The organism is Mangrovivirga cuniculi, assembly GCF_005166025.1.
GTDB lineage: Bacteria > Bacteroidota > Bacteroidia > Cytophagales > Cyclobacteriaceae > Mangrovivirga > Mangrovivirga cuniculi.
Window position 1 is genome coordinate 4,467,277 of record NZ_CP028923.1, and the last position, 102,724, is coordinate 4,570,000.

At 36.0% G+C, this 102,724-nt stretch carries 90 protein-coding genes, 1 tRNA gene, 2 rRNA genes, 3 pseudogenes and 1 riboswitch (2 of these 97 running past the window's edge); of the genes and pseudogenes, 38 read left to right on the top strand and 58 right to left on the bottom strand.

Annotated elements, in window-relative coordinates:
- The 6 genes from DCC35_RS19670 to DCC35_RS19695 all read left to right on the top strand — a co-directional run.
- A protein-coding gene (locus DCC35_RS19670; protein ID WP_137092419.1) for a hypothetical protein crosses the window boundary here: on the top strand, window positions 1-333 show its 3' portion. It extends 252 nt beyond the left edge of the window; only the last 333 of its 585 coding nucleotides appear in the window; the start codon falls outside the window, past its left edge; it ends in the stop codon at window positions 331-333.
- A gap of 2 nt (window positions 334-335) precedes the next feature.
- On the top strand, window positions 336-1,313 hold the full coding sequence (locus tag DCC35_RS19675; RefSeq protein WP_137092420.1) for a glycosyltransferase family 2 protein: 978 nt from the start codon (window positions 336-338) through the stop codon (window positions 1,311-1,313).
- 152 nt (window positions 1,314-1,465) lie between these two features.
- The gene (locus DCC35_RS19680; RefSeq protein ID WP_137092421.1) at window positions 1,466-1,876 is read left to right on the top strand and encodes a hypothetical protein; all 411 of its coding nucleotides are present in this window, start codon (window positions 1,466-1,468) and stop codon (window positions 1,874-1,876) included.
- Window positions 1,877-2,016: 140 nt separating this feature from the next.
- On the top strand, window positions 2,017-2,457 hold the full coding sequence (locus tag DCC35_RS19685) for a lipocalin family protein (protein WP_137092422.1): 441 nt from the start codon (window positions 2,017-2,019) through the stop codon (window positions 2,455-2,457).
- An 84-nt stretch (window positions 2,458-2,541) separates the two neighbouring features.
- Complete coding sequence (locus DCC35_RS19690; RefSeq protein ID WP_137092423.1) at window positions 2,542-2,967, top strand: hypothetical protein; 426 nt, start codon at window positions 2,542-2,544, stop codon at window positions 2,965-2,967.
- A 27-nt stretch (window positions 2,968-2,994) separates the two neighbouring features.
- Window positions 2,995-3,378, top strand: coding sequence for a VOC family protein (locus DCC35_RS19695; RefSeq protein ID WP_137092424.1), 384 nt, complete (start codon window positions 2,995-2,997; stop codon window positions 3,376-3,378).
- 2 nt (window positions 3,379-3,380) lie between these two features.
- On the opposite strand, the gene DCC35_RS19700 is transcribed toward DCC35_RS19695, so the two are convergent.
- Window positions 3,381-4,724, bottom strand: a complete 1,344-nt coding sequence (locus tag DCC35_RS19700; RefSeq protein ID WP_137092425.1) for an adenylate/guanylate cyclase domain-containing protein — start codon at window positions 4,722-4,724, stop codon at window positions 3,381-3,383.
- 144 nt (window positions 4,725-4,868) lie between these two features.
- On the opposite strand from DCC35_RS19700, the gene DCC35_RS19705 reads away from it, so the two are divergent.
- Window positions 4,869-6,332: an SLC13 family permease gene (locus DCC35_RS19705; protein WP_137092426.1), complete on the top strand. Its 1,464-nt coding sequence runs from the start codon at window positions 4,869-4,871 to the stop codon at window positions 6,330-6,332.
- A 108-nt stretch (window positions 6,333-6,440) separates the two neighbouring features.
- Here DCC35_RS19705 and DCC35_RS19710 read toward each other — a convergent pair whose 3' ends face one another.
- The 5 genes from DCC35_RS19710 to DCC35_RS19730 form a co-directional block, all read right to left on the bottom strand.
- Entirely contained in the window at window positions 6,441-6,737 is a 297-nt protein-coding gene (locus tag DCC35_RS19710) for a HigA family addiction module antitoxin (RefSeq protein WP_137092427.1), read from the bottom strand.
- Between the two features lie 2 nt (window positions 6,738-6,739).
- A complete protein-coding gene (locus DCC35_RS19715; protein ID WP_137092428.1) occupies window positions 6,740-7,021 on the bottom strand; it encodes a type II toxin-antitoxin system RelE/ParE family toxin in 282 nt (93 codons plus the stop codon).
- A gap of 139 nt (window positions 7,022-7,160) precedes the next feature.
- Window positions 7,161-8,057: a carboxypeptidase-like regulatory domain-containing protein gene (locus DCC35_RS19720; RefSeq protein ID WP_137092429.1), complete on the bottom strand. Its 897-nt coding sequence runs from the start codon at window positions 8,055-8,057 to the stop codon at window positions 7,161-7,163.
- Between the two features lie 104 nt (window positions 8,058-8,161).
- Window positions 8,162-8,821, bottom strand: coding sequence for an acyl carrier protein (locus DCC35_RS19725; RefSeq protein ID WP_137092430.1), 660 nt, complete (start codon window positions 8,819-8,821; stop codon window positions 8,162-8,164).
- 419 nt (window positions 8,822-9,240) lie between these two features.
- The gene (locus DCC35_RS19730; RefSeq protein ID WP_137092431.1) at window positions 9,241-11,580 is read right to left on the bottom strand and encodes an outer membrane beta-barrel family protein; all 2,340 of its coding nucleotides are present in this window, start codon (window positions 11,578-11,580) and stop codon (window positions 9,241-9,243) included.
- A gap of 186 nt (window positions 11,581-11,766) precedes the next feature.
- Between DCC35_RS19730 and DCC35_RS19735 the strand changes: the two genes are divergently transcribed.
- Genes DCC35_RS19735 through DCC35_RS19745 form a run of 3 tightly spaced genes read left to right on the top strand, consistent with a single transcriptional unit; the run spans window position 11,767 to window position 15,962 of the window.
- Window positions 11,767-12,348 (top strand): DUF4082 domain-containing protein, encoded by a 582-nt coding sequence (locus DCC35_RS19735; protein WP_137092432.1) that lies wholly within the window; start codon window positions 11,767-11,769, stop codon window positions 12,346-12,348.
- A gap of 11 nt (window positions 12,349-12,359) precedes the next feature.
- Window positions 12,360-15,404 (top strand): hypothetical protein, encoded by a 3,045-nt coding sequence (locus DCC35_RS19740; RefSeq protein ID WP_137092433.1) that lies wholly within the window; start codon window positions 12,360-12,362, stop codon window positions 15,402-15,404.
- 48 nt (window positions 15,405-15,452) lie between these two features.
- Window positions 15,453-15,962, top strand: coding sequence for a hypothetical protein (locus DCC35_RS19745; RefSeq protein WP_137092434.1), 510 nt, complete (start codon window positions 15,453-15,455; stop codon window positions 15,960-15,962).
- Here DCC35_RS19745 and DCC35_RS19750 read toward each other — a convergent pair whose 3' ends face one another.
- Together DCC35_RS19750 and DCC35_RS19755 are read right to left on the bottom strand one after the other, a co-directional pair.
- On the bottom strand, window positions 15,963-17,378 hold the full coding sequence (locus tag DCC35_RS19750) for an MBOAT family O-acyltransferase (RefSeq protein WP_137092435.1): 1,416 nt from the start codon (window positions 17,376-17,378) through the stop codon (window positions 15,963-15,965). It abuts the gene before it with no gap.
- Between the two features lie 4 nt (window positions 17,379-17,382).
- Window positions 17,383-18,387 (bottom strand): hypothetical protein, encoded by a 1,005-nt coding sequence (locus DCC35_RS19755; protein WP_137092436.1) that lies wholly within the window; start codon window positions 18,385-18,387, stop codon window positions 17,383-17,385.
- Between the two features lie 163 nt (window positions 18,388-18,550).
- Between DCC35_RS19755 and DCC35_RS19760 the strand changes: the two genes are divergently transcribed.
- Window positions 18,551-19,969, top strand: coding sequence for an alkaline phosphatase D family protein (locus tag DCC35_RS19760; protein ID WP_217495897.1), 1,419 nt, complete (start codon window positions 18,551-18,553; stop codon window positions 19,967-19,969).
- A 47-nt stretch (window positions 19,970-20,016) separates the two neighbouring features.
- Window positions 20,017-20,286, top strand: a pseudogene (locus DCC35_RS22195) (hypothetical protein); the annotation flags it as partial.
- Between the two features lie 56 nt (window positions 20,287-20,342).
- Here the strand turns inward: DCC35_RS22195 and DCC35_RS19765 are convergent.
- From DCC35_RS19765 to DCC35_RS19790, 6 genes are all read right to left on the bottom strand, one after another.
- Window positions 20,343-21,095: a PepSY domain-containing protein gene (locus tag DCC35_RS19765; protein ID WP_137092437.1), complete on the bottom strand. Its 753-nt coding sequence runs from the start codon at window positions 21,093-21,095 to the stop codon at window positions 20,343-20,345.
- 97 nt (window positions 21,096-21,192) lie between these two features.
- Complete coding sequence (locus DCC35_RS19770) at window positions 21,193-26,112, bottom strand: DNA repair ATPase (protein WP_137092438.1); 4,920 nt, start codon at window positions 26,110-26,112, stop codon at window positions 21,193-21,195.
- Window positions 26,113-26,199: 87 nt separating this feature from the next.
- On the bottom strand, window positions 26,200-28,368 hold the full coding sequence (locus DCC35_RS19775) for a flotillin family protein (protein WP_137092439.1): 2,169 nt from the start codon (window positions 28,366-28,368) through the stop codon (window positions 26,200-26,202).
- A gap of 7 nt (window positions 28,369-28,375) precedes the next feature.
- Window positions 28,376-28,999 (bottom strand): OB-fold-containig protein, encoded by a 624-nt coding sequence (locus tag DCC35_RS19780; protein ID WP_137092440.1) that lies wholly within the window; start codon window positions 28,997-28,999, stop codon window positions 28,376-28,378.
- Window positions 29,000-29,006: 7 nt separating this feature from the next.
- Complete coding sequence (locus DCC35_RS19785) at window positions 29,007-29,720, bottom strand: PspA/IM30 family protein (protein ID WP_137092441.1); 714 nt, start codon at window positions 29,718-29,720, stop codon at window positions 29,007-29,009.
- A gap of 14 nt (window positions 29,721-29,734) precedes the next feature.
- Entirely contained in the window at window positions 29,735-30,127 is a 393-nt protein-coding gene (locus DCC35_RS19790; protein ID WP_137092442.1) for a CesT family type III secretion system chaperone, read from the bottom strand.
- A 233-nt stretch (window positions 30,128-30,360) separates the two neighbouring features.
- On the opposite strand from DCC35_RS19790, the gene DCC35_RS19795 reads away from it, so the two are divergent.
- Window positions 30,361-31,137, top strand: coding sequence for a helix-turn-helix domain-containing protein (locus DCC35_RS19795; protein ID WP_137092443.1), 777 nt, complete (start codon window positions 30,361-30,363; stop codon window positions 31,135-31,137).
- Between the two features lie 234 nt (window positions 31,138-31,371).
- Window positions 31,372-32,154 carry a response regulator transcription factor gene (locus tag DCC35_RS19800; RefSeq protein WP_137092444.1) on the top strand — a complete coding sequence of 261 codons (783 nt, stop codon included), beginning with the start codon at window positions 31,372-31,374 and terminating at the stop codon, window positions 32,152-32,154.
- Window positions 32,155-32,183: 29 nt separating this feature from the next.
- Here the strand turns inward: DCC35_RS19800 and DCC35_RS19805 are convergent, their stop codons facing one another.
- The 5 genes from DCC35_RS19805 to DCC35_RS21650 form a co-directional block, all read right to left on the bottom strand.
- A complete protein-coding gene (locus DCC35_RS19805; RefSeq protein ID WP_175402880.1) occupies window positions 32,184-32,723 on the bottom strand; it encodes a homoserine dehydrogenase family protein in 540 nt (179 codons plus the stop codon).
- Window positions 32,720-35,587: an aspartate kinase gene (locus tag DCC35_RS19810; RefSeq protein ID WP_137092446.1), complete on the bottom strand. Its 2,868-nt coding sequence runs from the start codon at window positions 35,585-35,587 to the stop codon at window positions 32,720-32,722. The genes DCC35_RS19805 and DCC35_RS19810 overlap by 4 nt, the downstream gene beginning before the upstream one ends.
- Window positions 35,588-35,694: 107 nt before the next feature.
- Window positions 35,695-35,796, bottom strand: a riboswitch (SAM riboswitch).
- A 109-nt stretch (window positions 35,797-35,905) separates the two neighbouring features.
- The gene (locus DCC35_RS19815; protein WP_137092447.1) at window positions 35,906-36,997 is read right to left on the bottom strand and encodes a chorismate mutase; all 1,092 of its coding nucleotides are present in this window, start codon (window positions 36,995-36,997) and stop codon (window positions 35,906-35,908) included.
- 300 nt (window positions 36,998-37,297) lie between these two features.
- Window positions 37,298-37,792 carry a DUF5034 domain-containing protein gene (locus DCC35_RS19820; RefSeq protein WP_137092448.1) on the bottom strand — a complete coding sequence of 165 codons (495 nt, stop codon included), beginning with the start codon at window positions 37,790-37,792 and terminating at the stop codon, window positions 37,298-37,300.
- Window positions 37,782-37,910 carry a hypothetical protein gene (locus DCC35_RS21650; RefSeq protein WP_262710363.1) on the bottom strand — a complete coding sequence of 43 codons (129 nt, stop codon included), beginning with the start codon at window positions 37,908-37,910 and terminating at the stop codon, window positions 37,782-37,784. Before DCC35_RS21650 ends, DCC35_RS19820 begins: the two co-directional genes overlap by 11 nt.
- A gap of 223 nt (window positions 37,911-38,133) precedes the next feature.
- On the opposite strand from DCC35_RS21650, the gene DCC35_RS19825 reads away from it, so the two are divergent.
- Window positions 38,134-39,918, top strand: a complete 1,785-nt coding sequence (locus DCC35_RS19825; RefSeq protein ID WP_137092449.1) for a serine hydrolase — start codon at window positions 38,134-38,136, stop codon at window positions 39,916-39,918.
- Between the two features lie 91 nt (window positions 39,919-40,009).
- Window positions 40,010-41,476: a lipopolysaccharide biosynthesis protein gene (locus tag DCC35_RS19830; protein ID WP_137092450.1), complete on the top strand. Its 1,467-nt coding sequence runs from the start codon at window positions 40,010-40,012 to the stop codon at window positions 41,474-41,476.
- 15 nt (window positions 41,477-41,491) lie between these two features.
- Here the strand turns inward: DCC35_RS19830 and DCC35_RS20780 are convergent, their stop codons facing one another.
- From DCC35_RS20780 to DCC35_RS19860, 7 genes and pseudogenes are all read right to left on the bottom strand, one after another.
- Entirely contained in the window at window positions 41,492-41,641 is a 150-nt protein-coding gene (locus tag DCC35_RS20780; protein WP_175402881.1) for a hypothetical protein, read from the bottom strand.
- 67 nt (window positions 41,642-41,708) lie between these two features.
- Window positions 41,709-42,929, bottom strand: a pseudogene (locus tag DCC35_RS19835) (IS4 family transposase); the annotation flags it as partial.
- 964 nt (window positions 42,930-43,893) lie between these two features.
- Window positions 43,894-43,968 (bottom strand) — tRNA-Pro (locus tag DCC35_RS19840).
- Window positions 43,969-44,050: 82 nt separating this feature from the next.
- On the bottom strand, window positions 44,051-44,533 hold the full coding sequence (locus DCC35_RS19845) for a hypothetical protein (RefSeq protein ID WP_137092452.1): 483 nt from the start codon (window positions 44,531-44,533) through the stop codon (window positions 44,051-44,053).
- Between the two features lie 39 nt (window positions 44,534-44,572).
- Window positions 44,573-45,157: a hypothetical protein gene (locus DCC35_RS19850; protein ID WP_137092453.1), complete on the bottom strand. Its 585-nt coding sequence runs from the start codon at window positions 45,155-45,157 to the stop codon at window positions 44,573-44,575.
- A gap of 38 nt (window positions 45,158-45,195) precedes the next feature.
- Window positions 45,196-45,582: a nuclear transport factor 2 family protein gene (locus DCC35_RS19855; protein ID WP_137092454.1), complete on the bottom strand. Its 387-nt coding sequence runs from the start codon at window positions 45,580-45,582 to the stop codon at window positions 45,196-45,198.
- Between the two features lie 89 nt (window positions 45,583-45,671).
- Window positions 45,672-46,205, bottom strand: coding sequence for a hypothetical protein (locus DCC35_RS19860; RefSeq protein ID WP_137092455.1), 534 nt, complete (start codon window positions 46,203-46,205; stop codon window positions 45,672-45,674).
- A gap of 149 nt (window positions 46,206-46,354) precedes the next feature.
- On the opposite strand from DCC35_RS19860, the gene DCC35_RS19865 reads away from it, so the two are divergent.
- Both DCC35_RS19865 and DCC35_RS19870 read left to right on the top strand, forming a co-directional pair.
- Window positions 46,355-46,639 carry a carboxypeptidase-like regulatory domain-containing protein gene (locus DCC35_RS19865; protein ID WP_175402882.1) on the top strand — a complete coding sequence of 95 codons (285 nt, stop codon included), beginning with the start codon at window positions 46,355-46,357 and terminating at the stop codon, window positions 46,637-46,639.
- Window positions 46,640-46,653: 14 nt separating this feature from the next.
- Window positions 46,654-49,083: a TonB-dependent receptor plug domain-containing protein gene (locus DCC35_RS19870; protein WP_394347747.1), complete on the top strand. Its 2,430-nt coding sequence runs from the start codon at window positions 46,654-46,656 to the stop codon at window positions 49,081-49,083.
- Here DCC35_RS19870 and DCC35_RS19875 read toward each other — a convergent pair.
- The gene (locus DCC35_RS19875; RefSeq protein WP_137092458.1) at window positions 49,080-49,607 is read right to left on the bottom strand and encodes a methyltransferase domain-containing protein; all 528 of its coding nucleotides are present in this window, start codon (window positions 49,605-49,607) and stop codon (window positions 49,080-49,082) included. The genes DCC35_RS19870 and DCC35_RS19875 overlap by 4 nt on opposite strands.
- 191 nt (window positions 49,608-49,798) lie before the next feature.
- Window positions 49,799-50,338 carry a DUF1697 domain-containing protein gene (locus DCC35_RS19880; protein ID WP_137092459.1) on the bottom strand — a complete coding sequence of 180 codons (540 nt, stop codon included), beginning with the start codon at window positions 50,336-50,338 and terminating at the stop codon, window positions 49,799-49,801.
- A 130-nt stretch (window positions 50,339-50,468) separates the two neighbouring features.
- Between DCC35_RS19880 and DCC35_RS19885 the strand changes: the two genes are divergently transcribed.
- From DCC35_RS19885 to DCC35_RS19940, 13 genes are all read left to right on the top strand, one after another.
- Window positions 50,469-51,596 carry an efflux RND transporter periplasmic adaptor subunit gene (locus tag DCC35_RS19885; protein WP_137092460.1) on the top strand — a complete coding sequence of 376 codons (1,128 nt, stop codon included), beginning with the start codon at window positions 50,469-50,471 and terminating at the stop codon, window positions 51,594-51,596.
- Between the two features lie 13 nt (window positions 51,597-51,609).
- A complete protein-coding gene (locus DCC35_RS19890; protein ID WP_137092461.1) occupies window positions 51,610-54,786 on the top strand; it encodes an efflux RND transporter permease subunit in 3,177 nt (1,058 codons plus the stop codon).
- The gene (locus DCC35_RS19895; protein ID WP_137092462.1) at window positions 54,779-56,197 is read left to right on the top strand and encodes an efflux transporter outer membrane subunit; all 1,419 of its coding nucleotides are present in this window, start codon (window positions 54,779-54,781) and stop codon (window positions 56,195-56,197) included. Before DCC35_RS19890 ends, DCC35_RS19895 begins: the two co-directional genes overlap by 8 nt.
- A gap of 175 nt (window positions 56,198-56,372) precedes the next feature.
- Complete coding sequence (gene fabG / locus DCC35_RS19900) at window positions 56,373-57,113, top strand: 3-oxoacyl-ACP reductase FabG (RefSeq protein WP_137092463.1); 741 nt, start codon at window positions 56,373-56,375, stop codon at window positions 57,111-57,113.
- A gap of 12 nt (window positions 57,114-57,125) precedes the next feature.
- Window positions 57,126-58,115 carry a 3-oxoacyl-ACP synthase III family protein gene (locus DCC35_RS19905; RefSeq protein ID WP_137092464.1) on the top strand — a complete coding sequence of 330 codons (990 nt, stop codon included), beginning with the start codon at window positions 57,126-57,128 and terminating at the stop codon, window positions 58,113-58,115.
- Between the two features lie 4 nt (window positions 58,116-58,119).
- Window positions 58,120-59,271 carry a sodium:solute symporter family transporter gene (locus DCC35_RS19910; RefSeq protein WP_246070094.1) on the top strand — a complete coding sequence of 384 codons (1,152 nt, stop codon included), beginning with the start codon at window positions 58,120-58,122 and terminating at the stop codon, window positions 59,269-59,271.
- 134 nt (window positions 59,272-59,405) lie between these two features.
- The gene (locus tag DCC35_RS21415) at window positions 59,406-59,651 is read left to right on the top strand and encodes a hypothetical protein (protein WP_246070096.1); all 246 of its coding nucleotides are present in this window, start codon (window positions 59,406-59,408) and stop codon (window positions 59,649-59,651) included.
- Window positions 59,608-61,101 carry an acyl-CoA synthetase gene (locus DCC35_RS19915; protein ID WP_137092465.1) on the top strand — a complete coding sequence of 498 codons (1,494 nt, stop codon included), beginning with the start codon at window positions 59,608-59,610 and terminating at the stop codon, window positions 61,099-61,101. Before DCC35_RS21415 ends, DCC35_RS19915 begins: the two co-directional genes overlap by 44 nt.
- A gap of 59 nt (window positions 61,102-61,160) precedes the next feature.
- Window positions 61,161-62,564, top strand: a complete 1,404-nt coding sequence (locus DCC35_RS19920) for a hypothetical protein (RefSeq protein ID WP_137092466.1) — start codon at window positions 61,161-61,163, stop codon at window positions 62,562-62,564.
- Window positions 62,565-62,785: 221 nt separating this feature from the next.
- Window positions 62,786-63,664 carry an alpha/beta fold hydrolase gene (locus tag DCC35_RS19925; RefSeq protein WP_137092467.1) on the top strand — a complete coding sequence of 293 codons (879 nt, stop codon included), beginning with the start codon at window positions 62,786-62,788 and terminating at the stop codon, window positions 63,662-63,664.
- Between the two features lie 40 nt (window positions 63,665-63,704).
- Complete coding sequence (locus DCC35_RS19930) at window positions 63,705-64,448, top strand: TonB-dependent receptor (RefSeq protein ID WP_137092468.1); 744 nt, start codon at window positions 63,705-63,707, stop codon at window positions 64,446-64,448.
- A gap of 77 nt (window positions 64,449-64,525) precedes the next feature.
- A complete protein-coding gene (locus DCC35_RS19935) occupies window positions 64,526-66,214 on the top strand; it encodes a TonB-dependent receptor plug domain-containing protein (RefSeq protein ID WP_175402883.1) in 1,689 nt (562 codons plus the stop codon).
- A 129-nt stretch (window positions 66,215-66,343) separates the two neighbouring features.
- On the top strand, window positions 66,344-67,222 hold the full coding sequence (locus tag DCC35_RS19940) for a PPK2 family polyphosphate kinase (protein WP_137092470.1): 879 nt from the start codon (window positions 66,344-66,346) through the stop codon (window positions 67,220-67,222).
- A 3-nt stretch (window positions 67,223-67,225) separates the two neighbouring features.
- On the opposite strand, the gene DCC35_RS19945 is transcribed toward DCC35_RS19940, so the two are convergent.
- The 3 genes from DCC35_RS19945 to DCC35_RS19955 form a co-directional block, all read right to left on the bottom strand.
- The gene (locus DCC35_RS19945; RefSeq protein WP_137092471.1) at window positions 67,226-67,699 is read right to left on the bottom strand and encodes a hypothetical protein; all 474 of its coding nucleotides are present in this window, start codon (window positions 67,697-67,699) and stop codon (window positions 67,226-67,228) included.
- A gap of 111 nt (window positions 67,700-67,810) precedes the next feature.
- Window positions 67,811-68,860 carry an outer membrane beta-barrel protein gene (locus DCC35_RS19950; protein ID WP_137092472.1) on the bottom strand — a complete coding sequence of 350 codons (1,050 nt, stop codon included), beginning with the start codon at window positions 68,858-68,860 and terminating at the stop codon, window positions 67,811-67,813.
- Between the two features lie 117 nt (window positions 68,861-68,977).
- Window positions 68,978-70,354, bottom strand: a complete 1,377-nt coding sequence (locus DCC35_RS19955; RefSeq protein WP_246070098.1) for an ammonium transporter — start codon at window positions 70,352-70,354, stop codon at window positions 68,978-68,980.
- Between the two features lie 386 nt (window positions 70,355-70,740).
- Between DCC35_RS19955 and DCC35_RS19960 the strand changes: the two genes are divergently transcribed.
- Window positions 70,741-70,944, top strand: a complete 204-nt coding sequence (locus DCC35_RS19960) for a hypothetical protein (protein WP_137092473.1) — start codon at window positions 70,741-70,743, stop codon at window positions 70,942-70,944.
- A gap of 74 nt (window positions 70,945-71,018) precedes the next feature.
- On the opposite strand, the gene DCC35_RS19965 is transcribed toward DCC35_RS19960, so the two are convergent.
- The 3 genes from DCC35_RS19965 to DCC35_RS19975 all read right to left on the bottom strand — a co-directional run bounded on the left by DCC35_RS19965 (window position 71,019) and on the right by DCC35_RS19975 (window position 73,402).
- The gene (locus tag DCC35_RS19965; protein WP_137092474.1) at window positions 71,019-72,248 is read right to left on the bottom strand and encodes a WD40/YVTN/BNR-like repeat-containing protein; all 1,230 of its coding nucleotides are present in this window, start codon (window positions 72,246-72,248) and stop codon (window positions 71,019-71,021) included.
- 70 nt (window positions 72,249-72,318) lie between these two features.
- Entirely contained in the window at window positions 72,319-72,786 is a 468-nt protein-coding gene (locus tag DCC35_RS19970; RefSeq protein WP_137092475.1) for a MaoC family dehydratase, read from the bottom strand.
- Between the two features lie 79 nt (window positions 72,787-72,865).
- Window positions 72,866-73,402, bottom strand: coding sequence for a YcxB family protein (locus DCC35_RS19975; RefSeq protein ID WP_137092476.1), 537 nt, complete (start codon window positions 73,400-73,402; stop codon window positions 72,866-72,868).
- Between the two features lie 124 nt (window positions 73,403-73,526).
- Here DCC35_RS19975 and DCC35_RS19980 point away from each other — a divergent pair, with 124 nt between their 5' ends.
- The 5 genes and pseudogenes from DCC35_RS19980 (at window position 73,527) to DCC35_RS19995 (ending at window position 78,823) form a co-directional block, all read left to right on the top strand.
- A complete protein-coding gene (locus tag DCC35_RS19980; RefSeq protein WP_137092477.1) occupies window positions 73,527-74,867 on the top strand; it encodes an ATP-binding protein in 1,341 nt (446 codons plus the stop codon).
- A gap of 133 nt (window positions 74,868-75,000) precedes the next feature.
- Window positions 75,001-76,836, top strand: a complete 1,836-nt coding sequence (locus DCC35_RS19985; RefSeq protein WP_137092478.1) for a DUF3857 domain-containing protein — start codon at window positions 75,001-75,003, stop codon at window positions 76,834-76,836.
- The gene (locus DCC35_RS19990) at window positions 76,833-77,672 is read left to right on the top strand and encodes a DUF3857 domain-containing protein (protein ID WP_137092479.1); all 840 of its coding nucleotides are present in this window, start codon (window positions 76,833-76,835) and stop codon (window positions 77,670-77,672) included. The genes DCC35_RS19985 and DCC35_RS19990 overlap by 4 nt, the downstream gene beginning before the upstream one ends.
- A gap of 167 nt (window positions 77,673-77,839) precedes the next feature.
- Window positions 77,840-77,989 (top strand): annotated as a pseudogene (locus tag DCC35_RS22200) (hypothetical protein); the annotation flags it as partial.
- Between the two features lie 108 nt (window positions 77,990-78,097).
- The gene (locus DCC35_RS19995; RefSeq protein ID WP_137092480.1) at window positions 78,098-78,823 is read left to right on the top strand and encodes a DUF3858 domain-containing protein; all 726 of its coding nucleotides are present in this window, start codon (window positions 78,098-78,100) and stop codon (window positions 78,821-78,823) included.
- 78 nt (window positions 78,824-78,901) lie between these two features.
- Here the strand turns inward: DCC35_RS19995 and DCC35_RS20000 are convergent, their stop codons facing one another.
- The 15 genes from DCC35_RS20000 to DCC35_RS20070 form a co-directional block, all read right to left on the bottom strand.
- Window positions 78,902-79,564, bottom strand: coding sequence for a hypothetical protein (locus DCC35_RS20000; RefSeq protein ID WP_137092481.1), 663 nt, complete (start codon window positions 79,562-79,564; stop codon window positions 78,902-78,904).
- Window positions 79,554-80,708, bottom strand: coding sequence for a serine hydrolase domain-containing protein (locus DCC35_RS20005; protein ID WP_137092482.1), 1,155 nt, complete (start codon window positions 80,706-80,708; stop codon window positions 79,554-79,556). Before DCC35_RS20005 ends, DCC35_RS20000 begins: the two co-directional genes overlap by 11 nt.
- A gap of 92 nt (window positions 80,709-80,800) precedes the next feature.
- A complete protein-coding gene (locus DCC35_RS20010) occupies window positions 80,801-81,013 on the bottom strand; it encodes a LytTR family DNA-binding domain-containing protein (protein ID WP_246070099.1) in 213 nt (70 codons plus the stop codon).
- Window positions 81,010-81,564, bottom strand: coding sequence for a hypothetical protein (locus DCC35_RS20015; protein ID WP_137092484.1), 555 nt, complete (start codon window positions 81,562-81,564; stop codon window positions 81,010-81,012). The genes DCC35_RS20010 and DCC35_RS20015 overlap by 4 nt, the downstream gene beginning before the upstream one ends.
- Before the next feature lie 11 nt (window positions 81,565-81,575).
- Window positions 81,576-81,962: a hypothetical protein gene (locus tag DCC35_RS20020; protein ID WP_137092485.1), complete on the bottom strand. Its 387-nt coding sequence runs from the start codon at window positions 81,960-81,962 to the stop codon at window positions 81,576-81,578.
- Between the two features lie 71 nt (window positions 81,963-82,033).
- Window positions 82,034-82,744: a flavodoxin family protein gene (locus DCC35_RS20025; protein ID WP_137092486.1), complete on the bottom strand. Its 711-nt coding sequence runs from the start codon at window positions 82,742-82,744 to the stop codon at window positions 82,034-82,036.
- 247 nt (window positions 82,745-82,991) lie between these two features.
- On the bottom strand, window positions 82,992-83,441 hold the full coding sequence (locus DCC35_RS20030; protein ID WP_137092487.1) for a GNAT family N-acetyltransferase: 450 nt from the start codon (window positions 83,439-83,441) through the stop codon (window positions 82,992-82,994).
- Between the two features lie 297 nt (window positions 83,442-83,738).
- Window positions 83,739-84,272 carry a dihydrofolate reductase family protein gene (locus DCC35_RS20035; RefSeq protein ID WP_137092488.1) on the bottom strand — a complete coding sequence of 178 codons (534 nt, stop codon included), beginning with the start codon at window positions 84,270-84,272 and terminating at the stop codon, window positions 83,739-83,741.
- A 1-nt stretch (window position 84,273) separates the two neighbouring features.
- A complete protein-coding gene (locus DCC35_RS20040; protein ID WP_137092489.1) occupies window positions 84,274-85,209 on the bottom strand; it encodes a polysaccharide deacetylase family protein in 936 nt (311 codons plus the stop codon).
- 84 nt (window positions 85,210-85,293) lie between these two features.
- Window positions 85,294-86,145 (bottom strand): DUF4846 domain-containing protein, encoded by an 852-nt coding sequence (locus tag DCC35_RS20045; protein ID WP_175402884.1) that lies wholly within the window; start codon window positions 86,143-86,145, stop codon window positions 85,294-85,296.
- Window positions 86,146-86,152: 7 nt separating this feature from the next.
- Entirely contained in the window at window positions 86,153-86,704 is a 552-nt protein-coding gene (locus DCC35_RS20050; RefSeq protein ID WP_137092491.1) for a metal-dependent hydrolase, read from the bottom strand.
- Between the two features lie 5 nt (window positions 86,705-86,709).
- Window positions 86,710-87,888: a serine hydrolase domain-containing protein gene (locus DCC35_RS20055; RefSeq protein WP_137092492.1), complete on the bottom strand. Its 1,179-nt coding sequence runs from the start codon at window positions 87,886-87,888 to the stop codon at window positions 86,710-86,712.
- Window positions 87,881-88,561 (bottom strand): hypothetical protein, encoded by a 681-nt coding sequence (locus tag DCC35_RS20060; RefSeq protein ID WP_137092493.1) that lies wholly within the window; start codon window positions 88,559-88,561, stop codon window positions 87,881-87,883. Before DCC35_RS20060 ends, DCC35_RS20055 begins: the two co-directional genes overlap by 8 nt.
- Before the next feature lie 131 nt (window positions 88,562-88,692).
- The gene (locus tag DCC35_RS20065) at window positions 88,693-89,940 is read right to left on the bottom strand and encodes an APC family permease (protein ID WP_137092494.1); all 1,248 of its coding nucleotides are present in this window, start codon (window positions 89,938-89,940) and stop codon (window positions 88,693-88,695) included.
- A 59-nt stretch (window positions 89,941-89,999) separates the two neighbouring features.
- Complete coding sequence (locus tag DCC35_RS20070; RefSeq protein ID WP_137092495.1) at window positions 90,000-90,392, bottom strand: DUF302 domain-containing protein; 393 nt, start codon at window positions 90,390-90,392, stop codon at window positions 90,000-90,002.
- 293 nt (window positions 90,393-90,685) lie between these two features.
- Here DCC35_RS20070 and DCC35_RS20075 point away from each other — a divergent pair, with 293 nt between their 5' ends.
- The gene (locus tag DCC35_RS20075; protein WP_137092496.1) at window positions 90,686-91,801 is read left to right on the top strand and encodes a fatty acid desaturase family protein; all 1,116 of its coding nucleotides are present in this window, start codon (window positions 90,686-90,688) and stop codon (window positions 91,799-91,801) included.
- Between the two features lie 34 nt (window positions 91,802-91,835).
- On the opposite strand, the gene DCC35_RS20080 is transcribed toward DCC35_RS20075, so the two are convergent.
- From DCC35_RS20080 to DCC35_RS20120, 9 genes are all read right to left on the bottom strand, one after another.
- Window positions 91,836-92,828, bottom strand: coding sequence for a 2-hydroxyacid dehydrogenase (locus DCC35_RS20080; protein ID WP_137092497.1), 993 nt, complete (start codon window positions 92,826-92,828; stop codon window positions 91,836-91,838).
- Complete coding sequence (locus DCC35_RS20085) at window positions 92,829-94,868, bottom strand: S9 family peptidase (RefSeq protein ID WP_137092498.1); 2,040 nt, start codon at window positions 94,866-94,868, stop codon at window positions 92,829-92,831.
- 127 nt (window positions 94,869-94,995) lie between these two features.
- Entirely contained in the window at window positions 94,996-96,378 is a 1,383-nt protein-coding gene (locus DCC35_RS20090) for an alpha-amylase (RefSeq protein WP_137092499.1), read from the bottom strand.
- A 240-nt stretch (window positions 96,379-96,618) separates the two neighbouring features.
- Window positions 96,619-98,163 carry a tetratricopeptide repeat protein gene (locus tag DCC35_RS20095; protein WP_137092500.1) on the bottom strand — a complete coding sequence of 515 codons (1,545 nt, stop codon included), beginning with the start codon at window positions 98,161-98,163 and terminating at the stop codon, window positions 96,619-96,621.
- 93 nt (window positions 98,164-98,256) lie between these two features.
- Window positions 98,257-99,381, bottom strand: coding sequence for a pyridoxal phosphate-dependent aminotransferase (locus tag DCC35_RS20100; RefSeq protein WP_137092501.1), 1,125 nt, complete (start codon window positions 99,379-99,381; stop codon window positions 98,257-98,259).
- 71 nt (window positions 99,382-99,452) lie between these two features.
- Complete coding sequence (locus DCC35_RS20105; protein ID WP_137092502.1) at window positions 99,453-100,007, bottom strand: pentapeptide repeat-containing protein; 555 nt, start codon at window positions 100,005-100,007, stop codon at window positions 99,453-99,455.
- A 123-nt stretch (window positions 100,008-100,130) separates the two neighbouring features.
- A complete protein-coding gene (locus tag DCC35_RS20110) occupies window positions 100,131-101,156 on the bottom strand; it encodes a potassium channel family protein (protein WP_137092503.1) in 1,026 nt (341 codons plus the stop codon).
- A gap of 297 nt (window positions 101,157-101,453) precedes the next feature.
- Window positions 101,454-101,565 (bottom strand): 5S ribosomal RNA (gene rrf / locus DCC35_RS20115).
- Window positions 101,566-101,678: 113 nt separating this feature from the next.
- A 23S ribosomal RNA gene (locus tag DCC35_RS20120) occupies window positions 101,679-102,724 on the bottom strand; it runs 1,843 nt beyond the window's last position.

Below are 102,724 nucleotides of genomic sequence, written 5' to 3' on the forward strand. Positions count from 1 at the left end.
AAATCTTACTTACAACCTAAATTGGCACCGGCCAAAATGGATGCATTGATCAGGGAGTTCAGCCCGAGAAACGCTGACACACTCGATCTTTGGAATGCTCTAAGAGCTATGTCTCATAATTTATCTCTTGGTTTTCTATTTTTTGGATGCACAGGCATTTTGAAATTAATTGAGAATTCTAACTATTGGCTTGAATGGACTGCTATAAGTATAATCTCTTTAATATTTTCTGTTCAATGCCTTAAAAGAGCTTTCTTTTATCATGTTTGGTATCATCGGGACAGAAAAGCTGTATTCGAAGCTTTAAGACTATCGGAAAAAGTAAACAACTAATTTTGGATGATCTGATCTCCATATTAATGCCGGCGAAAAATGCTGGTAAATTCCTGACGGAATCCATTGAAAGCATTATTAGGCAATCTGAGAAAAAATGGGAACTAATTATTGTAAATGATCACTCAACAGATAATTCCTCCTCGGTTATTGAGAAATATGTAAAGGAAGACTCGAGAATCAAATCCTTTATGAATAGGGGAAATGGAATTATTTCAGCCCTTCGAACAGCCTATCAACATTCAACTGGAAATTTAATTCATAGAATGGATGCCGATGATATAATGGCTGACAATAAATTATTTGAATTAAAAAGGGAACTTTTAAGATCGGGAAAAGGTCATGTTATAACCTCAATGGTAAAATACTTTTCCGAAAACAAGGTATCGGAAGGATACAAAGGGTATGAGGAATGGTTAAATAATTTATGTCAAAAGGATGAACATTGGGAACATATTTATGAAGAATGCGTGATTGCCTCCCCTAACTGGATGATTTTTCGTGAAGATATTGATCAAGCAGGAGCGTTTGATTTTAATCTTTATCCGGAAGATTATGATTTAATTTTCAGATTTTATGAAAATGATCTTTCAGTAAAAAGTATCCCAAAGATTCTTCATTACTGGAGAGAACATCCTGACCGCACCAGTCGAACCAGTGATCTTTATCAGCAAAAGGCATTTTTCGAATTAAAAACATTCCATTGGTTAAGGCTTGAACATAAAAGTGATCATATAGTAATCTTTGGCGGTGGTATAAAAGGAAAGATTATGTCTGAAATACTCCAATCCAATAATATTGAGCACAACTGGTTAAAAGAGAAACCTGAAAAGATCGACAATAATTTCTTAAAAACCCTCGAACAAGAAAACACAAAAATCATCATAACAGTTGGCAACCCTATTGAAAAGAAAAAAATCCATCGATTAATGGAGCATCTAAAACTCAGGTTAAATAGAGATTATTATTTCTTCAGATAAGCGAGAATCATAGATTAACCATTAAAATTTTTAATATACAGAGTTTAATGCCACAGTTTTTTTTAAAAATCAGATTATTTAATATCTTCATATATTGGACAATTATTCACAGCAGGCTCAATTTAATTTAGATAAATCCTCAATCAGTATACATGAGCATCAAAAAATATAAGTTTATTTTACTCGGTCTATTTTTATTTTTTGCCTGCGATAAAAATGATCCTGAAGAGGTTATAGATTGTAAAGAAGATTATAAACCTCTTGTCATTAGAAAAGCTGATGCTCCTGCAACAGCCAGAGTAGGGCAAACAGTCCAGATAAAGCTGGATGTAGTTTTATCAGATTCATGTCAAACTTTTCAGGAAATTACAAATGACCAAAATGGAGATATCACCTACATAAATGCTATGGGAATTTATGATGTTTGCAATCCATGTGCCCAAGTAGAATCAATAGTCGAGAAAATTTATGAATTCTCACCTCAGACAAAAGGAACCTATAGCTTTATTTTTAATACCGAAATCAAAGCGGAACAATTCAGCTTTTCTATCACGATTAATTAGATTAAAGGATAGAATATAACAATCAAAACTTAATCATTTCTTTCTTCAGAATAGCCATCAAACTAGTAGCCTTAAATTTTAAATATTTATTAAAAACAATGATGGTTTAATTTTTGTGGATTTTAAACTAAAACAACAATATGAAAATTCTTATCAACCTTTTATTGATTACCATTATGATAATTGCCTGTAGTAGTAATGATAATACAATTCAGAGCAAAGATCCTATTGTAGGAAAGTGGGAACTCGTAAAGATTCAGGCACCACGAATCAGAAATGAAATCACAAACGAAGACATTCCCTATAAAGAATTCTATTTATTCAATTCAGATGGAACATTTACCAAAACAAGAATAGAAGACGGAAAAACTCAATCAATTACTGGCACATATACCAAAGAAAACACAAATGACTGGGAACATTTAAAACTCGTTTATGCTGAAGATTCTCAATTGATTGATAATTGTACAGGAAAACCAGAGGAACATCTGGCTATTAGTCCCGGAGAATTGAAAGGCGGTTCAGCACCATGTGACGGCCCGGCTCTCTTTTATGCTCCGGTTCAATCTGAAGATCGTTAACAAAATGTACTGAAATATAATCTGCAACTATTAGGAATGGCCCAATTTTTGAGCCTTTCTTTATATTAATAAACAGCTAGATTAATGAATCGAAATATTCTTTTACTTTCTATGTTCATAGTTTTTTCAGGATGTGTTAAAGAAGAAATAATTTATGAATGCGAGGCTCCAATTGAAGGAAAATGGATGCTGACTAAGGTATTTATAGGCTGGTCAGAAACTGAATTAACCGGAGAAGATATTGGGTATGAAGAGTACTATATTTTCAACTCCGATGGTTCCTTTTCAAAAACAAATATATCTGAAGAAGGGTCAAAATCGGTTAATGGAATTTATTCAGAAATTGAAACTACTGATGGAAACCAGTTAAAGCTTGAATATCCAGAAGATCACGAATTAATAGAAAATTGTACTGGGGATCCGATAGAAGTACTTACGATTTTAACCAATGAATTAAAAGGTGGATCCGCACCGTGTGACGGTCCTGATCTGTACTATACTCCCGAATGAATCAATACCACTTAATAATCGATTTATATGGATCACAGTATTTTAAATATCTGTCTTTTAGTAAAAGATTATAATGAGGCTATCGATTTTTATGTTCAAAAGCTAAATTTTCAATTAAAAGAAGACACGCCTATTTCCGAATGCAAAAGATGGGTAACCGTCACACCCGGGAATAAATCAGAGTGTTCAATAGTTTTGAATAAAGTAGATCTTGATCTTGAACATTTAGTTGGTAAACAAGCAGGAGGTAAAGTTTTATTTATTGTTCAAACTTCTGATGTGGAACAAGACTACCAATTATTCTTATCCAAAGGGGTGGTTATTGATCAAAAACCGTTAAATCTTCCACATGGCAAAGTGATGATTATCAGAGATCTTTATGGTAACAAAATTGATTATATTGAAAAATAATATCAGCTTTCAACTTTATCATAATCATAACTTTTCATCATAGCACCAGTGATAAGGTCTATTGCATTGTCCCACGCTTTTACAATCTCAGGTTTATAAAAATCTCCCAGTCTTTCTTCAATAGTTTCTAGCAGTGTTTCTTTAAGGATTGCATAATGTTCTTTTTTCACTCCATACTTGATATGCTGTCTACCTAAAGAAAGCAAACCCATATGTAAATTTTCAGGCCTGCTAAGTCCGTAAATAATACCTCCCAGCATGTGAGTTAGCATCCTTCCCTGCTCCAACATATTCCTTTTAAACAACTCCCTTATTGCCGGGGCTCTGGTAAATAATTTATCGTAAAAATATTCTGCGAAACCTTCATTATCTTTAAGTAAAATTTCCATCGAGGCCTGAATTTCGAGATTCGTATCAAAATGGTTAAACCCGAGTATCTCTACAAGCTTAAAAGTCTGCTCCTTACCTTTTAGATTCACCTCTTCACGTAAACCAGTCATTAATGTATCCGGAGGCAAATTATTTATAAATTCTTCTGAAACCAGCAAATTTGTATTTAACACTTTATTCATATCCTGTATTCTGCTTGCTACATTTACAGGATCTCCCAACACAGAAAATTGCTTATGTTTTGGATGCCCAAGATTCCCCACGAATGCTCGTCCGTAATGAATTCCAATGCCTACTTCAATTTTTTCATCAAAATCACGAAACTCCAGTCTGTTTAGTCTTTCCAGGGCATACTTCATTCCAAGAGCAGCCCGGATGGCATCCATGCAAGCTCTTTCCCCGTCCAAAGAGGCAGTGCCGAATAACCCGATAATTTCATCACCCACATATTGGTAAATTATTCCGTTATTCATCAAAATAGGATCTCCCAGACATGTAAATAATGTATTTAACATATGTGCCAGGTCATAATTAGGATGGTTTGATGCCAGAACAGTAAAATTCCGCATATCACAAAAGAGTATTGCAAGAGATCTTTCCTCTCCTATATCAGCTGGAAGAGTTTCGAGTTGTAGCTTACTAACTTCAGCACTAGTCCATACGATTCGCTGGATAGCTACATTCCCTTTAACTTGTGCCTGGCAAGCTAATCTTATAGATGGGTCCCAGTTTCTTTTTCTTATTAATTCCTTTTCTAATGGCGTTACCTTAGATAAATTTTCCGACCCTTCAATGATTCTTACCCTACAGGTTGTACAACGACCATTACCTCCACACTCATGCAAATGAGGGATTTTATTTTCGATTGAAATATCTAATATTGATTTATCAGGATCAATAGTGTAAACCTCCCGGTTAATACTACAATACCTGACCTTATAAGCAGGTCTTTCCATGATGGGGTGGTAATTAATGACTCTATTAAATTTACTCTATTTTTTTGATTCATATCTGTATAATGATATTAAATCACCTTCCAATATGATATCCTTCAAGTCAGTTAAGTAGCTATTTTTTAATTTAGCTTTAAATCAGCCAGCATGAAGAAATACTTTCGAAACCGTTTAGCTGAAGCTTATGAAATAATCAAATCAATAAGCATCATATCCAGCATTAAACCGCCAGTAAAGAAAAAGAATATTAAACTTTTTTCAATCAGTGCTATTGCCGCATTAATTGTATTCTTTCTTATGAAAGACCAAATACCCCGAGAAGCTGCACTTATGCTGTTTATATTCATCTTTGCTTCTTTGCTATGGGTAACAGAAGCCTTGCCTTTATTTGCTACATCATTAATTATTATTGCTTTAGAAGTAGTATTAATTGCTAACCCAGGTGAATGGAAAGGATTGGGATTCGAAAATAATACTCAAATACCATTCGCTGAATTCTTTAGCCCTCTCGCAGATCCGATTATTTTCTTATTCCTGGGAGGCTTTTTATTAGCCAAAGCTTCTGTAAAAGAAGGAGTAGACATCTCCTTTGCGGGGAAAGTAATGAAAATCTTTGGCGGCAAACCACTATTTATCCTTCTGGGACTCCTTACTATTACAGCAACTTTTTCAATGTGGATGAGCAATACAGCTACAACAGCTATGATGATAACTATTGTCAGTCCAATTATAAAACAAATTCCTGAAGAAAGAAAATTTCATAAATCACTATACTTGGCGATACCTATAGGTGCCAATATTGGTGGAATGGGTACACCTATTGCCTCACCACCCAATGCTGTGGCTATCGGATTTCTTAAAAGCCAGGGATTTTCAATTTCATTCATAGACTGGATGATTATTGCTTTACCAATTGTCATAGTTTTAGGTTTAGTGGCCTGGTTGATTTTATGGAATATAAATAGACCAAAGTCAAAGGAATTGAAAATCCTGCCTATCAAAAATGAGATTGATGGTCGTGGATTATATGTCGTTTCAATTTTTAGCCTGACAATTATACTATGGCTATCCGAACCTACCCATGGATTACCTGCTGCTGTGATTGCTCTTTTGCCGGCAATTGCATTTACGGCAACCGGATTACTCGGTAGAAAAGATTTTAATTCCCTGGAATGGAATATTTTAATTTTGATCGCAGGTGGAATTGCTTTAGGTAAAGGGATGACGATTTCGGGATTAGACGATATTATAATTGATCTTATTCCTAAAGAAAGCATTTATCTGTTTGGAATCTTTATATTATTCTCAATTCTGCTAAGTACTTTTATGTCTAATACTGCAGCAGCCAATCTAGTAATACCGATCGGTGTTTCTTTAGCAGCAAGCCTTGGTTCTGAAATTAGCGAACTGCAAATGGGAATGGGTATTGCGCTAGCTGCCTCATTGGCCATGGCACTTCCGGTAAGTACACCACCAAACACTATCGCATATGCAAGTGGAAAATTAAAAACCAAAGACTTTATCTATATCGGCTCAACAATGAGCTTTATCGGTTTTGTCCTGATAACAATTTTCTTTCCGAAGATTATTCAATTATTGGGATTTAACTGATTTAGAGGTCAAAATTATAGCCTAATGTTAACAGAAAGATTTGGGTTCTTTCTTTCAATGGGATTTATAATTAAATTAAAGAGAAGGGATTATTCATGGAACATGCTGTTAGGCTACGTTACTATAATTTTTAATGTCCTGTATTTCTTGTTTTGATTTCTCTTTTTGTTCTTCTAGATCAAAATCGTCCTGTAACCCCATCCAGAATTTAGCTGAGGTCCCAAAAAACTTTGAAAACCTTAGTGCAGTATCGGCAGTGATTCTTCTTCTGCCATGAATAATTTCACTTATTCTTGTTTGCGGAATAAAAGTCTCCTTTGATAATCTATATGCACTTATGTTTAAAGGCTCTAAAAATTCTTCCTTTAGAACTTCTCCAGGATGTATGTTAGGTAGTTTTTCCATAATTAATGATAATCAACAATTGATACATAAAAAGCATCGTTATTTTCCCATTTGAAAATTATTCTCCACTGCTTATTTATTCTGATACTATGATAATCTTTAAGATCACCTGATAGTTTTTCTAATCTATTAGCAGGAGGAATTTTTAAATCATTTATTGAAAATGAGTTGTTTATCATTCTCAATTTACGTCTGCCGATTCTTTGAATGTCCTCTGGAAGTTTTTTTGATCTTATTCCATCAAAGACCTTCTCAGTTTCTTTATCTCCAAATGTCTTTATCAATACTTACTCTATTCGTTACTAACGTTAAAGATAAGTAATTGGTTGCAGATGTCAAAACTAATGTAGCCTACGTTAAGGCTAAACGGCGAACCCCATCCCTCGGGGTGGGGTATGACGATTAGCTACTGTTGTGCTTCGTTTAGTCAATTTTTTGTTTTTTGAATCTGTAAGTAAAATTATATCCAATTCCTAAACTAAACTCTGTAATAGTTTCTAATTTATAAAATCTTCCGAAAGTTTCTATTCGCTTAAATTGTCTACGTATTTCACCGTTGTATTCAGTAATGTTTTTGTAAATAGATGCTTTGGCTACCAACGACAAATTGAAAGGTCGTCCAATCCATGTTCCTAACCCAAATATTGGTCCTGTGCTATTTTGACTATTATTTGTTTCAGTTCCATTATAGTTAATCATACCATATCCAATAATAAATTTGAATTTTTTGAAATTGAGATTAGGTTCGATAGATATTGATTCTACTTCATTTTCACCTTCCAAAGAGAATTTTCTATAGTTTGATATAATATCAGCATCAAAATTGCAAGTAACAAATAAGTGATGAATCCCAATCTCTCCATTTAATAAATTATTCCGATCAAAGTCTGTTTGATATCTTATTCCAGTCCATAAAGTTGTTTGACTAAAAAAAACTGGAAATGAAAATTTGAGTTGTCCACCAACTGGCGTATTTAGTAAACCACTTACAGCATAAATTTCAAAAGATTGTGCATCAAACCAATCTCTTTCACATTGAGGTTTAAGGATTATTTGGACTTCTGTTTTACCCTCCAATCCTATTTCTTTGTATTCATATCCAATACTTTGAAATATTAAAGTAGAATTAGTGTCACTAACAATTATTGTGAATTCTCCATCAATGTTAGTTGTGGAACCATTATTTTGTCCCTTTTCTATGACATTTACTCCAGGTATTGGGTATTTACCGTCAATTACTGAACCCTTTATTTTAACTTGGGACCAAATATTGGATGCACAAAGCACAAATAGTATTAATGAATAAAAAATATTATGCATCTATGATAGTTGCTTTTAATGAAGCACAACGGTTTGGGTATGGCGCGTGTCCCGCAGGGCATGCACTATACCCGTTGTTGCCGCATCGTGGTTTTTTATTTATTTCAAAATAGTCGTGCTTCTCTGGTCAGTTCGGACTTTCTAACTCCTAAGAAGTTTACAAACCAATCTTCGAGTATTTCGTCAAACTCATTCTTGTTCATCGTCTTTGAGTTCCTTCTTGATTTCACGTAATACTCTCTTGTCATCTTCTCAGATAAATCTCTGACCGTGTTAACGTCAAGTTCGTTACCTAACTTATTCGAAATCCGAAATCCACCAATTGATAGACCAAGTCCAATAAGTCCATATGGCCAATCAATGAAAAGCACGATAAATGAAGCTAACAACAAAATCGCTAAAAACCCTGTAACAAAATGAGGTGGTCGCAATATTGACAGCTTAAATCCCAAATTCATTTCAAGGGTTTTTATCTGATTTTTTCTAGTCTTTTTTGGAAATATTTCCGCAAGTTCTGTAGTCGGAGTGATTTCCTTTTTTTCAGTTTCTGTCGATTTTGTTATTGCTTCCCTTAGTTTATAAAAAGCTTGTTGAGTGGTGCAGTCTTCTGAATGGTCGAGACTGATTTTGCCTTTTATCGCGTCACAGAATTCACCATAAGTTCTAACATGGGCTAATTCATTAGTCTCAAATCGAATGTCGAAGGAGTCTTCGATTTTAAGAAGCATTTGCTCTAAGTCTTCCGAGTCGATTTTTAATTCCATGTCTGTCTTTTTTTTGCATGTGCGGCAACGAAGGAATATGAGGAACTCTATTCCTCTTATCCCATATATGTGTTTTGGTTAAAACCTCTAAACTAATCCATAATATAGTTTTTTAAAAAGATTTTTTACGCGAGAATGTCACGCTTAGCATTTTTTAATTGGGTGGTTTCTATCTAAAATGGTATTCTCTTCTAATTCTTAGCGCTTCTCTTCTTTAAAAAGCTCGATCTCTTCATTCCTGAAAATGAAAACCTCTCTTCTTTGTTCCCTAAAAATAGGCTTAAAGCCCTATTAGAGGATTTACTATTCTTTCGATCAATATATAAAATTGGGATTTATTAGTCGTAGATTATACGTATATATATGTTTAGTATGCGTATAATCTACGCTTAATTTATATGCGGATCTTCCTTTATGTTTTATTGAAAGTCAAAATTATACCCTACCGTTAACAGAAAGATTTGAGTTTCTCGCTTTCTTTCAAAGCGCTGTTCAAAATCAGGACCAATATTCTCTCCGGCAAATTGACGAGTGTCAAAGACATCTCTCATCGTCAGACTAACATTGAAATCACCGAATTTGCGCTGAACGGTCGCATCCATATAATACCGGGCTAGATCTCTACCCTGAGCCTCGATTTCCGGAGATTCGTAATTACCGGTTAATTGTATATTAATATCAAGCGGAAGTCTAAAATCACTGGTAAACTTGGCATACCAGGCTAATCCACTATTTGTAAACCCTTCATCAATGTTGGTACCATCAACCTCTGACTGAAACAATGAGTAACTCATATTTAATGACCACCATTCAAGCACATTGGTTGTGTTAATTATCTCAAATCCATAAGTCTGGCTAGATACAAGATTCCTGGGTCCTCGATACGAAATACCATCGACTACCTCGACAATCCAGTCTACCTGTCCGTCGACATATCGGTAAAAACCATTCGCTGTTACATTAATTTTTCCATTATCAAACATATATCCCAATTCGAACGAATTAATATATTCGGGTTGCAAATTCGGATTACCAACCCTTACATTCAGCGAGTCAGAAACATCAGGAAATGGATTTAACCTCCACCCTCCCGGTCTGTCAATTCTTCTACTGTAGGTAATTTTAAAAGTATTATTTTTGTTTAAATGGTAAGCTAATCTCGCACTTGGAAATAAATTAAAATACCGCTGACCATTAGTTTCACCAGTAGTAAATAACCTGGTATCTACAATCGTACCTTCTCCCCTCACGCCAAATGAGTAATCAACCTTTTTAATACTATTACCATAAATGAAATAAGCAGCATGGATCTGATCTTCATACAAAAAGCGATTCGTTATATCTTCCTGATTAATCCATTCCTGTTCTGCATTATCATAGATTTCATACCTGTAATCGTTGTCAAAGCTTCTGAAAGTCGATTTGTAACCGGCTTCAAACTTACCATTCCACAATGATTGCTGATAATCTGCCTGTATCACGGAAGTTCTTCTAAATTCATCATTGATTGATCTTTCAAAAGCATTAGGCCCGACTTCCGGATCGGTCGTGCCATTGAATACATCGATATCCTGTTCCTCTAATTGATCCCTGAAGCTACTACTAGCTAATGCTCTAAATGACTTTGTACTGTCATCAAAAAGGTATTCATAGATTATAGCATTATCCATCGAGAAATTATCTTCCGATTCATTGTTATCTCGGGTGTAAGCATTAATCAAAGTCCCATCATCAAGTTCTTCCAGGCGAGTTCTTCTCCTCTCATAATCATTTTCAAATTCTTTATTAAAAGCCCCTTCATAGCTTAACTTATGCTTGCCACTGAAAACATAGTCTCCTCCAATGTTAAAGGTATGTTCGCGATCTTTTCTTTCATCGGTATTGTCCTGGTATAAATACCTGTTATCCGAATAGGTTATCCGCTCGGTCCATGAACTTCCCACCCTTGGCCAGCTACGGTAGCTGTATCCACCATAAACTGTGTAATTATCTTTTTTATGACTAATATTGATATTAGTATTCGTTCGCATTCGTGTCCCGATTGTTCCTTCGATCCTGCCGGTTGTTCCCAGATCTTCTCCCTGCTTGAGTTTGATATTAATTACACCACCAGCAGCTGCTGCATCATATTTTGCGTTGGGATTGGTAACAATCTCGATACTTTTAATGGCACTCGCAGGTATCTGCTCAAGATCTGATGTTAGCGCTGAGTTTCTTCCGTCGAGCAAAATATTAGTACTGCTACTTCCTCTTAAGGATATGCTCCCGTCAGATGAAACTCTTACAGAAGGTGTATTTCTTAATACATCCAGTAACGATCCACCCAGATTTGTAAGGGTCTGATCAGGCCTTACCTCGATACCTTCTATTGTTGACTTTATCGGCCTGTTAATTTTCGACCCTTCAACGACCACAGCATCCATTTCTTTGGTTGTTTGTACTATTGATATTTTCCCAAGATCAAGTCCTTGAGAAGGCACCTCGACGTCTTTTAAAATTTTATCATCATATCCAACAAATGAAATTAGGATATCGTAAGAGCCTTCCTCTAGTTTTATATTAAAGCGACCTCTTTCATTGGTTGTAGCTCCAGTAAATGGAGATTTTCTAATATCCTTATATATAGCCACCTGTGCAAAGGGTAAAACTTCACCTGAATTTTCTTCAATAATGATACCCTTTAATTCTCCCTCCTGGGAAAACAATAAGTGACTCGAAGAAATTATAAGAAATGTAAATACTATTGTGAAGTAACGCATACTAAAGAAACAGTTTGTTTGTAATAGATGTTTAAGAAAATTTAAATTTGTTTAAACAGACGTTCAATTTCTGAGGTGTGGTCAATCAGTATTTAATATACATTATGAATCTGAACGAAATTTGAAGTTTTGCTGATTTTCATGTTTACCTATACTCCCAAAATACATTAACAGGAAAAAATAATCATGAAAACAAAGATTCTCTTTTATTTCTTATTGATGATCTCCGCAACAGGATGTGGTCTTTTTGAAGATGATCCTGATCCGGCACAGCCTGCTATAACTCCAGCTCTTCAACTGGAAAGTGAATTGAATTTACTTGCTACCAGTGTCAATACCGGACTAACTATTGAATATGGATATGAATTTGAACCCCTGGTTGAAGGTACCATTAAATCATTTATCGTAAACATGCCGGCAGGAGACACTTACAGGGTTACGCTATGGGATTCTGAAAAGCAGGAAATGCTAATTTCATTGAATATTGACGCCAGCCGGGACGTGACCACAAATAGCCAGGAAATCAATTACCGGGTTTATCCAAACAGGAATTACACGGTATCTGTATATACTGAACATTGGAAAAGATATAACTATCAAAATAATGAGACTTTTTTTCCGAGGATCATAGGCGATATTAGGATGGTTCGCTACGCAGAAAACACAAATGCCGCCAGTTCGTCAATTGATCTTATGCTCTTTCCTAATGAGTATTCAAATTCAATAATGCAAGGAATAGTGGATATAGAATTCATCCCTCAAAATTAAGATAGAGCACTATGAAAAAGCACCGCGAAATAAAGTTACAAAGCAGAAGGAATTTCCTGGTTAAACTAGCCCTATTAAGTGCTTCCGCTTTAGCACCTCCTGTATTTACCGGGTGTAAAAAGAATGAAATTGCCGGGTTAAATGGTAAGCCCCCGTTCAACGTGTGGCAAGATATGATTAATACCCTTTCAACCAGCCCGGATAATTTCCCTGCCCGAAGAAAATCTTTAATAAATAAGAAGGATATTCAGAGTATGCATTCTTTTGTGCAAAAGGACATTGCCCTTCTACCATCCGATTACCGATATTTTAGATACCCGGCGAGAAATACTCGATACGGAGAAAAGGCTGCGATCAGATGTGGAATGGCTACTCCTCGTGAAAAAGCTGAAATCCTTAACAATATGCTTAAGGAAAGTGGTTTTGAGTCTAAGGTTGTCTATGAAAGGGTAAAACTTTCTGAAGAAGAAGTGCTGAATATTTTATTTCGTAATCACCAGCCCAAATTTGCACCGGAAATAACAGATGATCAAATAGAGAATTGGCTCGAAATCCTTGGAGCAGATAAAGAAAATGGTCAGTGGGACAACCTGGCTTCAGTATTAGAGCAAAATGAAGATTTCACTGAGAAAATACTGGCTTTATTAGATGAAGAAGAAAAGAATAATGGTCAGGAGCTTAGATATACTTTTAATAATAATATTCCTGCCGTAGTAGTAGGTGTAGAAGGAAAAGAGCTCTTTTTACATATCTTCGATCCTTCAGTAAAATATGGTGAATATCACCCTACTAATACCGATAAATATTATTCGGAAGCAGGGGAGCTCTTCAGCAGCGATGAGAATATTTCAATACGCCTGACATATACAAATTCTATTGATGGGTCTAAAGAATACGATTTATTAAACGGAGAATGGAAAAGTAGCGAATTGGTTGGCAATCAGGTAAATCTAATGTTTTTAAAAAACATGGGATTTGAAAAAATGGCAACCAGCTCTGTCAATCAGATCTCTTCTTTTACTCCTTCACTGACTCTACAAGATCTTTATGAGGATAAAAAGTTTATGGAAAAAAGGTCTTTTATCGGTGACCCGATTACTCTTGAAGGAGAAAAGCTAATTGAAGAAAATAACAAGAAGCTTGAAATTTCTGAAAACAAGAAATCAAATGAATCACTAATAAACAAGGTTTCTTCATTAGAGGTAAAAGCCATTCCCGGAACATATCCTAAAGTTCAGCTACAAGTTTTTCCAAAGGATAGTAATGGTAATGTTATAGAAGGTCTTCAGCCAGGTGATTTCAACATTTCCGATAACAAAAAAGAAATGATGGCATTTATGAAGCAAAATAAAGTCGCTCCAAAAATATTAGTGATTTATGACACTTCTCTTAGCATGCCAAAAAAATATAGAGATGAAGGAATTAAAACTTTTGTTGAGGATACCCAACAGGCTATTAAAGATGTCTATCCACTTGCCAAAGTAACATTACAAAAAACAGGATCCACTATCTATACCTCCCATTATAAAGCCGCCTTATCTGAAAATGATCTGATTATATATGCTACTGACGGACACAACAATGATAAATTTGATCCAAGTCTGCAACCGGTATATAAATCGGGCCCACCGACAATTTATTTGAATGTATATGAAAGTAGTAATGATCATTTTGAGGAACTGGCAACAAGAACGCATGCTTCTGTAATCCCAGCAAATGATCAACAGGAAACCATCAAAAAAATTAAAGAAGAACTAAAAAACATTAAGGTTCCGCCTTATCTATTTACTTATCATTCTACTGATCCAGATAAGGAACATGTAGCTGAAGTCTCTATCAGAAAAGATTTAAAAGCCCAGGATAAGTTCAAGTTCCTGCCTATTGCTAATGAGCTACCCGGAAAAAGAATGGTCGGTTTATATATGTATTTATCAATTGGAAATCAAAAGCCGGTAAGACGGGTTTTGGCAGGCTGGGATACGGAAGTTGAATTCGGAGAGATTCCTGTAAAAAAATATGCTAATAAAGTCCACGAAATGTTAATGGGTAATCTTACCCTTGCATTTGAAAGGGAGGCTCCACCACTATCTGTCCGGTTAACCGATTATTTAAAGGCTCTGATGAGCAATAAAAACTGGTATGAAAAATACCAGGATAATGAATTGGAAACTGCTATTGAAGAGCTTGAAAAAGGAACATTCAGTTACCCTTCTGCCTTGCTGACAATGATGCAACCTTTAAAAGATTCAATAAATGCCGAATCAATCACCTGGCCTTTAGGATTCAGGATCGGTTGCTTTAAAGTAAAGCCTGCAATCTATAATGTGAAGTCATTGATAACATTCGATTATTTACCAACTTCTGATTATCGCACTTTAACCAAAAGTAGAAAAAATAGCTTTACTACCAATTTAAAGAAAACATCTCAGCTTGCCCTTCTGGAGAATCACATGTTCGAAACGAGTACTTTCTCTTTGCTGGAGAATAAAAACCTTGAAATAAATAACAAAATTGAGTCTAAAGAAAAATTCTCCGGAGAAAACCTTGGTAACGATTATTACTACTGGAAGGAATATGTGCTAAGGGGAGGGCCTTCTTTTAAAGTCTATGCCGCCGATACTTCCAGTAAAGCATATTGGGAAATCGATAAAAGATATGGAGGAATGTACGGCATATTACCAGATCAAACTGGTGGTGGAGGTACAGGACCATTACTTCAACTTAAAGAATTACAAAACCTTGTCGATGAGTATAGTAAACTAGCCGGAGTAATGAATATTGGAATGGCTGTTGCCGGAGTAGGAAGCGTTCCTGTTGGGATAGTAGCTTCGTATAGCCTTACGTTAATGAAACTGTACGCAATCGCTACAGAAGCTGTTATATTGATGGATTCATCTAACCTAAATGACCAGGTTAAAAAAGCGATGGCGGAACTGGCTTGTAACATTTACAAAGAAATTCATTATGGATCACTTGGTCATGTGGGAGCAGGTATGAGCGGCATCGAAAACCTCATTGCAGCCATGGGTGGAAATTATTCTTTCACCAAATGTTAAAAGCAGGAAAAAGAAATTATCAGTATATTGACTTAAAAGCATTCTGTTATGAAGTTAAAGACACTGATAATTTCTTTATTACTGATCATGAATTTCACAGGATTCACACAAGAAAATAATCATGTTAAATCTCTTGATGACATATTAAACACATTATATTCTGTTATTTCCGGAGAACAAGGTGAAGCAAGAGACTGGGATCTTTTTTTAGATCTTTTTCACCCTAATGCGAAGCTCATTCCTACTACCCGTCAGCAGGCAGATACCATGGCTATGTACATGACTCCTGAGCAATATGTGGAACGATTTGGGGTCAGGCTGGTTAGCAATGGCTTTTACGAAAAAGAAATTCACAGGATAACTGAATCTTTTGGTCATATTACCCACGTATTCAGTACATACGAATCCTATCATAGCAGTAAAGATTCTGAACCATTTTCAAGAGGAATTAATAGCATTCAGCTAATGAATGACGGTCATCGATGGTGGATCATAAATATTTTCTGGCAAAGTGAGAATGAAGATAACCCTTTACCTGAAAAATATCTACCTGAATAATTAAAACTGGAAATAAATAAACTGTTTACCGGTGGTCTGAACGATAAAAAGTCCAAATATCATAATACCCCATATCAGGGTTACAAACCATCGGGGACTTGACTCGATTACTCCGACTAGGGATTTATTTCTCATTGCATAATGGCCAGCAAAAACCAATGTCATCAACCCGAAAACAAAGACCATACTCGAAGTCCATAAAAGAGGTTTTCCTTCATTAATAAAAAACATCGATCCTAATAAGTTGATTGCCATTTCGAAATCCTGTGCCCGGAAAAACACCCAGGTTATGTTTACACATTGAAAAGTCAGGAAAGCCAGAAATACATTTAATAAGATATTCGATGATTTAATCGATACCTTATCTTTTAGAAGTCTTTCTATAATCAGATAAAACCCATGTAAAAACCCCCAGAAAATAAAAGTCCAGCCTGCTCCATGCCAAAGACCTCCAAGTAACATCGTCAACATCAAATTCACATAAGTTCTGCTCAATGTTCCTCGATTTCCTCCTAATGGAATATACAGGTAATCCCTTAACCAACTTGATAAGGTAATATGCCATCTGCCCCATAGATCAGAAAACCCAATCGCTCCATAGGGATACCTGAAGTTATCAGGCAATTTAAATCCAAGTGTAAGGGCAATACCGATAGCACAAAGAGAATATCCTGCAAAATCAAAGAATATCTGACCTGAAAATGCAAGTACTCCTGCCCAGGCATCTATTGCCGGTAAATTACCATCGGTGCCAAAAACACGATCTGAAACAGGCGCAAATAATGAATCTGCAAAGACGGTCTTTTCAAAAAGCCCGATAGAAAGTAATAACATTCCGAGAACAAACTGATTCTGACTGGCTTTCTTTGGTTCGTAATATTGTGGAATCAATTCGCCTGACCTGACGATAGGTCCCGCGACGAGCTGCGGAAAAAACGTAACATATAAAGCAAAATCTAAAAATGTCTTCGCCGGTTTTATCCTGTCCCGATACATGTCAATGGTATACGACATAGTCTGGAAAGTATAAAAAGATATTCCCATCGGCAGAATAATATCAAATTCCGGAGGAACATATTCTATTCCGAACAGGCTAACAAAATCAATGAAATTATTCAAAAGAAACTCGCCATATTTAAAGAATCCCAGAAAGCCCAGGTTCACACAAATACTGAGTAGCAGCCACAATTTCTTTCTGGCTTTATCCGATAATTTGTAAAGCTTATTGCCGGCTGTCCAGTCTACCAAAGTTGAAATCCACAATAATAAAATTAAAGGAGGGTTCCATAGACCATAAAACACATAGCTGGCAAGTAGCAGCATGATCTTTTTCCCCTTCCATCCAAGTAAAGGAGCGTAATACAAGATCAGGATTACGATAAAAAATAATATAAAACCGAGGGTGTTAAAAAGCATAACCTTAATTTTTTATTAAACCATCTTCCTTAAGCTTCCTCACCAGAAACAGGGTAAACAATTTTTGATCTTTTTTATTAAAATGTGACCATTCCGGAGGATCAAAGTATTTTATTTCCTCGTAATCCATAAAATGATATCCCTGGCTATTTGTTCTTTTTAATAACTCATCCCAGTATTTTTCACGGGGAATCATATTCATATTTTCATAATAAATGCCTGTCACTGTTGGCCTGATAAATGCTACCTTCCCACCTCTTTTTTTAAAATTTTTGATCTTTTTGACATATTGATCGATAGCTTCTTCCCGGGTAGAATCATAATTATATGGAACCTCACTATCAAACAAGCTCCATATATTTTTTTGCATGTTTTGAAGAACTGTATCTACCTCAAACTGATCGGTCATGCTCGAATTTCTATATTCATCTACATCAATCATATGAGGCCATTCTAAGGGACCCCTGACGGAATCTCTGTTTCCAAATTGAACACTTTCCAATAAAGATCTCAGTGAATAATCTTCATTATTTACATAGGCTAACTGGTGATCAAACGGTTTGTACAGTATATGATTTAACTTTTGCGCGTATGTTTGCTTATTGTAATAATCCACAGATTTTTCTCTAACCTGTGAAGCCCACGGATGATTTTTAGGAAGGAAAAATATTCCAGGCGCCACACCTATAACTAAAAGGCCATTAAATTCACTATTATCGACTATATCTTCTAAAATTGGATAGGGAGAGGAACCAGGAAGTGCTAGTTGTAAGGGTCTTCTGCCTGTCAAAGAATCCCATAAATGTATATTAATATCCTGATGTGCCCTGGATGAACCGATGATTACCACATCATCCTGATCCAGGTTATTCAATTTCCTTCTTTGATCTGCCCACAGATCTTCGTTATCATCATATCTGGGATTATCAACACTTCTAAAATAGAGTTCATATCCGGTCAGCAAAATAAACCCGATAAGTAAGGCGAATAGTAAGTTGGTGTATTTCAAGGCTCAAAAATTTCATTCAATATAGGGAAAAATATAAATAATTAAAATATATCTTAAAATAATACACAAATACAGCTGTATATAGCGATTAACCTAATCATAACAATTCCTTTAATCACAGAATAAATTTAATAGTTACTTTAGCCGAAAATCATCAACCAAAATGAAAGACAATAAAAAAGAAATCCTCAAAAAACTTAGCCGACGTAAATTTTTAAGAAACACAGTGATGGCAACTGCCGGCCTGGCAATCGCTCCATCAGCTATAATAAGTTGCAAGGATGAAAATGATCCTTTCGTGCCAGATGGTGAATATGGTTTTTTTGAAGGCGTTGCAAGTTTTGACCCTGAAACTGACCGGGTAATTTTATGGTCACGTTATACTCCTGCATCCAATGAAAAGCATCCTAAAATAGTATTAGAGGTCTCAAAAGAAGAAAACTTCAATAATCTTGTAGCTGCACAGGAAGTATCAATTGATAGCAGCAGTGATAACACACTTTTTGTGGATCTCAAAAACCTTGAATCTAATACGACCTATTACTACAGATTTACCAGTGTCAAAACCAGGAAAGTTTCACATACCGGCATCACAAAAACACTACCTAAATCTGGTGAATCAAATCAGGTAAGCCTGGCTGTAGTATCATGTGCAAATTTTCAGGCTGGTTTATTTAATACATATGGAGCAGTAAATAATTCCGAAGCGGACATCGTTATCCATTTGGGTGACTACATTTACGAATACGGCCAGGGCGGATATGGAACATCAGAATTAACATCGGTTTTAGGTCGTCAGCATTCTCCTGAAGGTGAAATCGTTTCTATAGATGATTACAGACAACGATACAGACAATACCGAAGAGACCCACAGCTTCAGGAGCTGCATCGAACGAGGCCCTTTATCTGTGTTTGGGATGACCACGAAATAACAAATGATGCATATGTAGATGGTGCTGAAAACCACCAGCCTGATGAAGGAGATTATCAAACAAGAAAATTAAATGCGATTCAGGTTTGGCATGAATACCTTCCCGCCAGGGTAAATGACAATGCCAAGATCTACAGAAATTTTAATATTGCAGGAATCATCAACCTGATCATGCTTGATACCAGAATAGCAGGTCGTGAAAAACAGCTGGATTATTCAAATTACTTTACTTCAAAAGGATTTGATCAGAACGCTTTTGCAGCTGATTGGCTAAATCCGGAAAGAACTCTATTAGGTCCGGAACAGCTCAACTGGCTAAGTGGAACACTTGCAAGTAGCAATACCAAATGGCAGGTTCTTGGAAGCCAGGTATTGATGGGGAAATACTATATACCTGCTGAATTATTAACCATCACCGCTCAAATTGCAAGTGGCGGAGCTACTCAAGAGACTCTCCAACTTTATAATAAGACAGTTACTGAATTGGTAACTATCAAATCCAGATTAGCTCAGGGTGATCCTACCGTATCGACTGAAGAAAAAGCTCGTGTTGAAACCGTTTTACCTTATAATCTCGATGCATGGGATGGTTATCCTGTAGAAAGAGAAAAGGTATATGCTGCAGCAAATGGTAAAAACTTGTATCACTAGCAGGTGACACTCACAATGCCTGGTATTCAAAATTAACCGACCAGGCTAACAACAATATAGGAACCGAATTTGCCACTTCTTCAGTTTCATCACCTGGTTTTGAAGGTATTTTTGGAGACGATCCGGAAGTAATTGCTGGTTTTGAACAAGCAAACACAATACTCATTGATGACCTGATCTATACTGATGCATCAAGGAGAGGTTTTCTTTTAGTAAAATTTGATCAATCTTCTGCGTCTGCAGATTGGAGATTTATTAATACCTTAGCTACTGAAGACAGCACAGCTTCCTCAGGGAATAATACTGTTATATCATAATATGTATTTAAAAAAGCCGGCAAAACATGCCGGCTTAGTTAACTAATATCTTAATACTATTTTTTCAATTTCTTAATTGTTCGTGAGGACATCACGTAAAGTACAAATCCACTAGCTACTGTAAATAATCCGAAGACAGAAAACAACTTCAATAACCAGTTATTAAAATTATCTCTTCCTGCATAATCCATCGTATGAAACATCCAGAGAAAATCGAAGACCCTCCATTGATCATGCCTGATCGTTTGAAAAGTTCCTAATTCAGGACTAACATATACAGTACAATCCGGATCATCAAAATCTACTGCCCAGACAGGCAATCGTCTCCCTCTATACTCATGATGATCGCCTACTGCTGATAATAAAGTAACATTATTAAGTTTCGCCGGGGAAACTAGTTGTTCAGATGCTACTTGTACCGCCATATTTTCTTCCAATGGTTTCCTTAACTCTCCGGTATTGGCATTGACAAGCTTAAAGTTGACATTTACTTTAGATTCTGATTCGTTTTTAGAATAATAACCGATCTGGTAAAATTGTTGATCAATGATTCTTATCAATCTAAAACTAAATATAGAATCAAAAGGATCAACAGAATTTACTTTTTCAAAAGCACTATCCGGAGAAATCATCCCTTGTTGAAATTTTAGGGCTGGAATTTCTTTTCTCATATGATCGCCGTGTACATCATCGATATTATTCCAGCTAAAATATAATCCACTGATCGTCCATCCGATAAATTGTATTCCTATAAACAGACCAAGATACCTGTGCAGCTTCCTGGCATAAAATTGTTTGTTTCTTTTCATTGGGCTCAAAAAATAACATGACAAAAATAAAAAAAGACGGATGATTAATCCGCCTTTGTAATATTATCGTTTTTTTTAAACTAAAAGAAAGAAGGAATTATTCAGTATCCTTATTATTACTTAAAACATCCCTGATACCAATTAATCCTTTTGTTAACTCTTCAACCTGTCCGAGCATCTGGCCCATCTGGTTACCCGAACCATATCCTTTGATCTTTTGTTGCTTGACAAATAATTCCTTGATATGATTCCATCTTTCCAAATCAGAATTTAAGAGTTCATTATTGAGCTCTTTTAATTTTAGCAAATTAGCTTCTGCTCCTACAGTTAAAGTCTGAGCTTCATTTTCATAATGACTGTCAACCAGCACTTTTAATTCCGAGTCATTCATCACAGAAAATACTTTTTCAGCAATTTTATTCATATCCCGATATGATCCCTGCAATTTAAATGGAGGCTCAGTACGATATTCATCAGCTTGTCCAGCAGAACGAATATACTCCATATTAACTTTCAGGATTACATCCCTCACTTCAAATAATTTTTTAAAAACCGATATATATTCCTTTATCTCTGCCTGAGAATGGTTAGTCTCAAACTGAGCTCCTTCTATAGAATCTCTCTCTGCAGCTGAAACAAGTGTATAAACATCTTCTAAACTTTTCCCGGCAAGTTTATTAAGCACAGGATTAGAGGTTATGCAATTTTCGATGTAGCTCAATTTAAAGGCTTGATCTGAATCCCCGATAATATCACCCAGATTATAGACGTCAGCCCGGTTGGCTAACATATCTGGTATTTGAAATTTCTCACCACTTTCAGTATAGGGGTTTCCAGCCATTACAACTGAAACTTTTTTACCCCTAAAGTCATATGTTTTACTTTTACCTTTGTAAACACCCTCGATTTTACGCTGACCATCACAAAGAGATATAAATTTCTGAAGGAATTCCGGATTACAATGCTGGATATCATCGAGATAAATCATCACATTATCTCCCATTTCAAACGCAAGATTCAGCTTTTTCAGTTCTTCTCGTGCTGCTGCATTCGTTGCTTCACCCGGATCCACTGATGTTACGGAATGACCAATGGCCGGCCCGTTTATTTTCATAAAAATAACTCCAAGCCTGTTTGCTATATATTCCATCAAGGTAGTTTTACCATATCCGGGAGGAGAAATCAGAAGTAACATCCCCATTAAATCCGTACGCTTCGATGCACCGGTTTCACCAATTTGCTTTGCCAGGTTTGCTCCGATCATTGGAAGGTAAACCACATTAATTAATTTATTTCTAACAAACGAAGACATCACCTTTGGCTTAAATTCCTCAAACCTGAGATCTTCATTAAATTCTTCGATCAGCTGCCGCTTAATTTCATGAAATTGTCTGAACTGAGGGACGACTTCTTCCTCATATTTAGTCATTCTATCAATGAACCTATTAAAATTCAATTGATAAACACCATCATTAATTTTCGGATGTGAGCCCTGAAACCCTTCTAAATTTTCAATCAAAGGAACATTTATTGTTCTTTCAGATTTTTTACCCGACAAAATGATCAGTGACGCTTCATCAATAAAATCCTCCTGGCTTAAATTATCTGAATTATCCACATATGCTTCAATCCATTTTCTAATTAAGGCAAACCTGTCTGAAGTTTTCTTTACGCTATTAACAGATTGCTTAAAACGAGCATCAACCTTTCTCTTTTTTAAATATTTTTTAAAATCCTCGCATAAGGTAAATGCATCATAAGAAATGATAAACTCATTCTGATCTTTGATTTCATAAAACAAGTATTCTGAAACAGACTTCAGTGGAAAATCTTCGAATTCTTCAGGTAGTTTATCAGAAAGAAGCTGTTTTAATTCCTCTATAACCTGTTGATATTCCTTCAGATCAGGAAAAACTTCAATAATGATCCCAAGCCCTTTTATTCGGGTATCAAGAGTGGATTTTAAATCGTCATCAATTGAATACTCCCAAAAATATCTAGCTGCAGCCCTGGATTTAGAAGAATAGCACAGCAATCCACCGGAACGATTAAACTTTAAAATAGAATTCAGGATCAGAGCAGCGTCTGAATCATGTATTCCCTTTACGTAGCCCTCCTCATAGCGAGTGGCCATGAACTTATTCACTAAGTCATTTAGTTGAGCGATAGTGTATTTCGTCAAATCATCCAGCGATAACTCTTCATCAACATCTCTAAGATTTCCAGCTCTTCCTTCTTTAAATATTTGATAGGCTAAAAATTCTGCTCTGTAAACCTGTTCGTTTTCGGAGATCAGAGATTGATTCCACACCTGTTTGCTTTCATTTATCTTTTCATTGGTAATTTCCTCGTAAAGATTAGTACCTGTCAAATGAAAATATAAGCTATTATCTTTCGGAACAATAGTTATTTCAGGCTTTTGCGTATTGACAGAGAACTTGTAATTACCAAACTTAATTATATCTTTTCCCTGCTCGAATAATTCAGTTTTATCTCTCAGTTGCCTGATTGCATCCTCTTTGAGCGATTTCAGTCTGCTTTGAACATCATCAGATTTTACAGTATCTCCTAATTCAGAAAGCTCAGCAATGATATTCCGAAGCTTTTCGATCATTAAATCTGAAGAAAAATACCCATTGATTTCAGAGACCGAATTCATTCTTTCTGCCCTGCTTTTTGCAGCTCCTAAAATTCTGTCAGCCGACTGAACCAAAGAAGTAGTGCGCTTATTTTTTGCTTCTACCAACTGTACTTTTCTGGACTCAAAAGCATTGTATATTTCTTCCCTTTTTTCGGATATTTTTTCTATGAATTCATTAAACTCAACAAACTTTCCTTCAAGTTCCTCGAGTTGGATCATCAATTTAGCAAGGTATTCATCGCATTTTTTAGGAGTATCAGAAAGATCCAGATAATTGGTTACTCCCTGCTCTACCAATTTAATTTGAGCAACGAACTCAGCTTTTCCTTCCACGAGCATCATTGCTCTCTTTTTCTTCTTAAAATTCGACCTGATCTTGTTAAGATTTGAAAAAAGTGCTGAGATATTTTCAATGATCTGTGTAGTCTTGGTTGGATCAGAGATTTTTAAATTACCAACAATGTCAATAAGCATTTCAAGTCCTTTGGCAATTCTTTCACTCTCTTTGTCCAGCTCCTCAATATCAATTACCTTTTCTACTTTTTCAAGATCATCCTCAAGCTGATTAACCTTCGATTTATAATCATCTAATGAATCTTCCCGAAGTAAAAACCTGACACAACTATCTGAATATCTTAAACTTTCTTCCTTAAGCAACTCCTCATACTTTTCGACTTTCTCTACATCAACGTACCTGAGTGATTTAAGAGATTCGGTTTCACCTCTTAACTCCCTCAAAGATGTGAGATTTTTGACATACTGATCGAGCGACTTATGGGTAGTAAGATTAATTTTCTTTAGCAATTCATCCACCCTTCCGAATACATTATCAAGTTGCTGATTTGTATTTTTTCTAATCTGAACTACCTTATCATACTCATCGATCGCTGAAGATGCGACTTCTTTGATCTCCAGAAGAAATTTTGCTGCATTGTATGCTTCTTCATGCCCAAGCCAGTGATAGCTATCAATAATATCTGTAGCCATCTTATTAAGATCATCATAAAGATTTTTATAATTTTCACCTTTCTGAACCAAAGTAATGATCTCGTTACATTCGGCCATGGCTTTAACAATTTCTTTATTCCCGACTTTGAATAAAAACGAATCACTTTGGGCTGATTCAACCTGGAAATCAGGACCGGTAAAAGGTGTTTGCCAGATCTTAGTTGAGTGGTGTTTTTTTGGTTCATCATCTGCATTAAAATAACACAGTTCCCCGTTTTGAAAGAGAGCATACCCATGACAAACGATTGGGTTTTCAACTTTTTGCTTTATGATATTATAAGGTAGCAAAAGATATAGACCACTTTGCCTGTTGTAATAAACATATAGATAATCTTCTCCATTAGGTGATGAAATAGTTTTCTCAAACACCATGTGTTCCAGGTCATTATCAAATAATTTAAAATCCCCATTTTGAAGATAATATCCATTAGAAAAGATGATTCCCTGGTCATCCGGAAGCAATATACATGACTCTGAAATTGCATTTATACGACGTGCTTCCTGTAATTTGCTATTGTAGACTATATATCGATGTTGATTTTCCTGGTAAGGCCTTATTTTTAGCAAAATCAAATTACCTAAAATAGCATAATTGACATCTGCATCATCGAGAGTTTGATCAGGATTATCAACCTCCTCGCTGTATATCCCACGGCCCGTATCAGTATTATCCTCCACTTTGATTGTGAGATCTCCTCCTGTTGTTTCGATAAAAATTTTATCTTCTACTGAAATATGAGGAAACTCCCCTTTCCTGTGATCGTCACGAGTCGTTCTTTTCCATTCAAAATCATGTTGAGGTGGGAATTCAAATTCGTGATCACTTCGATTATCGACATATTTCAATTCAGAACCATCGATTAACCATTTAAAAGTTTTTATATCTGAAGAAAGCTTGCCGATTTTGAAAACCATGAATAAATACGGCCCAATGATCGCAAACTTTACAAAGCGGGTTTCTTTGTAATACTTATAGAGCTTATGAAAATCATCTTTGAATTGTTGATCTTCTATAATTGCTAAATCAGAAACAGGGAATGAATGGTCTACGTACTGATGCACACTAAATACATCGGATAACTCGACTTGATTTTTTAATCCTAAGTGAACGTTATATCCAAAAATGAATTTATTCCCAACGGGAACCATATCCCATGGAATACAATTATGTTCTGTGGTAATTCGATCTGTTCCAATTAACGATGTTTCAATGGATCCAAATACACTTTTCCTCTGACCATCAAGTTTTTTCTGCGTATCTATTAAATCCCGGGTACTCGACTGAAGCCTGTTTTTTAAAACTTCATAAGTTCCGTTTTCCAGAGTTTCTGATTGATCGATATTTGAAGCTGTCTTTTCTTCAGACATAGGTAGTCAGTTAAGTTATTAGTTGAGGAGAATTGCAACCCGGAAATTCCCGGGTTGCAAAAAATTATTGTTGATTCAATAAGGCCTTTAAGCCAATCCTAATTTTCTCGGAGATTCATTATCCAGCCCTGCTGATTTGGCGATTCCCATCAGCTGACGGATATTATCTTTCATGTCATCATCCTGAGCATTTTGCATCATTTTAAATAACAATGCAGATATGGAAAGATTCTTTAAGTCCTCAGATGAAATATTCAGCGTACTCATTATTTCTCCAATGTTATTTCGGAATGAGGATCCACCGTCAGATTTCAAAAAAGCATCCTTCACATCAGTTATCACATCACTGCTTTTCATAAATCCATCGATGGCTTTACCTTTGGCCATCGAACCGACTATTTGATTGAAGAAGGTTGATTCCCCACCAATAATATCAATATTTGCAGTTTTCATAGCTTCAGCCATTACCTCTGCTTGTGCTTCGGCGATCTGTCTGTTCACATCTAATTGTGCAAGCTCGACAGCTCTGTCTTTATCTAATCTCATCTTAAATTCTTCATGCTCCATACCGGCACCATCAAGAATCTTCATCGCTTCAGCCTTCTCTTTTATACCATCAGCATCTGCTTTAGCTTTTGCTGCCATTACACTAGCTTCTGCCAAGCCTTCTTTTTCCTTAGCAGTTGCCATTACTTCGGTAACTTCAGAATCAGCTTTTCCTTTTTCACGTGCTACTTTTGCAGCCACAAATCCAAGCCTCTCATCAGCTTCAGCCTGAGCATTCGATTTCATTTTAATACCCTTCGCTTCTGCATCTGCCTTCATTTCGATTACTGATGCTTCAGATTCCCCTTCTTTCTCTTTCGCTTCAGCTTTAGCAGACATCACCTGTGCTTCAGACATACCGATGGCAGCTTTTTGAGCAGCTTCAGCATCGGCTAATGTTTTCATTGCTTCTGCTTTGTGAATTGCTGCTGATTGTTCTGCCTCAGCATCAATCAGAGCCTTTTTAGCTAATGACTCCGACGCCTGGCGTGCAGCCTCGGCAGCTTTGATCTCCTGAACAAGTGCTTCCTGCGCTTTTTGTTCTGCAACTGTTATCGCAACTTGCTTATTACGTTCTGCTTCCGCATTTGCCCTGGTATCTTTGATCTTTTCCTCTTCTTCAACAGTAGCTTTCTCCACAGTAACGCGCTCGCGAATAACTTCCTGGATATTTCTTCTTTCTACTTCAAGAGATTTTTCCTTTTCTATCTGTGCCAACTCTACTACACGTTCCCTTTCGGTAGCTTCCAGAGCTCTCGCCTGCTCAACTCTTTCGCTCTCTATCGCATCCGCTTTTTCCTTATTCTTTTGAGCTACTAATATCTGACGTAATTTATTTTCCTCAGCTACTCCGATCTCTTCCTCAGTCGCTATTCGGGCATTTTGCGCCTTCTTATCATTTTCTGCCTGAACACGCTCTATTTCAGCAGACTCCCTGGCTTTAATTGACTCGACCTCTCGTCTTTGCTGCTCCTCTTTTTCAATTTGCTGACGTTCTAACTGGAGAATTGTTTCCCTGGCTTCAACATCTTGCTTCTTGATCGTTTTTTCCTTTTCTCTCTCGATCAGGTTAGCTTTGATCTTTTCTTCAGAAGTTAATTCTATGATCTTTTTTATACCCTGTGAATCAAGAATATTATCCTGGTTAAGATCGTGTATAGATGTTTGTTCAACATAATCAATAGCACAGTCATCTAAGACATATCCATTTAGGTCAGTACCAATTTCCTGAAGGATTTTCTCTTTAAAACTCGCCCTGGAATTATATAATTCAACAAAATCAAAATGTTTACCTACAGTTTTTAATGCCTCGGAAAATTTCGCATCAAAAAGGCGTTCTAACTCACTAATCTCTGATGCTCTGTGACATCCGATTGATTGAGCTACATGAATTACATCCTCAGTAGTTTTATTTACCCTGATAAAGAAACTCACCTTGATATCTGCCCGCATGTTATCTTTACAGATCAGACCATCTTTAGCCATTCTGGAGATGTTCAAAGTCTTCAAAGTGATATCCATCACTTCCAGCTTGTGCAATACAGGTACAACAAATATACCTGAGAAAGAAACTTTGGCGTCTCCCAATCCGGTCCGGATTAGCGCTTCACCCTGTACCGCTTTTCGGTACATTTTTATGAACATTGAGATAATTCCGATCACCAGAATTACTCCAACGATCAATGTAATCATTAGAATTTTATCTGTCATTTTAGTTTTAGTTGTATGGTTCTATTAAATAAATGTTTTGATCTTTTCTGTATTCCAACACCAGGCCGGTCTCTCCATTACTCATCTTTGAATCAGTCGTTGTTCTGACATTTAAAATATGAGGCGCTCCTTTTGTTGATACTTTGGCCTGTCCTGTCTTGATTTTGCTTGCCGGAATAGTGATTGTGCATACTTTGCCTATTAAAACATCTCCCGCATCACCACTGGAATTTAATTTCCCAAAAATCTTAACAAATGGCATGGTCATGAACTTGGCAATGAACAATCCTAATATCAAAGATCCCAGAAGAACCGGAATTCCAAGAATAATTGAAGAATTCCCTATCAAGTCATTGATAATCATTGAGATTGTCCATGAGGGTATGATCAGGAATGTAAAAAATATCATTACCGGCACCTGACCAAGATTAAAAAATGCAAGTACATTATTTAGCCACATTACTGAGGCCCCGTCAATCTCGGCATCTGCATCCAAATCAACATCAATATCGAAAAGATCCATGTCCAGCAAACCAATTATAACGGTTATCCAATAAACAACAACGAATATCGCCAGCGCAGTTATAATAATGTTTGCCGGCGATACTGAAGCCGCTAGCACTTCATTCATATAATATTTATTTGTCGTTGTTAATACCTAATTTTTCTTTTAATCTGGCTAGTTCCTCAGCTTTATCGCTGGTTTCTGCCTGCGCAAGAGTTTTATCTATCTCTTCATCGATACTTCTTGACTCCTCTGCCATTTCACCATAACTTTCCGCAAGAGCTTCTTCCTGATCAACTTTTTCTCTCATTCGCTCCAGCATGCTAATTGTATCTGAAGAATCGATCTGAGCCATTTGCTTATTTATATTTTTAGTGGCATTACTCACTTTTACCCTTGCTTTAAGAGTTTTAAGTTCATTTTCCCACTTTGCGATCTTTGACTTTAATCTCTTGATATTGCCTTCAAGCTGCTCTACAGAAGATTCGAATTGTTGTTTTTGACCCTGAGCCCTGGCAGCATGTTTCATGTTTTCTTCTTTTTGAATAAGCGCCTCAGTAGCTAAACGATCTGCCTCTTCGTTTGAAACAGAACCAGTTTGCGCACTTTTAAGAAGTTTTACAGCCTTTTGCTCATAATCTTCTGATTTGGAGGTATAATTTTCATACTCTCTCCTGGCTTTGATAGCCATCGCTTTTACTTCGGCAAGGGATTTCAAACTTTTATCGAGATCTTCTTTCATATCTCTGATTCCCTGCTCAGTTAATTTTATAGGATCTTCTAATTTATCCACAGCTGCATGAGCTTCAGATTGACCAATTTTAAATAATCTTCTAAATATGTTCATGGTTTTATGTTTTTCTACTTTGAAAATGTGATTAAATCATTACTGTATTCACTAAGCAAAAGGCCAAGAGAGTTAAATGAAGCTTCAAGTTCATTTAAATCAAGATTCTCCAGTTCTAAAGTATTTCTAAAAATCACCTTTCTTCCTGTCTCATCTAAAACAAATGCTCCGTGTATAATGTCTCTGTTTTTTTGCAGCAACTTCTTCAGCGTTCCATTTGAATCATCCTGCAATTCCAATATGAATTGCTCCATAATTAGGATCGGATCGGCACAACCCAGAACCAGGTTTGATATACCTGAAGAAGGATCATTAACTACGAGTACCCCGTTTGATTCATCTTCGTGGCTAATATCGTAATCGAGGTCAATTACATAGTCTCTAACTTTTTGATAGTTTTTGGTCATAAAGGATAAGGTTTTATTGAATAAACAAATATTGGTAATTGATCATCTGACAATCTCTCGTCGGATAACTATAGATGGTAATTTGGTAATTTCATAACAGTAATATTCTTAGTTGATAAATCTATTTTTATTAGAGTTGCTCATAAAATTAGCAACATTATATTAATATATACGCTCTTTTATCAAAAAAAGTTTTAGTTTTACCTAAATTAATTACACTAAAGACAAATAATATGTCATATATCGGCAAAAACATCAAAAAAATACGCGTTGTCAAAAAAATGAGCCAAGCTGATTTTGCTCAAATCTTTGACATCGCAAGACCTAGTGTAGGTGCCTACGAAGAAGGACGTTCCGAGCCGAAAATAGAAACTATTATACAAATTGCAAAATACTTTAAGCTCTCTATAGATACATTGTTGACAAAAGAACTCACCATTAATGAGCTCTATAAGTTTGACTTGTTTAAAAAAGAATTCAAAGGTTCTTTAGATAAAAAAGTAGACAAGCCTCACAAAGATTCTATACAGAAATCCACCCCATTGGTAACCATTGGTGATCACTTAAATTACATAGTAAACTATGATCATGCGGATTTCATTAACAATTTACCGGAAATACAATTCCCCTTAAACAAATCTAAAAAAACAAGGGCTTTTCAAATTTCCGGTAGCGAAATGGAATATGAAGGCTGTGGATTAAATCACAAAGACATCATACTCTGTACTCCAATTGATAAGAACTCAAAGCTCAACACTGACACTCTTTATATTGTAGTAACCAATGATGAGATTATTTCTAGGTCTTTAAAAACTATAACGAAATCAACTATGGTATTCAAACCATACAATCCTGCCTATGACAATTCTTCTATTAAAAAAGAAGATATCATTGAATTATGGAAAGCAGAAGCTGTTTTTAGCCTTACATTACGATCTCCCAGCAGACTTGAGGAAAGAGTCGAAAAACTAGAACAACAATTAGACAAACTTCTTAAGGATAAAATTTAAAAATTTATCTTCTATATTTTTTTATCAGGAAAAGCTTCTGGCATTAAAAAAGGTGTGATTGCTCACACCTTAAAGCTCTTGAAACTCATAGAGTTTTTTTACCCTTTATAAATCAGGGCTCTATTTTTTTCATATTTAATTCAAAAATATATTTCTTGGGATTGGTAGTCAATTACCATAAATGGGTATATTAAAAATTTTATATATTAACGAAGTATCTATAAACACGACAAAATGAATCAGGAAGGAAAATCCATTTATGAACAATATCTGGAAATCGTATCAGCGACACCTGAAGTAGATTCTTCGTTACTTCAAAAACATGTCAGGAATTTAAGGGAATCTGAGAAATATTTACCTATTGGCATGACCTTTTTATTCATAACCAATTCTTCTAAACAGAAATATGAATTTATTACTAAAAATGTTGAATACTGCACTGGTTTAAAGCTCCAGGACCTTTATGAAGAAGGAGTAAATTACATTATGTCGAGAATTCACCCGGAAGAAATTAAAAAATGGCATGCCATTGTAGGAGAGATTATTAATGAATTGCTAAAACTACCTGAAGACCAACGGTTAAAAGCTAATTTTCAGCTCCAATACAGGCTCAAAAACGGCTCCGGAAAGTATATTAATATTTCTGACGGTCATATACCTATAGCATTAAATGATGATGGAATACCATATTTATTTCTGAGCCAGGTGACTGTACTTGGAAGTGGTGAGAAGGCCGAGCCAAAAGGAATTTTAATGTGTTTAAATAACAACAATGAATATGATGTAATTTTCAAAACTCCTGATAAGGCTGGCAATATAGAAATATTTCTTACTGATCGGGAAATTGAAGTTTTGAATTATGTTGGCAAGGGGATGACCAGTAAAGATATTGCAGACAAAATACACGTGAGTAAAGAAACCGTTGATAAACACCGAAAAAATATTATCAAAAAAATGAATGTCAATAATGTGGTTGAAGCCTACAGTAAAGCTAAAAGGGCTGATCTTATTGAATGATATTTTTTCATAATAATTAATTAAAAACATTATAACTGATTACCGATCTTTAATATATCTGTATAAACACCTCTCGCAGTTACTTCTGCTCCGGCTCCGGCACCCTGAATAATCAATGGGTGATCACCATATCCTGATGTATATATTTCAAAAATTGAATCAGCATTTTTTATCCCTCCAAGGGGTGAATTTTTATCTACCTTGATCAATTTCACATTCAACTGGTGCTTTTCAACATCAAGGTCTCCGATATACCTTAGCACTTCATTTTCTTTTAAACTTGATTTTAGCTTTTTATAGTGAATATCTAATTCCTCTTTATGCTGTAGAAAAGAATCAAAATCGTCTTCATTCTGAAGAGCTTCCGGAATTAAGTTTTGTATCTCAACGTCATCCATTTCTGATTCCAGTCCGATCTCTCTCGCCAAAATCAATAACTTCCTTGCCACATCCATTCCATCAAGATCTTCACGAGGATCTGGCTCTGTATAGCCCAGCTCTCTTGCTTTTAATAAAACTTCGGAAAAGAGCGATTGATTTTCTGAAAAATTATTAAATAAATAACTCAATGAGCCACTAAAAATCCCCTAATTCTTGTGACACTGTCTGAAGATTGTTTCAGGTATTTTAATGTATCAATCAACGGTAAACCAGCTCCAACATTTGCTTCGTAATAAAACAATTTAGATCTCCTTCTAAGCAATCTCCTTAGCTCAACATAAAAAGCATAATCGCCGGAATTTGCTTTTTTATTAGATGCAACGATATCAAATCCATGCTTAACTATTGTAGGATAAGCTTCAGTTATTTCTTCTGATGAGGTATTGTCAGCTATTACTATATTCTCCAGTCCCGTTTCAAATAGTTCTTTTAGTATCGAAGGCAGATAATTGTTTTTATCTGAATCAGCTAATTTCTCCCTCCAGTCTTTACCCAGCCCTTTAGTGTCTACTATATATTTCTTAGAATCGGCTACTCCAATTACATTTATTTTCATACCTCTCTCAGTGACAAGATCTTCTCCGGTATTTACTACCTGGTCGATTAGTGTTCCTCCCACTACTCCTTTACCCAGGGCGAACAAATTAATTGTTTTAATTGCACCAAAGACCTGGGCATGAACAACATTCATTGCCTTTTTTATATTTTTATTACTGATCACCAGTGATATGTGCTCACCACTAATGCTATTGCTGATCAGATACATCCAGATTTTATTTTTCCGAAGCCCCTGGATTGCCCTTTCCAGTGCAAAATTATGTCTGCCTACTATGGCAATTATCGCCATATCATGATTAACTCTGATTGATGAAATATCCCCTGATTCTAATTCATTCTGAAATTCTCTTGTCAAAATCAGCTCTGCCTCATTTGCCTGTTCACTATCGACAACAAATCCAATACCTCTTTCTGATGATGCCTGTGAAATCAATCTTACGCTTATATCCTTTTTACTTAACGAATGAAATATTCTTGCATCGATACCCACTTTTCCCAGCATACCTTTCCCATCTAAGCTTACCAGTGATACCCCTTCGATCGATGAAACTGCTTTAACACCCTTTTCAGCACCGGTTTTATCAATTAAAGTACCTGTTTCCTGAGGCTTCCAGGTACTTTTGATCCTTAATGGAATATTATTGAAAAGAAGTGGCTGGATTGTTTTTGGATGAAGTACATTGGCACCAAAATTTGCAAGTTCATTGGCTTCCCGGTAGCTTATGTGTTCCAGCTTCATGGCATGTGGAACATATTTCGGACTTGCGCTGAAAACCCCTTCAACATCTGTCCAGTTTTGTACCTCGACAGCATTGATAAAACTGGCAATCAATGTTGCAGTATAATTACTGCCGTTTCTGCCCAGGGTAACCGTTTCACCGTTAACATCTCTGGCTATAAATCCTGTAATCACAGGAATAGTCTCAATATCCAGCCTTCCGAAAAACTCTTGTACATTTGACCGTGAATTATGAAAGTCAACATTTACTGCTGCTTCCTGACGTCCGGCTATCAGTAATTGCCTCGCATCAACCGGGATTGCTTTCAATCCATTTTTATTCAAGTAATTAGCAATAACTTTGGCGCTGATCAGTTCTCCCACTGCTAAAATTTTGTCCTCTACTGGTGTTGCTTTATACCTCAACACTTTCAGGGCTGCCAGCAAATTTGCCAGTTCATCTGTTTCATGTGAGAGATCAAGTTCGTATCCCGGAATTTGCTGGTTCTCCACAAAATCATTAAATAATTTATCATAAGAATCACCATTAATTGCAGCCTGGTAAAGTTTGCATAACCTGTTTGTACTGTCACCCCGTGCTGAAACCACTAAAGCAACCGGATACAGATCAAAAGCGTGGTTAGTTATATCGATGACATTTTTCAGAACAGGCCCGTTTTGCAATGACTTCCCTCCGAACTTCAACACAATACGCTGATCTTTCCTCACAGGCTCATGCTGTTTATAAAAAGATTCAATTCTGTCTGTTATCTGGTCTATCTCTATTAAAAACCCATCATGACCGTAATCAGACTTAATTTCCCTGTAGATGGCATCCGGAATATGCTCAGCTATAAATTGCTGAAATCTGGTAGGGATAAGTGAATCAGAATCAATTCCAATTACCAAAGTAGGTATTTTTATTTCTGAAAGAGCCTTTATTTCTCCTCCACGGTTCCTGCCTATATTATGAGTATCCAGGCATTTGGTGAGATAGAAATAACTTAAGGCATTAAAGCGATTAATAAATTTCTCCCCCTGATATTGTAAATAGCTGGAAGATTTAAAATTGTCTACTTTCTCTTCGGTGTCTGTTTGTTTTTCAATAAAAGCATCAGAGGTTCGGTATGTCAATAAGGCCATCGAGCGGGCTGCTTTCATACCTGCTTTACCACCATCTTTGGCACCAAATGTTGGATCAGATTGCATGGCCATTCTTTGAGATTCATGAACAGCAATACCCCATGCTGATTCTTTCGAACAAGAGGCGATTAATACCATATGACTGATATCACCTTTAAACCCATAACCAAATTCCAGAGCCTGGTTTCCTCCAAACGACCCACCGATTATGGTATGTATTTTATCAATCTTTAATTCTTCAGCGAGTTTAAAATAAGAGTTTACCAAATCTCGAATGCTAAACTGCGGGAAATCAAGACTTTCGGGACGGGTAGACCCATATGGTGAGCCAATAGAATTGACACAGATGATAAAATATTCTTCCGGATCGTAAAAGTTTCCTTTACCAAATAGCTTAGGCCACCATTCTTCTACATCTGAGCTTCCCGAAATAGCATGAAATACCCAGATAATATTCGACTGATCTTCATCGATCTTGCCATAAGTATGATATGCTAATTGAAGATCATGGATATATTCACCGTTTTCTAAAAGAAATGGCTCTTTAAAGGTCACTGTCTTTTTATCGCTCATAAATCTGTTTCTGCTTCTTTTATAACCGGGCTTATCAGGAATGCAGAGCGCTAAAAAAGAAAAACCTCTTTCAACTGACGTCAAAAGAGGTTTAAATATCTTCTTTTGACTTATCTCCCCCGGCAAACCGGGATGGAATTAGCACCTTCTTGTAAACAAGGGTTGCTAAGGTTTCAACGGGCCTTTCCCTCCACCTTTCTTGATAAGCTATGTAAATGAACTTATTTCTAAATAACTCTTGCAAATATAGGCTTTATTTTTAAAATCCAATGAAAACGTATCTTTCTATTATATAAAGCCCTATTTCTTTACACCAATTTATTTAACAACGTTATTACCGGCTTTATTCATCACGATATTCTGATGATCAATAGATTCCTGGTGAATAATTTTCAAATATGCTTTCATGAATTTCTCTGAAAGGCCGTGAATCCCTCCTTTCACTAATGATTTCTCAATAATTTCCTCCCATCTGTTTGGTTGCAGGATCGTTATTCCCTCATCATTTTTCACATGGCCGATCTCTTCAGAAGTTTTCATTCGGTCACCTAAAAGCTTCATGATATCTTCATCAATCATATCTATGCGGCTACGCAATACATCTAATTTTTCTCTGAATGAAGCATCTTCAACAGAAGTACTCCTCACTACAAGATCTGATAGTAACTGATCTAAAACCGATGGTGTAACCTGCTGATCCTTGTCACTTAAAGCCACTTCAGGGTTAATATGTGATTCAATCATCAAACCATCCATATTCAAATCAAGAGCCTTTTGAGAAACAGCTTGAAGCAAATCGCGGTTTCCACAAATATGGCTCGGATCACAGACCATTGGCATATCCGGAAATCTGCGTTTCATTTCAACTGCCAATTGCCATTTAGGTTCGTTTCGGTATTTCACCTTTTGATGCTGGGCGAATCCACGATGGATCAAACCGATTTTTGTAATTCCGGCTCCCTGTAAACGTTCGATTGCTCCGGTCCACAATTGGATATCAGGATTAAGCGGGTTTTTCACAAATACAGTCGCGTCGGTTCCTCTTAAAGCATCCGCGATTTCCTGCACAGAAAATGGATTCACAGTAGTTCGAGCACCGATCCACATTACATCTACATCGTGTTTTAATGCATCAAATACATGACTGAATTTGGCTACCTCTGCAGAGATGGGAAGACCGGTTTCTTCTTTAGCTTTTTTCATCCATCCTAGAGCTTCTACACCTACACCTTCAAAGCTTCCTGGTCTTGTTCGTGGTTTCCATATTCCAGCGCGTAGAATATCCACCTTACCAGTATCTGCAAGTTCCTTTGCCGTGGATAATAATTGTTCTTCGCTCTCAGCACTACATGGCCCTGAAATTACTACCGGCCTTTTCTGTTTAAATAATTCAATTACGTTCGTTTTCATTGGAATGACTTTTTTATTAAAAATTTTGAGACATAAAAAAAGCCTCCCGGAATTGGGAGGCTCTGTTAATACATTTATAAACTAAAACATACTATGGCCTCCCTTTTATTCTATAATAAAAGAAAAAGAAGTAACCAATATATGCTGCTCTGTTCGTAATCATTTGACACTAAGATAAAGTAAAATATTATTAACCATCAAACAATTTCTAATATTTTTATCAAAATTTTAAATTACAAGGCAAAACACTATGTTTTTGATTACTAAACACCCTTATTTTTAAACGAACGGTTGTTTGGATTACTCTAAAATCACCTCATCGGTGGTGGAGCTCAAAGTTTTTGAGCTGGTTTCAATTTCAATCGTAAATACATGTTTCGAAGCCTCTCCAGGAGCCTTTGTAATATATAATGTAAGTGGATCCTTTTGAAAATTATCTAAGAAATAGGCATTGTTAAGATTATCAGCTGAAAATGGAATTCTTTCAGAACCGATATCCAACATATTAAATAAACCCACAAGATTAGTCCCCGCCGGATACTCGCTATTAAAATCATTATCTGAAGTAATGACAACACTTTTTACAGAATCCATCAAAGAATAACTTACTAATGGGGAGCAAGCATAAGCAGTGGTTGAAAATAAGCCATAAGAAGTAGCCTCTGATAAAAAATTCACATTTAAGTCCAGGCTTTGCATAAGAACAAATTCATATACTGCATCTAATGTATCGGTATCCTGATATTGCTCAAATCCAGCTCCTGTTGCCTTCTGAATAGAAGAATTAGAAATCATTAATGCTTACCTGCAAAGTACCTCCTTCATCACCTTTACACTCATCACAAGAAGGAATACCAAAAATAAAAAATGACATTACGGAAATTTTAAGGATTATAGTTTTAAAATGTCTCATTCTAGTTGATAGTTTAATTAAAATTCCTTTAAAAGTAATTCAATTAAATTTAATGTTAAGATAAAACAAAGGTATTCCGTTTTCTGTATCCAGACCCTGTCAAAGTCAAAATTATGGCTTAAATAAGCTATTTTCGCAGATATGACACCAAGGTGACATCTATATGTCGTCTAAAAGACTGATGTAACAGACTACTTTTACATCAAACAAAATGATAAAAAAAATGACTAATTCATTATCCAAAAATTTAATCTACCAACGAAAACTTAAAGGGCTTACACAAAAAGAATTGTCTGACCGAACTAATATAACTGTAAGAACTATTCAGCGAATTGAAAAAGGAGAAACTGAACCTCATCTTCAAACTGTAAAATTACTAGCTGTTGCAATGGATATTGATGTGGACACTCTTTTGCCTCTTAATAACCCACGCGAAGAAGACATACAAAAAAAATGGCTACTCCTTCTTCATGCTACCCCTTTTTTAGGCTCCGTCATTCCACTATTTAACATCCTGGCTCCGGTATTTATCTGGATTCATAAAAGAGAAGACAACAAAATATATGATATTCATGGCCGTAAGGTATTAAACTTTCAATTGACAATGACACTGGTTTTTCTTTTCGCCCTTTCAGGAATGATGTTCATTGGACATTTAATTATGCAAGGCACTCCATTAATGATCTTTCTGTTTTTTGGCGTTTTAATTTATACCTTCATAGTAATGTGTGTAAACATATACCTGGTCATCAAAGACAGAAAATGCTATTACCCCCTTTCAATCCCGTTTCTTTCTATTAAAAGAAAAGCGAAAAACAAAATGGCAACAATTGTCCTCATCGTTTCTTCATTCTTTTTTTCCTGTTCTTCGCACGCCCAAACTGTTAGCAGGCTTGATGGATCGCAAATTACTGTAGATTCTTTAGATCGAAAGATTAAACAATTGATGACTGATGCAAAAGTCACAGGAATGGCAATAACCATTTTTAATGATGGGAAATCAGTTTATAGCAAAGCCCATGGTTATCGAAATAAAAAGGAAAGCCTGATTTTAACTGATTCTTCTAATATCTATGGAGCCTCTTTAAGTAAAGCTGTTTTCTCTGTTATCGCTATGAAGCTAGTGGAAGAAGGTTTTATTGATCTGGACACACCCTTAGAAAGCTATTTAGATAAAAAGATTTACGAATATGTCCCTCAAACCAGGTGGCACGATGATTATTCAAACCTTAAAAATGACACTCTTTATCATAAAATCACTGCCAGAATGTGTTTAGCTCATACGAGCGGATTTCCCAATTGGCGCTTTTTCCTTCCTGATCAAAAACTAAAAGTTACCCAGGAGCCTGGTGAGGGTTATTTATACTCAGGTGAGGGGATGGTCTATCTTCAGGTTGTGTTGGAAAAACTAACAGGCAAAGGATTTGAAGAATTAGCTAGTGAAATAATATTCGAACCTCTTCAAATGACCAATAGTAGCTATGAATTTAAACCCTCTTTTGAAAAAAGCATGGCTTATGGACATAACAAAGATGAACAGCCTTATCAGAAAGATAAAGACAATGAGCCTCGTGCTCCAAGCACCCTTGAAACAACACTTGAAGATTACACCAAATTCATGACGGCAGTTTTTCAACGTAAATTGATATCTGAAAATTCATGGCAGGAAATATTTAAACCGCAAGTAAGAATCAGAACTTTGAAACAGTTTGGCCCGCTTTCTAAACAAACTGGCTCATACAATGATGACATCAAATTGAGTTATGGACTTGGCTGGGGTATATTTTTTACTCCTTATGGTAAAGCTGCTTTCAAGGAAGGGCACGGTAGTGGGTTTATACACCATTCGGTGATATTTCCAGAAGCCGGTAAAGGAATACTGATAATGACCAATAGCGAAAATGGAAATAGTATTTTCAAAGAACTGCTTGAGGCAACTTTAAAAGACACGTATACTCCCTGGGAATGGGAGAACTATATTCCTTTTGAACAAAAGGCAAGCAATTAATCGCAAGGTTGTGAATGCGTTTTTTTATATTGCCCCGATTATTGACATAATTAATTTTTAAGCTAATTGACAAGGGCATTGGCTGATAATAATGAAAAGCGATAAAGCTCAAATACAGACTTTTTGGTTTACAATAATAAATTACCTCGGCACTGTAATCGGGATATTTTCTACCATTTTTATATATCCCTATTATAAAGATTTATACGGGAAGGTAGGGTTTATTGACAGTGCTGCTCAAATATTAATACCCATTCTGGTATTTGGAGGTAGCCATGCTATAATTCATTTTTACCCGACCCTTACAAAAGACAATAAATCAAAACTTTTTAGCTTTAGCCTAAAAAATATACTCATCATCTCCCTTGGAATAGGTATTCTTATTCTTTTGGGAGATTTATTCATTGATAGTGGAAAATATAAATATATCTATTACTCTTTCCCAATTGCAATAGCTCTGGCTGCTCTGGAAGTATTTAAAAAGCAGGCTGCAACAATTCAAAAAATTGCTATCCCAACTCTTTTTGAGAAAATCATCCCTAAAATCAGTCTTCTATTAATATTTATCCTGGTTATCATCGAGGTTTTCAATGAAACATCAGGTTTGATCTTTTTTATTATATCCTATTTATTGGTCTTCACTTTAAGTTCTTTATATGTATATAAAAAGTCTGACCTATCGATCAGATTTAATACTAAAGGGCTCTTTGAGCAAGTCGAAAGAAGGGAGTATTTTGTTTATGTATTTTATTCATTCCTTGTAAGCTGGGGATCTTTTCTTGCTTTCAGACTTGATGGATTGATGATCCCGCTTTTTCTGGATTTTCAGGATAACGGTTCATATAAAATTGCAGTAAACCTGTCATCAGCGATTAGTGTTCCTGCAATTGGAATATTCACGATATATGCTCCTAAAATTTCAGCATTAGTGAAGAACAATGATATTGATACATTAAATGTCAAATATACTGAAACGGCTAAGATTCTTTTTTTTATAGGTTTCATTATGGTAGGCTGTATCATTATTGGGATCAAGCTCTTTTTTCAATTACTACCAAGTGGTAAAGAACTTATGGATTCAGCTTCGGTGATTTACATATTATCGATTAATATGTTGATCAACATGGGGACTGGGTTGAATACCGAAATAATTACCTATTCAAAGTATTACAGATTCAATATTGTATCAGTTTTAAGTCTTGTAGTAGTAAATATAGCTTTAAATCTATATGTTTTGACACAAACAAGCTATGGTATCGTAGGAGTTGCTATTGCTTCACTGATTGCTGTAACATTATTTAATGCTGTAAAACTTATATTTATTTATAAGAAATTTAAAATTCTACCTTTTGATATCGGGTATCTAAAGCTCTTCTTATCATTAAACCTTATTTACCTGGTAGTATATCTAATTCCGGAATTCAATAATTTATGGATCACTCTGATTTTTAAAATTGGACTGGCAATTGGATTGTCACTTTTCGTTGTTTATCAGTTAAAATTAGTTCATGCCTATAATCAATGGGTCAATAAACTAATCAGCCGATTCTCTCAATAAATAGCTCTGATTTATTCACATTTTAAGACCGTACCTTGGGCCTTGTAAATCCGATGCCCTGGTTCGTGTCTCCACCATAGCCGTCAACCTAAGAGTAATTTCAGCCTGATTCATAGCCATGTAGTCATGGCTAAATTTTATTTTCCATGATTTTTTTATTGCCATTATTACGGAATGGCTGACCGTTTTTGTTATTAACAATATCGCAATTAAACACTTGAATAGCAAGCAGTTAAATTAGTATTTCAGCTATTAATTTACTTCCTTTTTTATATTCTTTTTCGTGGTGTTTACGCGTTATTTTATTCAACTTCATCAGCCATTTATAAAAGGATTCCGGATCTTGAAGTAAGCTCAAATTTAAAGTGGTTGATCTATCTACCATAGTTCGTGTAAACTTATGAAGGCTAATCTCTTTTCGACTAGTTTCTTCGAATAACTTCAAAATAGACCAGTTGAGCATTACCCATATAAACTTAATTAGAATTACGCACTCTAACCTGACTGCATTCATAGCATGGATCTTGTGTAATTGGAGAATACTTTTCCAGGTCTTGAAAATAAGTTCTATTTGCCAGCGAAGAGTATATAACTCATAAACACTTTTTGCTGAACATTTGTCTTTTTCGATGTTGGTTACAAATAGGTTTAATCCACTGCTTTCCTCTGCTAACTTACTTAAAGCTCCTCTTTTGGATCGTTTCTTCTTTATTCGAACTTGCCTTTGCTCTTCAGTAAGTAGATTGGCTATTAGTCTGACAGGCATTAAGATCTTACTCCCTAGAAAAATTTCAAGATCAAGATATTTTTCTTTTTGAGAAGTAAGTTTATTTCTGATGTCCTGAATGGTAAGTTTTTTTAATTCACCATCATGTTTGATAAACATTGACCATTGAGCTTTTGCTCTACTTACAAAGTATATATCTCGTTGACTTATCTCTTCTAAAACCTTTGGAGAGTTGTATCCTAAGTCACGAAGTAGCAATGCATTGGGAGGTATTTGGTCTAGTTGTTTTCTACCAGCTGTCACATCAGAGTCTAAAGCAGATCCTAAAGACAATTCTGTTACTTTTCCTCTTAGTAATTCATATTCGAGTTGTACCTGGGCTACCGCATCAGTTCCAGAACCACCATATCCAGGGAAAGAATCAGCTAAGTTTTTAGTCACTCTAAACTCAGAACTATCCATTATTCGAATCTCACTAAATAAAGAACGAGAATAGATACTTTTCCGACTGATTTGTGAAGCAATCACTTCTTGTAGTAATTGAAGCAACATGGCTTTGGTCCTGTTGTTAAAACGCTTATCAAAGGCTTGCTTGGAAATACTCTTTGAAGTGTTGTATTCCATAGAAATACTGTAGTCACTGAGCGTTGGGCAACTTCTGGAGTTTGAGAAAAATACAGTGTTTAAAAAGGACTCTGGAGTTATCGTAGATGTCCGCTGCTTAAAACCTGTTTTTTTTTGCTATCGCTTCAAGTTGTTCGCTGGATACAAGCTTGTGAACATAATTAGAAAAATCCTTGATTCTTCTTGTTAAAAGTGTTTTTCGTTTGTTTTCCCATGCTTTTTTTGCTTAGGTTGACGGCTATGGTGTCTCCACGAAACAGATTAAACATTCAATTAAATTAAGGCAGGATTACCTAACGGTGATCCTGGTCTGGGGCGGTGCTAATGAAAACCCACCCCCTATCGGGGGCTAGTTTTGTTGTTTATGCCAGTCAAGATCAAGCAAGCTTGGTATCATATAATATTGATCCATCATAATCTACTGCCCCTGGTTCAAGCGTCGCGCTTGGACCATTTATAATGATAAATTGGCAGGATTACCTAACGGTGATCCTGAGTTTTGGGGCGGTGCTAATGAAAACCCACCCCCTATCGGGGGCTAGTTTTGTTGTTTATACCAGTCAAGATCAAGCAAGCTTGGCTTATTACTCCAATGATGCCCTGGTTCGTGTCTCCACGAAACAGATTAAACAGCTTTTTTATTTATGGCAGGATTACCTAGCGGTGATCTTTAAGATAAAAGTAGCTTCAGTTTAATAAAGCAATCCTATCATCCTTCCATCCTATTAATCCTAGCACTGACGATGCTAACGCATATCAGTATTTTCAATTCAGACATCTAGGATTACCTAACGGTGACCAAAAAAACAGTAAAGAGAACGAAGAGCGAGTGTGGAGTCGATTTCGATGGATCATCTGTATTCTGGTTCAAGCGTCGCGCTTGGACCGTTTAGATGATTATTTGGCAGGATTACCTAACGGTGATCCTGGTCTGGGGTCGGTGCTAATGAAAACCCATCCCGCTATCGCGGAATTGTTTTGTTGTTTATAACCTCCTAGCTCAAGCGAGCTTGGCTAGTCTGCTATAAACAACAAAACCCAGCACAAAAGTGCTGGGTTTTCATTGTCGGGGTGGCAGGATTCGAACCTGCGACCTCCTCGTCCCAAACGAGGCGCGATAACCGGGCTACGCTACACCCCGAAAATTTTTTAATCTACCCTTTTGGTATCTTTAACGGGGTGCAAATATAGGATGTTTATTTTTTTTCGCACGCCTTATTTAATTATTTTTTCAGATTTTTATTCACACCACCTTTAGTTTTAATTTTCCCCTCTTTACTCATCGCCATACTTTTCCTTCTGGTCATCTTTTTGACATACTCTACCTTCCTGAACCTCAACGCACTCCAGTCTTCATCTATAGCTACCATCCGTACAGGCTCCAATCCGGCATCACCTAAAACCTGCCAGCCATTGTCCCGATTAAAATCGCATTTATATTTCTTACTGCTTCCTTTAGGATAGCAATACCACACTAAAGCATCTCCCGCTAAACGACTTTTTATCTGTGAAAAAGAAGCATCAATCTGCTCTTTCAGAGTTACAAAAATGACAATGAATTCTATTTCTTCTGCATTATCTATATTCCTATAGACTTTAATCTTAGATGGAAGTCTTTGAATATTTGCATTGAAACTTTCCGGGGCATCAATTACAAAGACCTCATTGTGATCTTTTAAATTCATTTTCTTAAATACAGAATCCATAGATTTGAATATTTTTAATCAATCTTTCTCTTAAATAAATTACAATTCGAGATACCTCCTCAATAAATTAGATATCAATGTTAAATTTTTGGAAAGGAAATAAGGATCATTCAACTTTCTCTCATCCAGCGGCAACGTTACTGCAAGAATATTTCCGTTTTCAATTATTTTAAACTCCTTCTTTAATCGCTGAAAAACAAAAGTCTCTCTTACGTCTTGTTGAAAGGGTACTATTGGAATAATTAAAATCTTATTTTTTTTGTCATCATCAAGATCAAAATGTATATCCACTTTAAAGTGCATATTTTGATATTCACCGCTTAAACTTGGAGATAGATCCTGAACAAGACTTCCCTGACCCTCCAATTGAAATTCAAACCCTAATTGTGAAAAAGCCGGTGTTGAAAAGTATTTTAATCTCGCTCTTAAATTTGACCAATTATGAGCAACAGCGGCACTAACCAGAAATAAGGAAAACAATACCGAGTATAATAAAGAGGATGGAATTCTTTGGATCAACATATTAAATAAATCTCCATCCTTAAAAATTACAGGTAAAAAAGTAAATGGAAATATTATCAAGGTAACGAGAATAAATCCCCTGATCAGGGTCTTATATTCCATTTTTATCAATCTGAACATCTATTAGATATAAAACTAAATTAAAACATGCCATTATCATTTTTGGCTGTATCAGGAATTACTTGTAGCACATCCCAATGTTCAACAATTTTCCCTTCTTCATCGAATCTAAATATATCAATCCCAGCATAATCTTTATCTCCGGGCCAATGCTGATAACAATGCAATACAACCAAATTTCCTTCAGCAATAGCTCTTTTAAATTCTACCCTCTTTCCGGGATATTCCATAGCCATCTTTTCAAAGTATTCGATAAAAGCATTTTTACCGTCACCAACATCCGGGTTATGCTGAATATACTCACTCCCGACAAAATTACTTACTGCTACTGCAGGCAGACATTGATTAAACATCATATCATAGAATGAAATGGCATTTTGTTTATTGATTTCGGCAGAAGATTTCATTATTGACTGATTTGAATTGTTGTTAAATATATAAAAAAAGCCTGCAAGTATCCTTGCAGGCTCTAACAATTTAAATCGCAAAATTTAAATTACATTGTATCTTCAGTAAAGGTGATATTCATATCAATTGATACAAACGGATCATCAACTCCAAATAATGAACCAGGAAGTTGAAGAGCAACATCACCATTGATATTTCCACCAGTTTCATCAAGATTGTTCAAAGTTACAGGAACGTTAGTACCGCCTATGTTTAAAGTAAGCAAAAGCTGCGAACGGCTGTCGTTTACCGACCAGGTACCCTGTTGTGATGGATCCCCACCTTCGCCTTTACATAGGTAATTAACAATTCCACCACTAGTAAGCTGTACTCGAACATTTGCCGCATCAGTACAGCTTACGTCAGATAGTAATGCACCAGCGATTTGAGCAGTAATATCTGCACCAGCAGGAGCAATTACATTATCTTGAGAATCAACAATTGCTTGATTTGTTGTCGCATCAGATAAGATATATAATCCCACCAATGGATCTTGTGGATCATCATCATCATCGCATGAAACATTGATAAAAAGTGCTAAAAATAATAGCGGTAACGCAAGTAAAATTCGGTTCTTTTTCATGATTGTCGTTATTGTTTTAATTATATTGACTACGATTATACAAATAGATAATGATAATTAAAAGTAAATATTGCATTTCCGCCCCCTATTTTTGGACTTATTTATTAGTCTTTTTACTCTCCTTTAATAGCCAGGCACAGTCTATAATTGTGAAAGGAAAAGTATCAGATCAGGATGGGAAACCACTGCAGGGGGTAAATGTGTATTTTCAGGGAACGTTTAAAGGCAATAGTACTTTAGAGGATGGGACTTTCACTCTTAAATCAGACCTTCCAACACCTCAAACACTTGTTTTTAGTATGATCGGTTATGAAACCGTTACAGATACGATCCTTCTTCCAGGTACATATACAAAAATATTATTCTTGCAGAAAAAAACCTACTGGGAGAAGAAATTGTTGTTTCAGCCTCCCGGGTTGAAGAAAGCATTCTAGTCTCTCCAGTAACAATCGAAAAGCTAGACATCGTCGATCTAAGACTGATGCCCCAGGCCAATTTCTATGATGGTTTATATAAGTTAAAGGGGGTAGACATGAATGTTCAGAGTATAACATTGAGAAATGTCAACACAAGGGGGTTTAATGGAAATACAAATTTCCGCTTCAATCAGATAATCGACGGAGTTAACAACCAGGCTCCGGGGCTGAGCTTTAGCGCCGGGAATTTATTGGGACTACCTCCGGTAGACGTTGAAAGTGTTGAACTGGTAACCGGAGCCTCCTCTGTGATCTATGGACCAGGCGGACTTAACGGAACTCTTGTCATGACAAGCAAGGATCCTTTTGAATTTCAAGGACTCTCAGGAAGCGTTCAGACTGGCTTAATGCGATTTGGCATCGATGAAGCTTCAAGCCCTACACCTTATTATGACATCAACATTAGATACAGCAAGGTCTTAAGTGAAAAACTCGCATTTAAATTCGCCGGAAATTACCTGCAGGCAAAAGACTGGATAGCTAGTGATTACAGGGACAAAAATAATTTAGACGACCCAACAAGAAACAGGTATAATACAACTAATTATGATGGAGTAAATATTTATGGTGATGAAATAGCCATAGATATCGGGGCACAAGCACCGGGGATCGCTGATCAGGCAGCAAGGGCACAGGGAGCTACTCCGGGCTCAGATGAGTATAATCAGATTTATAATACAGTTTTTAATGCATTTACAGAAGATGGCCCTTTTAAGGTTACCAGGAGTGGATGGGCGGAAAAAGATCTGGTGAATTATGACGCTTATAATGCAAAGGGAATACTCTCAGCACATTATAAATTTAATGAAAACACTACAGCCATTTTACAAGGCGGCATGGCTGAAGGGCAAGCGGTCTATTCCGCACAAAATAGGTTTTCAATTAATGACTTCAGACTTTATAATGTTAAGGCAGAAATAAAAAACCCCGATTATGAAATTCGATACTGGTGGGTAAAAGAAGATGCAGGGTATACCTACGATGCAGGTGCGACAGCCGCATTGATCAATGAAGCATGGAAGCCCAGTGAAGTATGGTTTCAGGATTATATTCAGGGATACCTTACCGGGAAGCTCGGGTTTAATTTAGACAGGGAAAGTGCTCATCGGTTTGCCCTGTTAAATGCAGACAATAGAGATATTAATGGCAATATTCAGGATCCTGAAAAACCCGCTAAACCCCTGGGAGGAACAAACCAATTTAATCAATATAAAAATCAGATTTCAGAACAACCAATTGGTCAGGGTGGATCCAGAGTTTTGGACTTTAGTGCTCTGAGTCAGTTTGAAGGAATTTATAATTTTTCCCGTCTGGTAAAAAAATTCGAATTAATAGCCGGTTTTCAGTACAGGTTATTTAACATCGATAGTGATGGAACTGTATTTTATGACACCCCGGGAAATCCGATAACCACCTATCAATATGGAGGATTCATTCAGTTCATCGACTCCTATTTTGATGATAAATTACGAATCAATTTATCATCAAGATACGATAAAGACGAAAATTTTAAAGGCAGGTTCACTCCTCGAGCATCAGCAGTTATTTCTCTTGGTAAAAACAAAGAACACAATATTAGATCTTCCGTCCAGTCTGCGTTCAGATTTCCTGCTATAGCAGATCAATGGCTTGACATTCAAGTCGGTCCTGTCCAGACTATAGGCGGCCAGGATGAAATACTTGACAAATACGGCCTTTTTACCCAACCAACCTACCCGTTAAATGGTTCTGACCCGATAACCTCTCAACCCGATACGACAGCAATTTACGATGAAAAACCATCTTTCAGAGCCGAAACATTGGTTTCTTATGAACTGGGATACAAAGGCCTGCTTCTTCAGAAAAGTCTGATGATCGATGCCGAAATTTTTGTTAATCAATATGATGGGTTTCAGGGAAACCTCCTGGTTGTTCAGGATCCTTATACTCCCGAAGAGCAAAGATATCAAACTGTTATTAGTCAGGATCAAAAAGTAATTAACTGGGGATGGGCAATGGGTATTGACTGGATGCTACCGGGAAGCTTCATTCTTGGAGGAAATGTATCGTATAGCACGCTAGGTGAAAACCAGGAATTCCAACAAGGCTTCCAAACCAGGTTTAACACTCCTGAATACCGATACAACCTTTACTTAAATAAGTATCGTTTATGGAAGCAATTCGGTTTTGGAATTAACTGGCATTGGCAGGAAGCATTTATCTGGGAATCTTCTTTTGGAACAGGTGAAATACCATCATACGGCAGCCTGGATGTCCAGGTAACATGGCGTCTGCCTAAAATTAGATCTGCAGTAAAAATCGGAGGTTCTAATATCCTTAATGACTACTATGTTACCAGCTTTGGCAGTTCACAAATCGGAGGTTTATATTATGTGAAATTCATCTATGATCAAAACCTTTAAACGCGTTCACAATACACTATATAATGTCGGGGTGTAAATCTTCTCAAAATAGGCCTGAAACCAAGTTTCGAATCATAACTCATCCACTTTTCAGAATCAACAATCTTCCAGCCGGTTTTTTCAAGTAAAAAATCAAATTGCTTGGGCTCAAACTCATGATAATGCTTATCCCAGTCATCCTTCTCATTCCAGTAAGCATCGGAAAACCATAATTTTAAGGGTACAGAAGCAAAAAGTTTTGTTGCAGTAGTATTTTTCAGAAAATTATAAGGAGCAAACAAGTGTTCAAAAATCTCGAAGGCAGTTACCACATCAACATCCAGGTCAGTGTATTTATCATATTCATCATCCAGATTTTCACCTTTGGTATTAATTACCTGGTATCCCTCCTCAGCCATAATCTCTGAAAAGGGATTTTGAATCCCCAGATCAAGAATCTTAGCTCCTTCCCCAAGGTGCTTTTTTATAAAGCCAATAGTCTTTTGATACCTTTTATCATGCCTCTTCCTATCTATTTTTTCCATAACACTCTGTAAAGTGATTAAATCAATCTATTTAATTGGTAAAAATCAAAAATAGATCATCCTGACTGAGTAACAAAATTCGATTAATAAGAAACGGATATATCACTAACAGATCGATAAAAATCTTCCTTATATAAAAGTTCAATTTAACCAAAGCAGTTTGATTCTAGATTATGTTATTTATCAACACACTACACCATTTCTAATAATTTCTCTATAGTATTTTGATTTCGAGTGGTTCCGGTAATTTTAAGTTTATTTTCAAATAAATTAGTATTAAGCTTTCCTGGACTTATATGATCCGGAATCGAATAATAGACCACATCATCAAGTATTTCAAAACGTTCAGGTTCGTAGGAAAAATCCTCTATTAACGTTTTTATGCGATCTGAATCAGGAGTATCATCAAGTAGCATAAAATAGATTTTCTTAGATGACCTGCCTTCAGAAATTTTTGACGGGAGGCTTCTTAAGATACCCTCCAATTTTTCAGGCTGAATCACCAGGCAGGAAACATCATATGAATATTTATCTAAAATCAACTTCTTAATATTAGTTGCAATTCTGATACAGTCTTCCTCTTGATAGTCGAAAACCATGTTTCCACTTTGTATATAAGTCGATACATTTCGAAAACCGGAGGACTCGAGAAGCTCTCTAAATTCCTTCATCTTGATTTTGTTCTTACCTCCGACATTAACACCTCTCAAAAGGCAAATCTTTCTTTTCATATGGTTATATGTATAATAAACAAATAATAAGCAAAATCACTTTGTTTTAAAATAAGAATATTATAATTTAATATCAGTATAATACACTCTCACCTCGCTGTATTAAACAGCTTTTTAAAGGAATATAAAGATGAGATTTTTACTTTTAATATCCATTATCTTTTTAACCTCATGTGCCAAAAAGGAAGTCCGGAACGATTCTCCAGTTGAAATACCGGTGGTTGAAATTAAATCAGATAGCGTTTTTCTTGAACAGGAGTTTGTTGGCCAGGTTTATGGCAGGCAGGATATTCCAATTAGAGCAAGGGTTGCGGGATTTCTGGAGGGCATCCATTTCAAAGAAGGTTTGCCGGTAAAAAAAGGGCAATTGTTATATACCATAGATCCCCAACCCTTCAAAGAATCAGTAGTAGCAGCCGAAAGTGAATTAGCAGCAGCAAATACCAGGCTGGTTAAAGCAGAAAACGACCTGGAGAGAATCAAACCATTAGCAGAAATGAATGCTGTGAGTAAAAAAGATCTCGATGCGGCAATTGCATCAAGGGATGCAGCCGAAGCGAATCTTCAAGCTGCAAGGGCCAATGTTAACATGAAGGAGATCAATCTAGGTTATACTAATGTGAAATCACCCATAGATGGCATAATTGGTAAAACGAATGTAAAGGAGGGAGAATATATTGGCAACTCTCCGGGCTCTGTTAACCTGAATACAGTATCAAAAATTGATACTATTCATGTCGAATTTTTTCTTACTGAAAATGATTATTTAAAAATCATGGATCATATTGAAAAGAACAAGGACACCAATGCTGGTCAAAGAAGACAGGTGCCTCTCAAACTAGTTTTGGCTGATGGATCGGTATTTCCATACCGGGGTAAGGTAAATTTTATTAACAGGCAGGTAGATGCCTCAACAGGAGCAATACTCATACAGGCAGCTTTCCCCAATCCCGGAAGGATAGTCCGTCCCGGCCAATTTGCAAAAGTCAGAGCTACAGTATCATCTCTGGACGATGCTCTGTTAGTTCCCCAGCGAGCAGTATCTGAAATTCAAGGACGTTTTTCCGTATGGAAAGTAAATACTGACAACCAAATAGAACAACAACAAATTGAAATACTATCTCCTTATAACGATTACTACATTGTTAAATCCGGATTAAATAAGGGAGATAAGATTGTATTTGAGGGTATACAAAAAGTATCTAATGGAATGACTATCAACCCAAAGATTACCGATTTCAAGTCTCAGGTTAAGTAAAACTGATCAAAATATGGACAACCTCGATGAAAAGCACATTTTTTTTGTTAGAAGACCTATAGTAGCGATCGTTATCGCAATATTTTTAGTGATCATAGGGGGAGTTTCTCTTTTAGATTTACCAATCGAGCAATATCCTAACATCACACCTCCTGTAGTAAGAGTATCAACATCTTTCACCGGGGCAAATGCCATAAGCGTTGAACAATCAGTAGCTGCTCCCCTGGAGCAACAAATAAATGGTGTGGAAAACATGCTATATATGAAATCCACCAATGCTAATGATGGAACAATGAGCCTCGAAATAACATTCGATCTGGGAACAGACCCGGATATGAATACTGTTTTTACTCAAACAAGGACCTCTGCAGCAACTCCCAAACTTCCGGAAGAGGTTAAAAGACTGGGTGTAAAAACAGAAAAATCAATGCCCAACATCCTGATGCTTATCACTCTTTCCTCACCGGATGGCAGGTATGACCAGGAGTTTTTGGGCAATTACGGAATTATAAATGTTCAGGATCAACTGGCAAGAATTAAAGGTATTGGAAGGGTCCAGGTAATGGGAGCCAGTGATTATTCTATGAGAATATGGGTAAAACCGGATATCCTGGCGAAAAGAGGTATTACTATTCCTGAAATAACTAATGCGATCAGACAGCAAAATGTTATTGTTCCCGGTGGAAAATTTGGAGCAGAACCGGCTCCTCCGGGTACTGAATTTACTTATACTGTAAGGCTACCGGATAGATTGGTCACGAAAGAAGAGTTTGAAAAAGTAGTGGTCAGATCTCATCCCGATGGAAGCAAGGTATTAATTAGAGACATTGCCCGTGTCGAATTGGGAACTGAGACCTACAATGCCATTACCAGATTAAATGGAAAAGAATGTGCAATGCTTGCCTTGTATCAGGCTCCGGGTTCTAATGCCGTTGATTTGGCAGCGAGGGTAACCCAAACTATGGAAGAACTATCAGAGAATTTTCCTGAAGGAATTAAATACTCAGTATCACTGGATGCTACAGAACCGATTGTAGCAGGAATAGACGAGATCATTGAGACTTTGATCATTGCCCTACTTTTGGTAATTCTGGTTGTATTTATTTTTATCCAGGATTGGAGAGCGACCCTGATTCCGACTTTAGCAATACCTGTATCATTGGTTGCTGCATTCATGTTGTTTCCATTACTGGGATTTACGATTAACACTCTTTCCTTACTCGGATTGGTTCTTGCCATTGGTATAGTAGTAGATGATGCCATTGTAGTTGTTGAGGCTGTTCAGGTAAACATGGACAATGGCATGAATCCCAAGGAAGCTACCAGTGCAGCTATGCGTGAAGTAACAGCCCCGGTAATTGCCACAACCCTGGTAATGGTAGCAGTATTTATTCCCGTAGCCGCAATGGCGGGAATTACAGGAAGTCTTTACCAGCAGTTTGCTATAACAATTGCCGTTTCTGTCGTTTTCTCATCAATCAATGCCTTATCATTGAGTCCGGCATTATGTTCCTTATTACTAAAACCAAAAACTGAAGGCAAAGGATTTTTAAGTAAAGGATTTGATAAATTCAACAATTGGTTTGACCGAAGTACCAATTCCTACACTTCTTATGCCAGTGTAATAACCGGAAAATTCAAACGAGGAATAATTTATGTATTAATCACAGGTCTGGCTGCATGGCTAGTGGGGGCGAATATTCCCTCGGGATTTCTTCCAGAAGAAGACCAGGGTTATTTCTTTGTAAATATCCAATTACCGAATGCAGCCTCATTACAACGTTCTGACCAGGTAGCTCAAAAGGTTGAGAAAATGTTAATGCAAAATGAAAATGTTGAATACGTCACTACTGTCTCCGGATTCAGTATGCTTGCTGGTTCTTTCATTCCAAACTCGGGCTTTATTTTCGTAAAGCTTAAAAACTGGGACGACAGGGAGATTACAGTAAATACAATGCTCAGGCAATTAAATGGTCAATTTGCACAAGCAATTAAGGAAGCCCAGGTATTTGCATTTGGACCTCCGGCTATTCCCGGCTTAGGTAACGGATCAGGATTCAGCATTATGATCCAGGATAAAGAAGGGAAGGACCCCGCTTATTTGGCCAAGAATAGTTATGCCTTTATTCAGGCTGCCCAGCAAAGGCCGGAAATCGCATCTGCATTTACTACTTTTCAAGCGGGTGTACCACAGCGTTCAATGGCATTAAACACAGAAAAAATCCTCAAATCCGGAGTTAGCTTAAATGATATTTACAGCACCTTTGGAGCTTTTCTCGGTGGTGCTTACGTGAATGATTTTAATAGATTTGGCCGTTTATATAAGGCTTACGTACAGGCCGAGCCTGAATATCGTCAAAATGAAGACGGATTAAATCTCTTCTATGTGAAAAATAACCGGGGAGAAAGTGTTCCGGTTTCTACCTTTGTTGATGTTAATAAAACATCAGGGCCTGATTATACAAACAGATTCAATCTATACAGGGCTGTTGAAGTTACCGGTGCTCCGGCACAGGGATATAGTTCTATGGATGCGTTAAACGCACTTGAAGAAGTAGCTGCAGAAACTCTTCCCGAAAATATGTCTTTTGCATTTAATGCGATGAGTTACCAGGAAAAAAAATCTTCCGGTCAATTGGGCATTATTTTCAGTTTCTCGTTATTCTTTGTGTTTCTTATTCTGGCAGCTCAATACGAAAGCTGGTCAATGCCTTTTGCTATCTTGCTAGGAACTCCTTTTGCTGTTTTTGGAGCTTTATTATTTCTCTATGTTGCCAGGCTTTTTAATGAGTCTTTTCTTGTAAATATTTTTGCTCAGATCTCATTAGTAATGCTGATCGCCATGGCTGCGAAAAACGCAATTCTCATCGTCGAATTCGCAAAAATAAAATTTGACGAAGGAATGTCTCTTTTTGATGCAGCAGTTGAGTCTGCAAAATTAAGATTCAGACCAATTTTAATGACCGCTTTTTCCTTTATACTGGGTATTTTCCCTCTTCTACTAGCCAGTGGCTCCGGGGCCGAAGCAAGGAAGGTAATGGGAATGGCATTGCTTGGTGGTATGACACTAGCAACACTACTGGGAGTTTTCTTATACCCTATGCTATTCGTATTAGTCGGAAAAGTAGCTGGCTATGAAAAGAAAAGAGACCTTATTTCGAAATCAGTAAACAGAACAGATAATGAATAAATCTATTCAATACATTTTTTGTCTGTTAATAATACTTTCTTCATGTAAAGTAGGGCAAAATTATAAAGGCCTGGAGGTAGAAGTGCCTGATGAATTCAGGGCTAATGATCTGGAATTATCAAACGAAAACCTAATAGTCAATACAGATACACTCTTTGCTGACTCCCTGATAGATATTAACTGGTTTGCAATATTTAATGATCCGGTGCTCGATTCGCTAGTTTATGCTGCTTTGGATAATAATCAGGATCTGAAAATTGCCGCAGAAAATATTGCTCAGGCACAATTCAATTTAATAATTCAGCGATCAAATCTTCTACCCTATTTCGGTTATGAAGCCAATATGACCCGTGGAAATTTCTTAAATGGAAATGTTGGTAGTACCAGAAATTTCGCCTACGGTGCTGGGTTCATGAATTGGGAAATAGATTTCTGGGGAAAATACCGTCGATTAAATGAAGCAGCAAAAGCTCAGATCCTGGCTACTGAATATGGATACAGATCTATCCAGATCAGTTTGCTGGCAACCCTGGCTGATGCATATTTTCAACTTCTCGAGCTAAGGAAAAGATTGGATATCTCCGAACAAACGCTCACGCTGAGGGACAGCATGCTCTATATAATTGAAGCGCGTTTTGACAGGGGTATTATTCCAGCCATTGATCTCAACCAGGCTCAGATTCAAAGAGCCATTGCAGCGAGTTCTATACCCGTTTTTAAAAGAGAGATTATAAAAACTGAAAATCTAATTAGTGTTCTTACAGGAACAAACCCCAAATCGATCCCAACTGGCATTGACATTTATAAACATGACACATCGATCTATATTCCGGATGTCTTGCCCATCGATTTACTTACCAGAAGACCCGATGTGGTTGTAGCAGAGCAGGAAGTAATCATTCAAAATGCCCTGGTAGGGGTTGCCCAGGCTAACAGGCTGCCTGCGATAAGTTTTAATGGATCCATAGGCTATGCAATGACAGACCCTTTAAGTTTTAGCAATGGCACAATGATCTGGAGCATTAGTGGCTCAATTTTAGGTCCGTTATTTAATTGGAACAGGTTAAAAAGAATTGCTGACACTGAAAAAAGCATTAGAGAACAATCTGTTTTCAGCTATGAAAGGACTTTATTGAATGCATTTCGGGATGTTGAAGACACTTATATTGAAATATCCACACTCAAAGAAGAGTTAATTGCAAGAAGACAACATGTGGAGGCAGCAGCCAGTGCTCAAATGCTGTCGCAAAACAGGTATGACCAGGGACAAACCAGCTATCTGGAATACCTGGAATCTCAAAGACAATATTTTGAATCTCAACAAAACCTCGCCGGAACCCTGCGACAACTACTTTCTTCCTATGCAAGTCTGTATAAAGCGCTTGGCGGAGGATGGGTTATAGATGAATAAATTACCTAAATAGCATTTTCATTTAACAAAAGTCCACCTATCTCTATAGTATATTTAACCATTTAAACAGAACTTAACCCCTCAACAGACACAAAAGTCCACCCCTTCAATTTCATAAGAAGTTAGATTAAAAATTTATCACAAAGCATATTTGAAATCTAACCGAATAAAAAATATGAAATTAAAAAATAAAGTAGCAATCATAACCGGGGGTGCATCCGGAATAGGATACGCAACCGTTGAAAAGTTCATTAATGAAGGTGCGAATGTAGCGATCTGGGATGTCCAGGAAGAAAAAGGAAAAAAAGCTGCATCGCAATTCGCCGGTGGTGACATAAAGGTAAAATTTTATAAAGTTGACACAACAGATTTAAAGGCTGTTGAAGATGCAGCTGAAGCAGTAAAACAGGATTTCGGTAAAATAGATATTCTGGTCAATAATGCCGGCATCACCAAAGATGCAACTCTGGCAAAGATCACTGAGGAGCAATGGCAGAATGTAATTGATGTTAATCTGAGTGGCGTTTTTTATTGTACTAAGGCAGTTAGCAAATACATGATCGAACAAGGTTCAGGTAGAATTATTAATGCTTCGTCTGTCGTAGGACTCTATGGTAATTTCGGCCAGACTAATTACGTAGCTACTAAAGCCGGTGTGATCGGCATGACTAAAACATGGGCGAAAGAACTGGGGAGAAAGGGCATTACTGTCAATGCGGTAGCTCCAGGATTTATTGCTACGGAAATGATCGAGACAATACCACAAAAAGTCATCGATATGATCAATGGTAAAACCCCTCTCGGCAGATTTGGAAAACCAGAAGAAATAGCAAATGTATATGCTTTTCTATCCTCTGACGAAGCCTCTTTTATCAGCGGAACAACCATCAGTGTCGATGGAGCTGTAACCCTTTAAACTGAATTAACCATGAGAAATGCCATTATAGCCGGCACAGGATCTTATGTTCCTGAGCTTATTCTTACCAATAAACATTTTAATGAACAGCTGGGAGAAGATGTGGATACCTGGCTGGTGGAAAATCTAACCATCCGTGAAAGACACTGGTGCAAAGAAGATGAAAGTACAGCTGACTTATGTGAAAATGCGGCTATTGAAGCACTAAAATCAGCAGGAGTTAATGCTTCTGATCTGGATATGATCATTGTATCAACAGATACCCCTGAGTTTATTTCACCTTCAACAGCATCAGTTGTCCAGCATAGGATTGGTGCGAAAAGAGCAGGCACTTTTGACCTCAACACGGCTTGTGCAGGTTTTGTAACCGCACTAGATACAGCCTCAAAATATATCAAAGCTGATTCCCAATACAAAAATATTCTAGTTATCGGTGCTTATGCAATGAGTAAACACCTGAACAAGGAAGATAAAAAAACGGTCACTTTGTTTGCTGATGGTGCAGGTGCTGTTATTCTAAAATCCACAGAAGAAGCTGATAGAGGGTTCATGAGTGCTCACCAGTTTACCTGTGGAGAATATCACGACTGGATGGGCATCTATTCAGGAGGTGCTAAGCAACCTGTCACTACTGATGTTCTGACAGACCGAACCCATCAACTCCAATTCGTTAAAAAATTCCCTAAAGAGCTCAACCCGACCAATTGGACGGAAATGGCTCAGCGGTTAATGGAAGAGAATAATCTTAAAGCTGAAGATGTAAAAATGTTTTTCATGACTCAGATCAACATCAGTAGCATCCATCAAATGCTTGACAATCTTGGCCTGCCGCATGATAAAGCTCATTATATAATGGATCGATATGGATACACTGGTTCAGCAGCAATTCCGATGGCTCTTGACGAAGCTGTTAAAGAAGGAAAAGTAGGCAGTGGAGATATCGTATTTTTTATTGGATCAGGTGGTGGATTAGCTTTCGCAGCCGCTGCATTTAAGCTTTAATATTATGGAAATTTCATCATTAACCATCCTGTTATTGATTGGCTATGGCCTTTTTGTAGCATTCCTTATTTACAGGGGATCCGGAAAGACTCAGAACATCAATGACTACGCCCTGGGAAATCTGAGATTTTCACCGGCTTTTGTCGGGCTTTCGCTGGCTGCGTCAACCACCAGTGCTGCCACGTTTATTATAAATCCCGGATTGATTGGAAAATATGGCATCAGCGGTTTCATATCTTATGGGCTTGTACTTCCGGCTGCAGCTATAATCTCACTGATTATTCTTTCTAAAAAATTCAGAAAATTCGGTGCCAAGGTATCAGCGATTAGTCTTGCTCAATGGATTGGCAAAAGATATAAAAGCGAAAACTTTAATTTGTTCTTTGCATTCTTATCACTTCTGCTGATCACTTTTATTGTACTTATCTGTGTCGGAATTACCCAGGTATTATCCGCAGCTCTCAATACAGATCCTGTTTGGGTTCTTGCAGGAGTTGTGATCGTTGTTTTTAGTTATATGATGATCGGGGGAGCCAATGCAATGGTGTATACCAATACTTTACAGGCGTTTTCAATGCTCATAGTTGCGGTAATTCTGATTTCATCAGGTTTCGATTATTTTGGAGGGGGGATCGATGAATTTCTGGGCAGGCTTGAACATATAAATCCAATATTAGCAAAGCCTTTAAATCCGGACAGCTATTTATTCAGAGACTATTTTGAGATCATTTTCTGTCAGATCATGGTCGGTATAGCGGTGATTTGCCAGCCTCATATCCTCACAAAATCCCTGCTATTAAAAAGTGATAAAGAGGTAAATAAGTATCTGATAGCTGGAACGATTGTACAAGCTATATTCTTTCTTGTGATTGTAGTTGGATTATATGCAAGGATCACATTTCCGGATATGACTTATCAGGGCGAAGCTATTGCACCAGATTCATTGGTATCGACCTACGTGATAAGTCAGTTTCCGAAATACATTGTTCTGCTACTTATATTTGGCTTGATCTCTGCGGGTATGTCAACATTAGAAGGCCTGATCCAGGCTCTTTCTACGACTATAACTGCAGATCTGATCGGAGGCATCAAAGCTAAATCTTCGGGTAAAAAAGCTTCTCAGACAAACAGAGCATCAGAATTAATAAAGTTGTAATTGTAGCCCTGGCTGTTTTATCCTTCTTTTTTAGCTATCGACAACTCGTTGATCCTGATTTAAGTGTTGCAATTTTTGCTCAAAATGGAGTTTACGCTTATTTTTCAGCAGCGTTTGTTCCAGTGATATTCGGCATGTTTTTCAAAAACGTCCCAAAGATTGCACCTGTTGCAGCAGCAATTACAGCGGTAGTTGTGCACTTCTCGATTTATTATCTCGAACTTACGCCATATATGGATGCCCCGGTTAAAAACCCGGCAATTCCATCTGCGATAGCAATTTTATCATCTGTCATAACAGGTGGACTATTTTTCATCATTTACAGAAAAAAGGAACATGACAACAGACTGGTTTCAAAAATGGAGCGGGTATCAGCCTGAAAAAACAGCTGTAAAGTTAGCAGATGAAAGTATTTCTTATACCTATAGAGAAATTAATAATTCATCATGTGAACTATCCAGACATTTCGTTGTCGATCTAAATATCAGAAAAGGAGATCGAGTCTTAATTTTATCCAGCTTTAATCCGGAATACATCACTCTTTTTAGTGCAGCTCAAAAGACTGGGATCATCCTGGTGCCAGTCAACTACAGACTTTCAGCAGCAGAAATAACTTTTCTAATTAAAAACTCAGAACCTTCTCTGATCATTTATGAAGATCAGTTTTCTGAACTTTTAGATGATCAAGTTAAAGATTCTCAAAAAAGATTAATGAGCTGGGAAGAGTTGAGGTCCTTTGTCAATAATAACAAAGACAGAGAAAGTGATTTTAACAATATACCAGTAGAAAAAGATCACCCATGCCTGATTTTATATACATCAGGGACAACCGGCTTTCCAAAAGGAGCCATTTACACTCACGGCATGATGCTTTGGAATAGCCTTAATACGGCAATTCGATTAAAGCTTACCGGTGAAGACATTACTTTGATGGTCATGCCACCTTTTCATACAGGTGGCTGGAATGTTCTCACCACCCCTATACTGCATTTTGGTGGTACAGTAATTCTTATGCCTAAATTTGATGCTGGCCAATCTTTGGAATTACTGGAAAAAGAAAAAATATCTATTTTCATGGCTGTTCCGACTATGGTCAGAATGATGATGGAAGAGAATGAGTTTACCTCTACTGATTTTTCTTCAATGAGGTACATGATAGTTGGAGGTGAAGCATTACCTGTAAACACTATTGAAAAGTGGGCTGAATGTGGTGTCCCAATACGTCAGGGGTATGGATTAACAGAAGCAGGGCCAAACATCACCTCACTGGAAGCTGAAGATGCTATCAGAAAAAGAGGAAGCATCGGGTTTCCCAATTTCTATGTCAATACCAGACTGGTTAAGGAAGATGGAACCGATGCAGGCCCTGAAGAAAGTGGTGAATTATGGATCAGCGGCCCTGTAGTTACTCCTGGCTACTGGAAAAATAAAGAAGCAACAAGAAAAGCTTTCTCTGAGTATTGGTTTAAAACCGGAGACATCTTAAAAAAGGATAGTGAAGGATTCATGTATGTCGTTGACAGAATTAAAAACATGTTTATTTCCGGGGGTGAAAATGTATATCCTGCAGAAGTAGAAAGAAGAATTCTTGAACATGAACGGGTAAGTGAGGCAGCAGTAATCGGTGTGGCTGATGAAAAATGGGGAGAAGTAGGGAAGGCTTATATAGTAGTCAGGGAAAACAGCAGCTTATCTGCACATGAACTTGAAGAATTTTGCAAAGCAGGTCTGGCAAAATTTAAGGTCCCTAAACACTTTGTCTTCCTTCATGAATTGCCAAAAAATGACACTGGAAAAATAGACAGGAAACAATTATCTCATAACGAATAATTATTATTTGATCTTTCTATTATTTTCAGGATTGTGTTATTTTGAGCGGAGAGCCTGATATGAAGAAGCAGAAATTAAAAAAATTTATCGAGTTTGCCTCGGGATTACTTCCCCATGAAGTAAAATACCTGTTGGATATTCAACAATTTGAAGATTCCGACAACCTTACCATTTTAAATCAAACAAACGAGTACGTAAATAAAAATGCTGATAACAATATTTTCAGTACTCACATCGATAAAAGAAAATTTTCAAGAATTATGCGCTGGATGCAGGAAAAGCTCCGTGCAGCAGATGTAGATGCAGAGTTTAGTCTACTTATAGAACTTGAAAACAACCTGATGAATGATAACTTATCTCAGGGTCAGGAAAAGCAACTCTTGAAAATAATCAACAATACCGAGCAGGATGAATATTATTTCATGAAGCGATATGAGCTCGGGTTGCACTTTCTGAATTTCCTTCTTGTAAGGATGAGGCATAAGGAATATCATATCATTGAAGACTTTATCAATAAGTATAAATCTCAGTACGACCATTGCCGGATGGTTTATATGCGTATTCAAAAAGCTACTAATGATATTATTCAGCAATACACTTATAATGATATAGAATCGAGACAGTGGGAAAGCTGGCTCCTCACAATATTTCGCGATCCATTGATGGATGGAATGAATAGATATTACGCATTGGTCAGGCTAGTATTTTTATATTTCAACTACAACCTTCAAGATAAAATGGAGGCTCTTTTTGAAGAAATTGATCCGGTACTTGCCTCAGGTAAATTTTACAGTCGAAGGATTCTGATCAATTATTACGGAAACAGATTATTGTATCACTCAAAAGCAAACAGGCTAGACCTTGCCGAAAAATACGGTTGGCTTTCTATCAGTGAAAAAAACAGCGACTACCTACACTATGCCAACAACCTTTGTGCTGTTCTCTTAAAAAAAGGCGCTTTAAATGATGCTTTGAAATTAATGCAGGATGTTTTCCCCGATGTAAAAACTACATCAAATTTTCACCATAAAACGAGTTTCACTGCTCAATATATTACTGCACTCACCCAAAACGGACAGTATAAAGAAGCTGCTCAGCATGCAGAAATATTCCTCATGGCCAATAAAAATGAGATATTAAGACATCGCTGGCATTTATTTTTCAGTGTATTTTTCAGATCGCTATTTTTAAAAGGTGATTACAAAAAAATAATTCAATACTCTCAAAAATTGAATCTCATTGAAAAAGAGAGAAAATATCTGAAGAGAATCAATTCTTTGCCAGCCATCCAATGGTATTTCGAAGCAGCCAGATATCAGTCAGAAATAATTGAGATCAATGAATTAAATAATTCTCTAAGATCTATTCTTAATGGAGGGGAACATCCTGATAAACAAAAACAAATAATTGAAGAGCTAAAAATTGAAATAAGAAAAAAAATTCCAGAGGTCAAAATAAAATAGTCGAGCCTAAAATTTCACAAAACAAACAACTCTATCTCTATTTAAGAGAACTTTTTTACATATAAAAACACAAAAGTCAACCCTAATAGAATTTTTATTGGCATTTACTAAAGACCACACACTATTACATTAGTAAAACGATTAAATATAAAATTTTTAAAAGGACTTTGAGACAATTCATAAAAATACTATCGGTAATCTATTTAATAATTCTAAATCCAATGAACACAAAGGCACAAGATGCATTTATGGAATTAGACTACCCCTATCCTATGGATAAGAAAGAGGTGGTCAAAAATATAAATATAGCCTACGCGGATATTGGAAAAGGTGAACCGATATTATTCATACACGGCATGGGAAGCTACGCTCCTGCCTGGAAAAAGAACATTTCAGAACTAAAAGAAAATTTTCGGTGCGTTGTTGTGGACCTTCCCGGTTATGGCAAGTCTTCTAAAGGAAAATTTAAAGCAAATATGAGTTTTCATAAAGAGCATCTTTTTGCTTTAATGGATTCTTTAGATATCAAAAAATTTCACATAGCCGGTCATTCAATGGGAGCCCAGATCGCAATGCATATGGCACTTGATAATCCTGGCCGGATAAAATCTCTCATTCTTTCTGCTCCTGCCGGAATTGAAACATTTAGCGAACAGCAAAAAGCGATGTTCAGAGCAATAACTCCTGAACAAACTGCCTCAGTTAGTGACGAGCAATATAGAATTAACCTGGAGGCTAATTTTCATGAAATGCCTGATGATGCTGAATTCATGTATGAGGACCGAATGATGATAAAAGAATCACCAGACTTCATGAACTATTGCTATACCATCACAGAAGGAATAAGAGGTATGGTCAACGAACCTGTTTTTGAAAAACTGGGTGACCTTAAACCGCCAGTTTTAATAATATATGGCAAGCAAGATAAACTGATACCAAATAAGTATCTGCATCCGGAAATGACTACTGCTGATATCGCTAAAATAGCAAATAAAGAAATCCCTGATTCGCAAATGGAATTAATAGAAAATGCAGGTCATTTTGTTCACTTCGAGCAACCCGAAAAAACTAATGAGCTCATTAAAAATTTTATAAACTGAAAAACTAAATGTAGAACCGAAAAACCCAACCCTTATAACCATGAAAAACAAATTACTATTTATCTGCCTGCTTTTAATAGCGGGCATCGAGCCTATCCTTGCTCAATATACCGTCAGCGGAAAAGTTGTCGATGCTGAAAATGACGAAGGAATGGCCGGAGTAAACGTATTTATTGAAGATACCCGAACAGGTGTAATCACCGAAACAGACGGGACATTTTCCTTTAAAATAGAGAATGACGAAAGTGTAAACTTAATGTTTACTTTCATTGGATTTGAGACTGTTACAAAAACAGTTCCGGGAGGATCAGATATAAATCTTGGAACAATTTCCATGTCTCCTTCAATTCAGGAAATGGATGAAGTTGTCGTGTCTGTAACCCGAAAACCGGAAAAGATAACAGAAGCACCGGCCTCTATCTCAGTAATAGATTCTGAAGACCTTGACCTCATGCCAACCTACAATATCGGCGAATTCCTTAATAAAGTTCAGGGGATTGAAGCTGTAAGATCAGGAGTAATTGGAGTAGGTATAAATGCCAGAGGATTCAATTCTGCATTTAATGTTCGCATGCTTCAATTAAACGATGGCAGAAATGGCATGCTTCCGGGAGGTACCGGATTGCCAGCAGGTATTTACAACACAATCATTAAGGAAGATATCGAAAGAGTAGAAGTAGTTGTCGGACCTGCATCTGCACTGTATGGGCCAAATGCTCATGCAGGTGTAATAAACACCATTACGAAAGACCCCGGGCTTCTGAAGGAACTACTATTGTATTAGGTGCCGGAAACCAAAGTCAGCTTTCTTTCCGAGGCCGTCATGCCCAGGTTATTGATAACACACCTTTATCCTTCAAAGTGAATTTTGAGTACACAAGAGGTGAGGACTTTGAATTTATTGATACTGTATATACTCCGACTGCAGGAGCCCAACCAGAACTTGATCCGGATTTTAATTTTGAAATTATCAGAACAAATGCAGCCTTATACTATGAGTTGAATAATTCAACTGATATTATTCTCGACTATGGATATGGTGAAGGATCAAATATTGGCGTAACCAATCTGGGTAGAAACCAGATCAATGGCTGGAATTTTCAGTACCTGAATGCCAGACTAGTTTCTGATCACTGGTATGCAACGGTTTACAATACCTGGAATGACGCTGGAAACACTTATCAGATCAATGGCAGAACTAACAATTATCACGCTCTTCTGGCTGCTGGAGAAAACGAGGCTGAAGCTAAGAGAAAATCTCTTCTACCTGTTGAAGAAGGCGGTGTAGGCTTCCCTGGCTTTATAGACAAAAGCCAAAGATTCAATGCAGAGGTACAGTATAACAATACAATTGGAGAAGATCTTTATTATGTAGTAGGAGCAAACTTTCAGAGAGACATTGCTGATAGTGAAGGGACTTACCTTTATGACGTTAACGGCCCAATCAAAATTAATCAGTTTGGAGCCGTACTTCAGGTCGAAAAACCATTCGGAGATATCTTTAAATTCGTAGGCGCTGCCAGAATCGATAAGCATGACTATTACGATACTCAATTTAGCCCGAGATTAGCGCTGACTGCTAAAGCAGGTAAAGGGAATTTCCGAATGACTTACAGCCGTGCATACGCAGCACCTTCAATCCAGTTTATGGAATTTCTGTTTCCATTTGCAGGTGGAGCAATTATTGGTAGCGGTGAAGGCCTTACGACTCGTGAATTCACTCAAAGTCTGATCGACGGATCAATCACATATGGAGACACCCGCACAATAGATCCTTTACAGCCTGAAAAAGTAAATACTTTTGAATTTGGTTATAAAGGTATGTTGGCTGAAAAACTTGCTGTAGATTTCACTAGCTGGTATTCTAAAAGCCGTGATTTCTTAAGTCCTGCAGTGTCCCTTTTCCAGGTTAACCCAGCAGAACTGACAATTACCGGTGAACAAATTATCAAAAAAGGTGATACTGATATCCCTGAGGAATATGGCAACCTTCATATTACCTATCTGAATTATGGGGAAGTCAGCTCATATGGTGCGGATATCGGATTAACTTATTTCATTAATAATAAATTTAGCATTGGTGCAAAATACATGTACTTCGACTCTGATATTACAGACGAAGATAAATTCGAAGACGATCCTGCACTCGAAAATTTAGCTCCTGAAACAAGAGCTGCATTAAGAACTTTAAATGCTCCAAACCATCGAGCGAACTTTAACTTTTCAGCAGCAAATCTTTTCGATGATAAGTTTTCAGCTTCTGTAAATGTTCGAATCGTTCCTGAGTATGACTTCAGATCAGGTCAGCAAATAGCAACTGAAGAAGGTGCGGGCACCAGAGTGCCTGGAACTCTTTATAATTATGGTCCATTAGGTGGGTTTACAACTGTCGATCTTTCTGCAGGATATAAGCTGAGCGAAGTATTCCATGTAGGCGCATCTGTAACTAACTTATTTGACACAGAACAAAGAGAGTTTGTCGGATCTCCAATGATTGGAAGACTAGTTAATGTTGAACTTAAAATAAACCTTGACTGGAATAAAGATTAATCCTGGGTAAATAAGAGGATCAATTAGGTTGTACCCCGGCGAAATGTCGGGGTATTTTTTTACTTTCAAAACAATATTTAACTAACGGTTTCGAATAAATATATTATCTTAAAAAACATTCGATAATATATGGACAAAATAAAAAGCAAGAATTACAAAATCACTGATAATATAGATTTAACTAAAATCTCTACATTCAATACCCTGAATGCCAGTGAAGAGGAATTAAAAAAAAGCCTTGAAGAAACGAGAGAAAAACTGGGTGAATTCCAGGATGTGCTATATGCCCATGGTAAGTACAGCGTATTAATTTGCCTCCAGGGAATTGACACCGCAGGAAAAGATAGTTTAATCAGAGAGGTATTTAAAGATTTTAATTCCAGGGGAGTTGTCGTGCATAGCTTTAAAGCGCCATCGACCCTGGAAAGAAAACATGATTATTTATGGCGTCATTATCTGGCTTTGCCCGCAAGAGGTAAATTTTCAGTTTTTAACAGAACGCATTACGAAAATGTAATCGTCACTCGGATTCATCCTGAGTACATAATAAGTGAGAATATCCCAGGTATTAATTCAACAAAAGATATTGATGAAGATTTCTGGAATATGCGCTTTGAGCAGATTAATAATTTCGAAAAACACATCTCACAAAACGGGACCATCATCTTCAAATTCTTCCTTCATCTCTCTAAAAAAGAACAAAAATCCCGACTGATCAGGCGAATAGAAAAGAAAGACAAAAACTGGAAATTTAGCCCCGGAGATCTTAAAGAAAGAGCTCTTTGGGATGAATATCAATTTTGCTTTCAGGAAGCAATAAATAACACTTCCACTTCATATGCTCCATGGTACATCATACCATCAGATAGTAAAGATGCAGCAAGATTAATTGTTGCCGACATTATTTATGACGAATTAAAAGAATACAATGACATTCAGGAACCTGAATTACCTGAAGAAATCCAGTCTAAACTAGATGATTACAAAAGACAACTTAAAAATGAATAACTACTATCCGCTAATAAGTTCGTTTTTAAGCTTTTGTAGATAATCAGCGGAAAAAGACTTATATGAAGATGTTATTTCATCTATGATTTTCTCATCTAATCTGCTTGCAGATATTTGTGAAAGTGGCATTTCTCTGCCATAATTTGGCTTCAGGTTCCCAAAACGATTCTTTTCATAAGGAAGAAAAGTTGGGTTATCAATTGTAAGAACAATCTTTTCACCGATCATCTGTAAAGCAACATGATAGCGGATTGCTCCAACAACTTTTTTACCTATCAGTATTTGAGATTTTAGAAAATACCCGTCAATATAGCTTACATAAGCGTCTTCCTTATTAGCAACCAGGAGTTTAAAATTATCAGATTCTTTCTTCCTGCTCTTTTTATATTCGCTGAACATTTCTTCAAAATCAAAATCATCATGAGAATTCACATTAACCGTATCAGTCAAAATGACTTCTTTGAAACCATCGCCCATTGAAAAAGGGTTAAACATGATAAGGGATGAAAATAATAAATAAAGCATAACTATATAATTGTGATAAATCAATTGTATGTGACCACGGGCCACACACAATTGAAATAAATTTTAAAACGAATAAACTGCAGCAAATAGTAATTGAGAAGCAGATTGAGTAGGATCAGCATCACCATCTAAAAACCACTCATTTTCAGCATTATCTAACCTCACTTCAGTTATAAAGGTCATAGGGCCACTATAATAATTAAGTGTCAGAGTGCTTGAAAACACACTTTCTGATGGAATAGTAATACCTTCCATTTCGTATTCTTTCACAGAAAAGAATTCTCCTCGATATCCTATCGCAACTTTATCAGTAAATGAGTATTGAGGATAAAGAGCTACCCCGGAATATCCTCCTGCGTCTTCCTCATCAGCGGAATAGGTTGCAGCATTAACTCCTAAATAAAAGTCGTCAGTTATTTGAAGGCCTGATGTCAGGTCAAGCACAGTTCCCGAAGGTGATCCTGATAAATAATTTAAATAAACATCCCAGCCTTCAGTAGGAGAAAGGTAAAATTGGGCACCAAAATCTGTCACACCATTACCATCTTCATAAACATTCCAATCATTAAACACACCCACCATCAAGCTAACCTGATCTGAAAAAGCATATTCAGCTTTCAAACCGGCATTTTGAAAAGGTCCATTTGTAAACAGATAAGAAGTACTATAATTGAAGTTCGCTGCAGGTGAGATAACCTCATACCCTACAAATGTCCCCATATAACCACCCGTAAGAGTTAATTTATCGGTGAGTGAATAACTCATGTAAAGATTTTGGATATTTATATACCGATCTGCTCCACTCCCATCCCTTAATGTTGGAATGGACTTAAAACTTCTGGGACCAAAAGAGAATTCACCTACGAAAGCGACCTTTCCAGTGGTATGAGATAAACCTATATCCAACATACCTATTGCAACAGTATTTTGTGCATCGGCAAAACTGGTTGGGATATTAGATTCCCCTGAAAAATCGTATTTATAATATATATCGGCAGATCCGGAAATTTGTAATCCGGCAGATTCCATTTCTTCAACTATTTCTGCTTCCTGGGCAAATATGGCAGTATTCACCAGAAGCAACGTTAAGATTAGTTTTGTTGCATTTTTCATCGACTTAGACGTAATTTGAATTGAACATTAGTTTTCTGTTGTTGCAGCAGAACAACGTGTTTTAATGCCCGGCAGAGTGGCAGCTCTGCCGGGTCTTTTTATTCCTGTAAATTGTAATTATTCGAGAATGATGGTATAACCTCTAATACCGTGTTCGTGAGAATCCAGACCTTCTTTTTCGTGTTCTTCTGACACCCGAACCCCGATAGTGTATTTCAAAGCTAGAAAGATTAGTGAAGCACAAGAAAAAGCTGCTGCTCCACAAACGCCCACACCAATTAACTGCGGTAGAAAAGGCATTGCTCCTTCTGCATTGGAACCAAATATCCCTACAGCAAGAGTACCCCAGATTCCTACGGTTAGGTGAACTGAAACAGCTCCAACAGCATCATCAAGCTTCATTTTATCTAAAAAGACAGCAGACAACACTACAAGAAAACCGCCAATAAATCCTGCGATCACAGCATCAGCAGTACTAAATACATCAGCCCCGGCAGTAACAGCAACAAGTCCGGCAAGTACTCCGTTTAGCACCATACCTAAATCCATTCGTTTAAAAACAAAATGAGCCATAATAAAAGAACCTAACGCTCCCGCACAAGCTCCGAGACTGGTAGTTACCAGTACATAAGAAACTAATCCTGGATCTGCAGAAAGCACAGAGCCTCCATTGAAACCAAACCAGCCAAACCAAAGTAAGAATACTCCCATTGTAGCCAGAGGAACAGAAGATCCCGGGAAGTCATTTACTTTTCCATTCATATACTTACCTAACCGTGGACCTAAAACCAATATACCTGCAAGAGCGCCCCATCCGCCAACTGAATGAACAAGAGTAGATCCGGCAAAATCATAAAATCCAAGAGCATCAAGTGCTCCTCCACCCCATTTCCATGAACCAATTATTGGATAAACAACTCCAACAAATAGAATTGTAAAAATTAAATAGGAACTTAATTTAATTCTTTCAGCCACGGCACCGGAAACGATGGTTGCAGCAGTAGCAGCAAACATGGCCTGGAACAAAAAGTCCGTCCAGTAGGTATATCCTCCTCCAGCATAATCTACCGATGATCCCCCGGCAGGACTTTCGATCCAAAACCCGGAAAAGCCAAACCATCCAGGAGTTTCAAATCCAGGGTACATCAGATTAAAACCCATTAAAGCGAAGGTTAAAATACCTATGACCGGAGTCAGCGTATTTTTAAATAAAATATTTACAGTGTTTTTAGATTGTGTAAAGCCGGCCTCAACACCTGCAAATCCTAAATGCATTAAAAACACAAGTGCAGTAGCTACGATCATCCATAGATTATTTGTTGTTAACAATACATCACTTAGATCCTGGGCTGTAGCCAGCACAGTAGCAGTTTCAGTTCCAGCTGTTGCAACTGTCTCTGTTACAGAGGCGACTAAACTATCAGACATTACCTCTACAGTATCTTGAGATACTCCTTCCTGAAGTAACGCCTCTTTTGAACTCAATTTCTCCATTGCTTAATTAATTAGTGGTAAATGATTTGTTGTAGGTCAACTTTCAAAATTCCAACCGCGGTAAATAAAGGAATTTATGAAAGATTATTTGCCTTTGATAGGTTCGAACCAAATAATCAATTTTGATTTTAAACAAATGTAGAGAATGATTCTGAATTAAAAAATTATCAATAAATTTTTAGAGATACTTCAAATTAAGGTATATTATATCCTTTATTATGAAATAATATCAATAAAATAATGGAATGATTAAATATTTGTTAAAGAAATTATTAACTAAGCAGATGGTATTTAAGCAACTAAATATAATTTTTTTTACAAAAAATATGATTTATTTAATATTATTTAAATAACAATTGTAAAAACCCAGTTTAAACGCAAAAATTGTGGCCAGATTTATTATCAAAAACGCAATTAATGCAATTAGAGGTCTAATAATAAACCTGAAAAAACAAAATTATTGTATATATATTATCTATAGGGTAATTATTAAAGTGAATAAAACAGGAGTTGGCTTATTAACCATGACATACAAAAGGAGAAAACTAAATAAAAAAACTGCTGATATCGGGATATCAGCAGCTGCATAATTTTTTATATCTACTTAATTTAAATTCTAAAGATCACCATACTTTAAAAAGTAGGAATATAAATCATAAAGTAATCAAAATGTCTTTTTAATGATCCTGCCACCTTGCCAGTAATAAGCTGTATTTCCACCAAAACATATAAATGAAGAAACCGAGCTATCCAGATAGTATAGTTTCCAGGTCTCCCCGCCATCTTCGGTGATGTAATAGCCACCTTCATTGTCGACAAATACAATTTTATTTTCATCTACAGCCTTACATCCGACAATATTCCAATCTATAATACTTTCATAGTTTAATACTGAAGACCAATTTTCACCTCCATCTTCAGATTTTACTAATCCAGGACCTGAAGTATCAATCAAAGGTGCTTTATATGCAAATACTAGATCCGAATTGACAAAATCTATCGCAGGAGCCAATGGATATAACCTTATAGGTAAAGATTTTAATTCCCACGATTTACCAAAATCTTTTGAAATAATCATTTTAGATGACTCTGGATCAATAAAGGACACCAGGTCATTAAATACTGATAAAGGTTGAAATTTTCTGGCTAAGTCATAATCAAACTCAGCTACTTCGACAAAATCTTTCCCTGAGTTTGAGGATACAAAAATGTTTCCTGTAGATAAATCGGAGTTTGAAGTAATCGCAATTATGGAATCAGAAGTTAGAGGTAAATATGATTCAACTCTGTAATCATCAGAAAATGGATCGAACTCTTTCCATGTATCTCCTCCATTTTCACTTACAATCAATTTTGGAGAAGTATAAATTGGAACCATAATGAAGTTTTCGTCAAAAACAGGAAAAAGATCGTATGTGTTGATTCCCATTTTCTCAAGAATCATGTTCCAGGTGGCACCACCATCAGTGGTCTTAAATATTGCTCCATTTGCATGTATCAACCCAAAATTTTCAGAAAAAAATTCAATTTTTGAAGGAGTTGAAATATCTATATCTACTACTGAAACCTGATCATCTAGAACTTTAATTAAAAACTTTTCTGTTTTTGAAACGTCAAACTCCTGATAAAATACTTCAAGTTGACCCGACCCGGATGATTCAGGTAAATTAAATGTGTATTGAGTAGCAGAACTGGAAGCAACTTGCAATTTAACTCCGTTAAATAAAGCGCTATCAATTAAATCGAGGTTTTCTCCTTTGAGACTAACCTGATCTCCTGAAACAGGAATTTCATTTAAGGTGTAAAAACTTAAATCTTTCTGAATTTTAACCTCTTCATCCTCACCGCAGGCAAGCACCAGAAGCAATAAAGCTAATATGGGGAAATTTTTCATTAACTAGTTGGTTTTGGTTATAAAAATCAGCTGCTAATATAATAAATCTCCGAATATTATTTAAACACATTTAATTATTAAAATGATACAAAAACACCAAAGTTCCTGAAAAAGCTGGCTTTGGGTTATCCTTTATTTCCATTTTAATATCCATTTCGGTTTTGGAAATACCCCTGAGATCGGTAATGGCTTTAAGTTTAACTCTCAATCTTACTTCATCATCTGATAAGACCGGGGCTCCAAACCTAAATTTCTCAATACCATAATTAACAAGCATTTTGATATTTCTGATATCAGCTATCTGATGCCATAGATGCGGAACTAGAGATAGCGTAAGAAATCCATGAGCAACAGTGCTTTGAAAAGGACTTTCAGTTTTAGCTCTTTCTTCATCTAAATGAATCCATTGGTGATCTAATGTTGCATCTGCAAATTTATTGATCTGATCCTGTGTCACTTTTATATATTCTGATACTCCAATCTCTTTCCCTACGTACTCTTCAAATTCCTTAAAACTTTCAATTATAACTTTTGCCATTCTTATTAAATTTTTAATCTGATCGGAAAGATACTTTTTTCTTTTATATTGATAAAATAACAACAGAAAGAATCGGCACTTACCATTGCCAGGATTTCCTATCACTAAATACAATTTCAGACTTTATTTCGGCGATTATCCCTTTAATTAAATCTTCAATAACATTTTTTTCACTGCGAGGTAATATTATATAATCTCCGGATTCAATGTATAAAAAATAATTCTCCTTGATCTCAACTATCTCCTTAATCTCATCTAAAGAAAAGACTTGCTTTATCTCGTTTGATTCAATAATTAAATTATGTTCTTGGAGCCAGATTGAAGTTTTTATTCCAATTTTATCTTGAAAATTCTGCTTTATATAAGTTTTATAAAAGCTTTTATATCTCCATTTAAAATAGAAGGGGTAAAAAATTAAAATGAAAACACATACAGCCAAAATAAATTTAACAAGAGTTGACTGCCGGTTTAGATAAAGTACAACAGAAAGGAAAACAATAGTTACAAAAACCAATATCAGGTTTCGAATTTTTCGATTTTGAACTTTTTTAGATTCTGTTGCCTGATATAAAAAAAACCTTAAATAATCACCTTCCTGAAGAAAAAAAGTCACCATAAACAAACTATATTAATATAATTAATGCTCAAAAAATGCACTTTTTAATTATTAACTCAAAAATATGGCTACAATTAATTTAATTTGAAGCTTCAACCATTTTTTAAACCAGAACTAATCTTTAATGGATTTAGATCAAATTTTCCGGGTATATAAAATTGTCGGAGGTGTTTTTGATTCATTTTTTTCATCAGAGGACAGAAATGTCAATTATAACAAAATCTGGTCCTTCAAAGGCATTGAGAGTGAATGTATTCAAAACACCTTTCCAAACGCAAATACGAAACTTGCCACCGAATTTGGTCTGAATGAATATGAGCAATTCATTGTTACCTTAACACTTCTTCCATACTATTACCCGGATGCATTTAAAGGAATTAGAATTCTTCAAAGTGCCGATGAATATTCTTTTTCACTTCTGGGTGGAGTCAGCAGGGGTGATCATAAAAGTTGCTTTCCCACCGGAGAAACCATACTTTTTTTACTTGGAGGGAGGGATCCGATAAACAGAGATTTTATTCATTCATTTCTTTCATCTGGTAGCTCTTTATTTCGTCATGGGTTAATCAGACTATTACCCGGAGAAGAAGGCACTCCCAGGCTATCGGGACAATTATGTCCTAGTGACGAACTACTCGCACTGACTAAAGGTACAACATTTGTTCCCGAGTACAGCTCGTCTTTCCCTGCCAGGAGGATTACCACTCAAATGGAATGGGAAGATTTAGTTTTACCTTTTGATACACTTGAATCACTCGAAGAACTTAGAATGTGGATGAGTCATGGCAAAAAATTGCTCGACCATCCGGATTTAAAACGCCGGTTAAAACCCGGATATCGAACTTTATTTTATGGTCCGCCCGGCACCGGAAAAACATTAACTGCCTCTTTAATTGGAAATGAATTTGACATCCCGGTCTACCGCGTAGATCTAAGCCTTGTCGTATCAAAATGGGTTGGAGAAACTGAAAAAAACCTGAAGCAACTATTTGATATGGCTGAAAACAAGCGATGGGCTCTATTTTTCGATGAGGCCGATTCGTTATTTGGGAAACGAACGCAAACCTCTAGTGCAAACGACAGGTATGCTAACCAGGAAGTATCGTATTTGCTACAGCGAATAGAAGATTTCCCGGGATTAATAATATTAGCCTCAAACCTGAAAAATAATATGGATGCGGCTTTTTCAAGGAGATTTCAAAGTACTATCTTCTTCCCAATGCCTGATGCTGAATTGCGTTACCAACTGTGGAGGAAAGCATTTCCGAAAGATTTTAAAATCGATGAAAAGATAAACTTCAGGGAAATAGCCAAACAATATGAATTGGCAGGAGGAGCCATTACAAATATCATACGGTATTGTACACTTAAAGCATATTCACGAGATAACAATGAAATATGGCTCGATGACATTGAGCATGCTATTATTCGTGAATATCGAAAAAATGGAAAGATTGCGGGTTAAAATGAAGTTCTTTTATGATTTCAGGAAATCCTTTCAGGCTAGGAACTTTGATTATTAAAAAATAGAATTTATTTTTTTCTATAAAATCGTTATCTTTCGCAAAATTTTTTTCAACTATTTAGGTTAAAGAGCTTTGCGTAATTTTTATTATTGGCTGATTATATTAATCTGCCGTACTTACTTTTCCTACGGTCAAGTCACTGATTACCACACTTCGGTAGAAATCAAAAACAATAAGGTAGAAACTACCTATGAAATCAAAATAAAAATCAATGACCGAAAAGAGTCAGAGAAATACTCTGAGGTAGAAATATTTCATTCCGATCAAAATGAATTAAAAATTCATGAAGTTTACCTCTTAGATGGATATGGTGAAAAAATCAGAAAACTAAAAAAGAAGGATTTCTCGGAGAGATCGGCAAAATTCAGCAATACATTTTTTATGGATTATATGGTCACAAGCTTCGATATAAAACATAACACTTATCCTTATTTTATTTACTATAAATATTCAATTACAGAGGAATCTGCACTTGATTACGCATCATGGGATCCTTACCTATACTACAAACTACCTACTTCCAATGCTACATTAAAAATCACATTACCTGCTGAAGAAAAAGTAAGAATATTAAATGATCATAATATACCAGTAAAAAGGTCCTCAGATAAAGATGAAATAACCTATTTATGGCAGGTTAATAACTTTAAACTACTTGAAAAAGAAGCATACGGAGAATCTCCAACCAACCTTGCCCCAGAAATTATTGTATTGCCCGAAAATTTCGACTACATCAAGCCCGGTAGTTATGAATCATGGAAATCAATTGGCAATTGGCAATATAACGTAATAAAAGACAGAAATGATCTTCCTGAAACCGACAAACAAATAGTACAGGAAATCTGTCAAAAAAGTAGTAGCCAAAGAGAGATCATATCCAAACTGTATAATTATCTACAAAATAACACCAGGTATATAAATATATCTATTGATAAGGGGGGACTCGACCCTTATCCTGCCTCATATGTATCCAAAAATAAGTATGGTGATTGTAAAGCATTAACGATATATATGAAGTCACTACTGGAAGAGGCAGGGATTGATTCATATTATACTCTTGTCAATGCAGGTGAAGAAATTCAACGGATAAACAGAGATTTCCCAAGCCTTCAGTTTAATCATGTGATTCTTGCCGTACCTGTTCAATCAGATACTTTATGGTTGGAAAACACCACCAATATCTTACCATTCGGCTATATCGGATCTTTTACACAAAATCGCTACGGGTTTTTAATTAATCAAGACCAAAGTAAATTCGTGCGAATACCCAAACTATCTAATGAGGACATTAAAGTAATCTCCACTTATGATTTTCAATTAAATGAAAACGGTGAAGGAAAGGCCACTTTTAACAAAATAGCCAAAGGAATTGAATACGAAGAATTAGCAGATTTAAATTCGGTATCTGATAAAAACCTAACAGAGGAATACATAGATGATTTTATTCGTTTGAAAAACTATGTGGTTAATAACTGGAACATTAAAAAAAATAATGAAGATAATCATAGCCTGATTCTATCAGCTGATCTATCTATAAAAAAAGCCTCAAGAAAGATTGGTCCTTATATTATATTGGATGTTCCTCATTACAGATTTAAAAAATTAAATATACCATCAGAAAGAAAAACGGGATTAAAGTTTGATATCCCAATCTATAATATTGATCAATATATATACAAAATAACCAATATTGATTATAGTAAAATTCAATTACCTAATGACAAGGTTTTATCCTCAAAATTCGGAGAATACAAGCAAAATTTCAGAATAGAAGGAGATAAATTAATTGTCCAAAAATCACTTAAAATTTACTCAGGCGAATACGATAAGAAAAGTTATCAGGCCTTCTATGAGTTCACAGATAAAATACAGGAAATACAGAACCAATCTATAATAAAATTACAATGAAGTATTTATCAATTATTTTTTTAACTGTTTTCACTTTAACAATTGGTATTTCACAAGACAAACCCAATAGAAAAGTCTCTTTAAATATTCTAAAGCAGAAAAAGGATTCTTTATTTCCTGAATCGGATGCTGTCATCTTATTTGATATTGGAAGTTCAAAATTTATCGATACTGATGATGGGTATAACATCCAATTTACCAGGACAAAAAGAGTAAAAGTTTATACCAAAGCAGGAGCTGAGAACGCTGAGTTTTCGATCAATTATTATGTGGATGGTTATGATAAGACCGAACGGGTAAGAAAAATAGAAGTCAAGAGCTATAATCTTGAAAATGGAAATATAATAATCACTTCATTGGATAAAAAATCCATTTTTGATGAAAAAATAAATGAAAGATGGAGGTCAAAAACTTTTGCAATTCCCAATGTAAAAGCCGGAACTGTATATGAGATAAAATACGTTTTAGAATCCCCGTTTCATTTTAACTTACCAGATTGGACGTTCCAAAGTTTTTTCCCAACCAGGTACAGTGAATACACTGTTGCAATGATCCCCTTTTACGAATATATTTTTGACACACAACAAATATCCAAATTTGATGTAAAAGAAAAGAAAGTTGACGATGTAGAAAGGACGTTTGGTAATGTAGTCGAGCATTATGGAGTAACCACAGGATCAGGCTCGAAATTTAAAGATGTAATATTCAAATTTGGTTTAAAGAATGTTCCTGCTTTTAATCCAGACAAATACATTAGTTCACCTTCAGATTATATAAAAAAATTGATTTCCAGCTATCGAAATTTTATGATCCATATGGTAGAACTGAAGAAATAATTACTACCTGGCCGGCTTTAAGTGAAGACCTTAGCGATCATAACCATTTTGGCAAATATATTAAAAAGTCAAAAAGAGAAAGTGATGATATATTATCAGGGCTGGATTTAAATGGTAAATCAGATCGGGAAAAGATTAAGACTATTGTCGATTACTTTAAAAGATTTATTCACTGGAATAAATCTTATTCAATATATACTTCTGACAAACCCAGAGAAGTAATAGCAAACAGGACCGGTAATTCAGCTGAGATTAACCTTCTTTTAGCTTCTATTTTAAATGAAGCCGGATTAAATGCTAAACCAGTAATTATCTCCACTCGAAACCACGGTAAAGTAAAAAGGGACTACCCTTTTATACACTATTTTAACCATGTAGTAATTTTTATTGAAGATCCTGGTATACTTATCGATGGTATTGATCCAATGTTAAGGTATGATCTTATACCCACGAATTGCATTAACGGGGTTGGATTAATTATCAATGACGATAAGCCCAGATGGTTAACTTTATATAACAATATACCCTCTTTAGATAGGCATGTTTTCATAATTGAGCCAAATGAAAATAAAAAACTGGACATTCAATTTGTTAACGTTAGCTCTTTCTATGTCGCCTCTCAATCAAAAAAATCCGTCGATAATAATGAAGACAAAATAAAGGAATATGCAGAAAACAATGGCATTTCAGAAATAAACACGGTAAAAACAAAAGGTTATGATAATCCGGACCTGCCTTATAGAATTACTATAATTGGAGAAACGGAAGTTTCAAGTATAAATGGTGACCTGATAATAAAACCATTTTTGAATTTTCCACTTTCAGAAAATCCTTTTAAAGAAAAAACAAGATCATATCCCGTTGATTTTATTTTCCCTTTTAAACAACAATTTATCTCTAAAATAAAAGTTCCCGAAGGATATAAAGTCAAACACCTTCCTGAATCATTTAATAATGAAAACGAAATGGCAGATATAGATATTAAATACGATCAAAGGGCAAACATTTTAAATATTATAGCGAATTTTAATTTAAAGAAAAATGTTTATTCCCCGGAAGAATACCCGGAACTCAAAAAATCATTTAAGTTAATGGTAGAAAAATTCAATAAAGAAATAATTCTTGCAACAGATACCGATTCAGAAATTTAGACAGATATAACCAGCAGATATAAAATTTATTTCTAATAAAAGAGTAAGGTTGATTAACCTTACTCTTTTTTATTGCACTTATTTTATCCTGATATAAGTTAACACATCACCCTTAACTTCATCACTTACCCCCGTCAATGTCAGTTCATCATTGTTTATTTTAATTTCATAATATTTATGTGGCTCAGATTGATCGTGACTAACAAATCCAACTTCTGCCCTATGGGCATGTGGGATCCAGTAACCTGTTTTATTTCCGTTGTCGCTTCGCTTGACATAAACTCTATCCCATCTTAAGAACATATTTTCTGATTCTTCATTTTCACCTGTCGCTTTCCACCTACCAATTAATGCGTCGGCATGACTCCTGGGTAGATCTTTTATTCTTGTCAGGTAAACTTTCACTTTCATATCTTCTTCCATTCTACTCCATACCATTTCATCATCCTTTATTTCCACAGCAAAAGGCCCAAATGGGTCTATCGGATTGTAATAGTCTTTAAATGATAATTGACTTACTTCTTTATTAAATGACCACAAACCTGCACCATTTTGCAACCAACCATTACCTGTCTGATAGGTTCCGTCACCGTTGATCCTGGACCATTTAGCTATTGGAGTCATATCCCGATCGCCTACTGATACTTTATTAACTTCCCAGAGTCCTATCAATTCTGAATTTTGAGCGCTAAGAATAGCCGCAGAAAAAACGATTAGTAAAAATGTTAATTTAAATTTCATGATTATTTAGGTTATAAATTTTCACAATAGTTGAAGCCAGCTCTAACAGGTTAGACTTATCACCGATATTTGACAATATTGAAATGATTAACTCTCCTTCATTCACATTTACCAAAATTGACTGGTACCCTCCGGTATTGCCTCCATGAATAATATACTTGTTATCAACTGATAGATCACCAAACTTATATTCACCATTTCCATCAAAAATTGCCCAGCCATATCCATAGGATATATCATTATTAATACCTGACAAATGATTTGTTTTAATCTTTTTTAAAGATGGTTCTGATAAGAATGTATTTTCGTTCAAAGACTGTCCCCACAAATATAAATCTTCAGCGCTACTAAATATTCTCCTACCCAATGTTAGATCAATAAAATCATTCTTTTGATATTCACCGGCATCAGCATTAAACTCATAAGCCCCAACCAGGTCTTCTATTATTATTTTATTGTTCGTGACGGAAAGAGTTCTTTCTAATTCAAGTGGGGTGCAAATTTTTTCCTGTAATAATTGATTAAATGACTTTTGATAAATATTCTCGAGGATAATAGGCAACAAATGATAAGCAAAATTACTGTAATGAAATTTTTTCCCCGGACTGGCAACACTATCCAGTTGACTAATAAAATCAACGTATTCGTTATTACTAAAATTACTACGCTTCAACTTTAGAAAGTTATCCTTTCTCAATTCCTCACTAACCCCATCATAATTAGGTAGTCCTGAGGTATGAGTGAGCAATTGATGAATTGTAATTTCATCGGAAAATTTGCCTTTGTAATCAAAGCTTTCCAAATGATCCACCAGCTTATCAGAAGTATTAAGTTTACCTTCCTCTTCTGCAACCATAATTAAACTAGCTATAAAGCTTTTGTTTAAGGAGGCTATATCGAAAACAAAATTTTGTTTCATGGTTATCCCCCAACTTCTGTCCGCAGTACCGATAGCTCTCTCAAATCGTTCTACCTTCTTACCCCCAATTACTACTGTCCCGTCAAATAGACCTTGCTTATTCTTTAATAGTATCAAACTATCCAATTGATCTTGTAGATTCAGAAGCCTATTATTTTCGCGCTGATTTCTCTCACAATCAGTAAAGAATATTGCTGTTAAAAAGAAAAATATATATGCTTTCATCAATAAGTTTTTCTACAATAAAACAACCTTTAAACACATTATGCAATGGTTTTGACGTAGTTTGGGATGAAATCAATTTATTAGTGGTGAAATTATTTATCGAGCTGAACGAAATTTTCTTTATACTTTGGAGATACGGGAACCTGCAGGTCATGAGGATATGCTAACACAGTCTTTTGCCCGGATGTATCGATATATTGAATTGATTGAATATTCACCAGGTAACTTCTCTGACTACGCACAAGGTGTTCTTCAAATTCCTTTTCAATATTCTTAAGGGAGTTCCTGATCAGTTTTGTTTTCAATTTGCCATTTGATTCAAAGAATACATTAACATAATTATCTTCAGATTTAATAAAAAAAGTTTATCTGATGTTATTGTTAACTGCGACTTTCCATTTTCAGCTTTTAAATTAATCAATGAATGATGGCCATTATTATGAATTTTTTTGTTTAGCAATAAATTGACAACTCCTACAGGAATAACCATAACTATGAAAAACTCAAATATCATTAAAAAATAACCCCTTAGATATAACTCAGTCCAGTCCCAGAAATAGTTAAACAATAAAAAGGATAGAGTACCTGCGGAAAATATTTCCCAAACATTCCAGACGATACTTTTTTTAAAATTATCAATAGAAAAAAAGGGGGCTATTAACAATTCATTTATCAGAAAAACAAGAGACGTAAGGAGACCAAAACTAACAGATCTGACAAATAGGCTATGCCCTGAAAATGATTCATTTGTTTGAATTCCAAAAGAACGATACAGATATAATACTACAAATAAAAATGCTCCTGTAGAAACACTTACCCACAGCTGCTTTCTATATGAGGTAAGGCGAAATTTCATTTTTTAGGAAATTAAGATATCCTCAAAATATTTATCAGGGCAAAAGCGGCAGTAATAACAAGAAACCCAAACTCATTTTTCATCCTTGTTGGATATTTATAAGAGAGATACGCAACGCCTACAATCGGAAGTACTGCTAGTTTACTGACAAGTTCTACATATGGAAATTGCAAATATTTAAAGAAATTACCTAGTAATAATATGCCTGCCAGAGAAACCATTATCCACTTTTTCCAGGGATTAAAATGCTCCCTCGTGAAAGCATAAACTAATATCAGTAAGAGTGAAATATTAAATAGAATGAAGCTGACAGTTTTAATAGTTTCATCTTCGAAACTCAGCAATCCTACAAACAACACCTGAAGGCCCAGGATTACTTTAGATAATATATCGTTCACCCTGAAAAAATTGTATAAAGCATAAATACAGGTGAGAATTATTATTATTCTAAATGTGATCATAAAAAATTTCAGTTAATCTTTGGAGGCTCAAACTTCCATCGTTCTCCCTCTTCCCACAAATCTACAGAATTACCATAATTATTAATTCCATTATTGGATTTAAATAAAGAGGCGATATTTAATAAATTATAGGTCATGAATGTTGCATTGCGATTGGTGAATTCACTTTCAGGCCCACCTGAATCTTTATCCGCATAACTCGGCCCCGGCCCAACTTCTCCTATCCAGCCTGCATCAGCCTGGGGAGGGATTGTATATCCAACATGCTGTAAGCTATATAAAATTCCCATAGAACAATGTTTTACCCCATCTTCATTACCAGTTATTATGCAACCACCTGCTTTCCCATAAAACACATACTGTCCTTTGTCATTTTTCTTCCCACTCATTGCATAAATTCGCTCTAGTAGCTTTCTAGCTTCTGATGACATTTCCCCTAACCAAATGGGGGTGCCTACTACGAGAATATCCGCGTCGGCGATTTTTTTATACAGTTCCGGCCATTCATCTTTTTCCCATCCCTCTTCCGTCATATCCGGTAAAACACCAGGAGCGATATTAAGATCGACTAATCGAACATATTCAACATTAACACCCTCTCTTTCCATGATCCCCATTGATACCTCCATTAGCTTTTCTGTATTGCTTAATCTAGGAGATTTTTTTAGAGTACAATTAATAAAAATAGCTTTGAGATTACTGTATTTTGGAGAGTCCATAGGAGTTATAGATTGTTCGGTTTCGCATATAATTACACTATTTTCGAACAAATAAACAAGAAAACAACAAGTAAGCTCACAGTTAATATTTCGAAAATTAATCTATTAATAAGCTGCTTAATTGCTGTTTAGCATAAAAATTAAAATAAATTAAAATGCTGTATATAGATTGGCATCTAAATTGCTATAAGATTATTAGGTTTAGAATAAAGGTTTAGGTTTAACAAGTGTAGTGAATTCTTATTTACTACACTTTTTTTAATTCCAATTGCATACGATAAAGATCAAATCCCACCGCCCAGTAATCTTTAACCATTTCGATAGATCTGAATCCAAATTGGTAATAAAAAGTATTTGCTAACTGAGAGGTCCAAACCTCTATAGAAGAAACATCTTCATCTTCTGATATCAGACTAAGAATATAATTTACTAATTCACTTCCTTTACCTTTACCATGATAATCGGGATGGATTATATCCCAGCTTAATCGCGCTACATCATCATTGTTCATAATATGGTAACCGCCACATCCCTTAATAACTCCTGATTCTTCAACAACAAAAAATTTTTTATCATCAGTATTAAGATAATTTTCAAAATCGGGAAGTTCTTCCGGGTCAAAATGTACCGGAGTATTTAATTTGAAAATTTGAATTACTTCTTTGTAATCTGATGACGGGTCGTACCTTCTTATCATTAAAGTCTTCTTTACAAGATCAAAATAATCAAAATATTTAACATTTAATTATTTAAACAAGGTCCTTTAATTATTAAAAGTATAATATTAAATTATGGGTTTTACAAAATTTAAAAAAAGCGATAAATCATCATCTCCGTCAGTAAAAATAATTTCTTTCACTATTATTAATTATAAAATGAAAAATAATAATCTAGACATTTTCCATTAAAAATTAATTAGCCATTTAGCATTTAAAAAAACACAGGTTTAACTTCTTACTGAGGTGTATAGGTGATTTATGTAATTATCTAATATCTAATTCTTAACTCGGTAATGAAGTTCAACTACTCCATTTGAATATGTTTTTGAATCGAGTAATTCCAGAGAACTAATTGTCTGATTTTGACTAAATATTTCAATCCCATCATCGATGATTATTGGCATCATAAATACTTTTAGTTCGTCAATCACACCTCCTGAGAGCAATAAGGCATTAGTTTGCCCTCCTCCGATTACCCAGATAATCCCTCCTGGATCCTTTTTAAGGCCCTTTACAAAATCGATTGGATCTTCGTTTATATAATTAACATTTTCATCCTTCTTGAGGTCTTTTCTTCTGGTAAAAACATAATTATCCTTGCCTTTATATGGAAATTCAGTATCAAACCCCAGTACCTGATCATAAGTAGTATTCCCCTGGATAGTAATCTCAACCTTATCATAAAATTCGGAATATCCATAATCCAATCTCTTGGGATTAGGTATTTTTTCCAGCCAGCCAACTGAACTATTAGAATCCGCAATCTTACCGTTAAGACTTATAGCTATATAGGAAACAACTTTTCTCATGTTATTTTATTTTAGTACGCATATTTTCATATTCCTTGTAGATATCCATTAAATCCGGCTCTTTCCGCATATATTCTTTCCTTAATTTATTATCTTCCATCCAGCGATAAATCCAGGATATACCGTATTTCAGATGATAATATTCCTTCTGATCGTAAACACTGTCTCTTAAGACTTCTTCTAAAGAAATAAAATCATAATTCAATGAACTTAACCGAGTTATAATAGCTGCTAAATAGTCTGAATTGATTCTATTATCGTGACATAAATATATATGAGGTATATCCCGGTTATATTCTTCATCAACCAACTCCTCAAAGAATTCAAACATTCTTATAGTATAATTTACATAACGATCTCCAATTCTCTGAGCATTTTCGAGATCTCCTTGCGAAAGATAGGTTGCATACAAATAATTGAACATCCAGTCACTACTCTCTACGGTAAAAGGGGTAATATTATATCCATTGTCTTCTAAGAAATTCCTGATTCTTATCTGTTGCAATGAATCTTTTCCTAAATCATTAAATGGAAACCTGAATTCATTTAAATCTTTATCATATTTTAACGATAAATTCCTGGTCAATAATTCTCCTTTTATAACTTCTGCTGAAAATGAATCAACTCCTATCGCTGAATAGCGGGGATGATTAAAACTGTGATTACCCGGAGAAACATATTCTTTACTTAGCCAGTCTTCCAGTAATAGAAGCTTGACACTATCTACTTTCCCCCCTGAGTATACCCTATTTTCATTAATAAAAATTGATACCGGTATCTGAAGACTATCTAATACAGACAACAAGTTTGATCTTGAACTATTGGTTTGTGGAACATCATCTATGGTTATAACCACACTTTTTTCAGATTGAGCACTCAAAACCAGATTAAAAATTGATAGCATAACTATCAATATCCCATTATTTATTTTTTTCATATTAGACATAAAATTCTTCTTAAAATTATTGGTTTACTCTTCTTCTACGTGCTCTTTAATAAAAGATGGCACAATTAAATTATTTTAAAACCTTTTTAGATCTTTACTATTAAACTTCCATTCCGGAGTTAATATCACGCCCTCCTTTACTTCATACCAGGGATTATTAGTTTTTAAAGGATTTAAAAGGATCTGAATTTCCTGTGCTGGCATATAACTTTGAGCAAGCATTACTAGCTTTTGACCTGTTTCAATATTTTCAACCATATCTACTAATATCACGGCATGTCCGGGAGAACCTCCCTGTATGAGAATATCACCAATTTTCATATCAGTTATCTTTACCTCTTCAAGCTCTCTTGATAAGGACAAGGTACCTGCATAGCTAAATACTATTTCCAAATATTCCCAGAACTTTTCATCAGAATCCCCTGGTGTTCCTCCAGGCACCCATCTGACATTTTTACCTCTAACTTGTATTCTATTTCCTTTAATCCATTTGGAATAATCAGCAATAAAACCATTTGTGAATTCAAAATGAATATTATTTATCTGATCAGTTTTTCGCAGAAAATCAGCTCTTAATCTAATAATTGCATCTGCGCATTGATGCAAATCACGATTACCGATCGGAAGATCAACAACTGCACAATATACATTATTGGAAGATTTAATATTACCATTATAGTATTTAACGACTGACCCTGATGGTTTTAAAGGTAACGTTCTGAGGAATGTTCCAAATTCATTTACACCAACATTGACTCTTTTAAATCCTTTTGGAGGATTAAATCTTTCAATAATTGTTAGCCCTTGATTTTTAATAATTATAGGTTCGTCCGGAATAGATTGTTCTACATTCTTTATCTGATTTTTAGGGTTTTGACCACAAGAATTTAATGGTAAAAAAATTATGAGAAAAATGATTTTCCACATTTGAAATTTAAGTTTTGGCATTTGATTTTTTAAATAAAGTTTTGATAAGCGATATAGTTATAACGATAAAACCAGGAATACCGATCCATATGAGTTCACTTTTAATAACATTCAGACCTCTTTCCGTAAAAAAATTTTCAATCCCGATTGGAGATACTTTGATAGGCCTGAATGGCAAAAAATATCTCTGGTTATCAAAAGGTGCAAATACAGCGACTCCCAATCCTCCTGTTGTCATTGCATCCAATATTATGTGAGAGGCCGAACAAATAAAAAAATAAAAACAAAGTATATAGCCGGTTTTACTAGCTAAGTATTTTTTGTAGAAAAGAACTACCAGCAATATCCCTGTTAACAATGAAAAAAATAATGAATGGGTTATTCCTCTGTGTCCCCATATATTTTCATATGGAATACCAAAATTAAAAGCCAGAACATCTATATCAGGTAGTACGGAACATATAATACCTAGTAGAATAACTTTATATGTTTTTATTTCTGCCGGAAAAACCATCCCTAATGATGATGCTGCAAATGCATGACCGAATAATGATGCCATAAACTTTAGTATTTAGTCGCCTCTTTTAAAAGTTTTTTAATCATGTCTAGGTAAAAAGCTTTTGCTTCTAAAAACGAAGATGGTGGTGAATTCACAAAAACAATCGCCCCTACATTCTCTTCCGGGTCAAATGAAACCACCGTTGCTACGCCTGGGTCTCCACCTGTATGAGATGGAAGTCTCCTCATTAATAAATAATACAACCAATGATCAAACTCGTTACTGTTCCATGCAATAGCTTGATATTTATCTACATTCGGATACTGAATTCTCAACATTTCTTTCACAGTTTCTGGCTCCAAAAAACGGAAATCGCTAACCATACCTTCATTCAACATAAGTTCGATAATCTTTGCATAATCAGAAACTGTAGTTCTTATCTGGCCATCGGGATAATCCGCATACCCATAATGATTTAATATTTCAAAACCTTCATTTTTATCGTCCGAAGGCTGATGAGGATAGGCTATATTATCATGTGGAATGTCGCTTAAAAACCAATATGTATTTTGCATATTTAAAGGTTCAAACACCTTCTGATACATAAAATCTTCAAAATCCATTTCAGTAATTACTTCGATAAGATATCCACAGAGCACATATCCCATATTACTATAGTTTCTTTCTGTTAAGGGAGGTTTAGATGAAAAATTTGCCAATGAATCATAATATTTTCTCCCGGAGTTAAAGTAATCCTTCACAAAATCATGAAGTTCAATTGGAGAATCCCCACCCTTTTCCAAAGTATAAAGAGGACTAATAACCTCCCAGTTATCTATAATTGAAGAAGTATGGCTCAGTAACATCCTCGTAGTTAATTTCGCATTTGGATGATGAGGGTTTTGAATTTTGAAAGGCAAATAATCATTAATATCTGTATCCAAATTTAATTTACCATCCTCGCATAGCTTCATTATGCCGATAGCTGTTATCGGTTTGGTAGAAGAAGCAATCATAAATAAGGTTGAATCATTCACATAAGACTTCTTATCGACTCTTTTATTGCCATAGCTATTATTCCACTTTAGTTCTCCTTCTGATAAAAAAGCAGCTTGTAACCCAACTATTCCAATCTTTTCAATTTGCTTTTCAAAATATCTATCCAGTTTTGTATTGGACTGACTGAGTAATTCAAGTTGAAATACTAGTAATAAAACAATAGCTGATACAAATCTATTAATCATTACTTTTTGTAAGGGTTTGCCTGATAGAAACTATGTGATAAAATATTGCAAATGGCAAAAGTACTCCCGGAAGCAAAATAAATGGCAATTCAGTTAGTAATAATCTGCTAACATCAGGTGGGAAATCAGAATGTATATAATAAGTTGATACAAAAGCATATCCTGTAAAGGTAAGTACGATAAGTGCAGCAATATTCCAACCTAACACCCACTTTTGACTAATACTGTTTCTCATATATAAAACACCTATAACTGGAGCAGTTAACCCTATCAATATATCATAGTTCGATCCATCAAAGCTTACTCCTTCCGGAAAATAACCATACAAAATTGCTTCTAGGATTAATAATTCAACACCTATTCGAAATGCCTGCACATTAACAGGGAAATATGAAGAAAACTGATTTAGATTTCGTTTAAAAATTGATTGACCGGTCAGTATTATTGATAGAATAATCGAAGGTAAAATAATCAATAAAGGAACCCGGGGAGGTAAATCAAAATTTTGTAATAACCCTGATAAACTTAAGGTCAACACATATGTTAACCATAATATTATTATGACGATATACCTTTTGATCAGTTTAAATTTATCTTTCTTAGATTTTAAGAATAAAATTATGGGACTGATAACCATTAGAATAGTAAGAAGAACAAATCCTGCTTTTATCATTTGTGGGGCATTTAAATAAAAGTAATATATATAATATTACCTCTTTGAGTATTAGTAATCAATCAATAACAGGATAAGAAATAAATTAATATTTCGAATGGTCTGATTCAAATTTTAATGGATCGAATCTTTTAAGACAAATCCTGAATAAACTGAAATACAAGGACAGCAAAACTCAAGACTGCTCCGAGAATGGGAATAATTATAGGGTACGTTTTAATTCCCTCTGGGTGTTTGTCTTTTGTTTTGATTTTCCAAAGGGCCAGGTTGATCATAATAAAAACAACGATCAAAATGTAATTTGTCGCTTTAGCTAAAGACTCTAAATTAAATAAAAGAGCAAGTACTAAAATAACCATAGTCGATATGACGGTAGACCATATCGGGGTATGGGTTTTCTGATTCACTTTCCCGAAAAGTTTCGGAGCCATATTCTTTTCCGACATTCCATATAAGACCCTGGCTATCATTACGATTTGAACCAGGACACCATTGATTATGGCTATTAAACTAATCCCGGAAATAATTTTTGGATAGCCACTACCTTCCTTAGCCAGAATATCAGCAAGAGGTGCTTCACTTTCACCTAATTCTTCAGGGCTTAATCCTAAAGCAGCTATGGTTGCTACCAGCATATAAAGTAAAACCAGTATACTCAATGAAATCAAAATTGCCCTGGGCATATCTTTTTCTGGATTCTTTGATTCCTCAGCAACATTAACCATATCCTGGAAACCGATAAAAGTAAAAAAGGCAAGGAATGCACCCAGCATCACAGCCTTCCAGTCAGTAAGATTAAAACCCGGCACTATTTCCGGCCACCTTTCAGGAAATGATGTCAAATTATCACCGGAAATAAATATGACGATCAAAATACCACAGATTTCGATAATCGTGATAATGGTAATAGTTAAAGCAGATTCAGTAATGCCCCAGATCGCTATTCCTCCAAGAATGAGAACAATTGTAGTAATTATAATCCAGTCGGGTAATTGCTCAATAAAAACATGAACATACCCGGTATATCCATTTACTACCGTAGCTGTAGATACGATAGCTGATAAAACTATAAGCCAACCGACAATGGAAGAAACTATTTTTATATTAAAAGCACGATCAACATAATTAACCTCTCCTGCACTTTTTGGAATTCTGGCAGATAATTCACCATATGATATCCCTGTAAATGTTGCCAGAATCGCAGCAACAAGAAATGATATTGGAGCCATCATTCCAGCTTTTCCTGCTACTTTTCCCAGAAGAACATAGATCCCAAGCCCTAAAATAGTACCGACCCCATAAAATACAAGCTGAGACAGTGTCAAGCTTCTTTTGAGGCCGGTATTATCGTTATTGGTTTTATTTTCTGAGGTGCCCATGAGTAGATAATAAAGTAACAAGAATTATCATCTTCTCAAAGGCAAAATCAGCTATTCAACTAATTTAATTCTTTAATAACTTTTTGAAGCCTGGATCTCACCTCTCCGGCTATATTATTTAGCTTATCATTTTCAACAGCTCCCATTGAAGTAACCGGATCTACCGCTGAAACTTCTATTGACCCATTATCATTTTCTTCAACGATAACATTACATGGTAGTAAAACTCCAATTTTATCTTCAGCTTGCAAGGCTTTATGAGCGAATTCAGGATTGCAAGCACCTAAAATTCTATACTTTTTAAAGTCGACATCTAATTTCTTTTTCAATGTTGATTTGACATCAATTTCAGTAAGCACACCAAAGCCTTCCTCTTTTAAATGTGCTGTAACAAGGTCTATAACCTCGTCAAAATCCTTATTTTCTAAAGTTGTGTTATAATAATATTTCATGACGCTTTGTTGATTTTGTTTACTATTAATCAATATACCTTTTTTCATTCAGGTAGACTGTGACATTTAATACTTAACTAACTGATTATCTTCTCTAAAGAGCTATAACGTTCATTTAAGTACCTCAGAATTACATGAGATTCTCTAACCCTGAGAAATTAATTAGGTATCGTGGCATCTAATAGTTAAATTTGACGTTAGGAAAGAAAGAATAAATCTTTTAAATAGTTCGATCCATTATCTATAATCAAAAAAGAGGATAAAATTATTTAGAAGAAACAATTAACCCTTTTATGATTAGATACAAATTTTCAAGAACAATTAACAAGGAGTTTTCTGCCGAGATCAAGAAAAATGTCAACGAATACTTCAAAAAGAATCAATTAAAGAAAACGGGGAATAATACAGTTTTATTCAAAACTATTTTTGCTTTATCTGTATATCTTGTTCCTTTCATTTTAATGCTTACCGGTGTCATTCAAAATCCGATATTAATGTTTGGAGCATGGATCACTATGGGCTTAGGCATGGCATTTATTGGGACATCTGTAATGCACGATGCTTTACATGGGTCATTGTCCGGAAAGAAAATGCTAAATAATTTACTTGGACTTACTGCTCCACTAATGGGCGTGGATGGAAGGCTATGGCAATTACAACATAATGTCCTTCACCATACATATACCAATATCGAAGATGCTGATGAAGATATCCAGCCAAGATATGTATTAAGGTTTACACCTAATCAGCCAAGAAGATGGTTTCACAGATATCAGCATATTTATGCTATATTTCTTTATAGTATTTCTACTATTCAATGGATGGCGATTAAAGATTATATCAAAGTATTTAACTATCGCAGAAAAGGTCTTATAAAATCCAATAAGGAAGTTGCTATCAGAATGACGAAGATAATTATTTCAAAGATATTTTATCTTGGAGTCTTCCTGGTTTTACCTATTGTATTATTCAGCACACCAGCCTGGTTAACTGTTTTGATGTTTTTGACAATGCACGCTGTAGCAGGATTATCACTCAGCCTGATTTTCCAGCCAGCTCATGTGGTTCCAACTTCAGATTTCGTGATGCAGGATGAGCAAATGATTGAAGAAAACTGGTCTGTACACCAGATCTTAACAACTTCAAATTTCGCAATGAATAACAAGGTCCTTTCTTATTTTATCGGAGGACTTAATTATCAAATAGAGCACCATTTATTTCCTTATGTATGTCATGTGCATTATCCGGAAATATCCAGAATTATTCAAAAGACAACTGAGAAATATAACTTGCCTTATTTTTATGAGAAAAGTTTCACATCTGCATTAATAAGTCATTTTAAACTACTTAAAACGCTGGGAAGGCAAGACAAAATTAAGCCTGACTATGAGTTAAGAATGGCAGCTTAATAAAATATTAAGGGAGGTCTAACCTCCCTTTTTTTTATCCATTTATTTGGTTATCTGGTTTTTTCTCTTGGTCAAGATCAGTAAGGTTCTTCAGAGTAGTCCGAGCGATTTCTTCCAATGCTTCCTTAGTAAAAAAACCCTGATGTGAGGTGATTAGTACATTGGGAAAAGTCATTAATCTGGAAATTTCATCATCTTCAATTATTTCTTCTGATAAGTCTTTGAAAAATAGTTTTTCCTCCTGCTCGTACACATCAATGCCGAGGTAACCTAATTTCCCTGATTTGAGTGCAGCAATTGCATCTGAAGTATTAATCAGAGCGCCACGAGATGTGTTGATCACCATAACGCCATTTTTCATCTTATCAAAAGCTTCTTTATCAAGTAAGTGATGAGTAGCAGGAATTAGTGGGCAATGCAAAGAAATAACATCTGATTTTTCAAATAATTCATCAAGATCATAGTATTTAACTCCTGCGTCCATTAAGTCTTGATTTTCCTTAACATCATAACCGATCACATGACAACCAAAGCCAAGCATAATTTTCGCAAATAGAGCACCAATATGTCCGGTTCCTATAACACCGACTGTTTTACCATAAATATCAAACCCGGTGAGCCGTTCAAGCGAAAAGTTACTTTCCCTGATGCGGTTATACGCTTTATGGGTTTTACGATTCAGCGTTAAAATTAATGCTACGGCATGTTCTGCAACTGCCTGAGGAGAATATGTAGGAACTCTGACTACTGCAATTTTTTTTTTAGTAGCTTGATCAAGGTTTACATTATTAAATCCCGCGCATCTTAGTGCTATTACCTTTACCCCGTTTGATGACAATTCATCTATTACTTTTTTATTGAGATTATCATTCACAAAAACACAAACAGCATCATACCCTACAGTCAAATTAACTGTGTTTTCATTTAACGGAGCCTCGAAATATGTCAGTTCATGTGAATGGCTTTTATTAAACCTATTCAGGTATTCTCTGTCATAAGACTTTGTGCTAAATACTGCAGTCTTCATCTATTTTTCATTATTTAAATTTTCTTCTGAAACATCAAACTTCTCAAACCATCCCAAAATATAAACTACTTTATTAATTAAGTTACTCGGTTTAGCAGCTATGCCATGACTTGCTTCCTGAATTCTAACTAATGCAGAAGGCACCTTATTAAGTTTTAATGCAGCATAATATTGTTCTGACTCAGAAATCGGTGTCCGGTAATCATTTTCCCCGGTCAATAGCATAGTCGGTGTGGTTACATTTCCAACCAGTGAGATTGGTGATCTTTTCATATACTCTTCAGGAACCTCCCATGGCTTTCCGGGAAACCAATATTCTGTAAAAAACACAGGATTATCTGCGCTTAATGTATGGCTGTACCAGTTAATCACCGGTTTTGCAACGACAGCTGCTCTGAATCGATCAGTTTTACCTACTATCCACGCAGTCAGCACTCCACCGCCACTTCCACCAGTCACAAATAACCGATTTTCATCTACATATCCCTTTTCGATCACCGCATCAACACCAGACATTAAGTCTTCATAATCGTTACTTGGGTAATTATGGTGGATTGTATTTGCAAAATCTGCTCCATAACTAGTACTCCCCCTTGGGTTGGTATATAACACTACATAACCTGCAGCAGCATAGAGTTGAACTTCTGTAGAAAACCGGTTTCCGTAATTCGTAAAAGGCCCACCATGAATTTCTAATATCAATGGGTACTTTTTTGAGGGATCAAAATTTGGCGGCTTACAAATCCAGCCTTGTATTTCCTTGCCATCATGGCTTGATTTATACCAGATCTCTTCAACCTCACCTAATTGCTTATAATTGAATAAGTCTTCATTTAACCTTGTAATACGATTCAATTCTTTATCGTACACCGCAAGGTCTGCAGGATGATCAGGTGTAGAATATGTGAAGGCGACAATACCTTCTTCTGATACACTAAAGTCTCCACCACTATAAGGACGACCTAATGATAACCCTCCAACATTATTGATTTCATCACGATACTTACCATTAAGATTGGTCGATGCTACCTTCGTATTTCCTTCTTCATCATACAAAAAGTAAATTCTGTCATTACCTGACCATTGAATATTGTAGATCGAATTATCTAAATTGGTTTCAATCATTTCAGAAGAGCTTCCATCAATATTCATCACATAGATTAATGAATTATGATACCCGAGCTTTTTGTCGTCATATCCAAGGTAAGCTATTTTTGAACCATCAGGAGAAACAATCGGACTAGTATCAGGACCATATCGGTCGGTCAATGCAGTATTAGAACCATCGGCAACACTTATTCTGTATATTTCTGAATCCAATGGATTAAACTCCCTGTCATCATCATGGTTAGCACTCAGAAACAGATATTTTGAATCTTTACTCCAACTCATCATACCGGTATGATCAACATCTCCAGATGTTATCTGTCGGGGAGTTCCACCATTCGTACTAATAACAAATACCTGCGAGCTACCTGGTTTTACATACCCGGAACCATCCCGGCGATAAACCATTTCATCGATATAAATTGCAGAAGAGGCCCAGTCAGCACCTTTAGGTTTTGGAGGTAATTCAACCATCCTCTTGGGTTTCTTATCTACAAACATTTGGAAAGCTATATATTTCCCGTCCGGAGACCAGGTAAGTCGTGAAGGAGATTTCTGAAGATTAGTTAGCTGAAATTGAATATCCTTATCAAGCCACATCATATGTATTTGTGATTTCCCTGATTTATTAGAGACATATGCCAGCTTATTTCCATCCGGTGACAAAACCGGAGATGAATTGGTATGATTACCGGTAGTAAGTGGGTAATGATTGGAGCCGTCTGTTTTAACTATCCATAAATTAGATACTCCTCTATCAGACATAATATCTTTGGAGTTTCTAATATAGATAATCTTATCTCCATCTGTTGAAATTGTTGGACTGGACACATATTCGAGATCAAATATATCAATTGGCTCCAGGACAGCTGAATTTTGTCCAAACACTGTCAGGCTCATCAAAAATGATAAAGTTATATATAGTAATTTCATGGTAAGGATTAGATATGGTTTTTGTTTCTTTATCAATTTAATAAGTCCATTAGATTATTTATAGATTATTATTAAAAAAGGACCAGCATCTGCCGGTCCCGATAAACATAACCTAAATCAGATTATTTTATTTTGAACTCCAAATTGAATAACTATTTGGTGGACATTGAATTTTAACCCATCCATTCCCCTGGGTGACAGGTTCCCAACTTGAATTCCCTGTATAATCTTTTATTCTTACTGAATTCCAGTTTGTCTGAATCCATCTTTCTACCCATGATCCCGAATCATTCAGATAAACTACTATTCCCGGATTTCCATTTCTCCTGGCAATGTACTCATCGTTATCTACATGTAGTATGCTGGTATTGCCAACTGCTAGATTTCTGTGAATCCAGATCAGGTTATTGAGTTTACTTTTATCAAGCCACTCTTCATAATCTTTGTAAAAAATAGTTGGGTAACCTTCATGAGTCAGAATATATGCATAGGCATGCATTTTATCATAGATAATGTCAGTGTCATGATTGGCAACAAATGTTACTGCTTTCATCGGATCACGCTTCCATAGCATATCGCCATTCAATTTTCTCAGGTCATTTCCGTCAAAGGCCTCATCAAGCCTGTAATAACAAGCAAAGTCAAAAGCTGATGCCCTTCGGCTGGTACTATTGACCCAGTTTTGTAAGGTATTTGCATTTCCATCCCAGTTTTCACCAACTGCAAAACCACCTACTTCATCGACCCAGTCCTTAACAATCCAGCCACCAAAGCCTTTTACATAATCAAACCTCCAACCGTCAAATCCAATAACGTTTTTATAATATTTTGCAACGCTATTACTGTTTTTCCATAGCCATCCCTGAACATAAGGAACAGAATGGCTTAAGTCCGGAAATCCACCAAAAACACCTTCATCTTGATTAGCATAATTATTAGGATGGAAGTCACTGGCAGATCGATAAAATTTACCTGAAGCAGGATTAAAATCTGTGTACGTATTAGTTCCTGTAAAAGGATTGTACTCTGATTGAGCTCCACTATTGTGATTTAATACAATATCTGCATAAACCTCAATATTATAGTTGTGTGCAGTATTGATCAGGCTGATCAATTCATTCTTCGAACCAAACCTGGTTTCGACTGAACCCATTTGGTTATATTCCCCCAGGTCAAAATAATCAAATGGATCATACCCCATAGAATAAGGCCCATTCATAGCTTTTGATACCGGTGGTAACCAAATAGCACTAATGCCCGCAGCATCCCATTCAGATATCTTACTTTTAATAGTATTATACCAATTGCCCCCTGCTGGTACATCCCAGTAAAAGGCCTGCATTATAACACCGCCACCCGGTCCGGTAGATTGTTCCGTTTCCGGATTTGATGGTGTTACTTCAACAACATCCTGATGTTTTGGTTTTAAGGTCTGTTCATCCACATTGGAGCAGGCAAACAGCAATCCTGTTACGCATAATAATGCGCAATGTTTAATTTGGGTAAACATATTATTTAGTTTTGGTTTTAAACTAAACTAACTATAAATCAGACATTTACAACAAAAAATTGATAATAAATAACCGCAAACGTTAGCACAAACGATTGCAAAAAATATCTATAAACAGTATCAAATTAAAATCCAGGGCTTTAAAAAGGATTGCACAAAAAAAGGCCGGTCTTACCGGCCTTATCCAGATGTTTAAAATTACTTTAACATCGGCTTATGTTATTAATACGTAAATATAGCTTACATGGTTTTGACGTAACCAAGCTTTTGCTGAGAATTCACAGCCTTCATTCTATTAGGATGCCTTTTTAGGGTTTGTTCATAATACAAATATGCCTCATCAATTCTTTTTTGTTCAACTAACCAATCCGCCAGCATTTCATGAGATGGTTTTTGTATAGCAGGAGGACCATAGTTATAGCCAGCTTTCTCCTCTAGCTCAATTGCTTTTAGAAGATACTTTTCAGTTTGTTCCAAATTGCCATTCAGTTTTTCTAATAAAGCCCTTAATTGGAATTCCGTAGATCTGGCAGCATCGACATCGCTTTGCCTTACCATATCCCGACTTTCTCCACTACAAATAGATATCCCTGTATCATTAACTTTCACTTCTTCTTCCTCAATTTGAATTTTCAATGAAGTAATTACCAATTCCAAAGACTTTGAATCTCTACTTTCGTACGCCTTCATTCCATCAATAAAATTATAATTAGCACGCTCTAAGATATTTAAACCTTCAGTTTCAACAACAATATTCGCTATATCAGAATTCCAGTCTTCCGTTTCAACAAGGTAAGTTCCTTTTAAATATACCAGGTGTGCTCGTGCCCTGGTGGAAGGTTTTTCCTTGGTATACAATGCCATGTTTTCTACCATTTCTTTTGCTTTATCCTCTTTTCCTTGCTGCAGATAACCATATTGTAACCAATGGAAAGAATGGTAGCCCCGTGCATCATTATCGAGGTCTTTTCTTAGTTTCCTATCAACACTAGCCTGGTAAGAGCGTTCATTCGCTTCAACAACCGCATCCCACATTCCCATTGCAACATAAATGTGAGATGGCATATGTAGCGCATGGGCAGCATCAGGAGCTACTTTACCATAACTATTAGCAGCTTGGATAGCTAATCGTGCGTGACCCGGATCATCGTATGAATGTATCAAATAGTGTAATGCCCCGGGGTGTTGAGGATTTTCACTTAGGACTTCTTTTGCAACTTCAGCTGCCTGACCAAAAACTTCATAATTTCTTGTTGTTTTCACCTTACCCAAAAGAGACAATGAATAAAATGAAGCTACTTCCTGGTTTCCAGGATACTTTTCTGTCATTTTATGTAAATACTCAGAGTATAATTCATCTCTTTCTGATTTACTACTTCCCGATCTGTATAAAACCCCAACTGAATTAATAAAATCTTTTTCAAGTTCTGTTAGTGAGCTAAAATTCTCATTCTTCAAAGCTTTCGTAATTGCCTCGGATCCTTTTTCATAATCCTGATTACGCCATAGTGTATGATTATAAGTCATTGCCTCCCCCCAGTAAGCCATTAACAGATCAGGGTCTTCTTCCTGAACTCTAATAAATTCTTCACGGGCATCGACATATTCAAAACTATGAAGTAAAAGAAGACCTTTAATAAACATCTGAGCAGCTTGTTTATCACCGGTAACATCTAACTCTACCTTTCCCAGAGAATAACCCTGATCACCATTTTTATGATTGTGACATGAAAATAAAAGAGTGAATGAAATTAATAAAGCAGATAGTAATTTAACTTTTCCCATGGCCTTGAAGTTTTTGAACTTAAATAGGTAGTATAATTTAATCATAATTCCATTTAAGTACATGAATATCAAAACAAAACGCACCGGATAATTTTATCCAAGTACTGTTTTTAATTCATCACAAAACCTTTTTGTGTCCTCAATCTTACCTGTACTTATTCTACACCAATCATAAAAAGGCGGGAATGGTCTCCCGATAAGCATTCCTTTTTCATGAAAATGTTTACCAAGATCATCTATATGTTTACCGGATTTGAAGAAAACAAAATTCGTGTGCGAATTAACATATTCCAATCCTAGTTCATCAAGGGTTTTATATATCAATGTTTTTGCTTCCCGGTTTTTATCTAAAGACAACTTGTAAAAATCTTTATCCTCAAGTGCAGCCTCTGCAGCTTTGATGGCTGGTACATTGGTAAAAGCCATTAGATGATTTCTTAACCGTGAAGCTATATCAGGTCTGGCAATAAGGTATCCGATTCGAAAGCCGGCTAAACCATAAACTTTGCTGAAAGTTCTAGAAACGATAACATTTTTATCCTCCTTAACTAATTCTACCATGGAAGGATAATTTTCTTCTTCGATAAAATCATAATAGGCCTCATCAGAAAAGATTATGGTGTCTTCAGAAACTTCTTCACAAAACTGTCTCAATTTCCCTGAAGGCAAAAGAGTAGAAGTAGGATTATTAGGATTACATAGAAAGATCAGATTTGTACGAGGATTAATTCTTTTTTTCATTTGATCCAGATCAATACCCATGTCCTGATCTACATCAACCCAGTTAATCCTGCCTCCGAATAATTTGGAATAATCCATCATTGCCAGAAATGTGGGCTTAGGAGCTAAAATTTCGCCACCATACATTCCATAAATAGCTCCGGTAGCTTTTAATCCCTCAGTAGAACCACCTGTAATAACCAAATGATCCGGAGTCACTCCTTCTTTCTCTGCAATTTTCTCATTTAAATTTTTTATATAAGCCCATGGATATCGGCAACCATCGTCAAAAGAATTAACAACTGCTTTGCGAACTGCTTTTGATGGACCATAAGCATTTTCGTTTGAACTTAACCTAATTAATCTTTCTGAATTAAGGCTATCTGCAATATTTCCTTGTGATGTTTCGTTACCCAGGGCTGGGAATTGTCCAAGAAAGGCTGCAGCTCCCAGAAGGCTTGAGCTTTTAAGCCAATCACGTCTGTTTAATTTGCTCATAAGAATAAATGAAAGTTATTCTTATAAGTTAATTATTAATAAAATTTAAAAAAAATAAATTCTTATCAGGTTTAAACTATTTCTATTTGATACTTATCCAGCAGTCCAGGCAAGCCGATTAAAGAAAATTTACATCCCTGAATCTTATTTTTATCCGGATCGATTGAATAGCCTGCAGCTGTCGAGAAATCTGAATTGGTAAGATCGCAATTTTCAAAGATCGCACCATTTAATTTACAGTTTACAAAGCTGCTTTCAACGAGACGGGAATCCGTAAAATCCACTTCACTAAGATCACATTCTGTCAATTCAAAATTTTCCAGGGACAAGGCATAAAAAGAGGAAAGGTTTAGCTGAGACTTTTCAAATTTCATTGAAAGAAGAAAAGGATTACAGTAATCAAACCTGACCCCTAACATTTTGCAACCTTTAAAAAGAACATTTTGAAAGGAGGTATTGCCTGTATTAATATTACTGAGATCGGTATCTATAAATTCGCAGTCAATAAACTTATAATCCTTCAAATTTTGTTTAGCTAAATTACAATTTGTGAAAATACAGTTTTCATATTCTCCGATTTCAATATCGTCTTTACCTAAAATATCTTCTCCTTCGATGTATTTCATATTCTAAATTTAGCAGGTCTTGGAAAATACAGTCCTGCTCTTCTTTATTATTCTTTATATATAACCCATTCATTTCCATGGTGAATGATAACCTAATAAATTGATCTCCCAGAACTAGACTTGTTATTGTCCTTCAAGCACACCAAAAAACTTTTCAAGTTGTGATTTAACCTTTCCTGATGAAATCAAGATTAGATAATCACCAGCTTTAACCAAATGGTTATTGTCTGGGTTTTTAATTAGATCCTTACCAGAAACCATACCTATAGTGACGGCATTGAATCGTTCTTTGATCTCATAAAAAATCTTCAAATATTCTTTATTTGCAAATTCGTTAGAATCAAGAATCCGATATTGTTGAATATCACTTTCTAAATCACTTTTACTGGAAGACATTAAATCCTCTGTATATTCAGCAACCTGGGGTTCAAAAATATAACTAGCTACAAGTCTTGATGCTACTTCTGCTTGAGGCACAACATAATTTACACCTGCACTCATAAAAGTGTCCTTCAAACTGGCATTTTTACAGGTAGCGATAAATGAAAGATTAGAATATTTTTTCTTAAGATTCAAAATAAAAACTAAAGTATCAGTATCATCTGATAGATTAACAAAAATACTTTTTGCTTTTTCGATATTGACCTTTTTAAAAACATCATAGTTTTGAATATCAGAATATAAAACAAAACATTTATCTGTTTCAAAATTGGATTTGATTAAATCTAATTGTTCTTTACTATCTACGACTATTGCTAACTTCTTTCCAGTATTTAAAATTTGCTGAGCGACAGAGCGCCCGAAATTGTTCCAGCCAATCATAACATAATGACCGGTAAAATCAGTTCCGAAATATCCTTGTTTTTTCTTTTCCATATAGTCATTAATTTTAGCCATTATCTCACCTATAACATATCCAAGAACTCCCACACTACTAATAATAATTAATAAACCAACTATTTTACCTAAAGGAGTTACAGGATATAAATCTCCATATCCAACGGTGGTTAGGGTAACGATAGAGTACCATAAAGCATCTGAAAATGATTTGATATTTGATTCATCTACATTGCTCTCCAGAAGTGTTAGTACACCTACAACAATAAAATAAATAAAAAGAGCAAGGAGAACGTAGAACCATCTTTTCATATTAGCTGATTATTGAAAGTATTGTCAGGAAAACACCTCTTAAATAAGAAGTTAACCCTGAATTTAATTTTGGTTGAATATAAAGCGTTAAGCTAATTAATGATCTGGGATAAACAAATTCTAATGTTGAAATTCTTTTTTAAGAAAGAAGAAAGAACACAGAGTGAGAGTGAATGAAGGTAGGAGAACAGAGGACGAAGAGTAGAGAACATAGAGCGAAGAGTGGAGAGGTAGTAATCGTTGTAGGGATCGGGCATAAAAAAAGCCTCACCGGAATCCGATGAGGCATTGATAATAAAATGGCGATGACCTACTCTCCCACATTTAACTGCAGTACCATCAGCGCTGAGGGGCTTAACTTCTTTGTTCGAAATGGGGAAAGGTGATCCCCCTCGCTATCTTCACCATAAACTCTTTGTTGACGCGTTTGTCAACCTAATATCTTTTGACATATCAAACACACAAGTAAACTTCAGATTTAAAATAATCATAAGTACATTAAGATTGGATCCTTAGGAGATCCCTGGAAAGTTACAGGTAATTAGTACTGCTCGGCTATGCTATCTCTAACTTTACACCTGCAGCCTATCAACGTCATCGTCTCTGACGTCCTTTAAAAGAAGCCTCATCTTGAGGGGAGTTTCGCGCTTAGATGCTTTCAGCGCTTATCTCTTCCGAACATAGCTACTCGGCACTGCAGCTGGCGCCACAACCGATACACCAGAGGTTCGTCCAACCCGGTCCTCTCGTACTAAGGTCAGGTCCTCTCAAGCTTCTAACGCCCACAGTAGATAGGGACCGAACTGTCTCACGACGTTCTGAACCCAGCTCGCGTGCCACTTTAATGGGCGAACAGCCCAACCCTTGGGACCTTCTCCAGCCCCAGGATGTGACGAGCCGACATCGAGGTGCCAAACCTCCCCGTCGATGTGAGCTCTTGGGGAGATCAGCCTGTTATCCCCAGAGTACCTTTTATCCTTTGAGCGATGGCCCTTCCATGCGGAACCACCGGATCACTATACCCAACTTTCGTTCCTGATCGACTTGTAGGTCTCACAGTCAAGCACCCTTATGCTATTGCGCTCTGCGCACGATTACCAACCGTGCTGAGGGTACCTTTGGAAGCCTCCGATACTTTTTTGGAGGCGACCACCCCAGTCAAACTACCCACCACACACTGTCCCCGTCTAACGGGTTAGATATCACGTAAACAAAGGCCGGTATTTCAACAACGGCTCCACCACGCCTGGCGACGCAGCTTCAAAGCCTCCCGGCTATCCTACACATCGTTTACACAATACCAATGTGAAGCTATAGTAAAGGTTCATGGGGTCTTTCCGTCCCACTGCGGGTAAACGGCATCTTCACCGTTACTACAATTTCACCGAGCTCGTGGCCGAGACAGTGCCCAGATCGTTACACCATTCGTGCAGGTCGGAACTTACCCGACAAGGAATTTCGCTACCTTAGGACCGTTATAGTTACGGCCGCCGTTTACCGGGGCTTCAGTTCAACGCTTCGCCGAAGCTAACGTCCCCCTTAACCTTCCGGCACCGGGCAGGTGTCAG

Coding starts and splice junctions, on each gene's coding strand:
- DCC35_RS19680 (WP_137092421.1), top strand. CDS start 1,466: ATGAGCATCAAAAAATATAAGTTTATTTTACTCGGTCTATTTTTATTT.
- DCC35_RS19685 (WP_137092422.1), top strand. CDS start 2,017: ATGAAAATTCTTATCAACCTTTTATTGATTACCATTATGATAATTGCC.
- DCC35_RS19690 (WP_137092423.1), top strand. CDS start 2,542: ATGAATCGAAATATTCTTTTACTTTCTATGTTCATAGTTTTTTCAGGA.
- DCC35_RS19695 (WP_137092424.1), top strand. CDS start 2,995: ATGGATCACAGTATTTTAAATATCTGTCTTTTAGTAAAAGATTATAAT.
- DCC35_RS19700 (WP_137092425.1), bottom strand. CDS start 4,724: ATGGAAAGACCTGCTTATAAGGTCAGGTATTGTAGTATTAACCGGGAG.
- DCC35_RS19705 (WP_137092426.1), top strand. CDS start 4,869: ATGAAGAAATACTTTCGAAACCGTTTAGCTGAAGCTTATGAAATAATC.
- DCC35_RS19710 (WP_137092427.1), bottom strand. CDS start 6,737: ATGGAAAAACTACCTAACATACATCCTGGAGAAGTTCTAAAGGAAGAA.
- DCC35_RS19720 (WP_137092429.1), bottom strand. CDS start 8,057: ATGCATAATATTTTTTATTCATTAATACTATTTGTGCTTTGTGCATCC.
- DCC35_RS19725 (WP_137092430.1), bottom strand. CDS start 8,821: ATGGAATTAAAAATCGACTCGGAAGACTTAGAGCAAATGCTTCTTAAA.
- DCC35_RS19730 (WP_137092431.1), bottom strand. CDS start 11,580: ATGCGTTACTTCACAATAGTATTTACATTTCTTATAATTTCTTCGAGT.
- DCC35_RS19735 (WP_137092432.1), top strand. CDS start 11,767: ATGAAAACAAAGATTCTCTTTTATTTCTTATTGATGATCTCCGCAACA.
- DCC35_RS19740 (WP_137092433.1), top strand. CDS start 12,360: ATGAAAAAGCACCGCGAAATAAAGTTACAAAGCAGAAGGAATTTCCTG.
- DCC35_RS19745 (WP_137092434.1), top strand. CDS start 15,453: ATGAAGTTAAAGACACTGATAATTTCTTTATTACTGATCATGAATTTC.
- DCC35_RS19750 (WP_137092435.1), bottom strand. CDS start 17,378: ATGCTTTTTAACACCCTCGGTTTTATATTATTTTTTATCGTAATCCTG.
- DCC35_RS19760 (WP_217495897.1), top strand. CDS start 18,551: ATGAAAGACAATAAAAAAGAAATCCTCAAAAAACTTAGCCGACGTAAA.
- DCC35_RS19765 (WP_137092437.1), bottom strand. CDS start 21,095: ATGAAAAGAAACAAACAATTTTATGCCAGGAAGCTGCACAGGTATCTT.
- DCC35_RS19770 (WP_137092438.1), bottom strand. CDS start 26,112: ATGTCTGAAGAAAAGACAGCTTCAAATATCGATCAATCAGAAACTCTG.
- DCC35_RS19775 (WP_137092439.1), bottom strand. CDS start 28,368: ATGACAGATAAAATTCTAATGATTACATTGATCGTTGGAGTAATTCTG.
- DCC35_RS19780 (WP_137092440.1), bottom strand. CDS start 28,999: ATGAATGAAGTGCTAGCGGCTTCAGTATCGCCGGCAAACATTATTATA.
- DCC35_RS19785 (WP_137092441.1), bottom strand. CDS start 29,720: ATGAACATATTTAGAAGATTATTTAAAATTGGTCAATCTGAAGCTCAT.
- DCC35_RS19790 (WP_137092442.1), bottom strand. CDS start 30,127: ATGACCAAAAACTATCAAAAAGTTAGAGACTATGTAATTGACCTCGAT.
- DCC35_RS19795 (WP_137092443.1), top strand. CDS start 30,361: ATGTCATATATCGGCAAAAACATCAAAAAAATACGCGTTGTCAAAAAA.
- DCC35_RS19800 (WP_137092444.1), top strand. CDS start 31,372: ATGAATCAGGAAGGAAAATCCATTTATGAACAATATCTGGAAATCGTA.
- DCC35_RS19810 (WP_137092446.1), bottom strand. CDS start 35,587: ATGAGCGATAAAAAGACAGTGACCTTTAAAGAGCCATTTCTTTTAGAA.
- DCC35_RS19815 (WP_137092447.1), bottom strand. CDS start 36,997: ATGAAAACGAACGTAATTGAATTATTTAAACAGAAAAGGCCGGTAGTA.
- DCC35_RS19820 (WP_137092448.1), bottom strand. CDS start 37,792: ATGATTTCTAATTCTTCTATTCAGAAGGCAACAGGAGCTGGATTTGAG.
- DCC35_RS21650 (WP_262710363.1), bottom strand. CDS start 37,910: ATGAGACATTTTAAAACTATAATCCTTAAAATTTCCGTAATGTCATTT.
- DCC35_RS19825 (WP_137092449.1), top strand. CDS start 38,134: ATGACTAATTCATTATCCAAAAATTTAATCTACCAACGAAAACTTAAA.
- DCC35_RS19830 (WP_137092450.1), top strand. CDS start 40,010: ATGAAAAGCGATAAAGCTCAAATACAGACTTTTTGGTTTACAATAATA.
- DCC35_RS20780 (WP_175402881.1), bottom strand. CDS start 41,641: ATGGCAATAAAAAAATCATGGAAAATAAAATTTAGCCATGACTACATG.
- DCC35_RS19845 (WP_137092452.1), bottom strand. CDS start 44,533: ATGGATTCTGTATTTAAGAAAATGAATTTAAAAGATCACAATGAGGTC.
- DCC35_RS19850 (WP_137092453.1), bottom strand. CDS start 45,157: ATGGAATATAAGACCCTGATCAGGGGATTTATTCTCGTTACCTTGATA.
- DCC35_RS19855 (WP_137092454.1), bottom strand. CDS start 45,582: ATGAAATCTTCTGCCGAAATCAATAAACAAAATGCCATTTCATTCTAT.
- DCC35_RS19860 (WP_137092455.1), bottom strand. CDS start 46,205: ATGAAAAAGAACCGAATTTTACTTGCGTTACCGCTATTATTTTTAGCA.
- DCC35_RS19875 (WP_137092458.1), bottom strand. CDS start 49,607: ATGGAAAAAATAGATAGGAAGAGGCATGATAAAAGGTATCAAAAGACT.
- DCC35_RS19880 (WP_137092459.1), bottom strand. CDS start 50,338: ATGAAAAGAAAGATTTGCCTTTTGAGAGGTGTTAATGTCGGAGGTAAG.
- DCC35_RS19885 (WP_137092460.1), top strand. CDS start 50,469: ATGAGATTTTTACTTTTAATATCCATTATCTTTTTAACCTCATGTGCC.
- DCC35_RS19890 (WP_137092461.1), top strand. CDS start 51,610: ATGGACAACCTCGATGAAAAGCACATTTTTTTTGTTAGAAGACCTATA.
- DCC35_RS19895 (WP_137092462.1), top strand. CDS start 54,779: ATGAATAAATCTATTCAATACATTTTTTGTCTGTTAATAATACTTTCT.
- fabG (WP_137092463.1), top strand. CDS start 56,373: ATGAAATTAAAAAATAAAGTAGCAATCATAACCGGGGGTGCATCCGGA.
- DCC35_RS19905 (WP_137092464.1), top strand. CDS start 57,126: ATGAGAAATGCCATTATAGCCGGCACAGGATCTTATGTTCCTGAGCTT.
- DCC35_RS19910 (WP_246070094.1), top strand. CDS start 58,120: ATGGAAATTTCATCATTAACCATCCTGTTATTGATTGGCTATGGCCTT.
- DCC35_RS21415 (WP_246070096.1), top strand. CDS start 59,406: ATGTTTTTCAAAAACGTCCCAAAGATTGCACCTGTTGCAGCAGCAATT.
- DCC35_RS19915 (WP_137092465.1), top strand. CDS start 59,608: ATGACAACAGACTGGTTTCAAAAATGGAGCGGGTATCAGCCTGAAAAA.
- DCC35_RS19920 (WP_137092466.1), top strand. CDS start 61,161: ATGAAGAAGCAGAAATTAAAAAAATTTATCGAGTTTGCCTCGGGATTA.
- DCC35_RS19925 (WP_137092467.1), top strand. CDS start 62,786: ATGAACACAAAGGCACAAGATGCATTTATGGAATTAGACTACCCCTAT.
- DCC35_RS19930 (WP_137092468.1), top strand. CDS start 63,705: ATGAAAAACAAATTACTATTTATCTGCCTGCTTTTAATAGCGGGCATC.
- DCC35_RS19940 (WP_137092470.1), top strand. CDS start 66,344: ATGGACAAAATAAAAAGCAAGAATTACAAAATCACTGATAATATAGAT.
- DCC35_RS19945 (WP_137092471.1), bottom strand. CDS start 67,699: ATGGGCGATGGTTTCAAAGAAGTCATTTTGACTGATACGGTTAATGTG.
- DCC35_RS19950 (WP_137092472.1), bottom strand. CDS start 68,860: ATGAAAAATGCAACAAAACTAATCTTAACGTTGCTTCTGGTGAATACT.
- DCC35_RS19955 (WP_246070098.1), bottom strand. CDS start 70,354: ATGGAGAAATTGAGTTCAAAAGAGGCGTTACTTCAGGAAGGAGTATCT.
- DCC35_RS19965 (WP_137092474.1), bottom strand. CDS start 72,248: ATGAAAAATTTCCCCATATTAGCTTTATTGCTTCTGGTGCTTGCCTGC.
- DCC35_RS19970 (WP_137092475.1), bottom strand. CDS start 72,786: ATGGCAAAAGTTATAATTGAAAGTTTTAAGGAATTTGAAGAGTACGTA.
- DCC35_RS19975 (WP_137092476.1), bottom strand. CDS start 73,402: ATGGTGACTTTTTTTCTTCAGGAAGGTGATTATTTAAGGTTTTTTTTA.
- DCC35_RS19980 (WP_137092477.1), top strand. CDS start 73,527: ATGGATTTAGATCAAATTTTCCGGGTATATAAAATTGTCGGAGGTGTT.
- DCC35_RS19990 (WP_137092479.1), top strand. CDS start 76,833: ATGAAGTATTTATCAATTATTTTTTTAACTGTTTTCACTTTAACAATT.
- DCC35_RS19995 (WP_137092480.1), top strand. CDS start 78,098: ATGTTAAGGTATGATCTTATACCCACGAATTGCATTAACGGGGTTGGA.
- DCC35_RS20000 (WP_137092481.1), bottom strand. CDS start 79,564: ATGAAATTTAAATTAACATTTTTACTAATCGTTTTTTCTGCGGCTATT.
- DCC35_RS20005 (WP_137092482.1), bottom strand. CDS start 80,708: ATGAAAGCATATATATTTTTCTTTTTAACAGCAATATTCTTTACTGAT.
- DCC35_RS20015 (WP_137092484.1), bottom strand. CDS start 81,564: ATGAAATTTCGCCTTACCTCATATAGAAAGCAGCTGTGGGTAAGTGTT.
- DCC35_RS20025 (WP_137092486.1), bottom strand. CDS start 82,744: ATGGACTCTCCAAAATACAGTAATCTCAAAGCTATTTTTATTAATTGT.
- DCC35_RS20030 (WP_137092487.1), bottom strand. CDS start 83,441: ATGATAAGAAGGTACGACCCGTCATCAGATTACAAAGAAGTAATTCAA.
- DCC35_RS20035 (WP_137092488.1), bottom strand. CDS start 84,272: ATGAGAAAAGTTGTTTCCTATATAGCTATAAGTCTTAACGGTAAGATT.
- DCC35_RS20040 (WP_137092489.1), bottom strand. CDS start 85,209: ATGAAAAAAATAAATAATGGGATATTGATAGTTATGCTATCAATTTTT.
- DCC35_RS20045 (WP_175402884.1), bottom strand. CDS start 86,145: ATGTGGAAAATCATTTTTCTCATAATTTTTTTACCATTAAATTCTTGT.
- DCC35_RS20050 (WP_137092491.1), bottom strand. CDS start 86,704: ATGGCATCATTATTCGGTCATGCATTTGCAGCATCATCATTAGGGATG.
- DCC35_RS20055 (WP_137092492.1), bottom strand. CDS start 87,888: ATGATTAATAGATTTGTATCAGCTATTGTTTTATTACTAGTATTTCAA.
- DCC35_RS20060 (WP_137092493.1), bottom strand. CDS start 88,561: ATGATAAAAGCAGGATTTGTTCTTCTTACTATTCTAATGGTTATCAGT.
- DCC35_RS20065 (WP_137092494.1), bottom strand. CDS start 89,940: ATGGGCACCTCAGAAAATAAAACCAATAACGATAATACCGGCCTCAAA.
- DCC35_RS20070 (WP_137092495.1), bottom strand. CDS start 90,392: ATGAAATATTATTATAACACAACTTTAGAAAATAAGGATTTTGACGAG.
- DCC35_RS20075 (WP_137092496.1), top strand. CDS start 90,686: ATGATTAGATACAAATTTTCAAGAACAATTAACAAGGAGTTTTCTGCC.
- DCC35_RS20080 (WP_137092497.1), bottom strand. CDS start 92,828: ATGAAGACTGCAGTATTTAGCACAAAGTCTTATGACAGAGAATACCTG.
- DCC35_RS20085 (WP_137092498.1), bottom strand. CDS start 94,868: ATGAAATTACTATATATAACTTTATCATTTTTGATGAGCCTGACAGTG.
- DCC35_RS20090 (WP_137092499.1), bottom strand. CDS start 96,378: ATGTTTACCCAAATTAAACATTGCGCATTATTATGCGTAACAGGATTG.
- DCC35_RS20095 (WP_137092500.1), bottom strand. CDS start 98,163: ATGGGAAAAGTTAAATTACTATCTGCTTTATTAATTTCATTCACTCTT.
- DCC35_RS20100 (WP_137092501.1), bottom strand. CDS start 99,381: ATGAGCAAATTAAACAGACGTGATTGGCTTAAAAGCTCAAGCCTTCTG.
- DCC35_RS20105 (WP_137092502.1), bottom strand. CDS start 100,007: ATGAAATACATCGAAGGAGAAGATATTTTAGGTAAAGACGATATTGAA.
- DCC35_RS20110 (WP_137092503.1), bottom strand. CDS start 101,156: ATGAAAAGATGGTTCTACGTTCTCCTTGCTCTTTTTATTTATTTTATT.